The organism is Kitasatospora sp. NPDC002543 (assembly GCF_053594915.1).
Genome location: NZ_JBSFWR010000004.1, coordinates 9,782 through 123,236, shown reverse-complemented (window position 1 = coordinate 123,236; position 113,455 = coordinate 9,782). Strand labels below are relative to the sequence as shown.

At 73.1% G+C, this 113,455-nt stretch carries 91 protein-coding genes, 6 tRNA genes, 1 other RNA gene, 3 pseudogenes and 1 riboswitch (1 of these 102 only partly in view); of the genes and pseudogenes, 50 read left to right on the top strand and 51 right to left on the bottom strand.

Translation table 11 applies throughout. The features are described 5' to 3' along the window. A protein-coding gene (locus ACWD4P_RS03525) for an MrcB family domain-containing protein (protein WP_449778415.1) crosses the window boundary here: on the bottom strand, nucleotides 1-1,083 show its 5' portion. Its footprint begins 21 nt before the window's first position; the window shows 1,083 of its 1,104 coding nt (coding positions 1-1,083); it begins with the start codon at nucleotides 1,081-1,083; the stop codon falls past the left edge of the window. A 208-nt stretch (nucleotides 1,084-1,291) separates the two neighbouring features. Between ACWD4P_RS03525 and ACWD4P_RS03520 the strand changes: the two genes are divergently transcribed. Continuing rightward, complete coding sequence (locus ACWD4P_RS03520; protein ID WP_449778414.1) at nucleotides 1,292-2,230, top strand: YDG/SRA domain-containing protein; 939 nt, start codon at nucleotides 1,292-1,294, stop codon at nucleotides 2,228-2,230. 63 nt (nucleotides 2,231-2,293) lie between these two features. Here ACWD4P_RS03520 and ACWD4P_RS03515 read toward each other — a convergent pair whose 3' ends face one another. Beyond that, nucleotides 2,294-5,086 (bottom strand): ATP-binding protein, encoded by a 2,793-nt coding sequence (locus tag ACWD4P_RS03515; protein ID WP_449778413.1) that lies wholly within the window; start codon nucleotides 5,084-5,086, stop codon nucleotides 2,294-2,296. A gap of 175 nt (nucleotides 5,087-5,261) precedes the next feature. Between ACWD4P_RS03515 and ACWD4P_RS03510 the strand changes: the two genes are divergently transcribed. From ACWD4P_RS03510 to ACWD4P_RS03495, 4 genes are all read left to right on the top strand, one after another. Continuing rightward, nucleotides 5,262-5,639 carry a nuclear transport factor 2 family protein gene (locus ACWD4P_RS03510; RefSeq protein WP_359824077.1) on the top strand — a complete coding sequence of 126 codons (378 nt, stop codon included), beginning with the start codon at nucleotides 5,262-5,264 and terminating at the stop codon, nucleotides 5,637-5,639. 99 nt (nucleotides 5,640-5,738) lie between these two features. Beyond that, complete coding sequence (locus tag ACWD4P_RS03505) at nucleotides 5,739-7,271, top strand: MFS transporter (RefSeq protein WP_449778412.1); 1,533 nt, start codon at nucleotides 5,739-5,741, stop codon at nucleotides 7,269-7,271. A gap of 276 nt (nucleotides 7,272-7,547) precedes the next feature. After that, the gene (locus ACWD4P_RS03500) at nucleotides 7,548-9,404 is read left to right on the top strand and encodes a S9 family peptidase (RefSeq protein ID WP_359824072.1); all 1,857 of its coding nucleotides are present in this window, start codon (nucleotides 7,548-7,550) and stop codon (nucleotides 9,402-9,404) included. Next, on the top strand, nucleotides 9,401-10,057 hold the full coding sequence (locus ACWD4P_RS03495) for a hypothetical protein (RefSeq protein WP_449778411.1): 657 nt from the start codon (nucleotides 9,401-9,403) through the stop codon (nucleotides 10,055-10,057). Before ACWD4P_RS03500 ends, ACWD4P_RS03495 begins: the two co-directional genes overlap by 4 nt. A 117-nt stretch (nucleotides 10,058-10,174) precedes the next feature. On the opposite strand, the gene ACWD4P_RS03490 is transcribed toward ACWD4P_RS03495, so the two are convergent. From ACWD4P_RS03490 to ffs, 10 genes are all read right to left on the bottom strand, one after another. After that, the gene (locus ACWD4P_RS03490; RefSeq protein ID WP_449778410.1) at nucleotides 10,175-10,954 is read right to left on the bottom strand and encodes an SURF1 family protein; all 780 of its coding nucleotides are present in this window, start codon (nucleotides 10,952-10,954) and stop codon (nucleotides 10,175-10,177) included. Nucleotides 10,955-11,038: 84 nt separating this feature from the next. After that, nucleotides 11,039-12,352: a hypothetical protein gene (locus tag ACWD4P_RS03485; protein ID WP_449778409.1), complete on the bottom strand. Its 1,314-nt coding sequence runs from the start codon at nucleotides 12,350-12,352 to the stop codon at nucleotides 11,039-11,041. Next, on the bottom strand, nucleotides 12,345-12,890 hold the full coding sequence (locus tag ACWD4P_RS03480; protein ID WP_350517356.1) for a SigE family RNA polymerase sigma factor: 546 nt from the start codon (nucleotides 12,888-12,890) through the stop codon (nucleotides 12,345-12,347). Before ACWD4P_RS03480 ends, ACWD4P_RS03485 begins: the two co-directional genes overlap by 8 nt. Before the next feature lie 348 nt (nucleotides 12,891-13,238). Further along, on the bottom strand, nucleotides 13,239-14,336 hold the full coding sequence (locus ACWD4P_RS03475; protein ID WP_449778408.1) for an aspartate-semialdehyde dehydrogenase: 1,098 nt from the start codon (nucleotides 14,334-14,336) through the stop codon (nucleotides 13,239-13,241). A 114-nt stretch (nucleotides 14,337-14,450) separates the two neighbouring features. Then, nucleotides 14,451-15,731, bottom strand: a complete 1,281-nt coding sequence (locus ACWD4P_RS03470; RefSeq protein ID WP_359829622.1) for an aspartate kinase — start codon at nucleotides 15,729-15,731, stop codon at nucleotides 14,451-14,453. 475 nt (nucleotides 15,732-16,206) lie between these two features. Further along, nucleotides 16,207-16,941, bottom strand: coding sequence for a DUF5063 domain-containing protein (locus ACWD4P_RS03465; protein ID WP_359829623.1), 735 nt, complete (start codon nucleotides 16,939-16,941; stop codon nucleotides 16,207-16,209). Then, on the bottom strand, nucleotides 16,934-17,533 hold the full coding sequence (recR, locus tag ACWD4P_RS03460) for a recombination mediator RecR (protein ID WP_218198914.1): 600 nt from the start codon (nucleotides 17,531-17,533) through the stop codon (nucleotides 16,934-16,936). Before recR ends, ACWD4P_RS03465 begins: the two co-directional genes overlap by 8 nt. A gap of 320 nt (nucleotides 17,534-17,853) precedes the next feature. After that, on the bottom strand, nucleotides 17,854-18,195 hold the full coding sequence (locus ACWD4P_RS03455; RefSeq protein ID WP_359829624.1) for a YbaB/EbfC family nucleoid-associated protein: 342 nt from the start codon (nucleotides 18,193-18,195) through the stop codon (nucleotides 17,854-17,856). 144 nt (nucleotides 18,196-18,339) lie between these two features. Further along, on the bottom strand, nucleotides 18,340-20,529 hold the full coding sequence (locus ACWD4P_RS03450) for a DNA polymerase III subunit gamma and tau (protein WP_449778407.1): 2,190 nt from the start codon (nucleotides 20,527-20,529) through the stop codon (nucleotides 18,340-18,342). Between the two features lie 111 nt (nucleotides 20,530-20,640). Further along, nucleotides 20,641-20,737: signal recognition particle sRNA small type (ffs, locus tag ACWD4P_RS03445), an RNA gene on the bottom strand. Nucleotides 20,738-20,844: 107 nt separating this feature from the next. Here ffs and ACWD4P_RS03440 point away from each other — a divergent pair. After that, a tRNA-Ser gene (locus ACWD4P_RS03440) sits at nucleotides 20,845-20,929 on the top strand. Nucleotides 20,930-20,996: 67 nt separating this feature from the next. Here the strand turns inward: ACWD4P_RS03440 and ACWD4P_RS03435 are convergent. Together ACWD4P_RS03435 and ACWD4P_RS03430 are read right to left on the bottom strand one after the other, a co-directional pair. Beyond that, nucleotides 20,997-21,527 (bottom strand): annotated as a pseudogene (locus tag ACWD4P_RS03435) (tyrosine-type recombinase/integrase); the annotation flags it as partial. Nucleotides 21,528-21,829: 302 nt separating this feature from the next. Continuing rightward, a pseudogene (locus tag ACWD4P_RS03430) lies at nucleotides 21,830-22,020 on the bottom strand (IS5/IS1182 family transposase); the annotation flags it as partial. A gap of 405 nt (nucleotides 22,021-22,425) precedes the next feature. Between ACWD4P_RS03430 and ACWD4P_RS03425 the strand changes: the two are divergent. Continuing rightward, the gene (locus ACWD4P_RS03425; protein ID WP_449778406.1) at nucleotides 22,426-24,099 is read left to right on the top strand and encodes an ATP-binding protein; all 1,674 of its coding nucleotides are present in this window, start codon (nucleotides 22,426-22,428) and stop codon (nucleotides 24,097-24,099) included. 112 nt (nucleotides 24,100-24,211) lie between these two features. Next, nucleotides 24,212-24,601 carry a hypothetical protein gene (locus tag ACWD4P_RS03420; protein ID WP_359826159.1) on the top strand — a complete coding sequence of 130 codons (390 nt, stop codon included), beginning with the start codon at nucleotides 24,212-24,214 and terminating at the stop codon, nucleotides 24,599-24,601. 779 nt (nucleotides 24,602-25,380) lie between these two features. Here ACWD4P_RS03420 and ACWD4P_RS03415 read toward each other — a convergent pair. Next, entirely contained in the window at nucleotides 25,381-25,962 is a 582-nt protein-coding gene (locus ACWD4P_RS03415) for a TetR/AcrR family transcriptional regulator (protein ID WP_359826157.1), read from the bottom strand. 167 nt (nucleotides 25,963-26,129) lie between these two features. Here ACWD4P_RS03415 and ACWD4P_RS03410 point away from each other — a divergent pair, with 167 nt between their 5' ends. Both ACWD4P_RS03410 and ACWD4P_RS03405 read left to right on the top strand, forming a co-directional pair. Further along, nucleotides 26,130-26,480, top strand: coding sequence for an antibiotic biosynthesis monooxygenase family protein (locus tag ACWD4P_RS03410; RefSeq protein WP_449778405.1), 351 nt, complete (start codon nucleotides 26,130-26,132; stop codon nucleotides 26,478-26,480). 156 nt (nucleotides 26,481-26,636) lie between these two features. Continuing rightward, nucleotides 26,637-27,071, top strand: coding sequence for a DUF4267 domain-containing protein (locus ACWD4P_RS03405; RefSeq protein ID WP_359826152.1), 435 nt, complete (start codon nucleotides 26,637-26,639; stop codon nucleotides 27,069-27,071). Nucleotides 27,072-27,375: 304 nt separating this feature from the next. Here the strand turns inward: ACWD4P_RS03405 and ACWD4P_RS03400 are convergent, their stop codons facing one another. Further along, entirely contained in the window at nucleotides 27,376-28,029 is a 654-nt protein-coding gene (locus ACWD4P_RS03400) for a hypothetical protein (protein WP_449778404.1), read from the bottom strand. A gap of 111 nt (nucleotides 28,030-28,140) precedes the next feature. Between ACWD4P_RS03400 and ACWD4P_RS03395 the strand changes: the two genes are divergently transcribed. Further along, nucleotides 28,141-28,770 (top strand): TetR/AcrR family transcriptional regulator, encoded by a 630-nt coding sequence (locus ACWD4P_RS03395; protein WP_359826146.1) that lies wholly within the window; start codon nucleotides 28,141-28,143, stop codon nucleotides 28,768-28,770. Between the two features lie 290 nt (nucleotides 28,771-29,060). Here the strand turns inward: ACWD4P_RS03395 and ACWD4P_RS03390 are convergent, their stop codons facing one another. The 3 genes from ACWD4P_RS03390 to ACWD4P_RS03380 all read right to left on the bottom strand — a co-directional run bounded on the left by ACWD4P_RS03390 (nucleotide 29,061) and on the right by ACWD4P_RS03380 (nucleotide 32,375). Further along, nucleotides 29,061-29,624 carry a hypothetical protein gene (locus ACWD4P_RS03390; RefSeq protein WP_359826144.1) on the bottom strand — a complete coding sequence of 188 codons (564 nt, stop codon included), beginning with the start codon at nucleotides 29,622-29,624 and terminating at the stop codon, nucleotides 29,061-29,063. 178 nt (nucleotides 29,625-29,802) lie between these two features. After that, nucleotides 29,803-31,131, bottom strand: a complete 1,329-nt coding sequence (locus ACWD4P_RS03385; RefSeq protein ID WP_359826142.1) for a hypothetical protein — start codon at nucleotides 31,129-31,131, stop codon at nucleotides 29,803-29,805. Next, nucleotides 31,131-32,375 (bottom strand): hypothetical protein, encoded by a 1,245-nt coding sequence (locus ACWD4P_RS03380; RefSeq protein ID WP_359826140.1) that lies wholly within the window; start codon nucleotides 32,373-32,375, stop codon nucleotides 31,131-31,133. Before ACWD4P_RS03380 ends, ACWD4P_RS03385 begins: the two co-directional genes overlap by 1 nt. 326 nt (nucleotides 32,376-32,701) lie before the next feature. Between ACWD4P_RS03380 and ACWD4P_RS03375 the strand changes: the two genes are divergently transcribed. From ACWD4P_RS03375 to ACWD4P_RS03360, 4 genes are all read left to right on the top strand, one after another. Next, entirely contained in the window at nucleotides 32,702-33,994 is a 1,293-nt protein-coding gene (locus ACWD4P_RS03375) for a DNA sulfur modification protein DndB (protein WP_449778403.1), read from the top strand. Nucleotides 33,995-34,420: 426 nt separating this feature from the next. Continuing rightward, nucleotides 34,421-34,735 carry a hypothetical protein gene (locus ACWD4P_RS03370; protein ID WP_359826135.1) on the top strand — a complete coding sequence of 105 codons (315 nt, stop codon included), beginning with the start codon at nucleotides 34,421-34,423 and terminating at the stop codon, nucleotides 34,733-34,735. A gap of 214 nt (nucleotides 34,736-34,949) precedes the next feature. Next, entirely contained in the window at nucleotides 34,950-36,278 is a 1,329-nt protein-coding gene (locus ACWD4P_RS03365) for a S28 family serine protease (protein WP_449778402.1), read from the top strand. 200 nt (nucleotides 36,279-36,478) lie between these two features. Then, nucleotides 36,479-36,889, top strand: a complete 411-nt coding sequence (locus ACWD4P_RS03360; protein WP_449778401.1) for a VOC family protein — start codon at nucleotides 36,479-36,481, stop codon at nucleotides 36,887-36,889. On the opposite strand, the gene ACWD4P_RS03355 is transcribed toward ACWD4P_RS03360, so the two are convergent. Next, nucleotides 36,886-37,710, bottom strand: coding sequence for a helix-turn-helix domain-containing protein (locus ACWD4P_RS03355; RefSeq protein WP_449778400.1), 825 nt, complete (start codon nucleotides 37,708-37,710; stop codon nucleotides 36,886-36,888). The genes ACWD4P_RS03360 and ACWD4P_RS03355 overlap by 4 nt on opposite strands. 136 nt (nucleotides 37,711-37,846) lie before the next feature. Beyond that, complete coding sequence (locus tag ACWD4P_RS03350) at nucleotides 37,847-39,361, bottom strand: MFS transporter (RefSeq protein WP_449778399.1); 1,515 nt, start codon at nucleotides 39,359-39,361, stop codon at nucleotides 37,847-37,849. Between the two features lie 254 nt (nucleotides 39,362-39,615). Here ACWD4P_RS03350 and ACWD4P_RS03345 point away from each other — a divergent pair, with 254 nt between their 5' ends. Continuing rightward, nucleotides 39,616-40,380, top strand: coding sequence for a TetR/AcrR family transcriptional regulator C-terminal domain-containing protein (locus ACWD4P_RS03345; RefSeq protein ID WP_359826123.1), 765 nt, complete (start codon nucleotides 39,616-39,618; stop codon nucleotides 40,378-40,380). Nucleotides 40,381-40,516: 136 nt separating this feature from the next. Here the strand turns inward: ACWD4P_RS03345 and ACWD4P_RS03340 are convergent, their stop codons facing one another. Together ACWD4P_RS03340 and ACWD4P_RS03335 are read right to left on the bottom strand one after the other, a co-directional pair. Next, complete coding sequence (locus tag ACWD4P_RS03340; protein WP_449778398.1) at nucleotides 40,517-41,290, bottom strand: isocitrate lyase/PEP mutase family protein; 774 nt, start codon at nucleotides 41,288-41,290, stop codon at nucleotides 40,517-40,519. Next, nucleotides 41,287-42,864, bottom strand: coding sequence for a hypothetical protein (locus ACWD4P_RS03335; RefSeq protein WP_449778397.1), 1,578 nt, complete (start codon nucleotides 42,862-42,864; stop codon nucleotides 41,287-41,289). Before ACWD4P_RS03335 ends, ACWD4P_RS03340 begins: the two co-directional genes overlap by 4 nt. A gap of 151 nt (nucleotides 42,865-43,015) precedes the next feature. On the opposite strand from ACWD4P_RS03335, the gene ACWD4P_RS03330 reads away from it, so the two are divergent. After that, nucleotides 43,016-43,717, top strand: coding sequence for an ArsR/SmtB family transcription factor (locus tag ACWD4P_RS03330; RefSeq protein ID WP_449778396.1), 702 nt, complete (start codon nucleotides 43,016-43,018; stop codon nucleotides 43,715-43,717). Nucleotides 43,718-43,766: 49 nt separating this feature from the next. Here ACWD4P_RS03330 and ACWD4P_RS03325 read toward each other — a convergent pair whose 3' ends face one another. The 3 genes from ACWD4P_RS03325 to ACWD4P_RS03315 all read right to left on the bottom strand — a co-directional run bounded on the left by ACWD4P_RS03325 (nucleotide 43,767) and on the right by ACWD4P_RS03315 (nucleotide 47,732). Further along, nucleotides 43,767-44,276 carry a DinB family protein gene (locus ACWD4P_RS03325; protein WP_449778395.1) on the bottom strand — a complete coding sequence of 170 codons (510 nt, stop codon included), beginning with the start codon at nucleotides 44,274-44,276 and terminating at the stop codon, nucleotides 43,767-43,769. Nucleotides 44,277-44,327: 51 nt separating this feature from the next. After that, nucleotides 44,328-45,125: a VOC family protein gene (locus ACWD4P_RS03320; RefSeq protein WP_359829726.1), complete on the bottom strand. Its 798-nt coding sequence runs from the start codon at nucleotides 45,123-45,125 to the stop codon at nucleotides 44,328-44,330. 159 nt (nucleotides 45,126-45,284) lie between these two features. Then, a complete protein-coding gene (locus ACWD4P_RS03315) occupies nucleotides 45,285-47,732 on the bottom strand; it encodes a terpene synthase family protein (RefSeq protein WP_449778394.1) in 2,448 nt (815 codons plus the stop codon). A 477-nt stretch (nucleotides 47,733-48,209) separates the two neighbouring features. On the opposite strand from ACWD4P_RS03315, the gene ACWD4P_RS03310 reads away from it, so the two are divergent. Then, complete coding sequence (locus ACWD4P_RS03310; RefSeq protein ID WP_359829725.1) at nucleotides 48,210-48,851, top strand: HhH-GPD-type base excision DNA repair protein; 642 nt, start codon at nucleotides 48,210-48,212, stop codon at nucleotides 48,849-48,851. A 43-nt stretch (nucleotides 48,852-48,894) separates the two neighbouring features. After that, nucleotides 48,895-49,179, top strand: a complete 285-nt coding sequence (locus tag ACWD4P_RS03305) for a DUF2087 domain-containing protein (RefSeq protein ID WP_359829724.1) — start codon at nucleotides 48,895-48,897, stop codon at nucleotides 49,177-49,179. Between the two features lie 133 nt (nucleotides 49,180-49,312). On the opposite strand, the gene ACWD4P_RS03300 is transcribed toward ACWD4P_RS03305, so the two are convergent. After that, entirely contained in the window at nucleotides 49,313-50,842 is a 1,530-nt protein-coding gene (locus ACWD4P_RS03300) for an MFS transporter (protein ID WP_449778443.1), read from the bottom strand. A 108-nt stretch (nucleotides 50,843-50,950) separates the two neighbouring features. On the opposite strand from ACWD4P_RS03300, the gene ACWD4P_RS03295 reads away from it, so the two are divergent. Then, nucleotides 50,951-51,928 (top strand): helix-turn-helix transcriptional regulator, encoded by a 978-nt coding sequence (locus tag ACWD4P_RS03295; RefSeq protein ID WP_359820797.1) that lies wholly within the window; start codon nucleotides 50,951-50,953, stop codon nucleotides 51,926-51,928. A 116-nt stretch (nucleotides 51,929-52,044) separates the two neighbouring features. Here the strand turns inward: ACWD4P_RS03295 and ACWD4P_RS03290 are convergent, their stop codons facing one another. Continuing rightward, on the bottom strand, nucleotides 52,045-52,563 hold the full coding sequence (locus ACWD4P_RS03290; protein WP_359820799.1) for a YbhB/YbcL family Raf kinase inhibitor-like protein: 519 nt from the start codon (nucleotides 52,561-52,563) through the stop codon (nucleotides 52,045-52,047). A 103-nt stretch (nucleotides 52,564-52,666) separates the two neighbouring features. Here ACWD4P_RS03290 and ACWD4P_RS03285 point away from each other — a divergent pair, with 103 nt between their 5' ends. Continuing rightward, complete coding sequence (locus ACWD4P_RS03285) at nucleotides 52,667-53,455, top strand: rhomboid family intramembrane serine protease (protein WP_449778393.1); 789 nt, start codon at nucleotides 52,667-52,669, stop codon at nucleotides 53,453-53,455. Nucleotides 53,456-53,576: 121 nt separating this feature from the next. Then, a complete protein-coding gene (locus tag ACWD4P_RS03280) occupies nucleotides 53,577-54,743 on the top strand; it encodes a hypothetical protein (protein WP_449778392.1) in 1,167 nt (388 codons plus the stop codon). 62 nt (nucleotides 54,744-54,805) lie between these two features. Here ACWD4P_RS03280 and ACWD4P_RS03275 read toward each other — a convergent pair whose 3' ends face one another. Then, nucleotides 54,806-56,365: a helicase HerA-like domain-containing protein gene (locus ACWD4P_RS03275; RefSeq protein ID WP_449778391.1), complete on the bottom strand. Its 1,560-nt coding sequence runs from the start codon at nucleotides 56,363-56,365 to the stop codon at nucleotides 54,806-54,808. Between the two features lie 192 nt (nucleotides 56,366-56,557). Between ACWD4P_RS03275 and ACWD4P_RS03270 the strand changes: the two genes are divergently transcribed. Further along, nucleotides 56,558-56,854, top strand: coding sequence for a type II toxin-antitoxin system VapB family antitoxin (locus ACWD4P_RS03270; RefSeq protein ID WP_030061387.1), 297 nt, complete (start codon nucleotides 56,558-56,560; stop codon nucleotides 56,852-56,854). A 272-nt stretch (nucleotides 56,855-57,126) separates the two neighbouring features. Further along, nucleotides 57,127-57,804, top strand: coding sequence for a LytR C-terminal domain-containing protein (locus tag ACWD4P_RS03265; protein ID WP_359820863.1), 678 nt, complete (start codon nucleotides 57,127-57,129; stop codon nucleotides 57,802-57,804). Between the two features lie 95 nt (nucleotides 57,805-57,899). Here the strand turns inward: ACWD4P_RS03265 and upp are convergent, their stop codons facing one another. Beyond that, nucleotides 57,900-58,535: a uracil phosphoribosyltransferase gene (upp, locus tag ACWD4P_RS03260; RefSeq protein ID WP_049650159.1), complete on the bottom strand. Its 636-nt coding sequence runs from the start codon at nucleotides 58,533-58,535 to the stop codon at nucleotides 57,900-57,902. Between the two features lie 195 nt (nucleotides 58,536-58,730). Between upp and ACWD4P_RS03255 the strand changes: the two genes are divergently transcribed. The 8 genes from ACWD4P_RS03255 (at nucleotide 58,731) to ACWD4P_RS03220 (ending at nucleotide 63,829) form a co-directional block, all read left to right on the top strand. Then, on the top strand, nucleotides 58,731-58,934 hold the full coding sequence (locus ACWD4P_RS03255; RefSeq protein ID WP_049650158.1) for a hypothetical protein: 204 nt from the start codon (nucleotides 58,731-58,733) through the stop codon (nucleotides 58,932-58,934). A gap of 325 nt (nucleotides 58,935-59,259) precedes the next feature. Beyond that, entirely contained in the window at nucleotides 59,260-59,817 is a 558-nt protein-coding gene (locus tag ACWD4P_RS03250; protein ID WP_449778390.1) for a tRNA adenosine deaminase-associated protein, read from the top strand. A 50-nt stretch (nucleotides 59,818-59,867) separates the two neighbouring features. Further along, a complete protein-coding gene (tadA, locus tag ACWD4P_RS03245) occupies nucleotides 59,868-60,398 on the top strand; it encodes a tRNA adenosine(34) deaminase TadA (RefSeq protein ID WP_359820811.1) in 531 nt (176 codons plus the stop codon). A 67-nt stretch (nucleotides 60,399-60,465) separates the two neighbouring features. Then, a tRNA-Ser gene (locus ACWD4P_RS03240) sits at nucleotides 60,466-60,552 on the top strand. A gap of 497 nt (nucleotides 60,553-61,049) precedes the next feature. Next, nucleotides 61,050-61,214, top strand: coding sequence for a hypothetical protein (locus ACWD4P_RS03235; RefSeq protein ID WP_359820813.1), 165 nt, complete (start codon nucleotides 61,050-61,052; stop codon nucleotides 61,212-61,214). Nucleotides 61,215-61,325: 111 nt separating this feature from the next. After that, complete coding sequence (locus ACWD4P_RS03230; protein WP_359820815.1) at nucleotides 61,326-61,619, top strand: Dabb family protein; 294 nt, start codon at nucleotides 61,326-61,328, stop codon at nucleotides 61,617-61,619. A gap of 314 nt (nucleotides 61,620-61,933) precedes the next feature. Further along, nucleotides 61,934-62,779, top strand: coding sequence for an RNA polymerase sigma factor SigF (locus ACWD4P_RS03225; RefSeq protein ID WP_449778389.1), 846 nt, complete (start codon nucleotides 61,934-61,936; stop codon nucleotides 62,777-62,779). Nucleotides 62,780-62,923: 144 nt separating this feature from the next. Then, a complete protein-coding gene (locus ACWD4P_RS03220) occupies nucleotides 62,924-63,829 on the top strand; it encodes an RNA polymerase sigma factor SigF (RefSeq protein ID WP_359820818.1) in 906 nt (301 codons plus the stop codon). A 457-nt stretch (nucleotides 63,830-64,286) separates the two neighbouring features. Here the strand turns inward: ACWD4P_RS03220 and ACWD4P_RS03215 are convergent, their stop codons facing one another. After that, nucleotides 64,287-64,613: a tyrosine-protein phosphatase gene (locus tag ACWD4P_RS03215; protein ID WP_449778388.1), complete on the bottom strand. Its 327-nt coding sequence runs from the start codon at nucleotides 64,611-64,613 to the stop codon at nucleotides 64,287-64,289. Nucleotides 64,614-65,026: 413 nt separating this feature from the next. Here ACWD4P_RS03215 and ACWD4P_RS03210 point away from each other — a divergent pair, with 413 nt between their 5' ends. The 8 genes and pseudogenes from ACWD4P_RS03210 (at nucleotide 65,027) to ACWD4P_RS03175 (ending at nucleotide 75,332) form a co-directional block, all read left to right on the top strand. Then, nucleotides 65,027-67,393, top strand: a complete 2,367-nt coding sequence (locus ACWD4P_RS03210) for a hypothetical protein (RefSeq protein WP_359820824.1) — start codon at nucleotides 65,027-65,029, stop codon at nucleotides 67,391-67,393. A gap of 113 nt (nucleotides 67,394-67,506) precedes the next feature. Continuing rightward, entirely contained in the window at nucleotides 67,507-69,021 is a 1,515-nt protein-coding gene (pelF, locus tag ACWD4P_RS03205; RefSeq protein WP_359820827.1) for a GT4 family glycosyltransferase PelF, read from the top strand. A gap of 73 nt (nucleotides 69,022-69,094) precedes the next feature. Then, on the top strand, nucleotides 69,095-70,621 hold the full coding sequence (locus tag ACWD4P_RS03200) for a hypothetical protein (protein ID WP_449778387.1): 1,527 nt from the start codon (nucleotides 69,095-69,097) through the stop codon (nucleotides 70,619-70,621). Nucleotides 70,622-70,782: 161 nt separating this feature from the next. After that, entirely contained in the window at nucleotides 70,783-71,775 is a 993-nt protein-coding gene (locus ACWD4P_RS03195; RefSeq protein WP_359820832.1) for an SDR family NAD(P)-dependent oxidoreductase, read from the top strand. 75 nt (nucleotides 71,776-71,850) lie between these two features. Then, nucleotides 71,851-72,552 (top strand): annotated as a pseudogene (locus tag ACWD4P_RS03190) (nucleotidyltransferase family protein); the annotation flags it as partial. A 125-nt stretch (nucleotides 72,553-72,677) separates the two neighbouring features. After that, complete coding sequence (locus ACWD4P_RS03185) at nucleotides 72,678-73,595, top strand: NAD-dependent epimerase/dehydratase family protein (RefSeq protein ID WP_449778386.1); 918 nt, start codon at nucleotides 72,678-72,680, stop codon at nucleotides 73,593-73,595. Then, a complete protein-coding gene (locus tag ACWD4P_RS03180) occupies nucleotides 73,592-74,287 on the top strand; it encodes a spherulation-specific family 4 protein (RefSeq protein WP_359820837.1) in 696 nt (231 codons plus the stop codon). The genes ACWD4P_RS03185 and ACWD4P_RS03180 overlap by 4 nt, the downstream gene beginning before the upstream one ends. Nucleotides 74,288-74,309: 22 nt before the next feature. Further along, complete coding sequence (locus tag ACWD4P_RS03175; protein ID WP_359820839.1) at nucleotides 74,310-75,332, top strand: endo alpha-1,4 polygalactosaminidase; 1,023 nt, start codon at nucleotides 74,310-74,312, stop codon at nucleotides 75,330-75,332. A 54-nt stretch (nucleotides 75,333-75,386) separates the two neighbouring features. Here ACWD4P_RS03175 and ACWD4P_RS03170 read toward each other — a convergent pair whose 3' ends face one another. Next, nucleotides 75,387-75,587 carry a hypothetical protein gene (locus ACWD4P_RS03170; RefSeq protein ID WP_449778385.1) on the bottom strand — a complete coding sequence of 67 codons (201 nt, stop codon included), beginning with the start codon at nucleotides 75,585-75,587 and terminating at the stop codon, nucleotides 75,387-75,389. A 154-nt stretch (nucleotides 75,588-75,741) separates the two neighbouring features. On the opposite strand from ACWD4P_RS03170, the gene ACWD4P_RS03165 reads away from it, so the two are divergent. Then, nucleotides 75,742-76,695, top strand: coding sequence for an aldo/keto reductase (locus tag ACWD4P_RS03165; RefSeq protein WP_359820844.1), 954 nt, complete (start codon nucleotides 75,742-75,744; stop codon nucleotides 76,693-76,695). Between the two features lie 149 nt (nucleotides 76,696-76,844). Here ACWD4P_RS03165 and ACWD4P_RS03160 read toward each other — a convergent pair whose 3' ends face one another. The 6 genes from ACWD4P_RS03160 to ACWD4P_RS03135 all read right to left on the bottom strand — a co-directional run bounded on the left by ACWD4P_RS03160 (nucleotide 76,845) and on the right by ACWD4P_RS03135 (nucleotide 83,246). Beyond that, nucleotides 76,845-77,834 carry a C40 family peptidase gene (locus tag ACWD4P_RS03160; protein ID WP_449778384.1) on the bottom strand — a complete coding sequence of 330 codons (990 nt, stop codon included), beginning with the start codon at nucleotides 77,832-77,834 and terminating at the stop codon, nucleotides 76,845-76,847. Then, entirely contained in the window at nucleotides 77,831-79,102 is a 1,272-nt protein-coding gene (locus ACWD4P_RS03155; RefSeq protein ID WP_359820852.1) for an SPFH domain-containing protein, read from the bottom strand. Before ACWD4P_RS03155 ends, ACWD4P_RS03160 begins: the two co-directional genes overlap by 4 nt. Nucleotides 79,103-79,297: 195 nt before the next feature. Then, nucleotides 79,298-82,378, bottom strand: coding sequence for an Ig-like domain-containing protein (locus ACWD4P_RS03150; protein WP_449778383.1), 3,081 nt, complete (start codon nucleotides 82,376-82,378; stop codon nucleotides 79,298-79,300). Nucleotides 82,379-82,731: 353 nt separating this feature from the next. Beyond that, nucleotides 82,732-82,807, bottom strand: a tRNA-Arg gene (locus ACWD4P_RS03145). Nucleotides 82,808-82,838: 31 nt separating this feature from the next. Continuing rightward, a tRNA-Arg gene (locus ACWD4P_RS03140) sits at nucleotides 82,839-82,914 on the bottom strand. Between the two features lie 238 nt (nucleotides 82,915-83,152). Continuing rightward, nucleotides 83,153-83,246 (bottom strand) — tRNA-Ser (locus tag ACWD4P_RS03135). Between the two features lie 177 nt (nucleotides 83,247-83,423). On the opposite strand from ACWD4P_RS03135, the gene ACWD4P_RS03130 reads away from it, so the two are divergent. Further along, entirely contained in the window at nucleotides 83,424-87,017 is a 3,594-nt protein-coding gene (locus ACWD4P_RS03130; RefSeq protein WP_449778382.1) for a PAS domain-containing protein, read from the top strand. Nucleotides 87,018-87,109: 92 nt separating this feature from the next. Here ACWD4P_RS03130 and ACWD4P_RS03125 read toward each other — a convergent pair whose 3' ends face one another. From ACWD4P_RS03125 to ACWD4P_RS03115, 3 genes are all read right to left on the bottom strand, one after another. Next, nucleotides 87,110-88,771 carry a long-chain fatty acid--CoA ligase gene (locus tag ACWD4P_RS03125; protein WP_359828821.1) on the bottom strand — a complete coding sequence of 554 codons (1,662 nt, stop codon included), beginning with the start codon at nucleotides 88,769-88,771 and terminating at the stop codon, nucleotides 87,110-87,112. Nucleotides 88,772-88,988: 217 nt separating this feature from the next. Continuing rightward, nucleotides 88,989-90,254 (bottom strand): hypothetical protein, encoded by a 1,266-nt coding sequence (locus tag ACWD4P_RS03120; protein ID WP_449778381.1) that lies wholly within the window; start codon nucleotides 90,252-90,254, stop codon nucleotides 88,989-88,991. A gap of 45 nt (nucleotides 90,255-90,299) precedes the next feature. Beyond that, the gene (locus ACWD4P_RS03115) at nucleotides 90,300-91,172 is read right to left on the bottom strand and encodes a glycoside hydrolase domain-containing protein (RefSeq protein ID WP_359828818.1); all 873 of its coding nucleotides are present in this window, start codon (nucleotides 91,170-91,172) and stop codon (nucleotides 90,300-90,302) included. A gap of 152 nt (nucleotides 91,173-91,324) precedes the next feature. Between ACWD4P_RS03115 and ACWD4P_RS03110 the strand changes: the two genes are divergently transcribed. Beyond that, nucleotides 91,325-92,392, top strand: a complete 1,068-nt coding sequence (locus tag ACWD4P_RS03110) for an EamA family transporter (protein WP_359828816.1) — start codon at nucleotides 91,325-91,327, stop codon at nucleotides 92,390-92,392. 43 nt (nucleotides 92,393-92,435) lie between these two features. Here ACWD4P_RS03110 and ACWD4P_RS03105 read toward each other — a convergent pair whose 3' ends face one another. The 6 genes from ACWD4P_RS03105 to ACWD4P_RS03080 form a co-directional block, all read right to left on the bottom strand. Next, complete coding sequence (locus tag ACWD4P_RS03105) at nucleotides 92,436-93,248, bottom strand: pyridoxine/pyridoxamine 5'-phosphate oxidase (RefSeq protein WP_359828815.1); 813 nt, start codon at nucleotides 93,246-93,248, stop codon at nucleotides 92,436-92,438. 530 nt (nucleotides 93,249-93,778) lie between these two features. Beyond that, entirely contained in the window at nucleotides 93,779-94,108 is a 330-nt protein-coding gene (locus tag ACWD4P_RS03100) for a hypothetical protein (protein WP_449778380.1), read from the bottom strand. Nucleotides 94,109-94,591: 483 nt separating this feature from the next. Further along, nucleotides 94,592-95,956: an FAD-binding oxidoreductase gene (locus ACWD4P_RS03095; RefSeq protein ID WP_449778379.1), complete on the bottom strand. Its 1,365-nt coding sequence runs from the start codon at nucleotides 95,954-95,956 to the stop codon at nucleotides 94,592-94,594. Between the two features lie 138 nt (nucleotides 95,957-96,094). Continuing rightward, nucleotides 96,095-96,922, bottom strand: a complete 828-nt coding sequence (locus ACWD4P_RS03090; protein WP_449778378.1) for a MerR family transcriptional regulator — start codon at nucleotides 96,920-96,922, stop codon at nucleotides 96,095-96,097. 129 nt (nucleotides 96,923-97,051) lie between these two features. Next, nucleotides 97,052-97,139: transfer RNA gene (locus tag ACWD4P_RS03085), tRNA-Ser, on the bottom strand. Nucleotides 97,140-97,202: 63 nt separating this feature from the next. Beyond that, nucleotides 97,203-98,966 (bottom strand): S1C family serine protease, encoded by a 1,764-nt coding sequence (locus ACWD4P_RS03080; RefSeq protein WP_449778377.1) that lies wholly within the window; start codon nucleotides 98,964-98,966, stop codon nucleotides 97,203-97,205. Nucleotides 98,967-99,184: 218 nt separating this feature from the next. Then, nucleotides 99,185-99,329, top strand: a riboswitch (TPP riboswitch). Between ACWD4P_RS03080 and ACWD4P_RS03075 the strand changes: the two genes are divergently transcribed. The 4 genes from ACWD4P_RS03075 (at nucleotide 99,322) to ACWD4P_RS03060 (ending at nucleotide 103,649) form a co-directional block, all read left to right on the top strand. Beyond that, a complete protein-coding gene (locus tag ACWD4P_RS03075) occupies nucleotides 99,322-100,776 on the top strand; it encodes a purine-cytosine permease family protein (RefSeq protein ID WP_449778376.1) in 1,455 nt (484 codons plus the stop codon). It overlaps the preceding riboswitch by 8 nt. A gap of 137 nt (nucleotides 100,777-100,913) precedes the next feature. Then, a complete protein-coding gene (locus ACWD4P_RS03070; protein WP_359827884.1) occupies nucleotides 100,914-101,738 on the top strand; it encodes a glycerophosphodiester phosphodiesterase in 825 nt (274 codons plus the stop codon). Between the two features lie 273 nt (nucleotides 101,739-102,011). After that, entirely contained in the window at nucleotides 102,012-102,596 is a 585-nt protein-coding gene (locus tag ACWD4P_RS03065; protein ID WP_449778375.1) for an ATP-binding protein, read from the top strand. A gap of 69 nt (nucleotides 102,597-102,665) precedes the next feature. Next, the gene (locus tag ACWD4P_RS03060; protein ID WP_359827882.1) at nucleotides 102,666-103,649 is read left to right on the top strand and encodes a DUF5926 family protein; all 984 of its coding nucleotides are present in this window, start codon (nucleotides 102,666-102,668) and stop codon (nucleotides 103,647-103,649) included. Nucleotides 103,650-103,842: 193 nt separating this feature from the next. Here ACWD4P_RS03060 and ACWD4P_RS03055 read toward each other — a convergent pair whose 3' ends face one another. After that, nucleotides 103,843-104,505, bottom strand: coding sequence for a bifunctional DNA primase/polymerase (locus tag ACWD4P_RS03055; protein WP_359827880.1), 663 nt, complete (start codon nucleotides 104,503-104,505; stop codon nucleotides 103,843-103,845). Nucleotides 104,506-105,121: 616 nt separating this feature from the next. Here ACWD4P_RS03055 and ACWD4P_RS03050 point away from each other — a divergent pair. Then, nucleotides 105,122-106,573, top strand: coding sequence for a PP2C family protein-serine/threonine phosphatase (locus tag ACWD4P_RS03050; RefSeq protein ID WP_359827878.1), 1,452 nt, complete (start codon nucleotides 105,122-105,124; stop codon nucleotides 106,571-106,573). 126 nt (nucleotides 106,574-106,699) lie between these two features. Beyond that, the gene (locus tag ACWD4P_RS03045) at nucleotides 106,700-108,199 is read left to right on the top strand and encodes an aminopeptidase P family protein (RefSeq protein ID WP_449778374.1); all 1,500 of its coding nucleotides are present in this window, start codon (nucleotides 106,700-106,702) and stop codon (nucleotides 108,197-108,199) included. A 122-nt stretch (nucleotides 108,200-108,321) separates the two neighbouring features. Here the strand turns inward: ACWD4P_RS03045 and ACWD4P_RS03040 are convergent, their stop codons facing one another. The 3 genes from ACWD4P_RS03040 to ACWD4P_RS03030 form a co-directional block, all read right to left on the bottom strand. Further along, on the bottom strand, nucleotides 108,322-109,545 hold the full coding sequence (locus ACWD4P_RS03040) for a hypothetical protein (RefSeq protein ID WP_449778373.1): 1,224 nt from the start codon (nucleotides 109,543-109,545) through the stop codon (nucleotides 108,322-108,324). A 257-nt stretch (nucleotides 109,546-109,802) separates the two neighbouring features. Next, the gene (locus ACWD4P_RS03035; RefSeq protein WP_449778372.1) at nucleotides 109,803-111,254 is read right to left on the bottom strand and encodes a hypothetical protein; all 1,452 of its coding nucleotides are present in this window, start codon (nucleotides 111,252-111,254) and stop codon (nucleotides 109,803-109,805) included. Further along, complete coding sequence (locus ACWD4P_RS03030) at nucleotides 111,251-111,769, bottom strand: RNA polymerase sigma factor (protein ID WP_449778442.1); 519 nt, start codon at nucleotides 111,767-111,769, stop codon at nucleotides 111,251-111,253. Before ACWD4P_RS03030 ends, ACWD4P_RS03035 begins: the two co-directional genes overlap by 4 nt. A 391-nt stretch (nucleotides 111,770-112,160) precedes the next feature. Between ACWD4P_RS03030 and ACWD4P_RS03025 the strand changes: the two genes are divergently transcribed. Next, nucleotides 112,161-113,285, top strand: a complete 1,125-nt coding sequence (locus ACWD4P_RS03025) for a helix-turn-helix domain-containing protein (RefSeq protein ID WP_449778371.1) — start codon at nucleotides 112,161-112,163, stop codon at nucleotides 113,283-113,285. Nucleotides 113,286-113,455 lie beyond the last annotated feature (170 nt).

Sequence of the window (113,455 nt, the reverse complement as noted above, 5' to 3'; positions counted from 1 at the left end):
CGCTTCGGCCAATCCCGCTGCGACCGCGCTGGGCGATCCCGACCACCCAGTTGCGGAACGCCACACGGAAGCGATGCCGTGGTGCTCCAGGAGCCGGACGTAGACATCGCCAATGCCCTCGGTGAAGAGAGCCAGCTGCTTCGGCTGTTCCTTGGGCGGGTAGAGCAGGAACGAGTACGTCGCCAGCTGCCCGAGCGCCTCTCGCACCGCGTGGGTGGCGTTCCCACGCCGCACCACCTTGGCTTCGATCAGCCAGTGCGTGGATTCATTGCGAGCCACGATGTCCCTCGGGTGCACGTTGGTTCCCACCTCGAATCCGTTGGTGTGGAGGTGGTTTCCATAGTCCCGGACGAGGGTTTCGTGCTTCCTCGTCTTCACGATCTCGCGGCTCACCATGGTCTGCACGTACTCGTCGTCGCTCTTCGGCGCGAAGTGGAGCAGTGCGTTCTTGCTCTGCTCATGAGGCCACGTGCCTTCAGCTCGAAGCGTGCAGATGACGTCCCGCGTCGTCTGCCGCAGCTGCTCCCGAACGACCAGAGCGTCCTGGTAGAGCGCGATGAACTGCCGGAGGTCATCGCACAACACGTCCTCACCGGGCAGATCGTCAACCCTGTACGTGCGGGCGACCACATTCCCGTGCTCGTACGATCGGGGCAGTCCCGACCGTCCGCCGAGGTCAATACTGGCGTCCAGGTTATGACCCCCTCCTGCGGACAACGCTCCTCGAATGGCGCCCGCTTCCTTGGCAAGCCTGCGATTCGCCTCCGCGGACCCGTACTTCCCGTGGAGCTCGGTGACACCGTGGTTCAGGCTGAGCGATACCGTTTCCATGTTCTCGGCGAAGAGGTACACCACGTACATGCCGTGCCGAGCCGTGGTTGTCTCGTCCGGGTCGAAGAACGCCACCCACGGGCAGAAGGCTGCGGCGCCAGCTCCTGCACTCCCCTTGATGACGTATTCGCCCTGCACATGGCTGGCGAAGTGAGAAGGGGCGTCCCGGAGGAGGCGGGCCGTCGGCGTGCTGGTCCCCTGCCGGCGATCGTAGGTCGTACCAACCTCATGCAAGAACTTTCGAATCTTCATGGAGGGCATGGTAGGCCGGTCCCCCGACACCACGACTGCCATTTATCTTCAACTGGTTCCGCCCGGCGAACAGTTCGCTCGATGCTCGTCCCGACCGACGACTACCACCGGCCACGGAACCGCGCCGTGTGCATGAGCGTTTGCGGTACGAAGCCCAACTCCTACGTCGATGAGTCCATCGATCCGCTGACGTCGAAAGGTCCAAACGTTGCCGGCAGCTGCCCTCACCACCACGCCCACCGACTTCGACGGCTACGGAGAAGTCCCAGGAATCCACGTCGGTCGCTCCTTCGCCAACCGGCGGGAACTGGCGGCCTCCAAGGTGCACCGACCGCTTCAAGCCGGTATCTGCGGCACAGCGGAGTTCGGAGCTGAGTCCATCGTCATCTCCGGAGGCTACGAGGACGACGAGGACCATGGCGATGTCATCGTCTACACCGGGCAAGGCGGACGCGACCCGGAAACCCAACGCCAGGTGAAAGACCAAGAACTCACTCGCGGCAACGCCGCCCTGTTCACCAGCCAGACCACGGACTCACCGGTCCGGGTGGTCCGTGCCGTACGGCACAGCTCCAAGACCTCCAACCCCAGCTACCGCTATGACGGGCTCTTCCGGGTGGAGGACTCCTGGCACGATGTCGGCCGTTCCGGATTCCGAATCTGGCGCTACCGACTCGTAAGCCTGTTTGACTACGTACCGGCCCTCCAGGCGCCGATACTGCAGGAACCCATGGGGCAGGACACTCCCACACGGCTCGAAGTCAAGGTTCGTCAGATCGTTCGCAGCACCCGGGTGGCGAACTTCGTGAAGCGGGCCCACGACTTCGCTTGCCAGGTGTGCGGTGAGCGGCTTCGCACGCCCACCGGCTCCTACGCGGAGGCGGCGCACATCCGCGGTCTGGGGCAGCCACACAACGGGCCCGATGTTGCCGGCAACGTCCTCTGCCTGTGTCCGAACCACCATGCCCTGTTCGACTTCGGCACTCTGACCATCTCGGAGGAGCTGACCATCACTGACCACGCCACGGGTACAGAAATCGGAAAGCTGCGAGAAGCCCCTGGACATCAGGTGGACCGAGCCCATCTGGCCTATCACCGAGACCACTACTCCGAGGGCTGGAAGCACTCACCGAACGTCGACGAGTAGCAAGTGGGCCGCAGGCCCGGCCGGGGGCGGCGGGGCCTGCGGCGTTCGGGAGGGGCGGGCGGGTCAGAGGGTGGTGGGGAGTTCGGTGCGGGAGGTGATGTCGAGCTTGGGGTAGGCCTTGTAGAGGTGGTGGGCGACGGTGCGGGGGCTGAGGAAGAGCTGGGCGGCGATGTCGCGGTTGGTGAGGCCCTGGGCGGCGAGGCGGGCGATCTGGAGCTCCTGGGGGGTGAGCGGGGACGGCGGGGTGCCGGTGGGGGCGGCCGGGGTGGGGGCCGGGGTGCCGGTGGCGGAGAGTTCGGTGCGGGCGCGGGCGGCCCAGGGGTGGGCGGCGAGGCGGTCGAAGGTCTCCAGGGCGGCGCGCAGGTGGGGGCGGGCGTCGGTGCGGCGGCGGGTGCGGCGCAGCCATTCGCCGTAGAGGAGGGCGGTGCGGGCCTGTTCGAAGGGGCGGTGGGCCGCTTCGTGCCGGGAGAGGGCGGCGCGGTAGGCCTCCTCGGCGAGTTCGTCGGGGCCGAGCAGGGCCTGGCAGCGCAGGCGGAGTGCCTCGGCCCAGGGGCGGTCGGCGGCGGCCGTCCAGCGGGCGAAGCGTTCGTAGGGTTCGGCGGCGCGTTCGGGGGTGCCCAGGCGGACGGCGGCCTCGACCAGGTCGGGTACGGCCCGGGTGGCGCTGACGTGGTGGCGGTGCGGGCCGGTGGTGAGGGTGTGCAGCCGGTCGGCGGCGGCACCGATCCGGCCCTGGCCGAGGTCGAGCAGGGCGAGCGCCCACCGGGCCCAGGCCAGGCCGGCCGCGGGGGCGGCGGTCTGCGGGCCGGTGGCGGCGAGGGCGGCGGCGGCGAGTTCCGCGCAGTGGTCGGTCCGGCCGTCGAGCGCGGCCAGGTAGGCGAGCAGCGCGGTGAGTTGACTGACCCACTGGTGCTGGCCGGTGTCCCGGGCGAGGCCGAGGCCCTCGGTGGCGGTGAGTTCGGCGTCGCGGTGCCTGTCGTGGAAGAGTTCGGCCTCGGCCCGGAAGAACTGCAGGGTGGGCATCACGCCGACGGTGCCCTTGGCGCGGGCCTCGGCGATCAGTTCGGCGGCGAGTTCGGCGGTCTCCTCGTCGCGTCCGAGGACCAGGGTGGCGCCGCACAGCTGGACCAGGTCGACCGGGCTCTCGGCCCCCGCGCGGCGGGCGGCCTCGGCGGCCTCCCGGACGGGCGGCAGCGGCCCGGCGGGCCGGCCGAGCGCGGGCAGGACGGCCGCGGGCAGGTGGCGGGCGAGTGGGGCCAGCGGGTCGCCGGCGGCGAGCGGCAGGACCGCCAGGCGGTCCAGGACCGCTGCCACCGGCTCCTCCCCCGCGTACCAGGCGGCGTGGAAGGCCTGCAGCAGCATCCGGGCGGCGTACGTCGGGTCGATGTCGGTGCCCGCGGCGTCGAGCAGCAGCCGGTGGGCGATCGGGTACGCGCCGCGCCAGAAGTGCGCGGTGGCCCGGACCTGGTCGAGTAGGGCGTGCGCCAAGGCGTCGTCGGTGCGTGCGCCCGCCTCGTCGGCGAGCGCCTCGGCGCGCGCCAATTCGCCTTCCTCGGTGGCCGCTTCGGCGGCCAGGACGAGTCGGCGGGTGGCCCCGTCGCGGTCCGGGGTGAGCCGGGCGGCGCGCTCGTACGCGGCGGCGCCGCCGTGGCCGCCGCGGCGCTCGGCGCGGACGGCGGCGCGTTCCAGGGCGTCGGCGAGGCCCGCGTCGGGGGCGGTGGCGGCGAGGGCGAGGTGCCAGGTGCGGCGGTCGCCGTCCGGCAGCGCCCGCGCGACGGCGTGGTGGGCCGCCACCTTCTGGTGGTGCGGGGCCCGCTGGAGGATCGCGGAGCGCAGCAGCGGGTGCCGGAAGGCGATCCGGCGCTCGGCCGTGACCGCGACCAGTCCGCACCGCTCGGCGGGTGCGAGGTGCTCGGGGGTGACGCCGAGGTCGGCCGCGGCGGGCAGCACGACGTCCAGGGCCCCGTTCTCCTCGGTGGCGGCGACCAGCAGCAGGGTTTGCGTGGCCGCGGGCAGGCCGGTGACCTGGCCGTGGAAGGCGATCAGCAGCCGGCTGGTGAGCGGCAGGCCGCCCGGCGCCGGAGCCTGCGACCCGGCGGCGACCGGGAGTTCGGTGAGCGCGAGCGGATTGCCGGCCGCCTCGGCGAGCAGTCGGTCGCGGGTGGCGGAGGGCAGGCCGGGACCGGTCCGCCGAGCCAGCAGGCGGGTGGCGTCGGCCTCGGACAGGCCGGACAGCCGCCGTTCGGGCAGGCCCAGCGGGCGTTCCGCCAGGCCCTCGTCGGGCCCGGACGCGCCGCCGGTGCGGGCGGCGAGCAGTAGGGCGACCCCTTCGGCCTGGAACCGTCGGGCGGCCAGCAGCAGGGCGTCCAGTGAGGCCCGGTCCAGCCACTGCACGTCGTCCATGACGCACAACAGCGGTCGGTCGGTCGCGAGTTCGGCGAGCAGGCCGAGTGTGGCGAGACCGACCAGGAGCCGGTCGGCGCGCCTTTCGTCGGCGTGCCCTTCGTCGGCGGCGGGTCCGAGGGCGGCCGGGGCGTCGACCGGCCCGCTGCCATCGGAGAGCCCGAACGCCGTTTCCAGCGCCCGCCGTTGCGGCCCCGGCAGGACACCGAGCCGGTCCAGGCCGGGCGCGAGCAGCAGGCTCAGTCCGGCGTACGGCAGCTCCGCCTCGTACTCGACGCCGGCCGCCCGGACCACCCGGAACGCCTGCCCCGCCCGCACGACGGCGTCGTCCAGCAGCGCGGTCTTGCCGATGCCGGCCTCGCCCCTGAACAGCAGCACCCCGCTGCGACCGGCCCGCGCCCCGTCCAACAGCCCGTCCACGGCGGCCTGTTCGTCTTCCCTCCCGTACAGCATGCCCCGACCCTACCCATCCGGTCCGCGCGGCCGACCCGGCCACGGCCCGGTACTCCGGCGGAGGCTACGTACCCCCTACCCATACGTGACGGATTCGCCGCCGACCGGCCGTCCCTACCGTGGTGAGCACCGGGGCAGCACGCTCCAGGAACCCACCGGAACACGGGAGATGACGATGACCGGGATCACGACCGCCACCCTCCAGCAGCTCGCCGAGCGCTACCTCGCGGTCTGGAACGAGACCGACCCGGCGGCCCGCCGCAAGCTGGTCGACGAGGTGTGGGCCGAGGACGGCCGATACACCGACCCGCTGGCCGCCGTCACCGGCCGGGACGCGATCGACGCGCTGATCGGCGCCGCCCAGGCCCAGTTCCCGGGGCTGGAGTTCACCCTCGGCCCGGTCGACGCGCACCATGACATCGCCCGTTTCACGTGGAACCTCGGCCCGGCCGGCGCCGAGCCGGTGGTGATCGGCTTCGACGTGCTGGCGGCCACCCCGGACGGCCGGATCGGCGCGGTGTACGGCTTCCTCGACCGCGTGCCGGGCGCCTGAGCCCGCGGACCTCCGTACCGCCGCACCGAGGTACCCCCGCGCCGCTACAGCGCCGCCCCGCCCCTCGGCGGCGAACGCCAACCGTGAGGAGCGCCAGAGATGAGCACCGCCCTGAACGCCCGGCTGCCCGGGGAGGTCGCAGCCGGGGCCTCGACACCGACGACACCGACGACACCGACAACACCGACGGCCCCCATGACGCCACCGCCCCCACCGGCCCCCAAGGGGCTGCTGCCGGTCGTCCTGACCGCCACCTTCATGACCGCCCTCGACATCTTCGTCGTCAACGTCGCCCTCCCCTCCCTCCAGGGCGACCTCGGCGCCGGCCCGGACGCCGTCCAGTGGGTGATGGCCGGCTTCAGCCTGGCCCTCGCGGCCGGCCTGGTCACCGCCGGCCGCCTCGGCGACAGGTACGGCCGTCGCCGGGTGTTCGGGCTCGGCCTGGCCCTCTTCACCCTCGCCTCCGCCGCCTGCGGCCTCGCCCCCACGGTGCCCGCGCTGGTCGGCGCCCGGGTGGTGCAGGGCCTGTCGGCGGCGCTGATGGGCCCCCAGGTACTCGCGATCCTGCGGACCGCGTTCAGCGGCGCCGCGCAGGCGCGGGCGTTCGCCCGGTACGGCCTGACCATGGGCGTCGGCGCGGTGTTCGGCCAGCTGATCGGGGGCCTCCTGATCCGCGCGGACCTCTTCGGCCTCGGCTGGCGCAGCTGTTTCCTGATCAACCTGCCGATCGGGCTGGCCGCCCTGCCGCTGGTCCGCCGCAGTCTGCCGGAGTCCCGCGCCCCGCAGCGGCCCGGCCTGGACCCGGTCGGCGCACTGCTGGTCACCACCGCGCTGACCTGCCTGGTGCTGCCGCTGATCCAGGGGCCCCGGTCGGGGTGGCCGCTGTGGACCGGGCTCTGTCTGGGCGCCTCCCTCGCGCTGCTGGCCCTCTTCGCCGGACACCAGCACCGCGCCACCCACCGCACGGCCACCGGGTCCGCCCCCACCGGGTCCGCCCCCACCGGCACCGTCACCCCGCTCGTCGACACCCGGCTCTTCCGCAGCCGCCCCTTCAGCGCCGGTCTGCTCGCCCAGCTCGCCTTCTGGCTCGGCCAGGCCTCCTTCTTCCTGGTGCTCGCCCTGCACCTCCAGTTCGGCCGCGGCCTGGACGCCCTCGGCGCCGGGCTGGTCTTCACCGCGATCGGCCTGGGCTACCTGATCACCTCCAACACCACCCACCGTGTCACCAGCCGCATCGGCGACCGGCGCACCATCGCCCTCGGCGGACTGCTGATGGCCCTCGGGCTCGGTCTCCTGGCGCTCACCGCGTACGACGCCGCGGACGGCGGTGTCCGGTGGCTGACGCCCGGGCTGTTCGTGGACGGCCTCGGCATGGGCCTGGTGATCGCCCCGGTGACCTCGGTGGTGCTGGCCGGCGTCGAGCCGCGGCTGGCCGGCGCCGCGGCCGGGGTGCTGTCCACCGTGCAGCAGGTCGGCGGGGCGCTCGGGATCGCGCTGATCGGCCTGGTCTACTACGGCACCGACGACCCGACCGCCGCCTTCGGCCGCAGTGTCCTCGCCCTGGCGGCGCTGGAGCTGGTGCTCGTCGGCCTGGTCGGCTTCCTGCCGCACGGAGCGCCGTCCGAGGGCTGACCCCGAGCCGCCCGACGTGGTCCCGGTCCAGGACCCGACGTAGTCCCCTGCCCGGGACCCGACCTGAGCCCCGGCCCGGGACCCGACGTGATCCCCGGCACGTTCCCCGCCCCCGGCCCGAGCCCGCAGAACCCGGGGCCCGGGCCGGACGTTCGTGGACGCCCCCGGCCGCGCGCGCCGCGGCACCCCCCGGTGGCGCCCCCGGCACCCGGGGCGGGCGGCCCGAAGCCCGCCCGCCCGTTCCCTTCCCTCCCCCCGATCGGGTTGGATGGTCGGATGAGCGAGGAGAAGAGCGCCGTACCGGCGTGGGAGCAGCGGTTCAGGGCGGCCCGGGTGTCGCTGCCCGACTGGGCCGAGGACGCCCCCGACCGGGCGCTGTACGTGTCCAACGCGACCGGCACCTACGAGGTCTACGCGTGGGACCGCGCCACCGGCGCCCACCACCGGGTCACCGACCGTCCGAACGGCACCACCGACGCCGAGCTGTCCCCGGACGGCGACTGGGTCTGGTGGTTCGACGACCACGACGGCGACGAGTTCGGCGTGTGGCGCCGCCAGCCCTTCGCGGGCGGCCCCGACGAGGAGGCCGTGCCCGGCCTCGCCGCCTCCTACTCGGCCGGCCTGGCCCTCGGCCGCGACGGCACCGTGGTCGTCGGACGCTCGACCGACGAGGACGGCACCACCCTGCACCTGCGCCGCCCCGGCAGCGCCGAGCCGGTCGAGATCTACCGGCACGAGGAGTACGGCGGCATCGGCGACCTCAGCCACGACAGCACGCTGCTGGCCATCGACCACACCGAGCACGGCGACGCGATGCACTCCGCGATCCGGGTGGTCCGCCTCACCGGGGACGGCGGCGTCGAGACCGTCGCCGAGCTGGACGAGGTCACCGGCCGGGACGAGCCGCGCGGCGTCGCCTGCCTGGGCTTCGCCCCGGTCGACGGCGACACCCGCCTGCTGGTCGCCCACCAGCGCACCGGCCGCTGGGAGCCGATGATCTGGGACGTCGCCACCGGCGCCGAGACCGCCCTCCCGCTGCGCGACGAGCAGGGCCGCGAGCTGCCCGGCGACGTCTCCGCCCAGTGGCGCCCGGGTGCCGCGGAGCTGCTGGTGGAGCACGAGTACGAGGCGCGCAGCGAGCTGTTCTCGTACTCGCTCGCCGACGGCCGGCTGACCCGCCTGGACACCCCGCGCGGCACCGTCGGCGGCGCCACCGCCCGTCCGGACGGCACCGTCGAGTACCTGTGGTCCTCCGCCGCCGAGCCCTCCGCCGTCCGCTCCACCGCCGGGACGGTCGTGCTGCGGGCGCCCGGCCCGGTGCCGCCCGGTTCGGTGCCGGTCGAGGACGTCTGGGTGGACGGGCCCGGCGGCCGGGTGCACGCCCTGGTGCAGCGGCCGACGACGCCCGCGCAGGGCCCGTACCCGACCGTGTTCGAGATCCACGGCGGCCCGACCCACCACGACAGCGACTCCTTCGCCGCCGGGCCGGCCGCCTGGCTGGACCACGGCTTCGCGGTCGTCCGGGTCAACTACCGCGGCTCGACCGGCTACGGCCAGGCCTGGACGGACGCGCTGCACGAGCGGGTCGGCCTGATCGAGCTGGAGGACATCGCGGCGGTCCGCGAGTGGGCGGTCGACAGCGGTCTGGCCGACCCGGCCCGGCTGGTGCTCACCGGCGGCAGCTGGGGCGGCTACCTGACCCTGCTCGGCCTGGGCGTCCAGCCCGACAGCTGGGCCCTCGGCGTCGCCGCGGTCCCGGTCGCGGACTACCACACCGCGTACGCCGACGAGATGGAGGCGCTCAAGTCGCTGGACCGCACGCTCTTCGGCGGCACCCCGGAGGAGGTCCCGGAGCGCTTCACCGCCTCCTCGCCGCTGACCTACGTCGAGCAGGTGCGGGTGCCGGTCTACATCAGCGCCGGGGTCAACGACCCGCGCTGCCCGATCCGGCAGATCGACAACTACGTCGAGCGGCTGGAGCAGCTCGGCAAGCCGCACCAGGTGTACCGCTTCGACGCCGGTCACGGGTCGCTGGTGGTGGAGGAGCGGATCAAGCAGCTGCGGCTGGAGATCGACTTCGTCCGGCGTCACCTGGGCACGACCGAGCGCGACGGAGACGGAGGGGCGGCGTGAGACGCCTCCTGATGCTGGCGGCGGCGGTGGCCGGGGCCCTGGTGCTCACCGGCTGCTCGGGCTCGCAGCGGGCCACCGCCGCCTGCCCGCCGCCGGCCGGCCCGCCGGCGCCGAGTTCCTCGGCCGTCGTGCCGACGGGGTCCGCGGCACCGGCCGTGCCCGCGGCCCCCACCGCGCCGCCCGCCGCCCCGTCCTCGGCCCCGTCCTCCGCGCCGCACGCCACGCCGCTCGCCACCGCGACCAGGGCGGGCGCGCCGGGCCCGGGGACCGCGGGCGGCCCCGGGCGCGCGTCCGGTGACGCCGCCGCGGGCACCGCCGTCCGGTTGGCCGCGTACCAGCCGACCGACCCGGACGGCACCGTCGAGCTCGCCAAGGGATCGAAGGGGTCCGGCGGCTCCTCGGGCTCCTCCGGTTCGAAGGGCTCCAAGGGCTCCAAGGGGTCGAAGACCGGTCGCACGGTGCACCACCACATCGACCACTACGACTCCGACGACCACAACGGCGGCGGAAACGGCAACGGCCACTGCCACAGCGACCCGACGCCGCTGCCCACCGACTCCTCGTCCCCGGGCCGGCCGCTGCCCCCGACGCCGACTCCGCCCCCGCCGGCGGTCAAGCCGACACCGGCACCGGCCCTGCCGACCAAGCGCTGACCCCCGGCCGAGCGCTGACCCCCGGCCGAGCGCTGACCCCCGGCCGAGCGCTGACCCCCGGCCGAGCGCTGACCCCCGGCCGAGCGCTGACTCCCGGCCGAGCCGGGACGCCGCCGGTCAGTCCAGGACCGGGTCCAGCCCGAGGACCCGGTCCTGCTCCGCCTCCGCCTCACGGCGCACCAGGCGGTACCACATGAAGACCACGAACCCGGCGAAGACGAACCACTCCAGGGTGTAGCCCAGGTTCTGGAACGCGCGCAGCGTCAGCCCGTCCCCGCCCTGCGGCTGCACGGACGGCACGGAGACCAGCCCGGCGGGCGCGTCATCGGCGGCCACCCAGCCGTCGTACCAGCCGTCGTACTCCAGCACGTTCAGCAGCGACGCCCGGTTGATCATGCCCAGCTGTCCGGCGGGCAGGCCGCCCGCCACCGCCCCGTTGCTGCCCACGGACTCGTTGGCCTGCAGACGCCCGGTCACCGTCACCTGTCCGCCCGGCGGCGGCTCGGCGGCGGTGGGGGCCCCCGCCGCCCAACCCCGCACCACGGCCACGGCGTGCCCGTCGGCGGTGCGCAGCGGGGTGAGCACGTAGTAGCCCTGCTTGCCGTCCACCACCCGGTTGGGGACGAGCAGTTGGTGCTCGGTGTCGTAGCTGCCGGTCACCGTGACGGCCTTGCCGACGGTCTCCGTGCTCACCTGCGGGTTCGCCTGGTCGAGCAGCGCGTCGATCGGGCGGGCTTCACTCGAAGCGGTGAGCGCCTGCTTGGTCTCCTGGTGCGTGGACACCCGGTCCTCGAACCGGCCGAGCTGCCAGGAGCCCAGCCACAGGCAGACCGCCACGGCCGCCACGGCCACGACGGTGCCGCCGAGCCAGCGCGGAGTCAGGAGGAACCGGTACACACCCCCACGGTAACCACTCCTCACACCCGCCCGGCCTCCGACCCCCGGGCCCGGACCGGCGGCGTGCTCCCGGCGCGTCCGGAGTCACCCCGCCGTCGGAGAGCCCGACGGCTGCGGTGCCGGACCGCCGAGGCTCTGGACGCCACCGCGGTAGACGGTGCCGCTGCACGACACCGGCAGGGTCGCCGTGGCGGCCGCCGGGCTGCCGGGGGCCGGGGTGTGGGCGACGGTCACGGCGGGCGGCGCGGTGGTCGGGTTGCCGGTCGGGGGCACGGTCGGGCTGGGGGCGCCGGTGGGGCCCGCCGACGGGGACGAGGAGGCCGGCGGATTGGCGCTGGCCTCCTCGCTGGGTACGGAGGCCGGAGCACCGGACTCGGCGGCGGGGAGGTCCGCGCGCAGCGCCGCCTTGTAGAGGCCGTTCGACGGGGTGGTCAGGGCGCCCGAGCCGCCACAGGTCTGGTCCGGAACCCACGCGAACGGCACCCGGTACCCGGCCCGCGGCGCGAGCACCGGGGGCTCCCCGTCCATCGCCGGCAGGCCGGCGGCCGGGTCGCCCGGGGTGTGGTCGGCGGTGCGGACGCGGCCGCGGTCGCCGCCGCTGACGGCGGTGACCGCCACCGAGCCCGGCCCGCCGAGCCGGCAGCTGTGCCCGGAGGTGTTGTAGACGGTGAACGAGCCGTAGATCCGCCCGGCGGCGTCGGCCGAGCCGACCTGTCCGAGGCCCTCACCGAGGTCCGAGCGGGTGCAGAGCGGGACGATGCCGACGTCCCCGGCGCCGGAGGTCCCGGTGGGCGCGATGCCGCCGTCCGTCTGCGTCAGCCCGCCGCCGGGGGTGTGCGGGGCCGTGGACACGCCGGGTGACGGAGAGGCGTCGCCGGTGCCGCTCGGGTCCGTGTGCGGGGCCGCACCGGTGCCCCCGGCGGTGCCGGCGGTGCTGGGGGAGGTGGCCGCCGGGCTCTTGGCGTCGGCCGAGCCGGGGCCGCCGGAGAGCCCCAGGTGCTCGCCCTCGTGCAGGACGGGCAGGCCGATCGCGACGACGAAGGCCAGCGCGGCCGCCCCGGTCCAGGCACCGCGCCGGGCTGCCCGGCGGCGGGGCACGGCCCGCCGGATCCGCGGCAGTCCGCCGACCGAGGGCTGGATGCCGGAGACGGCGCCGTGCAGCAGCTCGCGCAGCGCCCGCTCCTCGGTGGACAGGTCCAGCAGCTCCGGGACCTCGCCGACCGGACGGTCCGGCCCGGGAGCGGCGGTGCCAGGAGCGCCCGTCCCCGGGGTGCCGGTGCCGGGGGTACCGGTGCCGGGGCTACCGGTGCCGGGAGCGGCGGCTCCGCGGCCGCCGGTCGCGTCCCCGTCGGGGGCCCCGTCCGCCGGTCGCCGACGACTGCCGTCCGGCTCAGCCATGTCCGGCCTCCATCTGGACGCGGAGGGCGGCGAGTCCCCGCGAGCCGTAGGCCTTCACCGAGCCGAGCGAGATGCCCAGGGTCTCGGCGACCTGCGCCTCCGTCATGTCCACGAAGTAACGCAGCACCAGAACCTCCCGCTGACGGCGTTGCAGACCACGCAGCGCGGCCTTCAACTGGTCGCGCTCCAGGGCATCGTAAGCACCTTCTTCTGCACTGGCCATGTCAGGCATGGGCTTCGGCAGCAGTCGCAGCCCGAGGATGCGGCGGCGCAGCGTGGAGCGGGACAGGTTGACGACCGTCTGCCTCAGGTAGGCCAGCGTCTTCTCGGGCTCGCGCACCCGGCGCCGGGCGGCGTGCACCCGGATGAACGCCTCCTGGACGACGTCCTCGCAGGTCGAGAGGTCGTCGAGGAGCAGCGCGGCGAGCCGCAGCAGTGAGCGGTAGTGCGCCTGGTAGGTCTCGGTGAGGAGGTCCTCGCTGGTACCCGCGTCGGTACCCGCGCCGGAGTCCGCCGCACCGGGTGCGGCCGCCGTCATATGGTCTTCTTCCGGCCTACTCGCAGGCCACGGGGCGCGCGACGGGAAGGACACCGCGGCTCTCGCCGGGATGCCCGCCCTTGCCCCCACCATCACGTTCGCCACGCACGTTGGACACTCGATCCCCTGTCATGGTTGCCCCGGCCGGGGCCCATTCTTCCGCATCGACGGAAGAGGCCTCCAGGGGATTCCCACGGGATTCCGGACGGATTGTGTCGAGGAGCGAACACAGGTATGGACACATGTGGGCACATCGGAACGTGCCGGGGCCGGTCGGGGCCGGCCTGACGGGCCCGGCCCGGTGGTTCCGGCCCGGTGCTTCCAGCCCGTCGATCCAGCCCGGTGGTCCTAGCCCGCCGGCTCGTCCGGCTCCGTCGGCTCGGCCGCGGGCTCACCCGCTGTCAGCTCCGCCGCCACCAGCTCGGCCAGCTGCACCAGGTTGAGCGCCGCCCCCTTGCGCAGGTTGTCCCCGCACAGGAAGAGGTCCAGCGCGTCCGGCTCGTCCAGAGCGCGGCGGACCCGCCCGACCCAGACCGGATCCGTCCCGACCACGTCGTTCGGCGTCGGGAACTCGCCCGCCGCCGGGTCGTCGTAGAGGACCACGCCCGGAGCGTCCCGCAGGATGTCCTGCGCGTGCTCCTGGGTGACCTCGCGTTCGAAGCGCGCGTGCACCGCCAGCGCGTGGGTGCGGACGACGGGGATGTGGACGCAGGTCGCCGAGACCTTCAGGGCGGGCAGGCCGAGGATCTTGCGGGACTCGTCGCGGATGCCCGCCTCCTGGGCGGACCAGCCGCCCTCGCGCAGCCCGCCGGTCCACGGCACCGCGTTGAGCGCGAGCGGGGCGGCGAACGGCCCCTGATCGGCGATCAGCGCCCGCAGGTCGCCGGTCTGCCGACCGACCGCGGTGCCCGCCACCAGCCCGGTCTGCGCGCGCAGCGCCGCCTCGCCGGCCCGGCCCTCGCCGCCGGCGGCCTGGTAGGTGGCGACCACGAGCTGCGCCAGCCCGTACTCGGCGTGCAGCGCGCCGACCGCGGCGATCATCGCCAGGGTGGTGCCGGCCGGACTGGCCACGATGCCGCGTGGGCGGATCCGCAGCGCGGCCGCGTTGACCTCGGGGACGACCAGCGGCACGTCCTCGGCGGTCCGGAAGACGGCCGAGTCGTCGATCACCACGACGCCCTTGGCCGCCGCGATCGGCGCCCACTGGGCGGAGACCGGGTCGGGGACGGCGAACACGGCGACGTCGATCCCCGCGAAGGCCTCCTCGGCCAGCGCGAGGACCTCGACCGCCTCCCCGCGCACCATCGCTGTACGGCCGGCCGAGCGCGGGGAGGCGACGAGTCGGATCTCGCTCCAGACGTCCCGGCGGAGGGAGAGCAGCCCGAGCAGCACCTCGCCGACCGCGCCGGTGGCGCCGACGACGGCGAGGCCGGGACGCCGGGTCATCGCCCGGCGCCCCGGCGGAGCCCGGCGCCGCGGCGGAGCGCGGTGCCCTGGCGGGGCGCGGCGCTCCGGCTCGGGGCCGGGGTCATCGCCCGGCGCTCCCGCTCCGTTCCCGGGTCATCGCCCGGTGCCGCCGTAGACGACGGCCTCGTCGCTCTCGCTGTCCAGACCGAAGGCGCTGTGCACGGCGCGGACGGCCTCCGGCACGTCCTCGGCGCGAGTGACCACCGAGATGCGGATCTCCGAGGTGGAGATCAGCTCGATGTTGACGCCCGCGGCGGACAACGCCTCGAAGAAGGTCGCCGTGACACCCGGGTTGGAGCGCATGCCGGCGCCGACCAGCGAGATCTTGCCGATCGCGTCGTCGTAGCGCAGCGACTCGTAGCCGATGCCCTCCTTGACCCGGCCCAGCGCGTCGATGGCCTTCTGGCCCTCGGTCTTCGGCAGGGTGAAGGAGATGTCGGTCAGGCCGGTCGACGCGGCGGAGACGTTCTGCACCACCATGTCGATGTTGACCTCGGCGTCGGCGATGGCGCGGAAGATGCGCGCCGCCTCGCCCGGCTTGTCGGGCACGCCGACGACGGTGACCTTGGCCTCGGAGGTGTCGTGGGCGACTCCGGAGATGATGGCCTGCTCCATCTCGCCCCCTTCGGGCTTGTGCGGGTTGTCGTTGCTGACGATCGTCCCGGGAAGACCCGAGAAGGACGAGCGTACGTGAATCGGGATGTTGTAGCGACGGGCGTACTCGACGCACCGGTCGAGCAGCACCTTGGAACCCGACGAGGCCAGCTCCAGCATGTCCTCGTAGGCGATCCAGTCGATCTTGCGGGCCTTCTTCACCACGCGGGGGTCGGCGGTGAACACGCCGTCCACGTCGGTGTAGATCTCGCAGACCTCGGCCTTGAGCGCGGCGGCGAGCGCCACGGCGGTGGTGTCCGAGCCGCCCCGGCCCAGCGTGGTGATGTCCTTGCTGGTCTGGGAGACGCCCTGGAAGCCCGCCACGATCGCGATGTTGCCCTGGTCCAGGGCGGTGCGGATGCGGCCGGGCGTCACGTCGATGATGCGCGCCTTGTTGTGCACGGAGTCGGTGATGACACCGGCCTGGCTGCCCGTGAAGGACTGCGCCTCGTGACCCAGGGATTTGATCGCCATGGCCAGCAGCGCCATGGAGATGCGCTCTCCAGCGGTCAGCAGCATGTCGAACTCACGGCCGGCAGGCAGCGGTGACACCTGCTCCGCGAGTTCGATGAGCTCGTCCGTCGTGTCGCCCATCGCGGACACCACGACGACGACCTCATGGCCGGCCTTCTTGGCGTCAACGATCCGACGGGCCACGCGCTTGATGCCTTCGGCATCCGCAACGGATGAGCCGCCGTACTTCTGCACGACAAGGCCCACGTGCGCTCCTCGACTCGAAGTCTTTTCCGGGGGCTACGGGCCCCCGTACCCCCCTGGGGAGAGGGGGGTGCGGTCGTCGTCAGTCTACCGAGCAGGGGTGCCGCGACTGGCGCTTTCCATATGGTGAGACGGTAGTTTCAGCACGTGAGCGGCCGTACGGGGGGCCACCGCCGTCAGGTCTGCGGGCGATTCGGCACGGCTCCGAAGAATCGGCGGATCGGAGGACGGTGATCCGGCCGGATTTCTTTTCCGGCCGATTCGCTGAGGCATCCGTCACAATCCGAAGGCACTGACGAAAGCACTTCCGAAGATGCCTCCGGAGGCGCTGCCGCGGAATGCCGCATACCGCGTGCGGCCGTCCGCAGGCCGCCGCCGGCACGCCGCCGTCCGCACTCCGCCCCGCGCGTGTCGCCCTCCGCGTGTCGGCGGCCGCGTGTCGCCCCCGCGTGTCGGCGGCCGGCGACCCGGGAGCGGCCTACCGCCCGAGCCCGAGCTCGGCCGCCATCAGGTCGCCCGCCTGCTGCTCCAGCTGCTCGTCGGTGAGACCGTCGTCGTCGGTGTCCGCGCCGTCCGGCACCGCGCCGAGCGGACTGTCCAGCCGGACGTGGGCGATCAGCGACTGCAGGGCCCGCAGCACCGCCGTGCAGGTCGTGCCCCAGTTCGAGAGGTACGAGAACTGCCACCACCACAGCGCCTCGCTGACCCGGCCCTCGCGGTAGTGGGTCAGGCCGTGCTGGAGCTCGCTGACCACGCCGGCCAGGTCGTCCGAGATCCGGAAGGCGTTGGGCTTCTCCGGCGGGCCGTACGGGTCGAAGACCTCGTGGTAGACGTCGATCGGCGCGAGCAGCTCGGCGAGGCGCTCGCGCAGCTGCTCGCCGTCCGGCTCCGGGCCCGCGTCGGGCTCGAAGCGGTCCTCCGGGACGACGTCCTCGATCGCTCCCAGCCGGCCGCCGGCCAGCAGCAGCTGCGAGACCTCCAGGAGCAGCAGCGAGACCGCGCTGCCGGGCTCGTCGCCCTTGGCGACCTCGGTGACGGCGAGCACGAAGCTCTCCACCGAGTCGGCGATCTGCACGGCGAAGTCGTCCGGCTCCGAGCCGTGGCCGTGGGTGTGCGGGGCGTGCGCCCCCTCGTGCGGGGCGGCTGCCCCCGGTTCCCCGTGGGACTGCTGGTGGGGGGTGTGGGGCTGCTGGTTGATCGTCCGGTCAGACATCGAGCAGTCGTCTCCCTTCGAAGGCGCGGCCGAGGGTGACCTCGTCCGCGTACTCCAGATCCCCGCCGACGGGCAGGCCGCTCGCCAGACGGGTCACCTTCAGGCCCATCGGCTTGCAGAGCCGGGCCAGGTAGGTGGCGGTCGCCTCCCCCTCCAGGTTGGGGTCGGTGGCCAGGATCAGCTCGGTGACAGTGCCGTCCGCGAGGCGCGACAGCAGCTCGCGGATGCGCAGGTCGTCCGGGCCGACGCCCTCGATGGGGCTGATCGCGCCGCCCAGCACGTGGTAGCGGCCGCGGAACTCACGGGTGCGCTCGATGGCGACGACGTCCTTGGGCTCCTCGACCACGCAGATGACCGCGAGGTCGCGGCGCGGGTCCAGGCAGACCCGGCACTGCTCGGCCTCCGCGACGTTGCCGCAGACCGCGCAGAAGCGGACCTTGTCCTTGACCTCCAGCAGCGCGTGCGCCAGTCGGCGCACGTCGGTCGGGTCGGCCTGCAGGACGTGGAAGGCGATCCGCTGGGCGCTCTTGGGCCCGACGCCGGGCAGCCTGCCCAGTTCGTCGATCAGGTCCTGAACCACGCCCTCGTACAACGTCGCGCCTTCCCTCGGATGGTCGGTGGTGCCGGGTGACCGGCGGTACCGGATGGTCGGTGGTGTCGGATGGCCGGCGGGTGCCGGGTGACCGGCGGTACCGGACGGCCGGCGGGTGCCGGACCGTCGGTGCTGCCGAACGAGCGGCGGTGCCGGACGGCCGGTGGTGCCGGACGGCCGGTGGTGCTCCGGTGCCATCATCCAACGAATCGGGCGTCGGACACAGCGCCCGACGCCCGACTCCCACATAAATCACATGGGTCTGTCGTCTGAACTACAGACTGTTCGACCCGAAAGTCGGTCGACCCGAAAGCCGGTCGTCAGAACGGCAGGCCGGGGATGCCGCCGCCGCCCAGGCCCTGGGTCAGCGGCCCCATGCGCTCGGCCTGCATCTTCTGCGCGGTCTGGTTGGCGTCCCGGACGGCCGCCAGGATCAGGTCCGCCAGGGTCTCGGTGTCCTCCGGGTCCACCGCGGCCGGGGCGATGGTCAGCGCCACCAGCTCGCCGGCACCGGTCACCGTCGCCTCGACCAGGCCGCCGCCCGCCGTACCGTTCACCTTCGTCTCGGCCAGCTCCTGCTGGGCCTTCGCGAAATCCTGCTGCATCTTCTGCGCCTGCTTCAGCAACTGCTGCATGTTGGGCTGGCCACCACCGGGGAACACGGCTGTCTCCTTGCTGTCACGGCTGTCTTGCGATGCTTCGTCCGTCACCGCCGAGCCTACGTGCTGCCCGCTGCCCCGGGCCCCGGACCGGGGCCGGATCAGGGTCGGCTCAGGGGCGGCCGAGGACCGGGGGCCCGGCCCGGATCAGGACCCCTGGTGGTGGATCTCCTCCAGCACCGTCGCACCCAGCTCGCGGATGATCAGCTCCTGGCCGGAGAACACGTCCTCCTTGAGGTCCGGGTCGTCCGCCTCCGGGATGTCGTCCTCCGGGGCCACCGACCGCACCGACCGGACCGGCGGAGCCGACGGCGGGGCCTGCACCGGCGCGGGCGCCACGGGCGGAGCCTGCACCGGCGCCGGCACGGCCTGGACCGGCGGAGCCTGCACGGGCGCCGGAGCGGGGGCGGGCATCGCCGGAGCGGCCGCCACCGGACGCGCCGGGGCTCCCCAGCCCCCGCCGCCCTGGGCACCGCCGCCCGGCGCACCGCCCCCCGGGCCGGCGGAGCCGCCGGACGGGTCGACGATGCACTCGATCCGCCAGTCCACGCCCAGCGCGTCGGCCAGCGCGGCGCGCAGCACGTCCTCGCTGTTGCTGCCGACGAAACTGTCCCGGGCGCCGGCGTTGATGAAGGACACCTGGAGCACGCTGCCGTCGAAACCGGCCACCTGGCCGTTCTGGCTGAGCAGGATCCAGGTGAAGCGGCGGCGGTTCTTCACCGCCTCCAGGATCTGCGGCCACAGCTGCCGCACCTGCGCGGCACCCTGCTGCGCGGACGCCGACGGCTGCCCGCCGGGAGTCGCCGCCGGGGCTGAGGCCGGTGCGGGCACGGGGGCCGGTGCCTGGGCCTGGACGGCCTGCGGCTGCTGCGCCGCAGGCGGCGCCGCAGGAGCCGTGGGAGCCGTGGGAGCCGTGGGAGCCGCGGGGGCACCTCCGGCGGGCGGGAAGCTGCGCGGGATCGGCCAGGCACCCGGCGCCGGCCCGGCGGGCGCGGCGGCGGGCGGCGGAGCCTGCACGGGCTGCGCCGCCTGGACGGGGGCGGGCTGCATCGGCGCGGGCGCCACCGGCACCTCGGCGAGCGGCGCGGCCGGCGCGACCGGGGCAACGGGCGCGACCGCCACCGGCGCCCCCGCCGGCAGGCCCATCGGGGCCCCCATCGGCGCGGCGAACCCGCCGGCCGAGGCCCGTCGCTCCAGCTTGTCCAACCGTGCCTGCAGCGACAGCTCGTCGCTGTACGCGCCCGGCAGCATCACCCGGGCGCAGATCAGCTCCAGCTGCAGCCGGGGCGCCGCGTTGCCGCGCATCTCGGTCAACCCGGTGTTGACGAGGTCGGCGGCCCGGCTCAGCTCGGCCGCGCCGAACGCGTCCGCCTGCGCCTGCATCACCGCGACCCGGTCGGCCGGGGCGTCGATCAGCCCCTTCTCCCCCGCGTCCGGCACGGTGGCCAGGATCACCAGGTCGCGCAGCCGCTCCAGCAGGTCGGTGACGAAGCGGCGCGGATCGTGCCCGCCCTCGACCACCCGGTCGATCACCTGGAACACCGTCGCCCCGTCGTGCGCGGCGAAGGCGTCCACCACCTCGTCCAGCAGCGCGGAGTCGGTGTACCCGAGCAGCGCCGTGGCCATCTGGTACGTGACGCCGCCCTCCGCGGCCCCGGCCAGCAGCTGGTCCATGACCGACATCGAGTCACGCACCGAACCGGCGCCCGCCCGCACCACCAGCGGGAACACGGCGTCCTCGACCTGGATCCCCTCCCGGCCGCACACCTCCGCCAGGTAGTCGCGCAGCGTGCCGGGCGGGACCAGCCGGAACGGGTAGTGGTGCGTCCGGGACCGGATCGTCCCGATCACCTTCTCCGGCTCGGTGGTCGCGAAGATGAACTTGAGGTGCTCCGGCGGCTCCTCGACCACCTTGAGCAGCGCGTTGAAGCCGGCCGAGGTCACCATGTGCGCCTCGTCCAGGATGAAGATCTTGTACCGGCTGTGCACCGGCGCGAAGAACGCCCGCTCGCGCAGCTCGCGCGCGTCGTCCACACCACCGTGCGAGGCGGCGTCGATCTCGATCACGTCGATCGACCCGGGCCCGCCGGTCGCGAGGTCCCGGCAGGACTGGCACTCCCCGCAGGGCGTCGGCGTCGGCCCCTGCTCACAGTTGAGGCAACGGGCCAGGATGCGTGCGCTCGTCGTCTTGCCACAGCCACGCGGCCCGCTGAACAGGTACGCGTGGTTGACCCTGTTGTTGCGCAGGGCCTGCTGGAGCGGAGCGGTCACGTGCTCCTGCCCGATGACCTCCGCGAAGGTCTCGGGGCGGTAGCGGCGGTACAGGGCTAGGGACACACCCCCGACGATATCGGGACGGACCGACAAACGCGTCGCCCCTCACCCCCGCCGGGCCCCGGGCCTCACCCCCGCCGGGCCCCGGGCCTCACCCCCGCCGGGCTCCGGGAACGCAAAGACCCCCCGTGCACCCGCCAGAGCCCTCCTACCCTTGCTGCCTTCCGGCCCTGGGGGGGTTCAGAGAGATAACGCCACACGAGGGGCTGACCCCCACACTACCGGATCCCGGCCCCGACGATCCACAGGCCACCCCCACCTCCCGCCTGCGGGATAGGTGGTCGCGAGCACCCCGAAACATGTACTAAGCTCTCCCACGGAGGATTCGCCTAGAGGCCTAGGGCGCACGCTTGGAAAGCGTGTTGGGGGCAACCCCTCACGAGTTCGAATCTCGTATCCTCCGCCTTGATCGAAGGCCCCGACCGGTTCACCGGTCGGGGCCTTCGTCGTTCACAGTCTCATCCGTAGTCTCAACGGCCCTTCTCCGCGGCCTCCTCGCCACGGCCGTCCGAGTCCTTGGCCACCTGCCAGATGAGCCCACCGACGCGCTTGGCGACGTCCTGGAGGATGCCGCCCGTCACGTGCTGGTACCGCGCGGCCATGGCCGTGGACGACCAGCCCATGATCTGCATCACCACTCGTTCGGGGACCCCGAGGATGAGAAGCACCGTGGCGGCGGTGTGGCGGGCGTCGTGCAGCCGCCCGTCCCGGACCTTGGCGTCGGACAACAGCAGCTTCCACGCGTCGTAGTCCGTGCTCGGCACCAGCGGCCATCCGAACGGCGAGGTGAAGACATACCCGCTGTCGCGCCACTCCTGCCCGGCGCGTCGGCGGTCGCGGTCCTGCTCCTCCCGGTGCAGCTCCAGCAGCCGGATCAGTTCGTCCGGCAGGCCGATGACCCGGCGGCCGGCACGCGACTTCGTGTTCGCGGTGTCCTCGTTCTTCCGGAGTCGCTGCTTGCAGTAGCCAGGCATTCGGCCGCAGTCGCCCCCGCAGCCGTGCTTCCGCATCATGACGTGCCAGACTCCCCAGCTGTGGGATCCAGTACGAGCGGTCAGGCCCTCAACCCGCAGGTCGAGCGGTCGGGCCAGTCGCCGTAGCTAGCCCAGCGTGCGCATGCTGTGCGCGCGAACGCGCCAGCAGGTCGCCTGCCCTGAGCCATATAGAGTCGCGACGAAGCACGGACCATAACTGGGTCACACGTCCACTGCGACCGGAACGTCGCAAGGGAAACACCACGTCGCGGTTCTTGTCTGCCTCGCCCGGCGCCGCATCGACGTCCTGTTCCCCGTGCTCAGGGAGTCGCGTGCTGGTGGGCCCGGTCGACCGTGGAGTCGACGGCGGCCATCCATTCCACCCGGCCCACTGCGTCGTCGCGGACCTGGACGTGCTCCCGCAACTTCGCCCAGGTCCCGTCCGCCTCCCAGCGCGCGTAGCGCTCACAGACGGATGCCACGGCCTGGAGCGCTCGGGCAGGCCACACCACGGACGGCCACGTCCGTCCACCCTGCGGCAACGAGGTCTGAGTGAGGCACCGGCGTCAGAGCAGCGCTGCGGCTAGCACGGGCAACACACCTGGGTCGGTCCGAGACTGGCCGCAAGAGAGCAACCTGCCCAGGCCCTTAAAGGGGTCGGGCGTAAATGGGCGAAGCCCTCGGGCGGACGAGGGCTGGCCGGCGCAGCAGGGGAGGAGGCATCGTCTGATGCTTCCGAGTGACCAAGCACTGAAGTGCCTCGCACCGTCACGGCCTACAGACTCGGACATGGTTCCTTAGTTGGGCGGGTTGCCCGGATCGCTGTCGGCTCGTCAGGAACACCTGAGACACTGGAGGAAGCGTCTGATGACAGCTGTGTCGTTGCAAGGCGCTGGTTGGACTGTGGGAGAGGTGTCACGCAGACATGACTGCGAGTGAGGCAGGGGCGGCGCACATGGGCTTCACGGAGGTACCGATCAACCCCGGGAGAATCCTTCGGGCGATCGCACGGATCGGGTACACGCCTGAAAGCGCCATCTGCGATATTGTCGACAACTCGGTAACAGCGAAGGCACAGCGCATCTCCATCAAACTTGAGCGCGAGCCCGACATGTCCGAAGCTCGCAGGAATAGCGCAGCCCGTTACATCATCGCTGACGACGGCGATGGCATGGGCACAGATGGCCTGATTGAAGCTCTGGCACTGGGCGTAGACGGACATTATGAGTCGGGGAGTCTCGGGAAGTACGGGCTCGGCTTGAAGAGCGCGGGCCTCTCACAAGGCGACCGGATCGAGGTTGTAAGTGCATGTGAGGGCGGGTCGTGGAGCAAAGTGGCTCTTGACCTTCCTCATGTGGAGGAGGTTGGCAGGCTGGAGTGTCTTATGGAGACTCCTGATTCCGCCGACCTTGATCGACTGAGCGAGCTTATTCCTGGCGCTACTCATGGCACAATGGTCACGATTGAGAAGATTCATAAGCGCAATCACCCGAGCATCCGCAAGACCCGCGAGGCCCTTGAGCGGAATCTCGGGGTAACTTACTTCTATTTCCTTCAAGAGAACGGCGGAGATCTCCAGATCCTGCTGGATGGCGATCCGGTGGAGCCTTTCGATCCACTCTTTGTCGATGAGGCTAATGCGGCCGGCAATCTCGACGACTCCACCTGGGATGGCCGAGATGTTCGATGGCTTGAGCGTCCGATGCCCCTGGTTCTCGATGCTGAGAACCAAGTGGAAGTCACAGTCGAGGCGACGCAGCTGGTCCACCCGCCCGCGTTTGATAACTCCGCTGAGATCCGTAAGAAGTACATGATCGGCTCGAGCCACTACGGGTTCTACGTTTATCGAAATAAGCGACTCATCCGGCGGGCAGAGCGATTCAACGGACTGATTCCCACCGACCAAGACTATTTTTCATTCCGGGGTCGAATCCTGATCGACGATTCGGCAGATGACGCCTTCAATATCGACGTAAAAAAGTCGGAAATACTCCTTAGTGAAGAGGCTGAGGACGCGCTCAGTGAAGCTATCTATGAGGCGCGACGCCTGAGCAAGAGTGGCTGGAAGCGCGCAACCAAAATCCTTCGCGAGAAGGCCAATCAGGACCCAAATCGAAAGGCCGCAGAGGCGCTCTTTGAGGTTGACTTCCCAGAATTCCTCCCGACGGACCCGGATGACGCTGCCTCAGAGGACGAACGGGCTAAACGCGCCCAAAAGGAATCCGTTCGGCATCCCCTGGGAGATGAAGAGCGCGAGAAGGCTCGCAAGGAGGGGGCGCGGGTCACGTTTGTTGACCAGTTGGACGACAATGCCTTGTGGGAGCGCTCGCGCGATGCCACGCTGGGAACGGTTGTGCGGATCAATCGATCGCATCGCTTCATGAGAATGTTTGATGAGCGATTTGGTGATGACGCAGACGTCGTGCTTCTTATTCAGGCTCTTTTTCTGAGCCTTGCCTCGGCAGAAAGTGGCACGGTGCGAAACAAGCAGGACCTCGACGATGAAATCATCGAGGAGGTGTTCGTAACCTACAGGAATCAGGCTTCGGCCGCAGTTTACAAGGTAACGGCAGATGCACTTGAGAAGCGCTTCGCTTAGGCAAGGATAAATGTCAATTCTCGCCGAGGGAGAGACATGGGGTGCCGCTGCCGTCGGGAGCCCTCACCTGTGCCAGGCCAGAGCTTACATATACTGCGGCTATTCGAAACACGTGGGCATTGCCTATATTGGGATGACAGTCGGTGGCAACGGGATCTTTGGTCGCTGGGGTGACCACCTAGGGCGCGCACTAGAGAAATCCTCGTTCCGTCGACGGCTTCATGAATTTGATGATTCCGCATGGGGTCGACTTGATGATCTCGTGATTCTTTGGGCTGAAATTGGAACCGCAAGCGAATTCCTGACAGTTGAAACAAGCCATCGCGAGGGTGTCGAGTACCTCGTTCAGCGGCAGCTGCGCACCCTCCTTGCCAGGGAGAAGCCTTCCTTGACTGTAATTAGCAAGGTTCGGTCAAACCGCACCGTCCAACTCCCGATGGTTCAAGCTGCGGCGAATGAGATTCTAGGGCATTTTAAAAAGCATTTTAACAATTCGGAGTGAGCTCTGTCGATCTCTCAAATGGATAGGCCACCTTGGTTGGCGCTATGGTGCTCGCGCCCCTTCTCCCAGAGATCGTCTGCCCACGCCACGACTGCAGGAACCGTTGGCGCTGTGGATCGTGGATCACCGGATCAGCGCCGGACAGCTACCCCTTCTGGCTCTGACTCTGACTCTGACTCTGACCACTATGTCCCCACGTCCCAATCGCGGCTCTGAGCCGGGAAGACCGCGAGGGGGCCTCAGGGACTCCTGGCCGGCTCGCGCTCAATCGCTGCTTGACTACCAGTGGTGGGGGCTGGTCAAGCAGAGACCTCTCGTGTGGGGCGCCTCACGCAGCTCGGCGCCCCGGCCAGAATAGACTTGGCAAGCGTGAACCTGGGGGTGTGCAGTCTCATCTGTAGTCTCATCCGCCGCCGTTCGGGGACGTTCGAACCAAGCGGCCTCCTACACGCTGACTTGCGGATTGGACTTCGCCGAACGGGGGCGAATCGGGGCGGGCAGAGTTGGAAAGCGTGTTGGGGGCAACCCCTCACGAGTTCGAATCTCGCATCCTCCGCCTTGATCGAAGGCCCCGACCGGTTCGCCGGTCGGGGCCTTCGTCGTATCGGGGTTCCGGCCGCGCTCCCGCGGGGCTGTGGGCAGGGACGCGGGGCGGACGACCGGGGAGAGGGCGAGGCTGGTGCCGGCGGCGGCCGCCGCCAGGGCTTCCCCGGCCAAACCCGCCTCACCCGGCCCGCGGATCGGCGCCCTCGTCGCCGGGGGCTCCTTGTCGCGGATCCTCAGGGTGTGGGTGCAGTGAGGTACCGCTGGATGGTGGGGCCGACCCAGTCGACGATCTCCTCGGGGCGGAGCGCCACGCTCGCCGGGAACCGCAGGACGTAGCGCGTCAGGGCGAGCCCGAGCACGGTGGAGGCGCAGAGGGCCGCCCGGGCCTGGGCCTGTTCCGGCTCGGGGCTCACCCGGCGGGCCAGCGGGATCAACTGGTCGCGCAGCACGCTCTGGGTGCGCTCGGCGACGATCGGGTCGGTGACGCCGACCCGTAGCAGCGCGGTGAGCTCCTCGTTCTCCTCCCACAGGGTGAGGAAGTGGCGCACCAGCGTCCGGCCGATCTCCTCGCGCGGTTCGACGGGCAGGCCGGGCAGGCCGGGGTCGATCGAGACGGCCGCCGCGAACAGGCCGGCCTTGTTTCCGTAGTACCGCATCACCATCGACGGGTCGATCTGCGCGTCGCGCGCGATGGCCCGGATGGTCGCCTTCTCGTAGCCGTCGGCCGCGAACCGCTCGCGGGCCGCGGCGAGGATCATCGAGCGGGTGGCGTCGGAACGCCGGGCGGCCTGCGGGTTCTCTGTACTGCCGGTCATGCCAACAAATGTAGGCCAACGCTTGTTGACAGTCCAGGAGTCGCAGCCCTACGTTGGCCAACAAGCGTTGGCCAACGGGCGTTGGCAAGAGCGCGCCGCCGAATCCGGTGCGGCGCCGGCCGGCCTCGGTGCCGGTGGACGACCGAGAACGAGAGGAAGGATCGACCATGGCCGAGGTGCGGAGCCTGGACCCGAGCACGCCGCTGTTCGCGCAGGTCGAAGAGGAGACCGGGCCGATCGTCCTGGCCAACACCTTCGTCGTCCCGGAGGAGAGGACCGAGGCGTTCCTGGTCCTCTTCCGCAGGCAGGCGGAGTTCATGGAGGCCCAGCCGGGGTTCGTCTCCCTGCAGATGCACAAGGGGACGGCAGGCAGCCGGCTCATGATGAACGTCGCGGTCTGGGAGTCGACCCGGGCGCTCGCCGCGGCACTCGGCAACCCCGAATTCCAGCGCATGGCCGCCGAATTCCCCGACGGCGTCGTGTCGTACCCGCACATCTTCGAGCGGGCCGACGTCTGACGCGGCGGCTGTGGCCCGGGGAAGGGCAGCCGGAGCAGCCCCGCCCTCACCCGCCCCATTCGCGCCATCCGCGCCATCCGCGCCGGCCCGCGCCACCCGGCGCGCCCTCGGCCACCCGCTGAACCGCGCCCCGGAACGAACCCCAGGAGAAGCACCGTGACACTGAAGAACGTCAACACCGTCCTGGTCACCGTTGTGGCCCTGTTCGTCCTCTACCTCGGACTGATCTTCATCCTGGCCCCCGGGTCCTTCACCCAGGGCGTCGGGCTGCCGAACCCGCCTGTCGGCGACGCCGGCGGCTTCCTCGTCATGAAGGGCAACCGTGAACTGGCGATGAGCCTGGTCATCGGCATCCTGCTTGTGACGGGCCACCGCCGCGCCCTGGGCTGGGTCCTGTTGATGGAAGCCGTCGCCCCGTTCGGAGACATGATCAACGTCCTGACCCACCACGGCTCCCCCGCCGCCGCGTTCGGCATCCACGGCCTGACCTCGGTGCTGATCACGGCCACTGGACTGCTGGTCCTCCGCGAGACCGGCAAGACCACCCTCCGAGCCCCCGTCCCGGCGTCCGCCGAACCGACGCCCCGATGACAGCGGCGGCTTCCTGGTCGTCACGGGCGTCCGCGACGCCTTCCCGACAGTTGCTCCCGCTGCCCGAGCTCGGCCACTGACCACGGCCACGGCTCCGGTCTCGGTTCCGGTCTCGGTCTCGGTTCCGGTCTCGGTTCCGGTCTTGTTCGCTCAGGAGAATGGGAAAGCGTGTCGGGGGCAACCCCTCACGAGTTCGAATCTCGCAGCCGCCGCCTTCACGAAGGCCCCGACCGGTTCGCCGGTCGGGGCCTTCGTCGTGCCGGGGTTCCGGCCGCGCTCCCGCGGGTGGCGCGGGTGGCGGGGGTCAGGCCGGGCGGGTGGCCAGGCGGCGGGCCGTCCACGCGGCCGCGGCGAGGGCGAATCCGTAGACGGAGACGAGGCCGTGGCCGTTGTCCTGGGCGAGCCAGACGGCGAGGCCGAGTGCGGGGACGCCGGCGGCCAGGGCGAGTTCCTTGGGGACGCGGGTGCGGGCGAGGAAGGCGAGGGCGAGGGTGGCGCCGAGGAAGTAGGTGGCACCGGAGCTGCCGGCGAAGTTGCGCGGGTCGGTGCCGGGGCCGTCGCCGAGGCCGAGCAGGGTGTCGATCCGGCCGGGCAGCAGGATGCCGGCGAGGAAGAAGCCGAGGGTGAGCGGGCCGCCCCAGTACCACTGGGCGAGCGCGGCGACGGCGGCGAGGGTGACGAGGTTCCACAGACCGCCGAAGAGGCCGCCGTTCTGCATGAACACCGAGGTGAACTCGCGCCACCAGCCGGACTTGGCCGGGTCCGCGTCGAGCGCGTCCATGGCGCCGGGCCAGACCAGCTGGAGCAGCACGCCTCCGACGGCGAGTGCGGTCAGGCCGATCGCCGCCCACGGGAGCGGCCGTCCCCGCAGGGTCTCTCGGCCGACCACGCCGAGCCCGCAGTTGACCATCATGACCATCAGCGCGGCCGTGGTCACGTTGAAGACGATCGCCCCCATTGTCTGGCCCCTCCCCCCGGTTCCGACGTTTTCCAACGCCGTTCGAAACTTCGACGACGCAAAGCTAGCACAGCTTTCGAACAGTGTTGGAAAACGTTGTACGGTGAGTCCATGAAGCTCACCAAGGACCGCATCGTCGACGCGGGCATGGCCGTCTTCGCCGAGGTCGGCTACCAGAACCTGTCCATGCGCCAGGTCGCCGACCGCCTCGACGCCCACGCGGGCAGCCTGTACTACCACGTGCGCAGCAAGGACGAGCTGCTCGCCCTGATGGCCGACCGCGTCTGCCGCCGGGCCTACGACACCGGCACCGACGCCCTCGCCGCCCTCCCGCCCGACGCCACCTGGCAGGACCGCATCGCGGCCCAGGCCGCCACCCTGCGGCTGAGCATCAGGCAGCACCCCGGCGGAGCCCAGCTCCTCGCCGAGAGCCCCGGCACGCTCAGCACCGGCGCCCTCTCCCTGATGGAACGCCTGCTGCGCACCCTCCTCGACGCCGGCCTGCCCGCCGACCACTGCGCCATCGCCGCCGACACCCTGCTCAGCCACGTCACCGGCTTCGTCCTCCAGGAGCAGAACCAGCCGACCACGCCACCGCCCGTCACCGCCGAGCTCTACGCCGAACTCCGCGAGCGGTTCCCCCTGCTCATGGACCCGTCGATGCCGCGCCCGAGCCAGGACGAGAAGTTCACCCGAAGCGTTCGCCTGCTCTGCGCCGGCTTCGCGGCGGCGCCCGCGTAGCGGCCGTCGCCCGATCCGGCCCCACCGGCCCGGCGAAATTGTCTCCCCGAGCGGCACGCCCTCCGGACTCCGCCGGAACCCGCGGACAGCGGGAACCGAACCCGCCGTCCGCGTCACTGCCAAGTCCGCCCGATCCCACCACGATGCCGGGCCCGGCCCACCGGGCGGCCGGTCCTGGCTTCGGTCTCGTCCACCGTCCGGCCAGGTTCAACCGCTGACCGGTGGTGTGGTCAGCTGGTTCTGCTCCTGGAAGACGAAGCCGGGGCCGCGGCACCGCGGTGGCAGGGTCGTCATGGCAGCAGCGCCAACTGCTGTCCTCCCCAATCCAGGCCGCAGGGACGGCTCTCGGCCAGGCGGAGGCGTTCGTCCCGGGACACCAGGGCCGCCGCTATCCGGGTGGAGAGTCGATCCCGCAGACGCGCCCAGTCCGCTTCCCTGCGTGGTGGGACAACCTGGACCTCGTCCAGCAGCAATCGCTCGGCGGTCGGTCCGCGCGGGGTCCACCACTGGCCGTCCGACCTGCTCTCGATCCGGGCCGACTGCCGCAGTGCGTTGCGAAGCGACGCCTTGTTGTACCGGTAGCCGAATCCTTTGAGGCAGTAGTCGAGCGCGGCGGCGGTCAGCGGCCGGTCGGCCGCAGCCAGCACCAGCCGGCCGGCATCGTCGAGGCAGCGCGGACCGGGCATCGGTCCGTGCCGGTAGAGGCCGTACACCCCGGCTCCGGCCCAGCAGAACCGCCGGTCACCGGCGACTGCCACCTTCGCGGAGGTCTCCGCGATACGGCGGGCGTGGTCGTGTTCGGCCAGTCGCACCAGGTCCCTCACGTGCACCGGTCCGGAAACGGAGCAGGCCACCGAGTACAGGATGTCCGCCTGGCTGCGCCCGACCGGTCCGCGGCAGCCGCAGCGGCCTGCCTCCCACGGCCCCAGCAGCGATCCACAGTCGCCACAGGGCGCCTCGTCCTCCGTGCCGGGTCGAACCGCGCTCACCTCACCTCACCTGGGCCGTCGCACCGGTTCGTCGAGGCCCGCATCATCCCCGGCTCCAGTCGAGCGCCACCGGACCGGCCGGGAATCCCGCGCCGGGGTCCTCGGAGACGGCGGAGCTGAGGCTGTCGAGGAAGCGGCGCACGTCAACGGCGTCGATGTCGTCGAGGTTCTCGGCTGCCGCCGCTTCGAGAACGACCTGCGCCTTGCGGAGCACGTCACGCGGTTTGCGGTTCGACCTGCCGAACAGCTCCGCCACCGCCGACTCGGTCAGCGGGTAGAGGTCACCGGGGGTCCTCGCCGCGCCGGGCTTCACGGCTGCTTCGAGATACTTGAACAGCAACTTGCCGGCCTCCGTGACGTTCCGCAGGCCGGGCAGAATCACCGTGCTGCGCTGGTTCGCCACCGTGGTGTCGAAACTCGGGAGGTCGGCCAGCTCCCAGGCGGTCCCGATGGTCAGTGCGGCCCTGGGGTGCATGGTGACGACCACACTGAGCATGTCCGCCATTGGCAGGGTCTCCACAATCACGTCGCGGAAGCGCTCGGTCTCCAGATCCCGCTTCGCCCTGGCCATCGTGCTGCTCGCCAGGTCTTCCAACTGGTCGCAGCAGAGAAGGACGTGCTTCATCCCCGCGGCTGCCGCGAACAGGAGGAAGGTCGCCAGGTAGACCGCGCCGTTGCGGGTGCGCGAGGCGGGCTTGATCCGGTCGAGGTACTCCGCAGCGATGTTCGGGTCCGCGTCGCAGAGCGCCACGATCAGTTTGTCGTCCGGCGGGCCCAATGTCCGCCCCCGCAGGGACCGGTGGACGTCGGCCACCACCTTGAGCAGCGCCCGCGGGTCGTCGCTGTCGGCCCGCGCTATGAGCTCCAGCCGCAGCCGCTCAGCGAGGGTCGGCTCGTCGCCGACCCGGAAGTCGGTGGCGTACTCGACCGCGGTGAACAGCGCCGCACCGAGCGAACGGATCTGTGCGGTGTCGAAGCTGGTCAGCAGGCCGCAGATCGGAACCTCGGCAGCATCCTCCTCGTCCAGCCCGCTCGACAGGTAAGCGGTCCTGCCGAAGTCCTTGTTGAGCAGCCCGGTCAGGTGCTGCATGAGTACGGACTTGCCGAAGCCGCGGGCGTCCGAGTCTCCCGGGGCGGTTCCCGTCGACCACAGGTAGCCGAACTTGAGCCCGGAGTACGCCGCGCCCAGGACGAACTTGTTGATCGATTCCTGGAGTTGTTCGGCATTGACGTCCGGCTCGTACAACAGGCCGTTCTCCCTGATATCGGAGCCGCCCAGACGGGCGATCCCGGTGATCGGGAACGGGTTGTTTCGCAGGCTCCAGCGCTTCCTCATCCACACCGGACCGGGAATCGCTGCAAGTGCGGTCATCAGGGACGGACCTCCTCGTTCTGGTGCGCCTGATCGACGCGGATGATGTTGAAGACGCGAGGCATGCCGCCCTGCGCCGACATGACCAATGGTCTGGTGGAGGGCGGCGTCGCGCCGTGGGTCGCCTGATCCAGGTGCACCCGGAAACCGAGGCCGGGATAGTCCCCCCGGAGGGCGCCGAGGACGGCCGCATCGAACTCGTCGTCGCTGATCCGCTGGTGCCAACAGACCGCGGCTCGGAGCCGCCAGACCGGGAGGTACATGTCGCCCGCAGCATCGCCGCGCTGGCGGAGCCAGATCTGCGGCAGTGCCTCCAGTGCGGCCCGGCGGGCCTCCGGTCCGACCGACCGACGGATGGCCACGTCCGCGCCACGACCCGATACCTCGGACGTGGCCCAGAAGCGGAGGGCGGGCGGCCCGGGCGCGTAGTAGCTGAAGTTGGCCAGCCCGAGGAACCTGCACCATCGGCGCAGCAGTTCATGGCTGATGTAGTCGAGGCTGCAGCCGGCGGCGCTGAACGCCACCCGCACCATGGCCTCCTCGCAGGTCGTGATGAAGAGCTTGCGGCTCATGATCCGCTCCCGCGCGCGCAGCCGTTGTTCGGCCCGACCGACGTACCCGCGCACTCCGTCGTCGATCACCTCGCGTTCTGCGCTCCAGCCGAGACTGCCCTGGGCGGCCGCATCCACCGCGTAGTCGACGAAGTCGCCGAGGAAGTCCTGGTGGGAGTGGTGCGTACGGCTGTCGAACTTGAGCAGTGGGATCGTGAGGTGTGTGGAGAGGCTGCCAGGCCGGGCTCCTACCAACCGCAGGAAGCCCTCGAACTGCGGATGGGCGTCCAGCATCACCCCCACCAGGACGTTGTACGCTGCCAGCCGTTGACGCCCGACCAGGGTGGTCCACTCGGCGCCTCTCTCGGTCAGCCTGAACGTCACATCGGAGTGGGCGTAGGCCGATTTGGGCGTCGAGGGAAGGATGTGACGCTCGACCCACCCGAGTCGCATCAGCTCCTTGAGCACGTCCACCGTGTTGTGCACGTGACGTTTCCCGTCGGCCAACAGGCGGTCCCACTTGCGCTCGTCGAACGAACCATCAGTGTCGCTTTCCCGGGCCACCTTTGCCGCCTGCCCGACCAGCGCGCAGCGGATCTCATTGAAGGTCCGCCCCTCGGCCACCGCTTGTGCTGCCACCTCTATGTAGGCCAGATCCTGAAGCCGGGGAATACCGGAGCCGCCGACGCTCACCTGCCGGCCTCGATCCGGCAGCACGCACCACGGTCGCTCTGCGGCCGACCGGGATCCCCAAGCATGCACACGTAAGCCTCCCTGAGCCAGATCCACGACTTGACACCACCAACTGACCACAGCAGCAGTCTCGTTGGCAATGACTAGAAAGATGTTGTGGATCTCATGGGGCATGAGAGCCGCAACATCCATATAAAACGCAAAGATTCGCGGTTCTCGGCTTCAAAGCCCATGAACGCACCTAGAGTTCTGGTCAGCGCACAGGCCTTCCGGAATCCGGCCCATCTGGTGCGCTTCCAGCACTGAGCCGATCCGAGAGGCATCCGATGACCGACCCGCGTGAGCCCGAGTACGTCGACCAGGTGGACCTCACCCGCGGGCGACCGTTCCGGCTCCAGCAGGTATCCGATCAGCGCTACTTGGCCATCATGCCGTGGGGCCAGCTGCACAGCATCGTGCCCGACCCGCGCCCGGCCGAGATGCCCCGGATGAGGCAGTACCTCTCCCCCGCGCAGCGGGAACAGGCCGAGCTGCGCAACGAGATCCAGCGGGCCATCCAGGGGACGAAGAAGAAGGCCAACGCCAGGGACTACGCCCGGTACATCGCCGACGGCCTGCGCGGCATCCGCGACGAACGCTGGGCCACGCCCCCGTTCGCGCTCTGGCTACCCGGAGACATGGACATCGTCCGCTTCAGGACCCCGTTCGGGGACGACCTGCTGGCCTACATGCCGTTCGATGCCACAGGTGTCCTGGTCGACGCCGAAACCCAGCACCTTGCACACATCATGCTCCTGGAGGAACCGGCGGCTTACGGGCTGACCAAGGGGCAGGTCTCTCAGCGACTGGTCAGCGTGGAGATCTACCACCAGATCAGCCTACGCGGAGCCCGCCAGATCTTCCACGACCGCAACCTGCTCGGAGTCATCCCCAACAAGAACGTCGCACTCGCCGCGGACTCGTCCAACCTCGCCACCGACATCACCCACTCGCTGCTGGAGAACGTCGTCCTCCCGGCCTCGGCCGAGGGCCAGGAGACCCCGCTCGGTCTGGTGGTCTCCGCACGCCCCCGTCAGCTGAAAGCCACGGACACCGAGTGGATGACGCTGTCCTCCTTCCGCGCGTTCGTGGTGACCGCGATCTTCGGCCGGTCGGGCTTCGACAAGACCAGCGGCCCCATCTCCGATCTGCCCGAGGGGTGCACCCCCGAGCTCGCCAGGCAGTACGTCGGAGCGGCCGCCAAACTGATCCTCGGCTCCTTCGCCGAGCACTTCGAGCGCCGGACGGAAACGGTCATCGCTGCACCCGCCATGCTCGCCGCACTCGGTGCCGTCGCCTACCGGTCGATGCCGTGGAGCCCCGAGCCCCGCCGCAGCCCTGAGTCGCTGCTCAAGCTGTTGTCGGACGTCCGGTGGGCACGCGACCCCAGGTTCTGGGACGGCACCGTGGGCAAGGCGACGACCGACGCACGAACCGGCATGCGGACGCTCTCGCTGGCCGGCGGGGTCAAGGACAGCGGCTCGAAGACGGCTGCCGCGCTGGAAGACCTGGCTTCGCCCCGGTACCAGCAGATCCGCGGCTACACCCAGCCCGCGGTTACGGATTCGGTCGCATCCTGAGGTCCGGACTGCCCATCACTCCCGGTTCCGCGATGCCGAGGCACCCGGCATCGCGGACCCCACTGGTGGGAGCCACCGCCCCATCCCGGGCGAGATCCGTGGAACTCGGCGTCCCGGTTGACCCGCGGCATCGACGACCGGGGGAGCGATACGCCGCGTGAGCGAATCGGACGGCTTCTGGCTCGAGCCACCACCGCGGCCCTGCGGGCCGGTACCGTCGGCACCCCCGAGTGTCGCAACACCCAGCAGAGCGCCCAGCGGGCCCTGCTGCAGCGGCCACCGCCCTGGTCGTCGAGTGCCAGGCATGGGCGGCCTCCTGGGAAGACGGCTTCCAGCTGATCGGCAGCGCCGCCCGTGGACGGGGAGTGCGCTGTTCCGGGTGTCTGACGGGCAGTCTGGTGGCTTGTCCGGCACAAGGAGTTGATCATGTTTTCGTCCCGTGAAACCCATCTGGTCGTCCTGCGCGAGCTGGATGTCGTCCGTACCGCCCTGCAGGAGGAGCTGGCCGCCGCCGGCCCCGAGGAGCGGCCCGGCCTGGAGCGCGCCCTGTCCGTCCTCGACGGCATGGGCCGCAACGAGCAGCAGCTGAAGGCCAAGTGGGTCAACGGCCTGCTGGAGCAGACCGGCATCGATCCGCGCACCCAGGAGGTCCGCGCGGTCCGCGAGTTGCGTCGCGCGGTTCCCGGCCTCAGCCTCGTCGCCGCCGTCGACCTGGTCAAGCAGGTCACCGCGGCTGTCTGACGGGCGGATTGGGCATCGGTCTCGGTCGACGGCCGGTCGGGCCCGGCGCCCCGGACCTCCGGGAGCGTCGGTCGGCCCGGCCGACGGACGGACGGTTTCTGCCTCGCCCGGGGCGGTGGCTCCCTCCCGGGAGGGAGCCACCGCCCCGCCCCGGCGGGATCCGTGGAGCGAGGCGTCCCGGTTGACTGGGGGCATCGACCACCAGGGGAGCGACATGCTGCGCGAGCGAATCGGACGGCTGCTGGCTCAGGTCACCGCGGCGGCCCTGCTGGCCGGTACGGCCGCGGTGCCCGCCGCGGCGGCGCGGGGAGCGGGGCCGGTCGACATCCGGACGGCCATCGAGGCGGTCCCGGGTCTGCGGGTCCTGGAGGAGCGGCCGGCCGCGCCCGGGTTCCGCTTCTTCGTCCTGACGCTGCGCCAGCCGGCCGACCACCGGCACCCGGAGAAGGGCGGTTTCGAGCAGCGCCTCACCCTGCTGCACCGGGGCACCGCCCGGCCGACCGTGCTGTACACCAGCGGCTACACCGTCTCCACCGGGCAGTTCCGGGTGGAGCCCGCCGAGTTGCTGGACGCCAACCAGGTGAGCACCGAGCAGCGGTTCTTCGGCACCTCGCGGCCCGAGCCCGCCGACTGGACCGACCTCGACATCCAGCAGGCCGCCGCCGACCACCACCACGTGGTCGAGGCGTTGCACCAGGTCTACCGGGCGGCGTGGATCTCCACCGGCGGGAGCAAGGGCGGCATGGCCACGGTCTACCACCGCCGCTTCTACCCGCAGGACGTGGTCGGCTCGGTCGCCTACTCCGCGCCGAACAACACCGACGACCACGAGGACTCCGCCTACCTCGACTTCCTGCGCACCGTCGGCACCTCCGAGTGCCGCAGCGCCCTGCGGGGCGCCCAGCGGGCCCTGCTGGAGCGGCGCACCGCGCTGGTCGACAGGTACCAGGCATGGGCGGACTCCCGGGGCGACGGCTTCCGGCTGATCGGCAGCGCCGACGCGGCCTTCGAGATCGCCGTGCTGCGGGCGCCGTTCATGTTCTGGCAGGCCCGCGGGCAGGCCGCGTGCCCGGCCGTGCCGGCACCGGACGCCTCCGACGACGCGCTCTACGGCTGGCTCTCCGACACCGCCCAGCTTCCGGTCTACGCGGACTCGGTGGCGAACCAGTTCATCCCGTACTTCTACCAACTGGGCACCCAGCTGGGGTACTTCCCGGTCGAGACCGCCCACCTGGCCGACCTGATCCGCCACCCCGGCGCCACCGAGCCGCGCAGCTTCGTTCCCCGCGACGTCCCGCTGCGCTACCGGCCGCAGGCGATGCGCGACGTGGACCGGTGGGTCCGCACGCACGGCGACCGGCTGATGTTCGTCAACGGCAGCGCCGACCCGTCGGTGGCCGAGCCGTTCCGGCCGGGCCCGGGCTCCCGGGACTCCCATCTGTTCCAGGTGCCGGGCGGCACCCACTCGGTGCGCATCGCCCAACTGCCCGCCGCCGACGCCGCGACGGCCTCGGCCACCCTGCGGCGCTGGGCGGGGGTGTAGCAGCCGGGCCCGCCGCCTCGCTCACCGCCCTCCCCGGAAACCCGCACCTCGGCCTGGCCGTCGGCACCCGGCAGGGGCCGTCCTCGTACGCCCCCGGCTGTCCCCGGACCGGGGCACGCGCGTCGGCGCCGCTCGGGGGCCGGCGCCGGTGTCCGATTCGTTCAAGACCGGGGGTTCCGGTGGCGCCTAGCGTGGCGGGCATGAACAGTACTTCTGCGCCGCGGTTCGCGTTCGTCGGGCTGGCCGTCTCGGATGTGGCCGCGTCGGTGGCCTTCTACCGACGGTTGGGGGTGGGGTTCCCGGAGGAGGTCGAGGGGGAGCCGCACGTCGAGGGCGAGTTGCCGGGCGGGCCGCTCCTGGTGCTCGACGCCGAGGCCACCATCCGGTCGTTCCACCCCTCCTGGCAGCCGCCGAGCCGCGGCACGCGGTCGGCGCTGGCGTTCCACTGCGGGAGCCCCGCGCAGGTGGACGCGCTGTACGAGGAGCTGACCGGCGCCGGCCACCACGGGGAGTTGAAGCCGTGGGACGCCTTCTGGGGGCAGCGCTACGCCGTGGTGCACGATCCGGACGGCAACGGGGTGGACCTGCTCGCACCCCTGCGGGGGAACTAGCCGAGCAGCAGTTCCGTCATCGACATGCCCGCCAACTCCCGTACGTCGCGGGCCAGGTGGGACTGGTCCGCGTAGCCGGTCCGGGCCGCCGCCGCGGCCGGCGGGACGCCGGTGCGGGCGAGTGCCAGGGCGCGCTGCATGCGCAGGATCCGGGCGAGGGTCTTGGGGCCGTAGCCGAAGGCGGCCAGTGAGCGGCGGTGGAGTTGGCGCGCGCCGAGGCCGACCGTCCCGGCCGTCGCGGCGACGGTCCGGCCGGCGGCGAGCGAGGCGGCCACGGTGCGGATCAGGGGGTCCTCGGGTGGCGCCTCGGCGGCCAGCCGCAGGGCCAGGGCCTCCAGTGCGGCGGCCGGGTCAGGGGCCGCGTCGATGCGTTCGGTGAGCCGGCGGACCGCGGCGGCGGGCCGCAGGTCGGCCAACTCGACGCGGCGGTCCCGCAGTTCGTGGGCGGGGACGCCGAGCAGGGCGGGGGCGGCGCCGGGGCGGAAGCGTACGCCCGCCCATGGGCCGCGCAGTGCGGGGTCGGGGCGGAAGGCGCGGGTGTCCGGTCCGGCGACCAGCAGCCGGCCCGCCGTCCACAGCAGGTCCATGCAGCCGTCGGGCAGGACGGGCCCGGCCTGGGCGCCGTCGGCGCACCGGTCTGCGCACCTGTCTGCGCACCGGTCTGCGCACCGGTCGTCGCCGCGCCCGGCTCGCGTACAGCCGGCCGCCGTACAACCGGCCCCCGTACAACCGGCCCCCGCGCGCCCGACGGCCCGCTTCGTCCAGACGACCGCGCCGGGCAGTCGGGACGCGCGCTCCTGGTACGGGGAGGACGGGGCCATGACGCGAGGCTACGCGCCGCGGGGCGGGAGCGCGCGAACGGACGTCGGCCCCGGCTGCACGGGGCAACCGGGGCAACCGGGGCCGACGGGGCAACCGGGGCTGACGGGGGTCCGACCGGTCCTGCCGGGCGGGAGGTCAGCCGACCGGCTCGGCGGCGGGCTCCACCGGGGCCTCGGCCCCCGGGCCGCCGGCCTTCCGGCCGTCGCGCATCAGCACCAGGGTGAGCGCCGCGGCCGCGACGACCGCGATGCCGCCCACGGTGAAGGTGGTGGAGGTGGCGGTGTTGAACGCCTCCCGGGCGACGGCGACCAGTCCGCCGTCCCCGGTGGAACCGGCCGTCGAGAGCGCCCCGGTGATGTCGTGGCGGGCGGCGGCGGGGGCCTCGGCGGGCATGGCGCCGGTGTAGGTGCTGGAGAGCACGGTGCCGAGGATGGCCACGCCGAGCGCCGCGCCGGACTGCTGGATGGTGTCGTTGAGCGCGGAGCCGACGCCGGCGTGCTCGCTGGGGATGGCGCCCATCAGCGCGTTGGCGGCGGCCGGCATGCCGAGCCCGGAGCCGACGCCGAGGACCAGCATGGCCAGGGCGACCTTGGTGAAGCCGTCGCCGACCGAGAGGGTGGCCAGCAGCCCGAAGCCGGCGGCGATGATCAGCATGCCGATCGAGGTGAGCACCCGCGCCGGGACCTTCTTGCCGAGCACCGCGCCGATCGTGTTGAACACCAGCGAGGCGACGGCCAGCGGGAGGAAGGCGAGGCCGGTGTCGGTGGGCGAGAACTCCAGCACGAACTGCAGGTGCTGGGTGAGGACCAGCATCAGCCCGCCGGTGGCGAAGGTCAGCAGGACGAGCGAGAAGCTGGCGCCGGTGAAGACCCGGTTGCGGAACAGCTTGAGCGGGACCATCGGCGAGTCGGTGCGGACCTGACGGACGGCGAAGCCGGTCAGCGCGGCCACCGCGAGCAGGAATCCACCGAGGGTGCCGGCGCTGGTGAAGCCGTCGCGGGGCAGCACGATGATCGACCACACCAGCGCCGTCATGCCGACCATCGACAGCACCATGCCCGGAAGGTCGGGGCGGCGCCACGGGCCCTTGGACTCGGGCATCAGCAGCATCGCGGCGACGATGGCGACCGCCGCGATCGGCACGTTGAGCAGGAAGACCGCGCCCCACCAGAAGTGCGCGATCAGCACGCCGCCCAGAACCGGTCCGCCGACCAGGCCGACCATGGCCACCGCCGTCCACGCGGCGATCGCCTTCGGGCGCTCCTCGGCGTCGAAGACGGTGATCAGGATGGAGAGGGTGCTCGGCATGACCAGCGCGCCGCCGACGCCCATCAGGACGCGCCCGGCGATCAGCTCACCGGGACTGCCGGCGTACGCCGCGACCAGGGAGGCGGCTCCGAAGAGCACCAGTCCGACGATCATCACCTTCCGCCGTCCGAAGCGGTCGGAGAGGCTGCCCGAGGTGAGCAGCAGGCCGGCGAAGACCAGGATGTACGAGTCGATGATCCACTGGATGTCCTGCGCCCCGGCCTTGAGGTCCTCCGCGATCGGCGGGATGGACACCGTGAGCACCATGTTGTCGATCACCAGCACCAGGCTGCTGAGGCAGAGCACGACCAGGATGAGCCAGCGCTGCGGATGACGTTCCACGGCGTTTCCCCCTTCGAACTTCGGATCGGGCGCGGGCTGTGGCCGCGCGGAAGTCGTCGCGGGCACACCGACCTCCGTCCCCAGGGGTACGGTGTGCGCCACTCCGAACACTGTACGGTCACCGCACACCGTTCGCAACGCCGTACGCCGTTCCACCTCCGCACAGTGTTCGCACCGCCGTACACTGTGCGATGGAACGTGTGGAAAGCTGCACCGAACCGGACCAGGTCCGGACGATTGGTGAGGAGGGCCCGATGGCGGCCAAATCAGAGGACGGTACGACCCCGGGCATCCCCCTGCCGTGGAACCGACCCCAGCGACGGCGGGAGCAGCCCGCCCTCAGCCGCGAGCAGATCGTCGCCGAGGCCTTCGCGCTGCTGGACTCCGACGGCATCGAGGCGCTGAGCATGCGCAAGCTCGCCGCCCGGCTGAACGCCGGCGCGACCTCGCTCTACACCCACGTCGCCAACAAGGACGAACTGCTCGCCCTGGTCGTCGACCACATCTTCGGCACCCTCCCGCTGCCCGGGGCCGAGGGCTCCGAGGACCCGAAGGTGTGGCGTGCCAAGGTCATGGAGAGCGCCGAGAGCATGCGCGCGGTCATCATCCGCCACCCGTGGATGGTCTCGGTGATCGGCGACGTCGGGATGATCTACCTCGGCCCCAACTGGATGCGGCTCTCCGAGAACCTGCTGGCCGTGATGGACGCGGCCGGTTTCGAGATCTCCGAGGCGAACGACGCGATGGCCGCCGTCATGGGCTACACCATCGGGACCGCCTGCGTGGAGGCCTCCTGGGTGACCGCGCTGGCCCGCAGCGGCCAGGACGAGCAGGAGTGGATGGACCGGCTCCTGCCCACCGTCGTCGAGGCCACCAAGGCGTTCCCCCTGCTGCACCGGCTGTACACCACCGAGGTCCCGGAGGAGGTCGCCGTCGGCCGGGACAGCACCTTCGCCCGGGGCGTCAACGTCATCCTGGACGGGATCGAGGCGACCATGGACGCCCGCCGCCGGGGCTGAGCCCGAGCCCGGCAGCCGGCCCGAGCCCGGGCCCGTGACGCCCCACCGGCCCGGTCGGCGCCGCACGCCGAGCCGGCCCGCGCCGCACGCCGGGCCGGCAGCGTGCCCGGCTGCCGGCCCGCCTCCTGAACGGCGCTCAACTCCCGCTGAGCGCCTGCACCTCCGCGTAGCCCGGCACCGGGCCGACCGGCTCGCCGGCCGCGACGGCCGCCGCCGTGGCCACCGCCGCCGCCAGCGCGGCGCGGTACAGCAGCGAGCCGAGGCTGACCCGGGCCACCCCGAGCGCGGCCAGCTCGGCGAGGCCCGGGCCGGAAGGCGTCCACAGGATGTTGAGCGGGACGGCCACCGCCTCGACCAGTCGGCGGATCACCGCCGGATCGGCCGCCCCGGGCACGAACACGCCGTCCGCGCCGGCCTGTTGGTAGGCGTCCAGGCGTCGGAGCGTCTCCGCCTCGGGCGCGTCCTGCCCGCACCAGTAGGTGTCGGTACGGGCGTTGACGAACAGCTGCGGCGCGGCCGCCTTCACCGCCGCGATCTTCTCGGCGTGGCGGGCGGCCGGGGTCAGCGTGCCGTCCGCCCGGCCGTCTTCCAGGTTGATGCCGACCGCCCCGGCCCGAGCCAACTCCACGGCCAGAGCGGCGACTTCACCCGGATCGTCGCTGAACCCGGACTCCGCGTCGACGCTGAGCAGGAAGCCGGCACGCCCGAGCCGGCGTGCCAGCCGTACGGTCTCCGCGCGGGTGGCGGCGGCACCGTCGGGCAGACCGGCGACGGCCGCCACGCCCAGGCTGGTGGTGCCGATCGCGGGGTGGCCCTGGGCGGCGAGGGCGACGGCCGAGGCGTGGTCCCAGGCGTTGGGGAGCAGCAGCGGGTGGCCGGGACGGTGGTGCAGGGCGGTGAAGGGGGTCATCCGGTCTTCTCCATCGGCTCGTTCGTACGGTTTCCGGTCGTGTGCGCCGGGCCGCCCGCGCGGGCGCCGGGGGCTCCCGTCACGGCCCCGGGGCCCTTCGCCGGATCTCCCGCCCGGTCGGCCGCACCCCTGACCGCGCCCGACGGGCTCCCGGCCGGGCCCGACGGGCTCCCGACCGCGTCCGCGTAGTAGTGCCCGGCCCCGGAGACGTGATGGACGATCCGGCGGAAGCTCCAGCCCCTCCCCGGCGAGTCGTCCAGCCACTCGTCCGGCAGTGCGGCGACCCGCCGGGACCAGATCCCGGCCAGCCGGGTCAGCCGGCTGCGGGCCTCGTCCAGGTCCGCGGGGGTGAACGGGGCGAGATCGGCCGGGGTGGTGACGCCGGAGGCGTGCCAGTGGTCGGGCTCGGTCGGCTCGCCGACCAGTCGGGCCTCCAACTCGGCGAGGTGGTCCACGAGATGGTCCGCGATGCGTCGAACCGCCTTGTGCGGCGCGTAGGTCCGACCGTCGGCGTTGACGATCGGGCGGCCGTCCCAGGCCGTCCAGCCGGCGGCCAGGGCGAGCACATGGTCGACCATGTCCGGTACCAGGGCGGCCAGTTCGGCCTTGCCGAGGTCCGGCTCCGACGGATCACCGACGGAATCACCGGCCGGATCACCGGCGGAACCACCGGCGGAACCACCGGCGGACTCACCGGCGGGCTCGGCCGTGTCCGCCGGATCCGAAGCGCCGTACAGGATGCCCTCCGCGAGGACCACGGCCTGCGAACGGCCCGGGCAACTCCTGGGCGGGGCACCGAAGGTGAGCGCGACACCCTCCGGCGCCCCGGACTGGGCGGCGGCGATGTCGAGCAGGACCGGTGTCCCGGCCGGCACCGCGACCCCGCCGATCTCGGTCGCCCGGACGGCGAGCCTGCGCATGGTCCGCAGCGGCGGGTCCGTGCGCAGCACGCCGGCGATCCCGTCCTCGTGCCGGCGGGCGCCCTCGACCAGCGCGGCGGTGGCGTCACAGGCCTGGACGAGCAGGCCGATCCGGTTCGCGGCCGTCTCCTCGTCCCGGTCCTCCATCGCGGGCAGCAGCCGGGCGACCGCCGCGTCCGCCGCAGGGTCGTCCGGAGCGTCGGCGAAGTACGCCCGGGACACGACGGCCACGTCGCGTGCCACGGCGTCCGGGTCGGCCAGGCCGAGCTCGGCCGCGAGCACCCGGACCACCCGCCGCCGGGTATCGGGATCGAAGCCGCCGGCCGCGGCCACCCGTAGCCGGTCCGGGTCCAGCCGCTCCAGGTCGGCCAGTACCAGCGCCCGGCGCCGGGCGTGCGGTTCACCGGAGCAGAACCGGGCGACGGCGGACCGCAGCCAGGCCACCGTGCCGGGGGCCGCACCGGGCGCGGCGGCCACACCGGCCGAACCGGGCGCGGCGGGCGGCGGGACCAGCGCCGGGTCGGCCAGCGCCGCCGTCACGTCGTCGTAACGGGAGAAGGTCACGGTCTCGTCGTGGCGGGAGGGGCCCCTGGTCGCGTCGTGGCGGGAGAGGTCCCTGGTCGCGGGGCCGGGGGCCGTCGTGGTTTCGCTCATGCCGCCATCGTGGCCCCGGGTCGTTTCGGTCCCGGCCGAAACGTGCCGGGGCGATCCTGGGGGCATGTCCCAGGCTCCGCTCCCCCACGTGGCCGCGCCCCCCTCCCCGCCCGGGCCCCCGCATCGCCCCCGGTGCCCCGACCATGGAGGCATGACGCTCGCCGCCTTCGCCGCCCTGCTCGCCGACCCCACCCGCGCCGCCATCTGCGTCGCGCTCCTCGACGGCCGCGCCTGGACCGCCGGCGAGCTGGCCCGGCACGCGCGCGTCGCACCGTCCACGGCCAGCGAGCACCTGTCCCGGCTGACCGCGGGCGGGCTGCTGGCCGAGGAACGGCAGGGCCGGCACCGGTACGTCCGGCTGGCCTCCCCCGCCGTGGCCACGCTGATCGAGGACCTCACCGCCTTCGCCGAGTCGGACTACCGCGCCGGCCCCGCGACCGCGCCCCGCACCCTGGCCGAGGCCACCCGGACGAACGCCGAGGTCCGCGCCCGCACCTGCTACGACCACCTGGCCGGGCGCCTCGGCGTGGCCGTGTCGGACGCGCTGCTCGCCCGCGGCCTGGTCACCGAGGAGGGCGGGCTGGCCGTCACCGGGCGCGGCCGGGAGTGGCTGGCCGAGCAGGCGATCGAGCTGCCGGCGCGCGCGGACCGCCGGGGCGGACGCCCGGTGGTGCGCAGCTGCCTGGACTGGTCTGAGCGCCGCCACCACCTGGGCGGGGCGCTGGGCGCGGCCCTCTGCCGGACCGCCCTGGACCGCGCCTGGGTGGAGCGGATCGGCTCCGGCCGCGCGCTTCGCGTCACCCCGGACGGCGGCCGGGCGCTGCGCGAGCTCCTCGGCGTGGAACTGCCCTGACGACCGACCGCGACCGCTGGACCGTCCCCGGCCACCACCGGCGCACCGCTCAGCCCATCGACTTCGCCCCGTCCAGGGACTCCCGGATGATGTCCGCGTGCCCGGCGTGCTGCGCGGTCTCGGCGATCAGGTGCAGCAGCACCCGGCGGGCCGACCAGGTCGTGCCCGGCGGGAACCACGGCGCGGCCGGCAGCGCGTGGGCGAGGTCGAGGTCTGGCAGCGTCCGGACCAGCTCGTCCGTCCCGTGCGCCACCCGCTCGTACTCGGCGAGCAGCCCGGCCAGCGTGTCGCCCTCCGTCATCCGGAACTGGGCCTCCCAGGCGTCCGCGTCGCCGGGGCCGTGCTCGCCGTCCCTGCCCCGCATCGCCTCCGCGCCCCCGGTCATGAACCGCGCCCAGCGCGCCTCGACCGCCGCCACGTGCTTGATCAGACCGCCCAGGCACAGCGCGCTGGCCGTGGTGCGTTCGGCCGCCTGCGCGTCGGTGAGGTCCCGGACGGTGCGCCGCAGCAGGCCGCGGTGCTTGTCCAGCGTCTCGACCAGTTCCTCACGCTCACCCATCGGCCGCCCCCGCCGTGCGCCGCGTCGACCGCCCCGCGGCCCGCCGCCCCATCAGACGTCCACCGTCCTCGGCTGCTCGCCGACCGTCCGTCCGAGGTCGATCAGCCCGAAGGCCGCGCCCTGCGGATCGCCGACCGCCGCGAAGCGGCCGAACGGACTGTCCATCGGCCCGACGTACACCTTGCCTCCGCCGGCCGTCAGCCGTCCGATCGCGGCGTCGACGTCGTCCACCGCGAAGTAGACGCTGATGTAGGACGGCGCCTCGGGCGGCAGGAAGTCGCCCTCCGCTCCCATCCGCCCCAGCACCGGCCGATCGCCGACCCGGAACATCCGGTAGTCGAAGTCCCCGCCCTCCATCTTCAGCACGCCGTACGGGAAGACCGCGGGGAAGAAGGCGTCCGCCTTCGCGGGCTCGCGGGTCACCAGCTCGGCCCAGCTGTACGCGCCGGGCTCGCCCTGCTTCTCGAAGCCCTCGTGCCGGTCGGCCTGCCAGACGCCGAACGCCACGCCCGCCGGGTCCCTGGCGATCACCATCGTGCCGAAGTCGCCGACCCGCATCGGGCCCATGACCACCTCGCCGTCGTTGGCGCGGATCCGCTCCGCGGTGGCCGCGGCGTCCGGCGAGGCCAGGTACAGGCACCAGGCGGACCGGGCCTGCGCACCGGGCATCGGCGGCACGATCGCGGCGACCGCCCGGCCGTCGGAGTACGCCTGGGTGTAGTTGCCGTACTCCGACGAGCTCTCGCCGAAGGTCCAGCCCAGCACATCGCCGTAGAACGCCTTCGCGCCCTCCAGGTCGGTGAACATCGCGTCGGCCCAGCAGGGCGTGCCCTCAGGTAGCGCAGCCATCTCTCTGCCCTCGTGTGTGGCGAAGTGCGCGCGCCGGGAGGGCGCCCGCCCGCCCCCGGTTCGCCAGCCTAGCCATGCCGCGGCGCACCCGCACGGGATGGCCCGCGCGGGTGCGCCGCTGCCGCCTCAGCCCCCTGCCGTCCCGGTCCTCCGCCCCGGTCAGCGGCCCGCCGACAACCGCAGCGAGGCCGTGCCCAGGCCGGTCGGGCCGAGCGGCACCGTGCCGGTCGGGACGGGGGCCCCCGGTCCACCCGGTGCGGTCGGTGCCGTCGGCGCCCCGACGGCCGCCGCCGCGGCCGCCCGACGGGCCTGCGAGGCCTCCGCCAGGTCCCGTTCGGCGCCGAAGTGCCGTTCCAGGTCCACCGGGCCGTACCGGCGGCAGTCCCGGTGCCACCCGAGGATGCCGGCGAGCCAGTTCTCCAGCTCCACCACGTATCCGTCGAGCAGCTCCCGGGCGGCTTGGTCCAGCCCGAAGTCGTCCTTCAGCACCGGGAGTTCCTTTTGCGCGACGTGCTGGAACTGGCCCAGCCGCGCGTGCATCAGGTCGTCGACGATCCGGACCGCCGATTCGTAGTCGCAGTTGAAGAAGTTCTGCACCACCAGGACGGCGTTGTGCAGCTCGCCCTCGTACTCGACCTCCTTCTGGTACGAGAAGAGGTCGTTCATCATGCACGCGTAGTCCATCGCGGAGTTCTCCAGCGCGCGCATCGAGCCGTGGTCGTACACCTCCGGCGGCACGGTCTGTCCGTGGCCGAGGCGGGAGAGGCTGGTGGTCAGCTCGGAACCGAAGGTGGAGCGGCGCATCTCCAGGTAGTCCACCGGGTCCGGGATCCGGTTCTGGATCTGGTTGGCCAGCTCCCAGATCCAGCTGTCCACCATCGCCTCGACCGCCGTCCGGAACCGGCCCCTGGCCTCGACGGTCATCGGACCGGCGGTGCGCTCCCAGAGGTCGGCGAGGCCGCGCTCCAGCGCGTTGGCGGGCTCCGGTGCGGGAGTGCCGTCCACCGGCATGAACAGCGACAGCCGCGCGTTGGCGGCCTTCGCGCCGCCCAGGTCACGGGTGCGCCCGAAGGCCCTGGGGTAGTAGTCGTCGGCCCAGGTGCCCCAGGCCAACCAGGCCGAGGCGATGTCGAGTTGGTCGGCCGTGGCGTCCGGGTGGATGCCGGCCGCGCAGAGCGGGAGGTCGTAGTCGCGCATCGACGCGGGGTCCCAGACGCCGGACGCGGGGTCGCCCGGCTCCGCCGAGAGCAGTCCCATCCGGTCCGCCCACTCGACCACGCGCTCCCGGGCACCGTCCAGGTGAGGGCTCAGCCGGAGCTCGTACGGCAGCCTGAACTCGGGCAGCCTGGAGGGCCCAACAGCCTGGTACGGCACGTGGCCGTACGACCGCGCCCGCCGCTTCTCCGGGCCCGCCGCGCCCCTGGCGACCGCCGTCGCGTGCATCCCCGCCGAGGCCGCCGGGTCTGCCGGGCTCGCCGGGGCCGTCATGGCGGTGCTGCGCAGGATGTCCAGCGCCGAGGTGCCGATGCCCCCGATCGCGTACTGGTCCCACCAGTTGCCGGCCCCGGCCCCGCCCGATCCGGGCGTCACCCCACCGCCCGACCCCCCGGCCGTGCCACCACCGTTCATGTACCGGCTGGAGCGCAGGTGCCACTCGTGCCCACCGGACTGCCAGTCCTGGAGGCCCTTGACGTACGCCGTCACCCGGGCACGGCCCGCCGGGTCCAGCCCGGTCTCGGCGAACAGCACCGGCAGTTCGGTGAACACGGTGTTCTCGAACTGCTGCAGCCGCGAGGTGAGCAGGTCGTTGACCGCCTCGGCGGCCTCCTGGGTGGAGCACTCCAGGAACCGCTCCAGCACCAGGATGCCGTTGCTCAGCTCGCCCTCGTCCTCCACCTCCCGCTGGTACGAGAAGATGTCGTTGCGCAGGTGCACCCCGTCGGAGAAGGCGTCCATCAGCACCCGCAGCGCCCGCGAGCCCGACACCTCCTCCGGCACCTCGGCCCCGGCCGCGTACTCGACCAGCTGCGCGGACCAGGGCGCGCCGCCGACCTTGCGGCGCATCTCGATGTACTCGACCGGATTGGCCACCCGGCCCTCGTTGATGTTGGCGAGCTCCCACAGCGACTCGTCGAGCAGGTTCCGGGTGCTCCTGGCGAACCTGCTCCGCCAGTCCTCTCCCATCGCCGGCACCGTGCGCCGCCACAGGTCGGCCAGGCCCGCCTCGACCGGGTTCTCCGGCTCGGGCGGCTCGGCGGCGGGGTCGGTGGGCATGAACAGCGGCAGCCGGTCGAGGTGGGCCTTGCCCGCCTCGCGGTCGTTGGTGCGCTTGTACATGTCGAGGAAGTGGTCGTCGAAGAAGAAGACCCACACGTACCAGTCGGTGACCAGCGACAGCGCCTCGGCGGAGGCGTCGGGGTGGGTGTACGCGCAGAGCAGCCCGTAGTCGTGCGCCTCCAGGTCGGCCTGATCCCAGATTCCGGACCCTTCCAGCATCCCCATCTCCCGGGCCCAGCCGGTGGAGTGGGCCCGCGCCTCGTCGAGATGGGGGTTGAGACGCGCCGGGTGCGGCACGTAGAAGGACGGCAGGGCAAACGGCTGGGTCACGGCGGGCGGGCCTTTCTGGACGCGTCGATTGGACCAAGGATGACGTGCCGTCAGCTCGCCGCACCGACACAACAGAATTAGTCATATGAAATGACTCGCTGCCCCCACGCAGAACCACTCACCCGGCCGAGCGCCCCCCAACTCCCCCCACGCCCCCACGCCCGCCCCCGTACCCACCGACACCGCCGACACCACCGGCACCGCCGGCATCACGGGGGCCGACCGCGATCGCTCGTCCCCGGCGGTGCCGGTGCGGCGCACGGGCGCGGGCAAAAAATATTCCGCACCACCCCGCCGCCGGCCCGCCACGCCGTCGCCTCGGCCCCCGGCAACCGCTCCGCCAACGAACAAAGCAGCTCTGCCAAGGCCTTGAACAGACAAGACTTCCCCCGCTACGGGCGTGTTGACCGCGTACGCCAACGCCGCTTCCACCAGACTGGGCGCCGACCCGACGTCAACTCCGAGGAGGGCAAGCCCATGAACGTCACCGTTCGGCTCGCACAGCAGCCCGAGGCCGACGAGCTGCTCGGACGCAGCGCGCTCGCCGCGCTCGTCGGCATGCTGCTGGACCAGCAGGTCCCGATGGAGTGGGCGTTCACCGGCCCGCTGACCATCGCCCAGCGCCTCGGCCACGACGACCTGGACGCCCACGAGATCGCCACCTACAACCCGGAGGAGTTCGTCGCGCTCCTCTCCGCGAAGCCCGCGGTCCACCGCTACCCGGCCGCGATGGCCAAACGGGTGCAGCAGCTCTGCCAGTTCCTCGTCGCGCAGTACGACGGGGACGCCGCCGCGCTGTGGAAGAACGTCCGCACCGGCAAGGAGCTGCTCAGCCGGCTCAACGCCCTGCCCGGCTTCGGCAAGCAGAAGTCGCAGATCTTCCTGGCCCTGCTCGGCAAGCAGTACGGGGTGCGGCCGGAGGGCTGGCGTGAGGCGGCGGGGGCGTACGGCGAGGAGGGCTCGCACCGCTCGGTGGCCGACATCACCGGCCCCGAATCACTCACCCTGGTAAGGGAGTTCAAGCAGGAGACGAAGCGCGCCGCGAAGGAGGCCAAGGCCGCCGCCAAGCCGCGCACCACCACCCGCGCGACCGTCGCCGCCCCGACCGGCGCGCGCTGAAAACCGGTTGCCCGGACCGGCTCCGCCGGGTGACGCTCCCGGCATGACCGCAACCACCTCGGCCCGACCGGACGTGTCCGCCCTCTTCGGCCCGGACGGGCGGCTGATCGCCGTCCCCCGCAGGGCAGCCCGCCGGGAGCAGCTGCTGGTCCACCTCGCCGGCACGCTGTTCGAGCCCGACCGCGCCTACACCGAGGCCGAGGTCAACGCCGTACTGCGCACCGTGCACGACGACGCCCCCGCCCTGCGCCGCTACCTCGTCGAGGCGGGCCACCTCGCCCGCCCCAGGGACGGCAGCAGCTACCGGCTGGTCCCCGGGCCCCGCTGAGGCCTTCCCGCCCGGGCGCCGCCGCGGCCGCCGCGCGGACCGCACGCGGGGCGGCCGGCTCCCCCGGTACGCGACGCGGGCCCCGGCCGCGACGTGCGACCGGGGCCCGGGGCCCGGGGGCGGAACCTGCCCGTCAGAGCAGAACGGGCTCCCGCTCCTCCTCCGCACCGGACACGGCTCCGGAGCCGGACGCGGAGCCGGACGCGGCCCCGGACGCGGAGCCGGAGCCGGCCACGGCCGCCTTGCGCCGCCGCGGCAGCGCGAACATCAGCAGGAAGACCGCGAGCAGCACCCCGACGACCCACCACATCGCGTGCACGAAGGCCCCGCCGAACGCCGTCCCGACCGCTTCCGGCGCGACCACGTCGTCCATCGCGCCGAAGAAGGCCACCGACACCAGTCCGAGCCCGAGCGCGTTGCCCACCTGCTGCACCGTGTTGATCAGCCCGGACGCCGAACCGGCGTGCTCGTGCGGCACCTCCGCCAGCACCGCGTCGGTGAGCGGCGCGACGATCAGCCCCATGCCGAGGCCCATCACCACCAGCGGCAGCACCATCTGCCACGCGGTGATCGCCGTCCCGTACCGGTCCGCCTCCCAGATGTAGGCGAGCACGCCCGCCGCCATCACCAGCGCGCCGGTCTGCAGCACCTTCCGCCCGAACCGCGGCACCAGCTTCTGCACCGAGAGTCCGGCGGCCACGGAGACCGCGATCGAGAACGGGATGCCGGTCGCACCGGCCTTGAGCGGGCTCCAGCCCAGCCCCAGCTGCATGTAGAGGGTCCAGACCAGGAAGTAGATGCCGAGCGCCACGCCGAAGGCCAGCTGCACGCAGATCCCGGCCGCGAAGGACTTCACCCGGAACAGCGCCAGCTCCACCAGCGGCGAGCCGTCCCGCCGCGTCTTGACCTTCTCGTACGCCACGAACAGCGCGAACACCGGCAGGCTCCCGGCCATCGACAGGTGGCCCCAGAACGGCCAGCCGGCCTCCCGGCCGTGGGTCAGCGGGTAGATCAGCATCAGCAGGCCGAGGCTGGCCAGCGCCACGCCCACCAGGTCCAGCTTCAGCGCCCTGTCGGCCTTCGACTCGTCGATGAAGCGGCGGCCGAGCAGCAGCCCGGCGATGCCGACCGGCAGGTTGATCAGGAAGATCGGGCGCCAGGCCAGGCCGAACAGGTCCCACTCGGTGAGCAGCGCGCCGATCATGGGGCCGGAGACCGCGCCCAGCCCGACCACCGCGCCGAACATGCCGAACACCTTGCCGCGCTCCTCCGCCGGGAAGGTCGCGTGGATGATCGACAGCACCTGCGGCACCATCAGCGCCGCCGTTCCGCCCTGGAGCAGCCGGGTCGCAACCAGCATCTCGGGGCCGGTGGCCAGTCCGCACAGTGCCGAGGCCAGCGTGAAGCCGCCGATGCCGATCAGGAACACCCGCTTGCGGCCGTGGATGTCGCCCAGCCGGCCGCCGGTGATCAGCCCGATCGCGAAGGCCAGCGCGTAGCCGCCGGTGACCCACTGGATGGTGCCGAAGGAGGCACCGGTGTCCTGCTGGATGCTCGGGATGGCGATGTTGACGATGGTGACGTCCACCAGGTCCATGAAGGAGGCGACCATCACGATCGCCAGCGCGATCCACCTCCGCCGGTCCGCTGCCGGGGTGCTCATTCCGTACTCCTCTTTCCTGCCCACGTCCACGACGCTCTTCTCCACGACCGCGACGGTACGGGCCATGTAGGTCAGAAGCTGTCCCACTTGGTCCGGCATGCTGGAGGCATGACCGACACCCCGGCCCGGCTGCTGAGCCTGCTGTCCCTGCTCCAGACCCCGCGCGAGTGGCCCGGCAGCGAGCTCGCCGAGCGGCTCGGCGTCAGCCCCCGCACCATCCGCCGCGACATCGACCGGCTGCGCGAGCTCGGCTACCCGGTGCGGGCCAGCATGGGCGCGGACGGCGGCTACCGGCTGGTCGCGGGCACGGCGATGCCCCCGCTGCTGCTGGACGACGAGGAGGCGGTGGCCATCGCGGTCGGGCTGCGGGCGGCCGCCGGGCACGCCGTGGTCGGCATCGAGGAGGCCTCGGTACGGGCACTCGGCAAGCTGCTCCAGGTGCTGCCGGGCCGACTGCGGCAGCGGGTCGGCACGCTCAACTCCGCGACCGTGCCGCTGCTCACCGGGGACGGTCCGACCGTCGACCCGGAGGACCTCACCGTGCTCGCCCGCGCCGTCACCTCCCGGGAACGGCTGCGCTTCGGCTACCGGGCGTACGACGGCGCCGAGACCAGGCGGCAGGTCGAGCCCGAGCGGCTGGTCTCGGTCGGCCGCCGCTGGTACCTGGTCGGCTACGACCTGGACCGCGAGGACTGGCGGCTCTTCCGGGTCGACCGGGTGAGCGGCCCGGCCACCACCGGCGTCCGCTTCACCCCGCGCCCGCTCCCCGCCGAGGACGCCGCCGCGTACGTGGCGGGCAAGCTGCGCCGCCCGTCACCGGGCGGCGCCGTGGTCGCCACCGTGCACGCCCCGGCCGAGCGGGTCCGCCACGGCCTGCGGCCGGGCGACACCGAGGCCGAGGTCGAGCCGATCGACGAGCACAGCTGCCGGTTCCGCTCCCGCTCGGAGTCGCTGGAGTGGACGGCGATGCGGCTGCTGGCGCTGGACTGCGCCTTCGAGGTGCACGAGCCGCCGGAGCTGCGCGAGCACCTGCGCGGGCTCGCCGCCCGCGCCCGGCACGCGGCGGGGGACCAGGCCCGGGCGTAGACGGCGACCCGGTACCAGCCGTCGCCGGAGCGGAACCGGGCCACGCCGTCCCGGCCACGGACCGCGAAGCCGAGCGGCAGCCGGACCTCGACCGGCCGCTCGGGCACCGCCGAGGATCAGACCCCGTACTCGGCGGTCAGCAGCGCCCGGCCGATGGTGTGGAACGTGAGGTTGAAGCCCACCTGGGCCGGCGGGGCGTCAGCGGCGACGCCCAGCTTCTCCACGTCCAGCGCGTGCACCGCGAAGACGTAGCGGTGCGGGGCGCCGGGCGGCGGGGCGGCGCCGTCGTAGCGGTTGCCCGGGAAGTCGTTGCGGCCGTGGAAGGAGGCCTCGCCGGGCAGGTCGGCGTCCGAGGAGCCGGCGCCGCGCGGCAGGCCGGTGGTGTCGGCGGGCAGGTCGAGGGCGAGCCAGTGCCACCAGCCGGAGCCGGTCGGCGCGTCCGGGTCGTAGCAGGTGACCGCGATGCTCCGGGTGCCCTCCGGCAGGCCCGACCAGGTCAGCTGCGGCGAGAGGTTGCCGCCGGCGTGGATGAACTCCGCGTCCAGCGTGCCGCCTTCGGTGACGTCCTGACTGCTCAGCCGGAAGGACGGCACCTGCGGCAGGAACTCGTACGGCAGTGGCGCGCGCTCGCTCATGGGTCTGTCACCTCTCAACGGGCCGTCGACGGCCGTGGACTGACCGTCACGGGTCACTGTAACGGGGTGCACGGGCGGTCCCGCCGCCCCTAGAGTCTGGGCCATGGCCTCGGAGCACAGCAGCAGTACGACGAGCACGCTCGACCCCGTCAAGATGATCGCCGACGCCCGTCGGGCGCTGTTCACCATGGTCGGGGTGCTGGCCGCGATCTGGCTGGTCCAGCTGGTGAACTGGATGGACGACTACGACCTCGGCAAGCGGTTCGGCATCATCCCGCAGGACGTCACGCGGCTGCCGAACGTCGTCACCGCGCCGTTCCTGCACTGGAACTGGGCGCACCTGGAGGCCAACTCCGGCCCGCTGTTCGTCTTCGGCTTCCTGGCGGCCTACCGCGGGGTGAGGAAGTTCCTCGGCCTGACCCTGCTGGTCGCCCTGACCAGCGAGCTGAGCTCCTGGGTGTTCGACAGCCCCAACCGGATCAGCGCGGGCGCCAGCGGCGTGGTGTTCGGCTACTTCGGCTACGTGGTGCTGCGCGGGGTCTTCGACCGCAACCTGATCGACACCCTGATCGGCGTGGTGCTCGGCGCCTCCTACGCGTACATGGTCACCGGCGCGCTGCCCGGTGTCGCCCCGGGCATCAGCTGGTCGGCCCACCTGGGCGGCCTGGTCGGCGGCCTGGCCGGCGCCTGGATCTTCCGCAGCCGCACCCCGCGCCCGGCCGCGGCCGGCCCCTCGGCCGAACCGTCGGCGGCGCCCACGACCACGTTCCCGGCCAGGTCGGCCAAGTCCGGCACGTCGGCCGGGTCCGGCACGTCGGCCAAGCCGGCCGCCACGAACCCCGACAGCCCCAACGCCGCGCTGCTCAAGGAGCTCGACGACCTGGGCCTGTAGCCCGCCCGGCCCGCGGCACCACCCGGACGGGGCATCCCCGCCCGGGTGGTCAGGTATAGACCAATCCGACCCCTGCGGCTAGCGTGGGCGGCTCACCCTCCCCCAGCTCCGGAGCCGCACCGTGGAGTCGTCCGTCCTCGCCTTCGCCACCGACCTGCTCGACGAGGGCGCCGACACCTTCTTCGGGAACCTCACCGAGCGCGCCGGGGTCGGCGGCGTCACCCTCGCCTCGGTCTACCACGAAGCCCGCGACGTCTTCCCGCACAACCCCCGCCGGGTGGTCCGCTACCTGGAACCGGGCGCGGCGTACTTCCGCCCCGACCCGGTCCGCTGGCTGGGCCGCCGCCTCGCGCCCGTGCCGTCCACCGCGATCGGCGAGCGCGACCCCTTCGCCGAGGCCGCCGAGCAGGCCCGCCGCCGCGGCCTGAAGCTGCACGCCTGGACGGTCTTCTGCCACAACGACCGGCTCGGCTTCGCCCACCCGGACTGCGCCCCGGCCAACGCCTTCGGCGACCGCCACCTCACCGAGCTCTGCCCCGCGAACCCGGAGGTCCGGGAGTACGCGCTGACCCTGGTCGCCGAACTGGCCCGGTACGGCGTGGACGCGATCCGCGCCGAGTCCCTGCACTTCCACGGGCTGCGCCACGGCTACCACCACGAGCGGTACTTCGAGGAGCTGGGCCCGACCGCCGAGGCCCTGCTCGGGGTCTGCTTCTGCCCGCACTGCCGCGCCGCCGCCACCCGCGCCGGCGTCCCCGCCGAGGAGGTGGCCGAGGCGGTCCGCGCCGAACTGCGCCACCGACTGGCCGACGAGTCCGCCGCCGCCGAGCCCGCCGACCTGAGCGCCCTGGCCGACGGCGCCTTCGCCGCCTACGTGGACGCCTCGGCGGCCACCGTCACCTCGCTGGCCGCCGAACTCACCGAGCAGGCCCGCCGGCACGGCATGCGGCTGAGCTTCATGGACGGCGGCGGCCCCGGCAGCGGCTGGCTCGCCGGCATCGACCTGCCCGCCCTCGCGCAGGTCACCGACCAGGTCGAGACCCTCGGCTACGCGAGGACCCCGGAGGCGGTCCGGGAGAAGATCGCCGCGTTCGCCCTGCACGGCGTCCGCCCGCAGTCCATGGCGGTGATCCTGCGCCCGATGTCCTCCGACTGCGACGGCCCGGAGAACCTCGCCGCCAAGATCACCACGCTGCGCGAACTCGGCGTCCCCGAGGTCGAGTTCTACCACTACGGCCTGATGCGGCTGTCCTCCCTGGACCGGATCGGCGCCGCCCTCTCCGGCTGAGGCGCCGCCGCCTCCTGCTGAGTCCCCCCTCTCCGACCGGGTCACCGCCCTTTCCGACCGGGTCACCGCCGCCGCTTGGACGTCCCGAACAGGCTGCGCGAGATCTCCTGCCCGAGCTGCTTGCCGGCCGAGCGCGCGAAGGACTTCACGGTCGGGTTGCTGAGCAGCGAGCCCAACAGCCCGCCCGCCCCCTTGGCTTCCTCCCGCCGCGGCGCGGGCTCGGCGGGTGCCTGCGGGGGCGGCTCGACCGGCGCCGGCTCCGGCCGGGGTGCGCGCGCCGCCAGCTTCTCGTACGCCGACTCCCGGTCGATCGCGTCCCGGTAGCGCGCCGTCAGCGGTGAGGCGTCCACCACCGCCCGCAGGTCCGCCGCCCCGATCGGCCCCATCAGCGACTGCGGCGCCCGCAGCCTGGTCGCCGCCACCGGCGTCGGCGCGCCCTTCTCGGAGAGGACGGTGACGACGGCCTCGCCGGTGCCCAGCGAGGTGAGCACCGCACCGAGGTCGTACGAGGAGCGCGGGAAGGTCGAGACGGTGGCCTTGAGCGCCTTGGCGTCGTCCGGGGTGAAGGCGCGCAGCGCGTGCTGCACCCGGTTGCCCAACTGCGCCAGCACGTCGGACGGGACGTCCCGCGGGGTCTGGGTCACGAAGAAGATGCCGACGCCCTTGGAGCGGATCAGCCGCACGGTCTGGGTGATCGCCTCCAGGAAGGCCTTGGAGGCGCCCTTGAACAGCAGGTGCGCCTCGTCGAAGAAGAAGACCAGCTTGGGCTTGTCGGGGTCGCCGACCTCGGGCAGCTCCTGGTAGAGGTCGGCGAGCAGCCACATCAGGAAGGTCGAGAACAGCCGCGGCCGGTCCTGCACCGCGGGCAGCTCCAGCACCGAGACCACGCCCCTGCCGTCCGGGGCGGTCCGCAGCAGCTCGGCGGTGTCGAACTCGGGCTCGCCGAAGAACGCCCCGGCGCCCTCGTTCTCCAGCACGGTGAGCGCCCGCAGGATCACCCCGGCGGTGGCCGGCGAGAGCCCGCCGATGGTCCGCAGCTCCTCCTTGCCCTCGGGCGAGGTGAGGAAGGCGATCACCGCGGTGAGGTCCTTGAGGTCGTACAGCTCCAGGCCCTTGGCGTCGGCGTAGTGGAAGACCAGGCTGAGCGAGGACTCCTGGGTCTCGTTCAGGTCGAGCACCTTGGACAGCAGCAGCGGCCCGAAGCTGGTGACGGTGGCCCGGATCGGGATGCCGTCGCCCTGCCCGCCCAGCGCGTAGAACTCGGCCGGGCAGCCCTGCGGCGCCCACTGCTGGCCCACCTCGGCGGCCCGGGCGCCGGTCCGCTCGCTCGGCGTCCCGGGCGCGGCGACGCCGGAGACGTCCCCCTTGACGTCGGCGAGGAACACCGGCACGCCCTGGCCGGAGAGCTGCTCGGCGATCAGCTGGAGGGTCTTGGTCTTCCCGGTGCCGGTGGCCCCGGCGACCAGCCCGTGCCGGTTGAGCACGCCGAGCGGGACGCGCACCTGGGCGTCCGGGTACGCGGTGCCGTCCAGCAGCACCGCCCCGAGGTCGAGGGCCGGACCGGTGAAGGCGTACCCGTCGGCGATCTCCCGGACGGTCGGCGGGGTGGTGTCGGAGTCCATCGGTGCACACTCCTGAGCGGATCGGAACGCTTCGGAACGCTTCGACATCGGCACGGAACCCGATCGGCCCGGGGCGATGTTCGCGACATTTCCCATCAAACAGCTGCATTCGCCCACTCGCAGTTCACACCGGCGCGCGTGGCGGAGCCGCGGCTGCTGCGCCATCCGCCGCCCAAACGGTAGGCTTTCCGTGTGATCTTCAAGCGCATCGGCAATGGGCGGCCGTACCCGGATCACGGCCGGACGAGCACCCGCCAGTGGGCTGACGTCGCCCCGCGTCCGGTGCGACTCGACCAGCTGGTGACCACCAAGGGCCAACTCGACCTCGAAACCCTTCTGGCCGAGGACTCGACCTTCTACGGGGACCTGTTCGCCCACGTGGTGAAGTGGCACGGCGACCTCTACCTGGAGGACGGCCTGCACCGGGCCGTCCGGGCCGCGTTGCAGCAGCGCCAGGTGCTGCACGCCCGCGTCCTCGAAATGGAGTGACGGACCCCCACCACGGGGACCGTCGGACCGCCACGGGCTCTCCGGACCGCCCCCTCGCCACCTGGCGGAGGGCGGTCCGCGCGTACCCGGGTACCCCCTTTCGGGTACCGGCGTACGCCAGATGATGATCGTTTAGTACCTTCGAGGCCGTACGGCACTACGCTGCTGACTACGGCCGCGACCAGGGGATTCCGCCCGCACCGGGGAGTCCCCACCCGGCCGATCCGTCATCCCGACCCCGCCCTGGTACGAGGGGGAGACAAACCGTGAGCATGTTGACTCCCCGAGGCCTCAAGGGGAAGCAGTACCGCGTCACCGGCAACACCTACCCGCGACTGGGCCGGCCTCCGAAGAAGAGCCGCAAGGTGATCGCCGCGCTCGCCGGCCTGCTCGCCCTGGCCCTGGTCGCGCTCGGCGGCGTGCAGCTGTACGACATCTTCACCGGCAGGAACAAGAACACCTCGGCACAGGCCTGCGCGACCCCGTCCGGCAAGGCGCTGGCCGCCCCGACACCGGGCGCCACCCCGGGCGATCCCGCCGCCGCGGCCGCCGCCGCGCAGGGCGACCCGCATGCCGTCCCGCAGCCCTCCGCGGTCACCGTGAACGTCTACAACGCCACCACCAAGGCCGGTCTGGCCGGCCGGACGGCCGAGGACCTCAAGAAGCGCGGCTTCGTCATCGGCAAGGTCGGCAACGCCCCGGCCGAGCTGGACAAGAAGGTGCCCGGCACCGCCCAGGTGATCGCCGGCCCGGCCGGCGCCGGCGCGGGCACCCTGGTCGGCTCGCAGATCGCCGGGGCCGCCGTCACCGCCGACGCCCGCACCGACGGCAGCGTGGACTTCGTGATCGGCGACAGCTACAACGCCCTGCTGGACGAGACCCAGGCGGCCGCCGCCCTCGCGCTGGCCACCAAGCCCTCCCCCACCCCGGCCCCCAGCGGCAGCTGCTGACACCCCGCCCGACGACGGAGAGAGCCCCCGGCAGACGCAGTGCCGGGGGCTCTCGGTGTTCGGTGGCTCGGGCGGGGAGGCTCGGGCGGGGAGGCTCAGCCGGCCGTGCCGTACAGCCGGTCGCCCGCGTCGCCCAGGCCGGGGACGATGTAGCCGTTCTCGTTGAGCCGCTCGTCCACGGCGGCGGTGACGACGGTGACCGGCAGTCCTGCCAGCTCCCGCTCCATCACCTCGACGCCCTCGGGGGCGGCCAGCAGCACCACGGCGGTGACGTCGGTGGCACCGCGCTCGATCAGCATCCTGATCGCGGCGACCAGCGTGCCGCCGGTGGCCAGCATCGGGTCGAGCACGTAGACCTGGCGGCCGGAGAGGTCGTCCGGCATCCGGGTGGCGTAGGTGGAGGCCTCGAGGGTCTCCTCGTTGCGGACCATGCCGAGGAAGCCGACCTCGGCGGTCGGCAGCAGGCGGGTCATCCCGTCCAGCATGCCGAGGCCGGCCCGCAGGATCGGGACCACCAGCGGGCGCGGGTAGCTGAGCCGGGTACCCAGCGTGACCGCCACGGGCGTGGTGATCTCCACCTCGTCGGTGCGGACGTCCCGGGTGGCCTCGTAGGCGAGGAGGGTCACCAGTTCGTCGGTCAGGCGACGGAAGGTCGGCGAGTCGGTGCGCTCGTCGCGCAGGGTGGAGAGCTTGTGGGCGACCAGGGGGTGGTCGACGACGTGGAGACGCATGTATCGAGGTTAGCCCGGTCCTGGACGGGTGTACGACCCGCCGTGCCCGCCCGGGCGCCGGTCCGGGTGACGGATCGGTGACACGCCGTGACCCGGGGCGAATGTCCGGACGGAAGTGCCTCCTGTGGTATCAACCGGGCCGTTCTGGGAATGTCACGTCTTATGACGAGCAACCCGAACCCTGGGGACGGCTCGATGGACGAGCCCGTCGACGGGGTGGGCCGCAGCCCGGGCCCGCCGTACGACCACCCGGAGACCGAGGCGGAGCGCCGCAAGCGGCGGGCCGTCTTCCTGCGCGAGCTCACCGAGGCCCGCGAGCTGCGGGAGCGGGTCCAGCCCCGGCGGACCAAGGAACGGCGGATGCGCGAGGCGATGCGGATGCGAACCTTCCGGATCTGACACGGCCCGACGACCCTCCGCACCGACCTGACGGGATCCTGACGCGCACCCCGGCGCGGGGAGCACCGGGGGCCCGGAAGGGAGCCGGGGCGGCCCGGACGGGCGTTCGGAGCAAATTTCGACCGGCTTCGGACCGTCCTGACCCGACTTCCCCCTCCGCCACCCGGCCCTTCCGACACGACCTGCGAAGACGCGCTGCCGAACACCCCCCGCGAGGGCGGGCTTTCTGTCACGATTCCGATGGGACGGTCCGAACAAGCGGACCGCCTCTGGCGCGGGGGCGGCCAGATTTCGCGCTGCCCGTGCGCGCCGACAGCCGAGACCGATGATCTTGGGAGTGTCCCTGGTGGCGTACTTCGCTGCAGTGCTTGCTCGCACCGAGGACGGGTGGGATGTGAGCGAGACGGAGCTCGACGACGTCGAAACCCTGGCCGATCTGGCCGATCTGGCCCGCGACTCCACCCAGGACGACGACAGCGTCCTGATCTTCATCGAACAGGAGGACGCCTGGTTCGCCATCGTCCGCGTGGACGGCGAGGAGGACCCGCGGATCTTCGTGTCGGACGGCGCCGCGGCCGCCCGCAGCTCCTACGGGTCCGTCCTCACCGACGAACTGGTCGACCAGGCCGGCGAGAGCGAGTTCGGCGACCTCGACCACCTGCTGGACGAGGCCGAGGAGGCCGCGGAGCAGGACGAGGAGGACGCCGAGACCCCCGGCGGCGTCCCGGTCGGCCCGCTCGGCGACGCCCACCTGCTCACCGAGTTCGGCCTCGCGGCAGACGAGCTGCTGGCGCTCAGCGGCGAGGGCGCGGTGCCGGGCGACGCCCTGGAGGAGATCGCCGAGGCCCTGGGCTGCGGCGAGGTCCTGGAGGCCGTCCGGTAGCGGGTCCGGTCGTGCCGGTGTCCACCACCGGATACCCGACACTGGATGCCATGCAGCCCGCCGCATCCACCCCGCCGACCGTCCCGCACGTCCCCCCGCTGCCCGCCCCCGTCCGCCCCGACCCGGTGCGCGACCGCTGGACGGCGCCGATGCGCCTCGCCATCGCCGAGGCCGCGCTGGCGCCGGCCACCGGGGACGTCCCGGTCGGGGCGCTCGTCCTGGGCCCGGACGGCGAGGTGATCGGACGCGGCCACAACGAGCGCGAGGCGGTCGGCGACCCGACCGCGCACGCCGAGGTGGTCGCGATCCGGCAGGCCGCCGAGGCGGTCGGGGAGTGGCGGCTGAGCGGCTGCACACTGGTCGTCACACTGGAGCCGTGCACCATGTGCGCCGGCGCCATCGTGCTGTCCCGGATCGACCGGGTGGTCTACGGCGCCCTCGACGAGAAGGCCGGCGCGGCCGGCTCGCTCTTCGACGTGATGCGCGACCGCCGGCTCAACCACCGCCCCGAGGTGGTCTGGGGGGTCCTCGCGGAGGAGTGCGGCGAACAGCTGCGGGCCTTCTTCGACACCCACCGCTGAGGCCCCGCCGACCGCCGGGGCGATACGGATTTCGTGACTGCGCCACCCCTCCGGTAGAGTTCCTCTCGGTAGCGTGTCCGAGCGGCCAAAGGAGCACGCCTCGAAAGCGTGTGTGGGGGCAACTCCACCGTGGGTTCGAATCCCACCGCTACCGCTCGAAAGCCCGAGGGCCCGTCCGATCCGGACGGGCCCTCGGCGTTTCCCCCTCCGCCACGTCCGGGCCGGGCACGGAAACGGTGCGGAGACGGTGCGGAGGCGGGCACAAAAAAGGGCTCCGTACCCCGGGCCGATGACCACCGGTGCCCGGTCCGTACGGAGCCTGGAGGGGGGAGCGGCTCGGGGGGACTGACCGCTCCCCCGGCGGAGTCCCACAACCGGCGCCGCGTCGGGGGGAAGCCGCGACGGCCGGTCCCACAGCGGGGAGCTCCGGATCCATGCACCGGGGATTCCTGCCAGATCCTCGGTACGTCCTCCATCCTGCCGCCCGGCCCGCGACGCGGCACCCGGAGAAAGGCCCCACTCGCGGGGACCTTCGTCCCGCCGGCCGAACGCGTCGCACACTTGATAGCCCGTCCGGGTGGATAAGCTGCCCCCAGCAGGCCGCTCGGGGACCGGATGACGGCGGCCCACGGCTGGGAGGAAGGTCACCCGATGGCGCAGGCGAAGAAGATCGGCATGGCCCTCCTGTTCATCTTCGTGCTCTACTCGATCATCACCTCGCCCTCCCGCTCCGCCGAGCTGGTCCAGCTCGGGTTCGAGGGGATCTCGAACGCGGCCAAGGCGGTCGGCACCTTCATGACCGGCCTGATCAAGTGACGGCCCGATCGAGCGATGGTCTGATCGAGTGACGGACGGGCCGCGACCGGGCCGCACGCACCGGCTACGGTGAGCGGGACCCTCTGTCCCCGTCCGCGAGGAGCGGCAATCGTGATCCGCCACCTGGTCCTGTTCAAGCTCAACGAAGGCGTCAGCAAGGACGAAGAGCGCGTGCTCGCCGGCGCCAAGGCCTTCGACGCGCTCGGCGCGGTGATCCCCGAGCTGCGCGAGTGGGAGTGCGGCTGGAACACCACCGAACGCGACATCGCGTACGACTACGCGATCAACAGCCTGGTCGAGGACCGCGAGTCCCTCCAGGCCTACCTGACCCACCCGGACCACCAGGCGGCGGCCGGCCTCTGGCGCGAGTTCGCCACCTGGGTGATCGCCGACGTCGAGGTCTGAGCACCCGTCCGGCCCCACCCCGTTCCACCCCGTCCGTCCGGAGCCCGCACCGGGCCTTCCCCCGGACGGACCGCGGCGCCCCGTCCGGCCTCCGGACGGGGCGCCCTGCTACGTCCCGGAACGATCCTTGCGGCGCCTCGCCGGCCGGCCCGGGAAAGGTTGAACGGCCCACCAACACACCTCCGCCGGGTGCTTGCCCGACCTGTGCCCACCTTGTGATGCTATGACCGGTTTTGCCGGACATGGCGAGGTGATGAGCCAGCCGCGACACCCGATCCGCAGGGCCCGCCGATGACGACTTTGGGAGGGGTGAGGTGTCCGTGGACGAAGTGCTGGCTGCGATCACCAGCCCGGCCGGCGAGCTCCGCCCGGACCGGCTGCGCGGCCCCGGCGGCCGCCCCGCCGTGGACGTCCGGACGCTGACCCGGGTGCTGTTCGAGCGGCTCGCCGAGCTGCCCCCGGACGCCCCCGAACGGGAACGGGTCCGGGCCGCCCTGATCGAGGTCAACATCCCGCTGGTCCGCTACGCGGCGACCCGCTTCCGCAGCCGCAGCGAGCCGATGGAGGACGTCGTCCAGGTCGGCACCATCGGCCTGATCAACGCGATCGACCGCTTCGACCCCGGCCGCGGCGTCCAGTTCCCGACCTACGCGCTGCCGACCATCCTGGGCGAGATCAAGCGCTACTTCCGGGACAACGTCCGCACCATGCACGTCCCGCGCCGGCTCCAGGAGCTGTGGGTCCAGGTCAGCGGCGCGATGGAGGAGCTGACGGTGCTGCACGGGCGGGTGCCCAAGGTGCCCGAGATCGCCGCCAGCCTGCGGATCCCCGAGGAGGACGTGCGGGCCTGCCTGGACGCCGGGCGGGCGTACAACGCGGCGTCCCTGGAGGCCGCGCAGGAGCACGAGGGCGGGCTCGCCCTGCTCGACCGGCTCGGCTACGAGGACTCCGCGCTGGCCGAGGTCGAGCACCGGGACATGGTCCGCCACCTGCTGGTCCAGCTGCCCGAGCGGGAGCGGCGGATCGTGATGCTGCGGTTCTTCGCCAACCTGACCCAGTCCCAGATCAGCACCGAGCTGGGGATGTCCCAGATGCACGTGTCCCGGCTGCTCTCCCGGATCCTGACCAGGCTTCGGACCGGGAACTCCTGGGAAGACTGAGATTGCAGCCAGTTACCCCGGCGTGACATCTTGCGACGTTCGGGTTTGCCGTGGACCGTGTTCCGGTATGGAGGGGGAAGGCCCTCGCCGGGAACCACCGCGCGACGGCCCCCGTTCAACTGACAGTCACAAGGGGGTGGGTGCATGTCCGGAGAGCTGGGCACTGCGGAGATCCACGCTGGCCAGGCCAACGGCACGGCCGTCGTCGAGGACCTGGTCCCGCGGCAGCGGGCCGAACCTGTCCGGCCGCCCGGCCCCGACACGGGAACGGACGCGCCGCCCGGCTCCGGGCTGGACACCCGGACGCTCTCCCGCTCGCTGTTCCTGCGGCTGGCCGCGCTGGACCCGGGGAGCACCGAGCACACCTACGTCCGCGACACCCTGATCGAGCTCAACCTGCCGCTGGTCCGGTACGCCTCGGCGCGCTTCCGCAGCCGCAACGAGCCGATGGAGGACATCGTCCAGGTCGGCACCATCGGCCTGATCAAGGCGATCGACCGGTTCGACCCGGAGCGCGGGGTGGAGTTCCCCACCTTCGCGATGCCCACCGTGGTCGGCGAGATCAAGCGCTTCTTCCGGGACACCAGCTGGTCGGTCCGGGTTCCGCGCCGGCTCCAGGAGCTGCGGCTGGCGCTCACCAAGGCCGGCGACGAGCTCTCCCAGCGCCTGGACCGCTCCCCCACCGTCGCCGAGCTGGCGGCCTGCCTGGGGGTCAGCGAGGAGGACGTGGTCGAGGGCCTCGCGGTCGGCAACGCGTACACCGCCAGCTCGCTCGACTCCAGCACCGGCGAGGAGGACAGCGACGGCCCGCTGGCCGACCGGCTCGGCTACGAGGACCTCGCGCTCGAGGGCGTCGAGTACCGGGAGTCGCTCAAGCCGCTGCTGGCCAAGCTGCCGCCGCGCGAGCGCCGGATCATCATGCTGCGGTTCTTCGGGAACCTGACCCAGTCGCAGATCGGCGAGGAGATCGGGATCTCCCAGATGCACGTCTCCCGGCTGCTCACCCGGACGCTCACCCAGCTGCGCGAGGGGCTGATCAACGAGGGCTGAACCTCCCTCCGGGGGGCCGGGCCTCCGTGCCCGGCCTCCGTGCCCGGCCCCCAGCCCGGCTCCCCGCCCGGCTCCCCGCCCGGCTCCCTGTCGCCCTCCGTGACCGCCCCCGGGTCGTCCGGCAGGTTGGCGCGCACCCCGGCCCGCACCTCGTCGTCCACCCCGAGGGCGGCCGGCAGCAGTGCGGCGGCCCGGCCGTGCAATCCCCGCCGTCGAGTGGTGGAACAGCGGCGACGACTCCTGACGGCCTGCCAGGCGCCTCATCAGACGCGCGGAAACATCCGGCGCGCTCGGATCCGTGACGGACCATCCGTAGAGGCCGGGCCATCGGCCCGACGGCCCGGCCGCCGCCGGGCGGCTCCGCACCGGCGCCCCGGCCCGGGATCGGCCGGCACGTGGCGGACCAGCCGAGAGAACATGTCGAACTCCGCCGCCAGCAGCGGTACATGATGAAGTATCACGCAGTCGAGCGCGCGTCCGGACCTGTCGCGCGGACCTCGCCCGTGCTCCGCGGGTCCACCGCGCCGCGCAGGCCGAGCGCGCCGAGCCGTCCGACGTCGTCGTCGGCGGCGGCGGCGGCGGTGACATGGTTCAGGCCATCACCGCGCAGGGCCACCCCGCGCCGGAAAATCCGCCCGTCAACTGCCCGGCGCCCGACCGGATCCCGGGCATTCGGCGCGCCGCGCAATCCGAGGCCACGTCCGACCAGCGGCGTTCCGCGTGGCTCCGGTGACGCATTCCGTACGCTCGGGAATCCCCCGGACTCGCTATGCTGATCGACCACGTGAGCACCTCCATTGCATATTCGGACTGTCACATGGCACAGCGGCGCCCGATATTGCATGAACCTGCCCAACGGGGCGGCGAGATGTGCAAGAGTGTCATGCGCAACGGCGACAGTGCAGGTGTCCCGCCCGCCCCACTGGGCCCCACCGTCGGTAACCGCGCGTAGCACTCAGCTTCCGGTTTTTCATTTTCAATTCATTATTTGCGCCGCCGGTACGGTTCCGGTCACAATCAGCGCCTTCATGGCCTCACCATGAACGTTGGTAACAGGTTCGCTGCACTCTCGCCCAATTGGTCCCCCGCACCGGCGTCCCTCGACCAGGATGGGCCCGGGCAGCCTGCTGCCCGCGAACAGCTACACGGCAGGCGAGCGCCGAGCAGCGCGACGTCTGCACCAAGGGGAGGATCACCATGGGTCGAGCGACCCGAAGAGTCGCCGCGTGCGCGGCGGCAGTCCTGCTGGCCAGCGGCTTGCAGACCACCCTGGCCCACGCCGACACCACGCCGCCCAGGATCGACCTCACCGTCCTGGTCGTCGACGACGGAGGCCCGTCCGTCGCTGCCATCACCGCCGAGCTGAAGAGCCAGGGCACGCCCTACAAGGTCGTCAGCCTCAACGACCCCAACCGCCCCGTCATCAACTCGGCTTTCCTGAGCGACACGGTGAACGGCCTGCCCCGGGGGAAGTTCCAGGGCATCGTGCTGCCCAACGAAAACCCCTTCCCCAACAGTGCCGCCGAGATGACGGCGATCGCGACGTACGAAGCCGCATTCAGCGTCCGCCAGATCGACGCCTACACGTGGGCCAACCCCGGAGTCGGCCTGAACTACGCCCAGAATCCCGGATTCGTGGGCACTCTCGACGGATTCCAGGGCGCCACCACCGCGGCCGGAACTTCGGGCCCGTTCGGGTACCTCAAGGGCAGCGTCCCGTTCGAGGACAACGACCCGAACGTCAGCGAGAGCTACGGCTACCTGGCCACTCCGCTCGCCAGCCTGCCGGCCGGCGCCTCGTTCGTTCCGCTGGTCGACGCGCCGATACCCAGCACGACCGCCCGTGGTTCCCTGGTCGGCGAGTACACCCACGACGGCCGCAAGGAACTGGTCGTCACGTTCGTCTACAACCAGTACCAGCAGCAGTACCGCCTGCTGGCCCGCGGCATGGTCGACTGGCTCACCCAGGGCGTCCACCTCGGCTACGACCGCAACTACTTCGCCACCCACGTGGACGACGTCTTCCTGGCCGACGACCGCTGGGACACCGTGCTCAAGTGCACCCCCGGCGACGTCACCTGCCCGCCCGGCACCCCGGACACCGCCAGCCCGATCCGGATGACGGTCGACGACGCCAACCACCTCAAGCAGTGGCAGACCGCCAACAACTTCACCCTGGACATGGTGTTCAACGGTGGCGGCAGCGAGGACTGGAAGGCCGACCACCAGACCACGGTGGACCCGACGGCGAACCAGATGATCGCCGACCAGACCAGCTACCGGTGGGTCAACCACACCTACACCCACCCGTACCTGGGCTGCGAGCAGAACGTCACCGTGGTGCCGTGGGTCTGCACCAAGAACACCGCGGGCGCCACCGTCTGGGTCGACCAGAGCACCATCTCCGGCCAGATCAAGAACAACTTCGACTGGGCCGCCGCGAACGGCCTCCAGGTCGACCCGCAGACCCTGGTCACCGGTGAGCACTCCGGGCTGCTGACCGCGCCGCAGGAGACGAGCGACAACCCGAACCTGGCGCCGGCGCTGGTCGCCAACGGCATCAAGTTCACCGCCAGCGACGCCTCCCGGGAGACCGGCCAGCGCGCCGTCGGCTCGTCCGTGCTGACCGTGCCGCGGTACCCGATGAACGTCTTCTACAACGCCGGCACGGCGAAGGAGGAGGCCGACGAGTACAACTGGATCTACACCAGCAAGGCCAACGGCGGCAGCGGCGTCTGTGAGAACAACGCCAACTCCACCTGCCTGTCCCAGCCGCTGGACGTCAACACCGGCTACCAGTCGTACATCGTGCCGCTGGAGGCCCGGATCGACCTCGGCCACGTGCTGAACAACGACCCGCGCCCGCACTTCGTGCACCAGTCGAACCTGTCCGAGGACCGCATCCTGTACCCGGTGCTGGAGAAGATCCTCGGCACCTACCGCTCGCTGCACGCGGACAGCGCCCCGATCGTGAACCTGAGCCAGCGCGAGATCGGCCAGGAGTTCCAGCGCCGCGCGGCCTGGAACAACGCCCTCGCCTCCGGCCAGGTCACCGCCTACCGGATCGGCGGCACCGTCACCGTCAACGCGCCGGCCGGCGTTCAGATCCAGGCCACCATGCCGACCGGAACTGCTCAGAAGCTGGCCATCGGAACGGGCGGGTTCGGTTCGTCCTACGCCGGTAGCCTCTCGGGTTGGGTGTCCCCGGGCGCGCTGCAGAGCAGCGTCACCCTGCAGCTGCCGTCCGCGCCGGCCGCCCCGGCCGCCGTCGCGCCGAGCGTCGCGGCCAAGTCCGTCCCGGCGCCCGCGCCGGCGGACAAGAAGGTCGTGCCGCAGGGTGTCGCCACCCCGGTCCCGGTGGGCCCGAGCGACACCACCCGCAAGCCCGCTCCGTCCCTGGTCCCGGGTAGTGGAACCCCGGTGCCCGGCAAGGATGTCGCCGCTGGCAACATCGGTCGGGGCGGCGACGGCCACCAGGGCGACACGGCCGCGAAGAAGAACGGCAAGGCCTCTGGGGGGACGGCCACGCCGAGCAGCACCACCGGACGCTCCGGCAACCGGTAACCGGTACCACCGCCGCCGGCGGGGTCGGGCCGGTCGCCCGGCCCGGCCCCGCCACGGCTCCCGTTCCGGTCATCCAGGCCGGAACCGACGCAAGAACAGGAGGGGGGACAGGAATGCGCGTCACCCTGCTCACCGAGGGGACGTATCCGCACCAGCACGGCGGCGTGAGCGTCTGGTGCGACCAGCTCGTCCAGGGCATGCCGGACGTCGAGTTCGACGTCATCGCCGTCACCGGAACCGGGCACGAACCACTGGCCTGGGAGCTGCCCGCCAACGTGCGGTCGGTCACCACCGCCCCGCTGTGGGGACCGGCCTCGGAGGGCCGTCCGCCCCGCGGCAAGGAGATGCGGCGTTTCCTCAACGCGTACGAGCGCTTCCTGCACTCCATCCTCGACCCGGTCTACACCACCCACTTCGGCACCGAGCTGTACAACTTCGCCGACCTCGCCCGGCACGGGGTGCTCAGCCCGGCGCTGCGCAGCGAGCGGGCGCTGCGCACCCTCCAGCACGTCTGGACCCGCGACTACCTGCCGACCGCGGTCTCGCGGCCCACCCTGCACGACGCCCTGAACGCCACCGACCTGCTGGAGCACGCCCTGCGGCCGCTCTCGGTCGAGCCGCCCAAGGACGGCGTCGCGCACGCGGCCAGCGGCGGGCTCGCCACCCTGCCGGGGCTGATCGCCGCCCAGCAGTACGGCGTACCGTTTCTGCTGACCGAGCACGGCATCTACCTGCGCGAGCGCTACCTCGGCTACCGCACGGGCCCCTACCGCTGGCCGGTCAAGGCGCTGCTGCTCGGCTTCTACCGGATGCTCGCCGAGGAGAGCTACCGGCAGGCCGCCCTGGTCACCCCCGGCAACCGGTACAACCGGCGCTGGGAGGAGCGCGGCGGCACGCCGTCCTCGCACATCCGCACCGTCTACAACGGGGTGGACCCGGCGGCCTTCCCGCCCGCCGGCCCCGAACCCGAGACGCCGACCCTCAGCTGGGCCGGCCGGGTCGACCCGATCAAGGACCTGGAGACCCTGATCCGGGCCTTCGCCATCGTCCGGAAGGAGATCCCCGAAGCGCGGCTGCGGCTCTTCGGCGGCACTCCCAAGGGCGGCGAGGCGTACCGGGACGGCTGCATAGCCCTGGCCGCCGAGCTCGGCATAGCCGAGTCGGTGGCCTTCGAGGGCCGCGTCGCCGACATCACCGACGCGTACGCGGCGGGCAACGTGGTCATGCTGTCCAGCATCAGCGAGGGCTTCCCGTTCACCCTGATCGAGGCGATGTCCTGCGGCCGCGCGACCGTCTCCACCGACGTCGGCGGCGTGCGCGAGGCCGTCGGCGACACCGGACTGGTCGTCCCGCCGCGCGAACCCGAGCCGATGGCGGCCGCCGCGATCGAGCTGCTGCGCGACGCCGAACGGCGCGCCCGGCTCGGCGAGGGCGCCCGGCTGCGGGTGATCGAGCAGTTCACCCTCCGCCAGAACATCGACGGCTTCCGCGGCATCTACACCGAACTCCTGGGCACCGCCCGCTGGATGCCCGGCGGCGTCGTCGCCGTGGCCGACCGGGTCCCCAGCCCCGACTGGGACCAGCAGCTGGCCGCCGCCCGCCCCGAGCCGAGCGAGGTGGGGGCGTGAGCGAGCGCAGAGAGCGAACCATGAACAGGCGCGCGTCCCGCGAAGCGGCCGCCGAGCACGGCGAGGTGGGGGCATGAGCGGTCCCCTGCGCCTGGTGCCGGACGAGGCCGGTCCCGAGCACACCATGCAGCTGCGCACCCTGCCGCTCAAGCGCCGCCGCCCCGCCCTGCCGGAGCCGGAGCCGGAGCCGGAGGACTCGCTCTACCTCTCCGCGGACCCGCTGGACGAGCTCGCCGAGCGCCTGCGCGACGTCTGCGCCGACGCCGTCCACCCCTACGAGATCGCGGCCTTCCTGGAGTCCGACGGCCTCTCGGACGAGCAGGCCGCCCTGCTGTACGGCCGCCCCGACGCGTTCACCGTCGCCGAGGAGCTGTTCGAGAAGGTCGAGCGCCGCTACCCCGGCCCGAGCTCCGAGTTCGCCAACCCGTGGCGGGCCGACCCCTGGCGCTGCGTGGTGCGCGGCCTGGTGTTCGCCCTGCCCGGGCTCGGCTACCTGCTCGGCGCCAACCTGTTCGCGACCACCCGGATGCGCTTCGGTCTGCCCTCGGGCATGCTCGCGCTGTCCGTCGCCACGCTGGTCAGCTGGGGTTTCAACCAGGCGCTGGCGCACCGCTCCTACCGCTGGCTGGGCCGGCTGCGCCGCCGCGAGGCCGCGCTCTGCCTGGCCGTCGGGGCTCCGGTCGGCGCGCTGGTCGCGGCCGCCGCCGCGTACGTGGTCGGCGGCCCGCTCGGGGCGTTGTGCTTCGCGGCCGGGCAGTCCTGCTACCTGGGCGCGGCCACCGTGCTGCTGGTGCTCGGGCGGGAGAAGTTCCTGCTGCTGGCGCTGGCCCCGGCCTCGGTCGGCGCGGGCGTGGTGCTGGCCGCGGACGTCCCGCAGCTGGTCCGCACGATCGTGCTGCTCGCCTCGCTGGCGCTGGCGGTCGGACTGGCCGTCCGGGAGCTGCTGGTCTGCATCCGCGGCGGCGAACGGGAGTCCGTCGAGCTGAAGCTGCCGGTCCGCCAGGAGGTCCCGCACCTGCTGTTCGGTCTGGCCTGCGGCGCGCTCACGCTGATCGCCGGCCTCGGCGGGACCATCCACGAGGCCGTGCAGACCGGCGGGCACCCCGCGCAGACGACGTCGACCACCCCGACCGGGCCGGCCATGATCGCGCTGACGCTCAGCCTGGGCCTCGCCGAGTGGCTGCTCTTCCGCTACCGGGCGCTGGCGGTGGCCGCGCTGCGCACCAGCCACACCAGCGGCCAGTTCTCCCGCCGCACCGGCGCGATCCTGCTCGGCTGCCTGTTCATCTACCTCACCACCGTGGCCGCGCTGGACGCCGCCGCGACCCTGCTGTGGCCCGGCGCCCCCGCGCTCGGTGTGCCGCAGCTCGGCGCGATGCTGCTCCTCGGCGGCTCGCTCTGGCTGGCGCTGCTGCTGAACGCCTTCGGGTTCAGCTGGAGCACCGCCCTCGTCTGTCTGGCCGCCGCGGTCGCCGAGAGCGCCGGGCTGCTGGCAGGTGCGGACCCGATCGTCCTGCAGCTGTTCGGCTGCGGGTCGGCCGCCGTCGTCCTCACCGCACTGGCCGGGCCCGCGCTCGGCCGCACCACCCAGCACCGCTGAACACGCACCATCCAGCACCGCTGTACACATCGAATATCCCGCACGCCTCCTTTCGCGTGCACCGCCGTACCCGCTCCACCTGAGACACCCATCGGGCCAACGGCGGCCGGTCACCGCAGAGACACCGGCCGCCCCGGCAGATCGAGAAAGCGAAAATCCGCATGAGCAGCGTCGCGGTTACCGGAGCCGAGGGCTTCATCGGCTCCCACCTCGTCGAGACCCTGGTCGCCGACGGGCACCACGTCCGCGCGATGGTCCAGTACAACTCCTTCTCGTCCTTCGGCTGGCTGGAGACCCTGTCCGAGGAGGTGCTGGACTCGGTCGAGATCGTCCTCGGCGACGTCCGGGACCCGGGCTCGGTCAACGGCCTGGTCAAGGGCACCGAGGCGGTCTACCACCTGGCCGCCCTGATCGCGATCCCGTACTCCTACCGCGCCCCCCACTCGTACGTGGACACCAACGTCACCGGCACCCTGAACGTGCTGGAGGCGGTGCGGCACCTGGAGATCCCCCGCCTGGTGCACACCTCCACCAGCGAGACCTACGGCACCGCGCAGACCGTGCCGATCACCGAGGACCACCCGATCAACACCCAGTCCCCGTACGCCGCCTCCAAGGCGGGCGGGGACCGGCTGGCCGACAGCTACCACGCCAGCTTCGAGACCCCGGTCGTCACCCTGCGCCCGTTCAACACCTTCGGCCCGCGCCAGTCGATGCGCGCCGTCATCCCGACCGTGATCGCCCAGGTCGCGGCCGGCCAGACCGAGATCACCCTCGGCGACCTCCGCCCGACCCGCGACTTCATGTTCGTCAAGGACACCGCCAACGCCTTCCGCACGGTGGGCACCGCGCCCGCCGACGCGGTGGTCGGCCGGACCTTCAACGCCGGCACCGGCGGCGAGATCTCGGTCGGCGACCTGGTCACCCTGGTCGGCAAGCTGATGGGCGTGGACCTGTTGGTGAAGGAGGACGAGCAGCGCATCCGTCCGACCAACTCCGAGGTCATGCGCCTGGTCGCGGACGCGACCCGGCTGCGCGAGGCCACCGGCTGGGCCCCGGCCTTCAGCCTGGAGCAGGGCCTGGAGCAGACCATCGAGTTCTTCCGCGACCCGGCCAACCTGGCCCGCTACAAGACCGACATCTACAACGTCTGACCCGCCGCACCCGATCTTGCTCGTCCTGGTACTCAAGGTTCGTGTCCTGCACATCCTTTCCGTGGGGGAATCACCATGCACGCAGTGATCCTGGCCGGCGGTAAGGGCGTCCGTCTCCGCCCGTACACCACCGCGCTTCCCAAGCCGCTCGTTCCGATCGGCGACCAGCACGCGATCCTGGAGATCGTGATGCGCCAGCTCGCCGCCGCGGGCTTCCAGAGCGTCACCCTTGCCATCGGCCACCTCGGCCACATCATCCGCGCCTACGTCGGCAACGGCTCCCAGTGGGGTCTCCGGGTCGGCTACGCCGTGGAGGACAGTCCGCTGGGCACCATGGGCCCGCTGCTCACGATGCAGGAGCGCCTGCCCGAGCACTTCCTGGTGATGAACGGCGACATCCTGACCGACCTGGACTTCGCCGGGGTGCTCAAGCACCACGAGGCGTCCGGCGCGCCGCTGACCATCGCCACCTACGCCCGCCAGGTCAAGATCGACTTCGGCGTGCTGACCGCCTCCGAGGGCACCATCACCGGCTTCCAGGAGAAGCCCAGCATCGACTACCGCGTCTCGATGGGCGTGTACGGCGTCTCCCGCTCGGCGCTCGCCAAGTACACCCCCGGCCTGCCACTGGGCTTCGACGAGCTGGTGCTGGACCTGCTGGCCGCCGGCACCCCGCCCTCCGCCTACGAGTTCGGCGGCTACTGGCTGGACATCGGCCGGCCCGACGACTACGACCGGGCCAACGCCGAGTTCTCCACCATCCGCCCGGTCCTGATGCCCTTCGAGTCGACCGGCACCACACCGGCCGTCGCGGAGCTGCCGATCCCGGCCGCCCGCACCGCCCCGGACGACCAGCCCGCCGAGCCCGCCACCGCGGGCGTGGAGAGCGACGGACGGGCCGCGTGAGAATCCTGCTCCTCGGCGGCGACGGCTTCCTCGGCCGTCACGCCACCGCCGTCCTGCGGTCACTGCCCGGTGCCACCGTGCTGACCGCGGGCCGGCGGCCCGCCCACGACCTCCGGCTGGACCTGGCCACCGCCCAGGCCGGCCCGCTCGGCGAGGAACTGTCCGCGCTGGCCCCGGACGCGGTGGTCAACTTCGCCGGCGCGGTGGCCGGCAGCGCGGTCAAGCTCGCCGAGGTGAACGCCCGCGGCCCGGCGGTGCTCTGCGAGGCGCTCTCCCTCGGCGCCCCGAAGGCCCGTCTGGTGCACATCGGTTCGGCCGGCGAGTACGGCGTCTGCGGACAGGGCGAATCCCTGGCCGAGGACGCCGACGCCCGCCCGGTCGGCGTGTACGGCGCGACCAAGCTGGCCGGCTCCCTCGCGGTGGCCGGCTCGCCGCTGGACGCCGTGGTGCTGCGGGTGTTCAACCCGGTCGGCCCCGGTGCCCCGGCGGGCTCGTTGCCCGGCCGGCTGGCCGGCGAGCTGCGCCGGGTGGCGCCCGAGGGCGCCGACGGCGTGATCACGGTCGGCGACCTCTCGGCCTACCGTGACTTCGTCGACGCCCGGGACGTGGCGAAGGCGGTCGGCCTGGCCGTCACCGCCGACCGTCCGCTCCCCCGGGTGCTCAACCTGGCCTCCGGGCACGCCCGGCAGGTCCGGGCGATCGCCGACGGGTTGGTCGCCGCGGCCGGCTTCACCGGCCGGATCGACGAGAGCGGGGCGGGCTCCGAGCGCTCGGCCGCGGTCTCCTGGCAGCAGGCCGACGTGTCGGCCGCCGCCCGGGAGCTCGGCTGGCGACCGGAGACGGACCTCGTCGACACCCTGCGCGACCTGTGGCTCGGCACCGCCGGGCCCACCCCCGACCCGGTGGTCGCATGATCGCCGGGCAGACCCCCGACGGCCGCCTGCTGGTGCCGCTGTACGTCCACCCCGCGGTGGACCCGGCGGCCTGGCAGGCGGTCGCCGCCGCCGACCCCGCCCGGATCGCCGCCGTCGTGCTCAACCTCGCCGACGGCCCGGGGGAGGTCCCCGACCACGTCTTCACCGAGGCCGCCGACGAACTCCGCGCCGCCGGGCTGCCGTTGGTCGGCTACACCGACACCGACTACGGCCGCCGACCGCACGCGGCCGTGGTGGCCGACATCCTGACGTACCGTCAGCGACACGGCATCACCGGCGTCTACCTCGACCAGGTCACCACCCACCCGGGCGCGCTGGCGCACTACCGGCGGCTGGCCACGGCCGCCCGCGCGGCCGGCTGCGGCACCGTGGTGTTCGGCCACGGCGAGCACCCGGACCCGGGCTACGCCGAGGTCGGCCTGGCCGACCTGCTGGTCACCTTCGAGGGCGACTGGGACGCCTACCGCGCCATGACACTGCCGCTGTGGACCGGCCGGCACGCGGCCTCCCGCTTCTGCCACCTGGTCTACGACGTCCCCACCGAGCACGCCCAGGACGCCGCCGCCCTGATCGCCGCCCGGCGAGCCGGCGTCGGCTGCGCCGTACCGGGAGCCGGGGAGAACCCCTGGCGCACCCTGCCGTACGGCCTGAACGCCGCTGAACTGACCTGACCCGATCCGGAGTCCGACTACCGTGAACAGCCGCAACCGGCTACTACCGGCCGCCCTGGCCCTCGCCACCGCCACCGCCCTGCTGGTCAGTTCGTGCAGCAGCTCGGGATCGGAGGACGACCAGGACCAGGCCGACGGCACCCCGAGCGCCTCCCCCGCGGCCACCGCGCCGAGCACCCCCGGCACCCCCGACCCGACCACCGCGGCCCCGGACACCCCGGCCCCCGCACCCACCACCCCGGGCACCACGGCCCCGGCCCCGGGCACCCCCGGCGGCGGCCCGCCGCCCGCCACCCCGCCGGGCACCGGCACCCCGCCGGGCAACCCGGCACCGCCGCCGGCCGGCGCCCGCTGGCAGCCCACCCCGGGCCTGGCCTGGCAGTGGCAGCTCGGCGGCGGCGTGGACCAGTCGGTGGACGTCCCGGTCTACGACATCGACGGCTTCGAGAACGACGCCTCGGTGGTGGCCGCGCTGCACGCCAAGGGCCGCAAGGTGATCTGCTACATCAACGCCGGCTCCTGGGAGGACTTCCGCCCCGACTCCGCCGCCTTCGCCAAGTCCCTCCAGGGCTCGGACACCGGCTGGAAGGGCGAGAAGTGGTTCGACATCCGCAAGCTCGACCAGCTGCGGCCGCTGATGGCCGCCCGCTTCGACATGTGCCGGAGCAAGGGCTTCGACGCCGTCGAACCGGACACCATCGAGGCCTACAACCAGAACAGCGGCTTCCCGCTGACCGCGGACGACCAGCTCAGGTACAACCGGATGCTGGCACAGCTCGCCCACGAACGCGGCCTGGCCATCGGTCTGAAGAACGACCTGGACCAGATCCCGGCGCTGCTCGGGGACTTCGACTTCGCGGTCAACGAGGAGTGCGCGCAGTTCGACGAGTGCGACCGGGTCGCGCCCTTCGTCAAGGCGGGCAAGGCCGTGTTCCACGTCGAGTACAAGCTCGACACGGACCAGTTCTGCGGCAAGGCCAAGTCGCTGGGCTTCAGTTCGATGCGCAAGAAGCTGGAACTGAACGCCTGGCGCAAGCCCTGCTGAGGTGTTCCACTCCCGTCGCGCGGGTGGCCCGGACGAGGGCCACCCGCGCGAGGGTCACTTGACCGCCAGCCAGACGACGCCGCCCAGGACGACCAGTGCGACGACGGCGATCAGCGCGATCACGCCGGTGCGGCTGCCGCTCTTGCTGCTGCCGTAGGTGGAAACGTTGCCCGGGGCCTGGGGCGCGGGGGTCTCGTCGACGAACGCCCGGAACATCTGGGTGCTGCCGGCGGGGTCGTAGTCGTTGTCAGCCATGGCAGGGACTCTAACGAATCGGCCCACCTCGGGCACACCCCGGACCCCCGTCGCGAGGAACACACCACCCCCACGTGCGACGGCGGTACGACGACCCCATGAAGACCTCCCGGCCCCCGGAATGCCCCGTCCCGCAGTCGGGTTGACTGGGACCATGACCGGAAACCACAGCCGGGTGAGCCTCGGCACCTCCGACCTGTCCGTCTTCCCGCTCGCCCTCGGCGGCAACGTCTTCGGCTGGACGGCCGACGAACGGCAGTCGTTCGCCGTCCTGGACGCCTACGCGGCGGCCGGCGGCAACTTCCTCGACACCGCGGACGTCTACTCCTCCTGGCTCCCGGGCAACAGCGGCGGCGAGTCCGAGACCGTCATCGGCAACTGGCTGCGCAGCCGCGGCAACCGCGACTCCATGGTGGTCGCCACCAAGGTCGGCATGCTCGCCGAGCGCAACGGTCTGGGCGCCGCCACCATCAAGGCCGCGGCCGAGGACTCCCTGCGCCGCCTGGGCATCGAGCGGATCGACCTCTACTACACCCACCGGGACGACGACACCCCGGTCGAGGAGTTCGTCACCGCACTGGACGAGCTGGTCCGCGAGGGCAAGGTCCGGGCGGTCGCCGCCTCCAACGTCTCCGCCGAGCGGCTCTCCGAGGCGCTGTCCTTCGCCGAGCGCGAGGGCCTCACGAAGTACGTCGCCGTCCAGCCGCACTACAACCTGGTCGAGCGCGGCAGGTTCGAGGGCCCGCTGGCCGACGCCGCCGCCGAGCACGGCCTGGCCACCGTCCCCTACTACGCGCTGGCCTCCGGGTTCCTGACCGGCAAGTACCGCCCGGGCGCGGACGCCGTGGACAGCGCCCGGGCCGAGGGCGCCGCCCGCTACCTGGCCGACCCGCGCGGGCCCAAGGTGCTGGAGGCGCTGGACACCGTCGCCGCCGAGCAGGGGGTGGAGCCCGCCTCGGTCGCCCTGGCCTGGCTCGCCGCCCGCCCGACGGTCGCCGCCCCGATCGCCAGCGCCCGCACCGTCGAGCAGCTCCCTCCGCTGCTGGCCGGCGTCGCCCTGGAGCTCACCCCGGAGCAGACCGCCCTGCTGGACGCCGCCTCCGTCTGAGCCGCCCGACCGGCGCCGTGACGGCCCCGGTCGCACGGAACGGGCCCCCGGCAGCGGCTTGCTCCCGGGGGCCCGGATCGGCTCGCGGCCGGGGCCGGGGCCGGCGGCTGCGGCACGGCGGCTGCGGCACGGTGGCTACCGCTCGGTGGTCACGGCCGCCCGAAGTGGGTCGGGTAGTAGCCCTGGCTGAGGGTCGAGATCCGGACGGTCGTGCCCGGCCGCGGCGCCTCCACGAACTTGCCGCCGCCCAGGTAGATCCCCACGTGGTGGATGCCCGAGGCCCGGCCGCTGTCGGACCAGAACACCAGGTCGCCGCGGCGCAGTTGCCCGGCGCTGATCGGCGTGGTCGCCGCGTACTGGTCGTCGGCCACCCGCGGCAGGCTGATCCCCGCGCGCCGGTAGGCCTGCTGGACCAGCCCCGAACAGTCGTAGCCGGACGGCCCGTTGCCGCCCCAGACGTAGGGCTTGCCCAGCTGGGCGAGCGCGTAGCCGATGGCCGACTCCATGGTCCCGGAGGCCGGTGCGGAGTTCGCCGACGGACGGCTCGCGGGGGGTGCGGGCTGCGCGGGAGCCGGGGCGGAACCCCCGCCGGACTGCCCGGTGCGGCTGGCGTAGACGTCGTAGTGGCTGGTCCAACGCCACTCGCCGGAGCCGTTCTTGAACCAGTACTTCGATCCGTCCCAGCCCTGGCGCATCCCGCCGGAGGAGGCCGAGCCGTTGGAGACGGCCTGGCCGCCGGAGCCGGCCGAGCCGCCGGACTGCCCGGTGCGGCTCGCGTAGACGTCGTAGTGGCTGGTCCAACGCCACTCGCCGGAACCGTTCTTGAACCAGTACTTCGACCCGTCCCAGCCCTGCTTCCCGGCGGCGGCGTGCGCGGATCCGGCGCCGGCCGTCAGGCCGACGACGCCGGCCCCCGCCAGCACGGTGGTGGCCAGGCAGGTGCTCCGTACGGCCCGGTGTATTCGGCCGCCGCCGACCGCCGCCGCGGAGCGGGCGGTGCGTGGCCGGACGACGCAGTTGGGGCAGCCGCAGCCCGCGACCGCGGGGATGCTGCCGAGGCGCTCCTCGAAGCCGATCAGACCGGGATCACCGTCGGGGCCGGTCCCGGGTTCGGCGTACGCGCCGGTGGCTATCCTCATGCGGGTCGTCCTTCCTTCCGCCCGGCACGGGCGGCCGGGGACGGTACCGAAGCGGCCACTCCGGCCGGGGCGACGAAGGCGACCAGCAGCTGTTCCATCAGCGCGCTGCGGGCGGCCTCGTCCAGTTCGTGCGCGGTCGCCCGCTCCAGACGGCGGACGGCGAGCGCCGCCGCCTCCACCGCGTCGTCCACCAGGACGGTGCGCAGGCCCGCGTCCAGGTCGGCCAGCCGGCGCCGGCGCATCGACTCGGCGACCTCGGGCGCGTAGTCCAGGGCCAGCGGCTGCACCGAGTAGACCTCCAGACCGGCCGGGGCGGCCTCGGCGGCGAGTGCCCTGGTCATCTCGTCGGCGAACCACTGCCCGTCGCGCAGTGCCGGGCCGGGCGCGGCGTTGCTGTCGCAGGGCAGGGTGGACGCGGTGCGGGTGAGCACCGCCTGGACCTGCTCGCGCAGGTAGCCCTCGTGGTCCTCGATCGCCAGCAGCGCCCGCGCGGTGTCCTTGACCCGCCAGACGATCAGCAGCCGGACCACGATCGGCGTGCCGGTGCGGTCCACCACCTTGACCGGCTCACTGCGCCAGTGCCGCAGCCGCACGTCCACCCGACGGCGGCGCAGCAGCGGGTTGACCCAGACCAGGCCGGTCCGGCGGACGGTGCCCCGGTAGCGGCCCCAGCGGGTCAGCACCCGGGTCTCGCCGCCCGCGTTGGCCAGCAGCCCGGCGAGCGCGAACACCACCAGCAGGCCGGCGGCGGCCGCGGCGGCGATCCACTGCGCGTCCACCTCCATCCGGCCGCTCTCCCGCGCGGCACCGCTGCGCAGGTCGGGCAGGGCGTCCCAGTGGGGGATGACGCCGGTGCGCAGCAGTACGAGCAGCGCGCCGGCCACGCCGATCAGCACCGCCAGCAGGGCGATCCAGCCGGGCAGTGCGGTGGCACGGTGCTCGCGCAGCGCCTGGTCGGCGCGCGGCGGGCGCCGGGAGGTGGCGGCCGGCGCCCCGGCCGTCACCGGTTCCGGGAGCTCGACCGTCTCCGGGGCGGCCGTCTCCAGCGGGTCGCGGTGGTCCGCCGCCCCGGCCGGCGTCGGGCTGGGGACGACGGCCAGCGGGGTGGTCGCCGGACCGCTGTCGGCCGGGCCTCCCTGCTTGAAGGCCTTGACGGCGGTGACTCTGGCCAGCGGGCTGGAACCGGCGGCGGAACGTTCCGGCAGGGCCGGCGGAAGCGCCTTGGGAAGGTGGTCGGGTCGCTGCGAAGAATCGCGGGTGACGTCCATGCACGGATCCTCTGGGTCGGTGTGTCGCGCAACGGGCGGCCCGGATCTGACGGGCAGTGCCAGGGTCAGGCTAAGTTCATACGTCATCAAATGCGACATTTGAGCCGAGGTGTGTCGACATTTACTGACGAATCATCCAAAGCCGACCTGACGCGCAGGCACATGAGCGGGTGGTCGGGACAGTTCGGCGCCGGTTCAGCGCCGAGGAGCACCTGACCTGCGGGAGAGCACCCGACGGGCGATCAGTCCGAGGCCGGTGAGCACCATCAGGGCTCCGGCGAGCCCACCGCGCCAGCCGGCCTCCCCGGGCCGCCCCGACGCGTCCTGCGCGGCCTCCGCCGGCGGCGCCGCCAGCGGGCGGGCCGCGCGGTCAGCGCCCTCGGCGGGCTGGTCGGGCTCGGCGGACCCGCCGGCCCCGGTCGGTCCGGTCGGTCCGGTCGGCGAGGGCGCGGGCCTCACCGCGGACTTCGCCGCGACGACGGCCACCGGCGAGGCGCCGGCACCGGCGGGCGGGGTCGTGGAGCCGGCCGAGGAGGTCGATGAGGTCGAGGCGACGGGCCGGGAGGAAGGGGCGGACACCGCGGACACGGTGGGCGCCGCCGGAGACGACGTCCGCGGACCCGCCTTCCCGGACCCCGACGGGGCCGTCGCCGGCCCCGAGGCCCGCGCACTCGCCGCCGCACCCGTCGTCACCGCACTCGCCGTGGCCGGACCCGCCGGCACCGGACTCTCCGTCACCGGCCGGGCCGCCACCGGCGGAACGACGATCGGCAGCACCGCGGGCACCGCCGCGGCCGCCGGACTCGACGGGGCCGGCGCCGGGCCAGGGGCGCTCGGACTCGGCCCGGCGGGCGTCGACGGCCTCGGGGCCGCCGAGCTCGCCACCGAACTGGCCGTCGGGCTCGGAGCCGGAGTCGAAGCCGTCGCGGCGGACGCCGTCACCGTCGGAGCGGCCGGAACGCCCGCCGCCGCCGTAGCCGCACCCGTCGGACCGGCCCCGGACGGGCTCGGCACCGCCACACCCGGCGCCGCCGGACTCGGCAACGCCACACCCGCCGCCGCCGGACTCTGCGCCGCCACACTCGGCACCGCCGGACTCGCCCCGGACGGGCTCGGCGCCACCGGCACGGGCGCCGCTTCCGCCGCCTCCGCCGTGTCCACCCGTACCCTCACCGGTTCCGCCGAGACCTCGTTCCCCGCCCGGTCGGTTGCCGTGACGATCAGCCAGTGTTCCCCGTCCGTCAGGTCCCGGTTGGCCGTGCAGCTCCAGCTCCCGTCGAGCGCCGCCGTCGCCCCGCACAGCACCGTCCGCCGGTCGGCGTCCGTGCCCGCCTCGGCCCGGGCGGTGACCAGCACGTTCGCGTCCGGGTCGGCCCGGCCGGCCAGCTTCGGGCGGCTGACCCGCAGCGTCTCCCCGGGGGCCGGCGCGGTGAGCACCGGCCGCTCCGGCAGGCCGGTGTCGACGACCAGCTCGACCGGCGTCCCGGTCGTCCGGTTGCCGGCCACGTCGACCGCGACCGGGGTGAGCAGGTGCTTCCCGTCCGTCAGGTTCTCCACCGGCAGGCAGGACCAGCGGCCGTCCGCCGGCACCCCGGTGATGCACAGCTCGTCCTTCGAGCCCTGCTCGACGACCGAGACGGTGCTGCCCGCCTCGCCGGTGCCGCCGAGCCGGAGCCCCGGGTCGTTGGTGTACGCGGGGACGGTGAGGGTGGGGGCGCCCGGCGGAACGGTCTTCACGCCGACCTTCACGGGCTCGCCGCGCAGCACCACGCCTCCGCCGGTGGTCTCCACCGGGGTGAGGGCGTGCGGGCCTGCGGCCAGCGCCGTACCGGGGCGGCAGGACCAGGCGCCGTCCTTCCCGGCCTTGGCCTCGCAGAGCGTGGTGTCGCCCTCCCGGACCTCCACCGTGGCGCCGGACACCGCGCCCCCGCCGCTGATCCGCGGGCGGGCGTCGGCGAGGACGGCGCCGTCCACCGGTTCGGCGATCTCCGGCCGGGCGGCGCCGACGATCAGCTGGATCAGCTGGTCGGTGACCTGTCCGGAGTCGGCGAACCCGCCGGAGGAGACGAGCTGTCCGCCGTCGCGGCCGATCCGCAGCCGGGCCCAGGTCTCGCCCGAGGCCGCGCCGGGCGGGACGGTCCATTCGAGGGTGGCGGTGTCGGCGCCGGGCGGGATCTCGGTCTGCACCCGCCCGGTGGGGTCGAACCGGCCGGTGTGGCCGAAGTCGATCCAGCCGGCCAGGGTGGCGGGCCGGTCCCCGACCGCGACCGGCACGGTGAGCCGGTAGTAGCGGCCGATCGCGGCGTCGGTGGGGAAGGCGAGCGACGGGTCGGCGCCCCGGTACTCGCCGCGGCCGGGCTGGAGCCTGGTCTGCGGGCCGGCGAAGGGGGTGCGCGGGCCGGCCGCCCGGTCGAGCCGGACCAGCGGACCGCCGTCCGGGGCCTCGACGGCGCGGGTGCCTCCGGTGCGCGCCGGTCCGGTCGCGTCGGCCCCCAGGGAGAGGTCGGACACGACGTGCGAGGCGTTGCCGTAGTCCTGCGGCGCGGTGCCGAGGCCCTCGTCGACGGTGACGGTGTAGGCCTGGCGCAGGGCGGGCGGGGCGGTGGTGCTGCCGGCCCGGGCGACGGAGCGCTGCTCGATCCGGAAGACCGCGGTGCGGACCGTCCCGGCCAGCTCCAGCGAGCCCTCGGCCGCCGAACCGGGATCGCCGTCCAGGGCCCCGTCCGGGCTCGCCGGGGCGAGGACGTTGCCGTCGACCGTCCAGCCGGACCAGTCCGTGCGGTCGACCAGGGAGGGGGCGGCCGGTGAGCCGCCGGTGAGGGTCAGCCGGGCCGCCGTGCTGGTGCTGCCGGAGGCCCCGGTGGCGAGCGCGGCCAGGCCGCTGAGGTGCAGCCGGGGGTTGCGGACCGGCTGGGAGAAGTCCAGCCTGAGCGTTCCCACGGTGTGCCAGGAGCCGTCCGCCTGCGGGCGGTCGGGGGCGAAGGCGAAGGTCTGCGCAGAATCCCCGGGGCGCGTTCCGTCGGTGTAGTGGGCGGCGGCGGCGCTGCCGGTCGCGGTCCGGTCCGCGAGCTCGCCCGGCTCCGCGGTGACGGCCGTTCCCGGGGCGGCTTCGGCATCGATCCGGACCGAGAGCCCGGAGGGCAGCACCGCCCGGTGCTCGGCGGACCAGACGTCGGGGGACTGCCGGGCCGCCGAGAGCGGGGCGTTCCACAGGGTCAGCAGCCCGCTCGCGAGGACGGCCAGGGCGGCAGCCGTGCGGGAAAACTGTCGGCTCATCCGGCTCTCCTTCGCGGTCGGCTGCCGGGGAGGTGGGCAGTCTGCACAAGATCCGACAAAAAGGAATCACGATCCCGAGCCGGTCATACTGCGACACCTGTGCTTTTGGCCGTGTCCCACCCGTTCGGCGGTCATCCGGGCGGCAGGACGGGATGTACCCGAAACGGCTGCATTTCATCCATTAGGCGGCAATCGACACCACCCGAACGGACGCGGGAACGGGAGGTCCGGACCCATCCGGCGGACACCGGCCTCCGGGACGGGACCATCCACCGCGAGGTCCTGTTCGATTCACCCGCCGGGCGTCCCGGAAAAAGGGAGAAGCCCCCGGCCGGTGGCCGGGGGCTTCTCGATGGTGCGCTCAGCAGGATTCGAACCTGCAACCTCTTGATCCGTAGTCAAGTGCTCTATCCGTTGAGCTATGAGCGCAAGGAACGGGCGAACCCGATCTTGCGGAGTTTGGTGCGCTCAGCAGGATTCGAACCTGCAACCTCTTGATCCGTAGTCAAGTGCTCTATCCGTTGAGCTATGAGCGCTCGCCCTGGTGAACGTTGTCTCCGGGGCGTTGCGGGGACAACATTACATGACCTGCGGCGCAGGACGAAATCGGTTGATCCGGGCCTCCGCCGGGCCCGCTCCGGCCTCCCCCGGAGCCCGCCGGGGACGGGGTCCGGGCTGCTCACGACCGCCCCGGGCCCGCCCCGGATCACTCCGGACCGCGCCCGGGAACGCGAAGAGCCCCCGCCGACGAGATCGTCGACGGGGGCTCCCGACTGGCGGAGGCTGAGGGATTTGAACCCTCGATCAGGAATAACCCCGAAACCGCATTAGCAGTGCGGCGCCATAGACCGGACTAGGCGAAGCCTCCCCACATGGACCGTCCCCGCGCGAGCGGAGCCGTTCCGTGTGTCAGTGATGATGCCACAACCCTGGGGCTCGGCACCAACCACCGCCAACGTTACTAGGCGGGTCGTCCCCGCCGCAAAGAAGAATGAGATACTGCCGTCTCCGGAGGAGCTGCCCCGAGCCGAGGAGACCTGTCGACGTGAGCAGCAGGCCGATCCGAGGCGCTGCTCGCCTCGCCGCCATACTCGACGCCCTGCCCGACGCGTTGTTGCTGGTGAACAGCAACGGCACCGTCGTGGACGCCAACAGCGCGGCGGTCCAGGCGTTGCAGGCACCGGGCACCTCGCTGGTCGGCATGGGCGTACTGGGCCTGCTCCCCGAGTTCGACCCCAGCCGGATCCCCGGCTCGATGCGCCCGGCCAACCGTGACGGCGACGCCCCGGACCGCCCGGTCCGGATGACCGCCCACCGCACCGACGGCACCACCTTCCCGGTCGAGGTCTCCGGCAACGACTTCGCCGACGACGGCGACGGCCGCGGCTACGCGCGTTCCCCGTACGACTCGTACCGGGAGAACTCGCCCTCCTCCTCCGACCTGCTCCTGCTGCTGGTCCGCGACCTCTCCGGCCGGCTGGGCGTCGAGGCCGAACTGCGCCGCCAGCACAAGCAGACCGAGATGATCCTGCGCGCCGCCGCCGAGGGCGTGCTCGGCGTGGACCTCGAAGGCCGCTGCGTGCTGGTCAACCCGGCCGCCGCGCACATCCTGGAGTACCGGGCGAGCGAGCTGGGCGGGCGCGAACTGCACCCGCTGATCCAGCACTCCCGGGCCGACGGCACCCCGCTGGCGCTGGAGGAGTCGGCGCTGCTGGACACCCTGACCTCCGGGCGCAAGCACCGGGTGCGCGGCACCGTGCTGTGGCGCAAGGACGGCCGGCCCGTCACCGTCGACCTCACCACCGCCCCCGTCCGGGACGGCGACCAGCTGGTCGGCGCGGTGATGACCTTCACCGACCGCAGCCGCGAACTCGCCCTGGTCGCCCGCAACGAGCACCTCACCGCCGTCCTGGAGAGCGAGCTGGGCGGCGCGCTGAACGCGCTGAACCAGCGGCTCGACGCCCTCGCCGCCGACCCGGCCGGCCAGCTCTGGCCGGAGGCGAACTGGACGCTGCGCCGGCTGGCCGCCGAGTGCCGCCGGTTCGGGAAGCTGATCGACGGGGTGCTCGACCACCAGCGCTGCGAGGCCGGCGAGTCCGGCGGCTCCGAGGCCAAGGACGGCAAGGAGCCCAAGGCCGGCAAGGAGGGCAAGGACCCCAAGGACGGCAAGGACGGGCGGAAGACCGCGGCCCGGGTGCCGGTGGGTCTGGACACGGTGGTCCGCCGGGCCGTCGAGGAGGCCGGCGAACTGGTCGGCCCCGGCCGGGTCCGGTTCTCGGTGCACGCCGCCGCGGTCGAGGTGATCGCCGACGAGCGGCGGCTGGCCCAGGCGCTGGCCCACCTGGTCGCCGACGTCAGCGGCATCGGACTGGCGCTGGACGCCCCCGCCGCCCCCTCCCCCGGTCTGGCCGTGCCCGGGCTGAACGGCGCCGCCGCGCCCGCGCTGCCGCCCGCCCCCGAGCCGCCGACCGTCGTGCTGGCCTCCGCCCAGCGCGGTGAGGTCGCCCGGGTCGAGATCCGCGGCCCCGGCGTCGGCGGCAGCCCCGTCCACCTGCCGATAGCCCGCACGGTGGTCGAGCGGCACGGCGGTGTGCTCCAGCCGCACGAGCTGCCCGGCAAGACCGGCACCACGTACGTCGTCGAACTGCCGCTGGACCCGGTCGCCGCCAAGGCCGCCGCCGAGCGCGCCGCCGCCGAGGGCCGCTCCGACCGGCCCAAGGAGAGCGACAGCGCCGTCCTGCCCGAGCTTCCGGGCATCCCGCAGCTGCCCAGCAGCGGTGAGAACGCCGAGACCGCGACGGCCGGCGAGCGGCCCGGCCCCGAGACGGCCGAAGCCACCGCCGCCACCTCCGCGGTCGCGGCCCCCGACGCTTCCCCGGCCCCCGCGACGGCTGCCGCCTCCGTGGTCCCCTCGGCCCCCGCGGCCGTCTCGGACCCCGCGGCCGCCGCGGCATCCGCAACGGAGCAGGCGCCCGCCGAGGAGCCGCCCGCCGAGCGGCGCGGCCGCCGGGGCCGCCCGGCGGCCGAAGCCCCCGCCGTGCCCGGCGCCGCCGGCACCCCGGCCGAGCAGTGGCCGAACGCCCCCGCCCGGGTCGAACGGGCCGTCCCCGAGCAGTGGAACGGCACCGGCAACGACCCCGCGTACGGCCGCCAGGGCCTGGCCGGACCGGACGGCGCCCAGAGCGACCCGTGGGGCAAGGACGACGGCCGCTCCGGCCCCGCCTACGCCGTGCCCGTCGAGGGCCACCGGGCGCAGCCGAACCGCTCCGGCCGCGAACCGCTCGCACTCGGCCCGGCGCCCGCGCCCGCCGCCCAGGACGGGACCCCGCCCGGCGGCACCCCGACCGCCGAGGCCGGCCAGGAGCAGGCCCAGGGCGAGACCAAGCACCGGCGCCGCCGCGCGCTGCCCTCGACCGAGGAGGCCCCCGGCGGCTTCGCCCTGCCCGGCGCGGCCGACACCCCGGTCTACCCCGGTCTGGAACACGCCCTGCCGGTCGGCCCGCCGCCCGCGCTGCCCGAACCGACCGCCACCGCGCCGACCGGGCGCCGCCGCCGGCTGGCCGTCCCCCCGGGGCCCGGCCCGGACGCCCTGGTGAACGCCTCCGGTCCGGCCGACCAGGCCGACCAGGCCGGCCAGGCCCAGCAGTCCGCCCCCGGCACCGCGCTGGCACCGGCCCGGGCCGCGCTGCCCACCGCCGAGGAGCCGTCCGGCCCGCGACCGGTCGGCACCGGCCTGGGCGAGCTCGCCCCGCCGCGTCCGCTGGGACCGGTGCCCGCCACCGCTCCGCAGCAGCCCGTCCCGGCCGACGGCGCCCGTGCCGCGCTGCCGCCCGCCCGGGCCGCGCTGCCCGCCGCCGAGGAGCGGCCCGGCCCCGAGCAGGCGCCGGCCCCGACCGGCGAACTCGCCAACACCCGCCGGCTGCTGGTCTGGCCGGAGCCCGACCCCGCCACCAAGCAGGCCCTCCAGGCGCGCGGCTACCTGCCGGTGATCGTGCGCTCCCGCGAGGAGGTGGACGCCCAGGTCCCCGGCTTCCCCGCCGCCCTCTTCGTCGACCCGCTGACCGGCCCGATCACCCGCACCGCACTCCAGTCGCTGCGCACCGCGGCGCTCAACCGCAGGGTCCCGGTGCTGGTCACCGCCGGCCTCGGCCAGGCCACCCGGGACGCCGCGTACGGGGCCGACCCGGCCGTCCTGCTGCGTGCCCTCGCCCCGCGCGACGGCGAGCACCACGCCCCCCGAGTGCTGCTGGTCGAGGGAGACCCGGACATCGCCGCCGCCATGATCAGCAGCCTGGAACGGCGCGGCATGCACGTCGAACACGCGGTGGACGAGAACGACGCGGTGGCCCGGGCCAGCAGCGTGCAGCCCAACCTGGTGGTGATGGACCTGCTGCAGATCCGCCGCCGCCGGGTCGGCCTGCTGGACTGGCTGCGCGCCAACGACCGGCTGCACCGCACCCCGCTGGTGGTCTACACCTCGGTGGACCTCGACCCGCGCGAACTGCCCCGGCTGCGCACCGGCGAGACGGTGCTGTTCCTCGCCGAGCGCTCGACCAGCGAGGACGTCCAGTCCCGGATCGTCGACCTGCTCGGGCGGATCGGCGCGATGGGCGAGGCGGGCGTCGCCGCCGCGGGCTGACCCGGTGCGCGGAAGGGCCGGCCGCCCCCGTTCGGTACGGGGGCGGCCGGCCCTCATTCGTCGGTCACGCCTCGACGGTCACGCCTCGGCGGTCACTCCTTGCCGAGCACCGTGACGTCCAGTTCGTCGGCCGCGTAGCCGGCTCGGATCACCTTCTTGTCGAACTTGCCGACCGAGGTCTTCGGCACCGACTCCACGATCGCCCAGCGCTCCGGCAGCTGCCAGGAGGCGACCCGCTCGCCGAGGAAGGCCCGCAGTTCCTTCAGCCCCACGGTCGCGCCCGGGCGCAGCACCACGGTGGCCAGCGGGCGCTCGCCCCACTTCTCGTCCGGGACGGCGACCACGGCGGCCTCGGCCACGTCGGGGTGGGCCATCAGGGCGTTCTCCAGCTCGACCGAGGAGATCCACTCGCCGCCGGACTTGATGACGTCCTTGGCCCGGTCGGTGAGGGTCAGGTAGCCGTCGGCGGTGATGGTGCCGACGTCGCCGGTGCGCAGCCAGCCGTCCTCGGAGAACTTGTCGTCCGGGCGGACCGGGTCCTGGCCGGCGCCGCCGTAGTACGCCCCGGCGATCCACGGGCCGCGCACCTCCAGCTCGCCCGCCGAGACGCCGTCGTGGGGCATCCGCTCGCCGCCGGGGCCGATCAGCCGGGCCTCGACGGAGGCCGGGAAGACCCCCTGGGTGATCCGGTACGGCCACTCCTGCTCGGGGGTGAGGCCGCCCGGCGGCTGGGCGAAGCAGCCGAGCGGGGAGGTCTCGGTCATGCCCCAGGCGTGCAGCACCCGGATGCCGTGGCGCTCCTCGTAGGCCTTCATCAGCGAGGGCGGGCAGGCGCTGCCGCCGATGACCACCATGCGCAGGCTGGAGGTGTCGTAGTCGCCCGCGTCCAGCTCGTCCAGCAGTCCGGCCCAGATGGTGGGGACGGCCGCGCTGACGGTCGGGCGGACGGCGGCGATCATCTCGGCCATCGGCTTGGGCTGGAGGAAACGATCCGGCATGAGCAGGTTGGCGCCGGACATGAACGCGGCGTGCGGGATGCCCCAGGCCTGGACGTGGAACATCGGGACCACCGGCAGCGCGGTGTCGCGCGGGGTGAAGGCGAAGTTGTCGCCGGTGTTGACCTGGAGGCAGTGCAGGTAGACCGAGCGGTGGCTGTAGAGCACGCCCTTCGGGTCCCCGGTGGTGCCGGAGGTGTAGCAGAGCACCGCGGCCTGCCGCTCGTCGATGTCCTGCTGCCAGGGGTACTCGGTGGGCCGGCCGGCGATCAGCTCGTCGTAGTCGTGCACGCCGCCCGCGAAGCCGGCCAGCACCGAGCGGTCGCCGGGACCGCTCACCACGATGTGCTTGAGGGTCGGCGCGAGGTCCGGGAGGACGGCGGCGAGCAGCGGCAGGACGCTGCCGTTGACGATGATCACGCGGTCGGCGGCGTGGTTGACGATGAACGACAGCTGCTGGGACGGCAGTCGCAGGTTCAGCGTGTGCAGCACGGCCCCCATCGAGGGGACGGCGAGGTACGCCTCCAGGTGCTCGGTGTTGTTCCACATCAGCGTCGCTACGACGCTCTCCTCCGCGCAGCCGAGCTCGTCGCGCAGGGCCCAGGCGAGCTGGGCGGCGCGGGCGCCGACCTCCGCGTACGTGCGGGTCACCGGGCCCGTGCCGTCCCAGGTGGTCACGGTCGACCGGCCGTGGATCGTCGATCCGTGCTCCAGGATCCGGGCGACGGTGAGCGGTACGTCCTGCATCGTGCTGAACACGGGTCCTCCTCGACCTGGCGGCACTGGGGGCTGCGCCTGCGACACCTACCGGGCGGTAATGCGCGCGGACGTGCCCGATTGTGCCGCCCCCACCCCCCGCTGTCAGTATCCCGGCCCAGTTGCACGGATCACGGATTCGTCCCGGTTCCGCCCCCGGTGCCCCGAGGGCCCGTTCTGCCGGTCGTCGCGCCCCCCGGGGACGACCGGCGGGCAGGCCTCAGGGGAGGTCCGGGCGGACGAGGCGGAGGGAGTTGGCGGGGTCGGGGGCGTAGGCCGGGTCGAGGGTCCAGCCCTGTTCGGCGGCGATGGCCAGGGCCCGGTGGGCCCCGGCGCCGCGGTAGGTGGCCCGCTTGAGGTGGATGCGGTGCGCGGGGGTGCGGGTGGCGGAAGCGGCGGGGGCCGCGGTGCCGGCGGCGGCGGAGCGGATGCGCTTGGTGTCGCGTTCGAGGATGCGGCGGATGTGGCGGTCCCAGGCGGCGGGGCTGTTCGTGAACTCGGCGCGGAACGCGCGCGGGCCGACCGTCCAGCGGGCGCCCCAGCGGTCCCAGTAGTCGGGCTCCGGGCGGCTCACCCAGAAGGTGAGCAGGCCGTACACCGGGACGTAGACGATCTGGAGCAGGAAGACGAAGGGCAGCAGCGGCGCGAAGCGGACCGGCTGCGGCCCCCACGGGGTGCCGGGGGCCGCGGGCGGGCCCTGCGGGGAGGGCGCGTCCAGGGTGGCCGGGGCGGGGAAGTGGCGGGCGAGCCGGACGTGCCCGGCGTCGGTCCCGGACGCCACGCCGTGCCAGCCGTGCCGCTCGGCGAGCCGCACCACGCCGGCCGCGCCGAGGCCCCGGTAGAGCCGCAGCGCGAGCCGGGTCCCCACCACCCGGCCGAGGTCCGCCTGCAGTTCGCCGTCACCGGCCGCGTGCGCGGCCTCGGCGGCGGCGATCCGGCGCGCCAGGACCGGGGCGACGTAGCGCTCCCAGTCCTCCGGGCGGCCGGTGAGCTCGGCCCGCAGCCGGCGCGGCGGGATGAAACTGCGGTTGACCTTCAGCCAGCCGTCGGAGCTGGGGCCGGACCCGCCGACGTTGTCGGCGAGGATCAGGACGACGAGGAGGAGCACCAGGCCGAGGATCCAGAGCGGGGCGTAGATCCACTGGAGCAGGAACTGGATCAGCACCGCCAGGCGGTTGCGGCGCGGCGCGGGGCCGGGGAAGCCGCCGGCCGGGGAGCCCTGCGGGCCGCCGGGGAGGCCGTTCGGGAGGCCGTTCGCGGGCTGCGGCGGCACGGGCCGGGCGTACGGGTTCTGCGCGTACGGATTCCGGGAGTACTGCGGCTGCGCGTACTGCGGCTGCGCGTACTGCGGCTGCGCGTACTGCGGCTGCGCGTACGGGTTCCGCCCGTACTGCGGCGCGCCGTGCGGCGGCTGCCCGTACGGGTGCTGCCGCTGCGGCGGCGCGCCGTGTCCGCCGGTGGCGCCGTACCCCTGACTGTCGGCCATGCCGTTCCCCCCGTGCTCGATCGGGGGTCACCCTACCCGCGGGTCTCAGCCGGCGGTCGGGCCGTCCACGTGGTTGCGGTCGACGGTGAGGGTGGCGCCGCCGAAGGTCTCCTCGACGTTGCCGTGGTACTGGTGGACGCGCTGGTGGAAGCTCCAGAGGTCGGGGGCGAGGCCGCCGGAGCCTTCGGTGTCGGCCTGGCCGTCCCAGCGGGCGTACCAGAGCGCGTCGGGCATCGGGGAGCTGCCGGCCCGGGCGGCGGCGGCGAGGTCCGCGATGCCGGAGTCGAGGCTGGAGTAGAAGCCGGAGCGGTAGCCGGCGGCGTGCAGGCCCGCCGTCCAGCCGAGGGTGAAGTCGACCACGGCCTGGCCGCAGGCCGCGTCGCGCATCGGGTAGGCCTCGATGTCCAGGTAGACCGGGCTGCCCTTGGCGAGACCGAGCGCGCGCAGGGCCCGGGCGGCCTCGCCCGCCTCGTCCCGGCCCTGCTCGGCGGCCCTCGCCGGGTCGATCCGCTTGGGCTTGTGGCTCGGGTCGGCGCACGGCGCCTGCAGCCCGACGTGCACCGGCAGGAACCGCCAGCCCAGCGCCCGCACCTGGCGCACCCACTCGGCGGTGAGCCGCGGCTGGCTGCAACCGCGCTGGGAGCCGCTGGTGTAGATGCCGACCGCCCCGTACGGGGAGGTGTCGCGCCAGGCCTTCAGGGTGTCGAGCGGTGGTGCGGTACAGGCGTCGAAGGCGGGGCCGCGCCAGGTGTCGCGGGCCCGCGGCGGGCCGGACCGGTCGGGCAGCGTGACGGCCCGGATGCGGGGGGCGGCGAAGGCGGCCGGGACGGTGGCTTCGGCGTCCACGCCCGCCCCGTCGGTGGCCAGCAGGAGCACGAGGGCGGCGGCGAGGAGGGCAACGGAGCGGAGATGGCGCACCCCGCCTTGATACTGACGGTCCGTCGGGCTTCGGTGGCAACCACGCCGCAGCGCCCTCGGGAGTCCACCCTTTCGGACGCACCCGTCCGGATCCGTCCCGATTTTTGTAACGAGCTTGCTGGTTCATCACTCCTTACGGCAAACTCACGAATATGCCCACCTCCCATACCAGCGAAACCCCCGCAGCCTCGTCGTCGGCCGCCGCCGTCGCCGAGGCCCTGGCCATGCCGCCCTCCCCCAAGGGCGAGCCCGCCGGCGAGCGGGGGAGCCGGCGACGAGGCGGGGCGTCCGGACCCGCGGCGCCACCCGAAGTCCACGCCGGCCGGTCCACCGGCCGGTTCGGCAAGGTCCTGCGGCGCCCGGAGAGGATCCCGGCGCCGCTTCTCTGTCTGGTCGCGATGTTCCTGGTGCAGACCGGCATCGCGCTGTCCAAGCCGCTGTTCGGCCCGCTCGGGGTCAGCGGCACGACCTTCCTGCGGCTGAGCTTCGCCGCCGTCATCCTGCTCGCCGTGACCCGGCCGAAGCTGCGCGACAAGCGCCCGCGCGACCTCGCCGCGGCCGCGCTGCTCGGCATGGCCTCGGCCGGGATGACCTTCCTGTTCGCCGGGGCCATCGACCGGCTGCCGATGGGCACCGCCGCGACCATCGAGTTCCTCGGCCCGCTCGCCGTCGCCCTGGTCTTCGCCCGGCGCGCCAGCCACCTGCTCTGGGCGCTGCTCGCGGCCGCGGGTGTGGTGCTGCTGACCCTGCTCGGCGAGGGGGACGGCGGCGGCTCGCTCGACCCGGTCGGCCTGCTGTACGCCTTCGGGGCGGCCGCCTGCTACGCCGTGTACATCCTCTTCACCGACAAGGTCGGCGCGACCTTCCAGGGGTTCCAGGGCCTGGCGGTGTCGATGACGGTCGGCGCGCTGACGCTGGCGCCGTTCGGACTCGGCCAGGCCTGGCACGGACTGACCGCGCCCGACGCCTCGCCGGTGGCGCTGCTCGCCGCGGTGGCCGGGGTGTCGCTGCTGCTGCCGGTGATCCCGTACGCGCTGGAGATGACCGCGCTGCGGCGGATGCCGCAGCGGGTGTTCAGCGTGCTGGTCAGCCTGGAGCCGGCGGTCAGCGCGCTGGTCGGGCTGGTGGTGCTGGGCCAGCTGCTGGGCCTGCCGCAGCTGGCCGGGATCGGCTGCGTGGTCGCGGCCAGCGTGGGCGCCACGCTGACCGGGCGACGGTAGCCCCCTTCCGCTCCCCTTCCGCCCCCGGCGCGCCGGGGGCGGACTACGGCCAGAGCAGGGTGCGCGACCACTCCGGCGAGCTGACCGGGCCGGTGCGGGTGTAGCGCAGCCGGATGTGCCGACGCTGGGCGTCGCCCTGCCAGAACTCCACCTCGTGCGCCCACAGGGTGTAGACGGCGTGCCCGGACGCGACCGCGTCCGGGTGCGTCTCCAGCCGGCGGCGGGCGACCGCCACGGCTTCGTCGTACTCGGCGAACGAGCCCAGCGGCTCGCTCTGCCTCCCGACCAGCGCACCGACCCGGGCGGCGGGGGAGCGGGTGGCGAACTCGGCGGCGGCGACCAGGTCGGCGGCCCGCTCGACGGTGCCGCGCACCCGGACCTGGCGGCCCAGCTGCGGCCAGTAGACGGTCAGCGCGGCGGCCGGGTGGTCGGCGAGCTGACGGCCCTTGGGGCTGTCGGCGTCCGCGGAGAAGTTCCAGCCGGTGCCGGTCGCGTCGACGTCGCGCAGCACCAGCACCCGGGCGTCCGGCATGCCGTCGGCGTCGACGGTCGAGAGGGTGAAGGCCTGCGGGTCCAACACGCCGGCGTGCAGCGCGGTGGCGAGCCAGTCCGCGAACAGCGGGCCGGGCCGGACGGGGGCGGCCTCGTGGTCGAAGGACGGCAGCGGGCGGGCCATCGGCGGGCGGCCGAGCAGCAGTTCGGGGACGGACCGCGGGCCGGACCGGTGCTCGTGGAGCGGCTCGGCCGACGGCTCCGGGCACGCCTGCGCGGCCGGCTCGGTGGCCGGTTCCGTGGCCGGCTCCGGTGCGGAACCGGTTCCGTCCGGGCCGGTCAGGCCTTCCTCCTCCGCCGCCATCGCGCGCCCTTCCTTCCGTTTGCCGCGATCGCCGCCCCGGCCGGGCCTTCCTGGCCCGGGCACGTGGGTGCGCTGTCGGAGCGCAACCGTACCGCCGTCCGCCGACGGGCCCGGGCGCGGGCCCTCCGTGGACGGATCCGGGCCGGTCGGCGGGGGTACGGCGGCCGGTCGGGCGGGAAATCCGGGGCGGAGGCCGAGCGGACCGGCGCCGGACGCACTCGTGGGCGGTGCCGATGGCGGCACCGCCCACGAGACCGGTTTCGCGGTGACCCTTTCCGCCGGCCGGTCGAATGCGTCTTCCCTCTGGTGTTCCCTGTGGTGATCCCTCTGGTGCGGTGTGGCGTTGGCTGCGGTGTGTCGGTGGCCCGGTGTCCGTCGCGGCCGTTCCGATCCCGGCCGGGCCCGTCCGCGGCTGCTCAGCTCACCCGCGGACACCCACGTCCGGCGCCCCCGCCGTTCGTGGTGCCCGGTGCCGCCCCCGGCCGTGCGGCCGGGGAGTCGATCGGTCGGCCGGTCGGCCGGTCAGTTGGTCAGTTGAAGGTCGGGGCGACGACGACGTTGATGTCCTTGTTGCCCTGGCCCGCCTGCACGGTGCCCCCGTTGTCCTTCACCGCGAGGGTGTTGTCCTGGTTCGAGGCGCCGGGGCCGGTGGCGGTCTGCTGGGTGGAGACGTAGTTGCCGTCGACCCCGCCGAACGCGTTGCCGGTACCGGTGTTGGAGACCACCCCGGTGTCGGAGCCGGGCTCGGCGGCCGCGCCGTCGTCGGCGGCGGCAGCCCCGGCCCCCGCCAGCAGCAGGCCGGCCGCGAGTGGGCCGGCCAGCAGGAGCCCGGCTGTTCGGCCGGGGTGGGTGCGTGCCATGGGTGCCTCCAGGAAGCTGCTTGTCGCGCGATGGTCGATCAAGGTGCGCAAGGTCCGTCCGCCGGACGAACGCCTACGGGCTGCGACGCCGGGAGACAGACTTCCGCAACAAATCGACAAAGCGCCAGCCCGCGCGGCGAATTTCGCCCGTTCGCGTGATATCCGAACAGATCGCGCATAGCAGCTCGAATTGCGGAACCACGGGCGCCACACCCCGGCTGAGCTGGGGATTCACCCACCGGACGACCGGCCGGGACACCCTCGGCGTCGGCGCACCGGTGTCACACGATCCGCTGGGCGCACCACCCCGGCGCGTACGAACGGAAAACGCGCCCCGAGAAAGTTCGCTCACCCTCCCGTGTCGACTTTTCGAGCCATTCACAGACCATCGGACGATCACACCGCAATGGGAGGGGTGTCGACGCGGAGCGGCCGCCGGGGTGCCTCCGGGATGCCGGCCGGATGACTCCGGGAGCGGGTGGATCAGATCATCTTCCCGGGATTCAGGATGCCCAGCGGATCGAAGACCGTCTTCAACTGCCGCTGCAACTCCAACGCCACCGGGCCCAGCTCACGGGCCAGCCAGTCCCGCTTCAGCAGGCCCACCCCGTGCTCCCCGGTGATCGTGCCGCCCAGCTCCAGCCCGAGCGCCATGATCTCGTCGAAGGAGCGCTGGGCGCGGGCCGTCTGCCCCTCGTCCGAGCCGTCGAAGATGACGATCGGGTGGGTGTTGCCGTCCCCGGCGTGACTGACCACCCCGATGGTCAGCCCGTTCCGCTCGGCGATCACCGCGACACCGTTCAGCATCTCCGCCAGCCGGGAGCGCGGCACGGCCACGTCGTCGATCATCGTGGTGCCCAGCCGGTCCAGCGCGGGCAGCGCCATCCGCCGGGCCGCCAGCAGCAGATCGGACTCCGCCTGGTCCTCGGCCGGCACCACCTCGGTCGCGCCGGCCTCCCGGCACAGCCGCGCGGCCCGGGCCAGCTCGGCCACCCGGTCCGGCCCGTCGAAGGCCACCAGCAGCAGCGCCTGGGTGGACTCCGGCAGCCCCATCCGCCCCAACTCGTTGACGGCCCGCACCGAGACCGCGTCCATCAGCTCCATCAGCGACGGGGTCAGCCCGCGCGCCATCACCTCGCAGACCGCCGCCCCGGCCGCGTCCGCGCTCGGGAACTCCGCCGCCAGCGCCAGCTGCGGGGCGGGCGCCGGCCGCAGCGCCAGGACCGCCCGGACCACCACGCCGAGCGTCCCCTCCGAGCCCACGAACAGCCTGGTCAGGTCGTACCCGGCCACGCCCTTCGCCGTCCGGCGGCCGGTGGACAGCAGCCGCCCGTCGGCCAGCACCACGTCCAGCCCGAGCACGTACTCGCTGGTGACGCCGTACTTCACGCAGCAGAGCCCGCCCGCCCCGGTGCCGATGTTGCCGCCGATCGTGCAGGACTCCCAGCTGGACGGATCCGGCGGGTACGAGAGGCCCGACTCCTCGACGGCGCGGGAGAGTTCGGCGTTCACCACGCCGGGCTCGACCACCGCGATCCGGTTCACCGGGTCGATCTCCAGGATCCGGTTCAGCTTCACCAGCGACAGCACGACGCAGCCGTCCACGGCGTTCGCCGCACCCGAGAGACCGGTCCGGGCGCCCTGCGGCACCACCGGGACGTTCAGCGCGGTCGCGGTGCGCAGCACGTGCTGCACCTGCTCGACCGTCTCCGGGAACACCACCACCGCGGGCTGCCCGGCCGCGCAGAAGCCCGCCATGTCGTGGCGGTACGCGGCCGTCACGTCCGGGTCCACCACGACGGCCCCGTCCGGGAGGCCCTGCGCCAGTCGGTCCGTCAGATCACCCATCGCCGCCTCCGCACGCCGCCCGCCCGCCTCCACCTCCGCACTCTGCCCGGACGGCAGGGACCGGGCAAGTGGGCCGCGGCGGGAGGACGGAGGCGGAGGCGGGCGGGGCGCGCCCCCGGCCGGGCAGGCGGAGTACGGCTACCGCCGGGCCACCGGCTCCTGGATCTCGGTGACCCACCCCGCCGGGTCCTCCGGGCACTCCAGGTACAGCTCCCGGGCGTAGCCGGCCGAGCGGTAGCCGTTCTCCTCGATGAAGCGGGCCAGTTCCTGGACCGTGCCCAGCACCCCGTCCATCGCGCCGCGGTGCACGATCGTCGCCGCCTCCTCGACCGGCGGCAGGTCGACCACCTCGAAGTCGTGCGCCTCCGCCCGCACCGACGGGCCGACCGGGACGGCCGCCCGGACCAGCACCGCGCCGTCGCCCTCCGGCGCGTCCTGGTAGTGGGCGACGGACGGCCCGGTCGCCTCGACCCCGGCCGCCGCCAGCCGCCGGCACAGCTCGGCGAACAGCGGCCCGATCACCGGCCCGATGTCCTCCGGTTCGTAACTCGCGGCCACACCGGACAGTTGGGCCACCCGGACGGGCGGTACCGGCTTCACCACGACATCGTGTGCGGACATGGTCCCCTCGCTCTCGATCGTCCGGAGCCTCGCCTCCACCCGGGCCAGCCGCAGCTCGTCGGCCGCGATCGCCTCGGCGAGCTGGGCCCGCCGCAGCCGCAGCATCCCGCGCAGCTCGGCCGGGTCCACCCGCTCGTCCAGGACGGCCCGGACCTGCTGCAGGGTGAAACCGAGCTCCTTGAGCGCGATCACCCGGTTGAGCCGGGCCAGTTGGGCCGCCTCGTACGAGCGGTACCCGGTGACCGGGTCCACCCGGGCGGGCCGCAGCAGTCCGATCGCGTCGTAGTGGCGCAGCATCCGTACCGACACCCGGCCGTGGCTGGCGAAGTCTCCGATGTTCAACATGGTGCGACCACTCCATCCCCTGCCACGGTGTCAGGGTCAACCCCCGTCGCCCCCCGGCCCCCGGAAAACACCGAGGGCGGGTGCCGAGCGATCTCGGCACCCGCCCTGAGCAGGTGGTTCTCCTACCGGCGGAGAGCGTGGGATTCGAACCCACGGTACGGGGTCACCGCACGACAGTTTTCAAGACTGTTCCCTTAGGCCGCTCGGGCAGCTCTCCAGGCGGAGGTCAGCCTAACGGGTCCGGCGGGGTTCGGCGCACACGTTTCCGCGCGGGAGGGGGCTACTGGTCGCCCTCGCGCTGGCCGAGGGTGACCTTGGTGTTGAGGGTCTGGCCGTTGCGGGTGTACTCGACGTCGACGGTCTCGCCGGGCTTGTGCGTCCAGATCCGGCTGACCAGGGCGGGACCGTTCTCGATCGGGACGCCGCCGAGCTTGGTGATGACGTCGCCCGGCTTGAGGCCGGCCTTGTCGGCCGCGCCGCCGGGGGTGACGGCGGGCTGGCCCTGGATGTCCTTGGTCTGGATCTGCGCGCCGTCGCCCTTGTAGTCGTCGTTGCGCAGCACGTCGAGCTTGGCGTAGACCGGCTTGCCGGTCTTGATCAGGGTGTCCGCGACCCACTTGGCCTGGTTGATCGGGATGGCGAAGCCCAGGCCGATGCTGCCGGCCCGGCCGTTGGAGGAGGCGTTGGACTGGATCGCCGAGTTGATGCCGACCACCGCGCCGCCGGAGTCGAGCAGCGGACCGCCGGAGTTGCCGGGGTTGATCGAGGCGTCGGTCTGGAGGGCGTTCATGTACGAGGCCTGCGAGCCGGTGTCGTCGCCGGAGGCCACCGGGCGGTCCTTGGCGCTGATGATGCCGCTGGTGACGGTGGACTCCAGGCCGTACGGCGCACCGATCGCGACGGTGGCGTCGCCGACGTTGACCTTGTCGGAGTCGGCGAGCGGCAGCGGCGCCAGCTTGCTCTTGGGCGGGTTGTCGATCTTGACCACGGCGACGTCGTAGCCCTCGGCGTGGCCCAGCACCGAGGCGCTGTACGAGCTGCCGTCGGCGAACTTGACGGTCAGTTTGCCGCCGTTGAGGGTCGGCGCGACCACGTGGTTGTTGGTGAGGATGTGGCCCTCGGTGTCGAAGACGAAACCGGTGCCGGTGCCGGACTCGCCGTTGCCCTGCGCCTTGATGGTGACGACGCTGGGCAGCGCCTTCTGCGCGATGGCGGCGATCGAGCCGGGGACGGGCTCGTTCTTCTGGGTGTCGCTGGCCTGGACGGTGGTGCTCCGGTGGTCGTTCGAGGAGCGGGGGCCGTCGTTGCGGTCGACGACGGTCACGCCGAGCGCGCCGCCGGCCACACCGGCGACCAGGGCGACGGCCGCGATCAGGCCGACCAGGCCGTTGCGCTTCTTGCGCGGGGCGCCGGGGCCGCCCGGACCGCCGGGGTAGTCCGCGGGGTAGCCGAGCGGGCCCGCCGGACCGCCGGGGTAGCCCGCGCCGCCGGAGGTGGAGTCGTGGGCCGGGCCCCAGCCGCCGACCGGCTGGCCGGCCCCGAAGGGGTGGTGGCCGGGGGCGGCGTGCGCGGCGCCGTACCCCTCGTGCGCGCCCGCGGCGGGGACACCGTGGGTCGGGGTGGCGTACGGGTTGCCGGCCGGCGGCAGGGCCGGGGCGGCGGGCGCGGCGGCGGCCGGGGCCTGCGGGGCGGGCGGCAGGACGGGCGGCGGCGCGTCGATGTAGCCGGTGGCCGGGTCGACGGCCGGCTCCTCGACGACCGGAGCGGCGGGGGCGACGGGCGCCGCGGGCGCCTCCGGTGCGGGCACCTTGGTGAAGGCGACGGTCGGCTTGTGGCCGCCCTCGGCCGGAACGCCCCCGGTCTCGACGGGCGGCGCCGACTCGGCGGCGGCCTCGGCCGCGCCCGCCTCCGGCACCCGCCGGAAGGCCATGGTCGGCTGGTGCCCGCCCTGAGCGGGGCCTTCGGAAGCGGACTCGGCCGCCCCCGGCCCGGCGGGCTGCTCCCCCTGCGGCCCGACGGGCCCAACCTCGCGCTCGGTGCTCACGGACGACCTCCATAGCTGGCAGAACCAAGGACCATAGTTTTTCGCACTGTCGATTCGATTGCCGTAAGGACCCCTCTGAAGAACTCATAAGAATCCTTAGCCGGCACCGACGCCGGACCGACGACCGGGGCTCCCCTCCCCCGCCGGACGTCCCGCGATGCGGACCGCGCGCCCTCGGCCTTGGGTGTTCGCCCCCGTGCCGGTTAGCCTGGCGCTCACAACTGACACGCGGGAGCTTGGACCCACCAGGCTGAGAGTGCGCATGACGACCGTACGCCACCTGGGTGACGGACGGCCGAGGGGGCGCAGACCGCCGGAACCTGTCCGGGTAATGCCGGCGTAGGGAGTATCGGCCATGCCGTCTGCTTCGCCATCCTCTTCTTCGGGCGCGCCCGAGTCCACGGATCCGTCCGGGGCCGCGGAGCGCTCCGGATCCGCGGACCCCTCCGGGCCCACGGCCACGGCCCTGCTGGAGCGCCCCGGGCGCACCGAGCACGTCGAAGCGCCGCTGGTCCTGGACACCGAGCCGCCGCGCACGCTGCGCTTCCGCGACCACTTCGCGCTCTGGATGAACCTGGGCGTCAGCCTGATCGGCTTCTCCACCGCCGCCACCGTGCTCGGCGCCCGCGGCAGCGAGCTGTCGCTGGCCGCCACGGTCACGGCGATCACCGTCGGCACGGCGGTCGGCACCGCGATGCTCGGTGTGGCCGCGCTGATCGGCGCCCGCACCGGCGCCCCCGCGATGGCCAACCTGCGCGGACTGTTCGGCACCCGGCTGTCCTACCTGCCGACGGTGCTGAACATCGTGCAGTGCGTCGGCTGGGGCGTGTTCGAGCTGCTGACCATCTCGGCGGGCGCGCAGACCGTCGCGCACACCACCGGCTACCGCTGGCTGTTCGTCCTGCTCGCGGGCGCGCTGACCACCGCGCTGACCATCTGGCCGCTGGGCTCGATCGCCGTGCTGCGCCGCTTCGTGGCCGGGGCCGTCGCGGTGGCGATGGTGTACTTCACCGTCCAGCTGGGCCGCGAGGGCGTGCCAGACCCGGGCGCGGGCAACTGGCACGGCTTCCTGGGCGCCACCGACGCGATGATCGCGGTGTCGGTCTCCTTCGTCCCGCTGGCCGCCGACTACACCCGGCACTCGCGCACCCCGCGCTCGGCGTTCTGGGGCAGCTTCTCCGGCTACACGATCGCCCAGGTCTGGTGCTACGTGCTCGGCCTGATGGCGCTGCTGCAGTCGGACGGCGACCCGAACCGGATCTTCGACTCCTTCCTCGGCGTCTGGGCCGGCTGGCTGTTCCTGCTGGTGCTGGTGCTGCGCGAGACGGACCAGTCCTTCGCCAACGTGTACTCGACCGCGATGTCGGTGCAGAACCTGCTGCCGAAGGTGGACCGCCGGGTGCTCTCCGGCGCGATCGGCGTGCTGATCACCGTGCTGGCGCTGCAGATCGACGAGTTCACCGACACCTACTACGGCTTCCTCGGTCTGATCGGCTCGGTGTTCGTGCCGCTGCTGGCGGTGCTCGTGGTGGACTACTTCCTCGGCGCCGGCCGGCGCGGCTGGAACCTCTCCGCCGACGCGCCGTCCCGTTGGCTGATGCTGCTGCCGTGGGCACTGGGCTTCGCGGTCTACCAGTTCATCGCCCCGACCAAGGTGGCCGGCTGGTGGACGGATCTCTGGACCTCCGCCCAGGAGGCGCTGCACTTCACCCCCCAGGAGTGGACCTCGGCCTCGCTGTTCGCCTTCCTGGTGCCGGCCCTGGTCACCTGGGCGCTCACCCCGCTCGGCCGCCGCGCCGCCCGGTCCTGAGGAATCCGCCCGGTCCCGGGCGGGCGGCCCCGGGCGGGCGGCCCGCACCGGCGCGGCCGGGCGGCGGGGCGCAGACGGCCCCACAGGTTGGGGCCGTCTTCGTCCGCGCTTCACCTGCGCCACCTATCGTTGGGCCCGTGACCAGCCCAGACCTGTCCTCGACGGCGGCGCGCACCGCGCCTCCCGTCCAGGTGATCGCCCACCGCGGTTCCTCCCACGCCCTGCCCGAGCACACCCTCGCGGCCTACCGACGCGCGCTCGACGAGGGCGCGGACGCGCTGGAGTGCGACGTGCGGGTCACCGCCGACGGCGCGCTGGTCTGCGTGCACGACCGCCGGATCGGCCGGGTCTCCAACGGCCGGGGCACCGTCTCGGCGATGACCCTCGCCGAGCTGGAGGCGTACGACTTCGGCGCCTGGAAGACCGGCCGCCCCAGCACCGACCCGGAGCTGCGCGGCGTGCTGCGGCTGGAGCGGCTGCTGGAGCTGGTGGTGGAGTGCGGCCGCCCGGTGGACCTGGCGATCGAGACCAAGCACCCGGTGCGCTTCCGCGGCCGGGTGGAGACCGAGCTGCTCCGGACGCTGGAGCGGTTCAAGATCGGCGCGACCCGGGAGGGCGACCGCCCGTCCGCCCGGATCATGAGCTTCTCCCCGATCGCGCTGAACCGGGTGGCCGCCGCCGCACCGCAGTACCGGCGGGTCTTCCTGTTCGAGCGGACCCTGCCGCTGCTCGGCCGGCTGCGCCCGGGCTCGCCGCTGCCGGGCGGGGCGCGGATCGCCGGCCCGGGCATCGAGCTGGTGCGGGCCCGCCCCCGGTTGGTGACCCGGCTGCGGGAGCTGGGGCACGAGGTGCACGTCTGGACGGTGGACGAGCCGGCCGACGTCGAGCTCTGCCTGGAGCTCGGGGTGTCCGCGATCATCACCAACCGGCCCGCGGAGGTGCTGGCGCAGCTCGGCCGGTGATCGGCCGGGGCGGCTCGGACCGGACCCGTCGGCGGCCGGGCTCCGCGCCCTCCGAACCCCTCCGATCCGATCACTCTGGTCGGCAGTCAAACCTTCCTCGCACGAAATTGCCGGAATTCTTGCGGCCGGGCGACGGAGGGTGAGCGGGGAATGACCTGATGTCGACCGACGGTCGCCTCACTCGAAATGGGCTCGCGGGATCGTCCGGTGCTCGTTTCCGACGCATTACCAAGGGGCATCTCTCCCTCGGCATACGCTGAAGGAGGTCCGGGGGTGGCGTTGATGGTGGCGCGTGAAGTGCCGACTTCATCGACCATGGCAGTGCCGCACGGCCCAGCGAGTGTCGGGGTCGCACGGCGCCGACTGCGTCGAGATCTGGGTGACCGGCAGGTACCGGAACCGGTCATCGATGATGCTGTTCTGATCCTTTCCGAGCTGTTGAGCAACGCCTGTCGGTACGCCCGTCCGCTCGGCCCGCTGCCGGCCCTCGGCCGCAGCGCCAGGGCCGAGGTGCTCGGGCAGGTGCTGGTCGGCGTCCCGTCCGGGACGCGCTCCGCGCCGGGCGGCCGGGAGCCCGCCGAGGGCCCGGAGGAGCCGGACGGCGGGGTGCTGGTCCGCTGGCAGATGCACGCCGACGGGGTGCTCACCCTGGAGGTCACGGACGGCGGGGCGGCCACCCGGCCGCTGCCCGCGAGTCCCTCGCTGACCTCGCGCGGCGGCCGCGGCCTGAGCATCGTCGACCAGCTGGCCAGCGACTGGGGCGTGCGCGACGCCCCCGGCGAGGTCACGGTCTGGGCGGCGCTGCCCGCCCGGGCCCGGCACGCCCGGCGCACCGGAGGCGATGCCCGTAGCGCGTGAGCCGGGCTCGGGGAATGTGTCGTTAGGCTTCCCGGGACACAGGACCACCGTTCCCGGGAGAGCCGCAGCATGGGCAAGAAGGCCGCCAAGAAGGCGCCGCAGCGCCAGTCCACCACCGCCGTCACGGGCGAGATCCCCGTGGTCGGGGCCCGCGAGGACTGCCCCTGCGGCTCGGGCCGCCGGTACAAGGCGTGTCACGGCCGGGAGGCCTCGCACGCGGTGCAGGAGCTGGTGCACCGCCCGTTCGAGGGCCTGCCGGGCGAGGCCGACTGGGTGGCGCTGCGCGAGCTGGTGCCCGCCGCCACGGTGCCGCTGACGCTGGCCGCCGGGGTGGCCGAGGGCGCGACCGGTGACGTCCCGTCGGTGACCCTGGCCACCGTGCTGCCGCTGGCCTGGCCGGCCCTGCGCCGCCAGGACGGCTCGATCCTGCTCGGCCTGCAGACCCAGTCCTCCTCCGGCGACCTCAGCCGCGACCTCGCGGACGCCCTGGAGCTGGCCCTCACCACCGAGCCGGGCAGCCCGGTGCCGGCCCGCCGGACCGTCCCGGGCGGGCGCCGCCTCCAGGACCTGCTGGACACCACCGCCGCGTTCACGCCCGCCGTGCACACCGGCTTCGAGTTCTGGCTGGAGGACGCCGAGGCCGCCACCGGCGAGGTCGCCGCCTCCCTGGAGCGCGCCAACGCCTCGGCCATCCCGACCGAGAAGCTCACCGGCGTGGACTCCGCCTACTGGTGCGGCACCCCGGACAAGAACCACCTGCGCTGGGTGATGACCGTGCCCGAGGAGCAGCTGCTGGACGCGCTGGCCCGGCTGAACACGGCCGGCGAGGCCTCGCTCGGCCCGGACACCCGCCTGGTCGGCTCCTTCCGCGCGCACGGCCTGACCGTCCCGGTGTGGGACCTCCCGCTCGCGATGACCGCCGCCGACTGCGAGAAGCCGGCCGCCGAGTTCGCCGAGCGGCTGGCCGCCGTGCTCGCCGACGGGACCCCGCTGACGGCCGAGGAGCGGCGCACCCGCGCGAACCTGGTGAACCGTCAGGTCACCCTGAACTAAAGCGCGCAGGTGTCCGCGTGATACGCGTCACATTGTCGCGGTGAACGCGCAATTTCCGGGCGTGGAGGGCGTCTTGGAAATTGGCGCGGGCGCGGATCCTTGTTACTGTCTAAAGAGTCCGGCCGCTGGTGCATCCCCCGTCGCCAGCGGTCGGATCTTTTGTTTTCCGGAGCGCCCTCGGGAGCGCCCGTTCTCAGTAGGCCGAGCGTCCGCTGTCCAGCCGGACCGCCGCCTCCACCAACTCCCCCAGCAACGGCCCGACCTGCGGCAGCCAGACCCGGCCGCCGACGCCCGGCCGCGGTGCCAGCACCCAGCGCACCCTCCCCCGGCCTTCGCCCGGAGGGGCCCCCACTGCCGCGCCACCGGGCGGCAGCGGCAGGAAGCCGCCCGACCCGTGGTAATGCAACGAGCCTGGCACCCAAGGGAGTTGGACGAGCATGTCACCGAGCATGTCCAGCGAGTACGGGGCCACCAGCAGCGCGTAGCGGCCCGGCATCGCCAGCACCGGGCCGAGCGGCAGCCGCAGCGCGCTCAGGTAGACCAGCGCCCGGGCGCCGGCCGCCGCGGGCAGGCTGACCGCCGAGACCGTGGAGCCGGTGGCGGCCAGCACCGGCGCGTCCGGGCTCTGCCGCTCCCACCACCAGCGCACCATCCGGGCGTCCGTGGTGGCGGCCAGCAGCGAGGGGTCGTGCGGGTGGGCGCCGGGGACGGTGCAGTCCAGGTCCCCGCAGGAGCAGCGGCCGTCGCGCAGCACGGCGCCCGGCACCACGGGCCAGCGGTGGTCGACGGCGGCCGTCAGGGCCGCGGCCAGCCGGGCGGAACGTTCCTCGGGCCGGCCCTTCGGGTTCTCACGCATGGCGCTCGTTCCTTTCCCTGACCGCTCGGTTCGCTCCGCTCCGCCGGCGTCCGTCGGGATCCTCCGCGCGGGCCGGCCGCGGCACGGCCCCGGGCGACGCGGAACGGGGCGGGCGGCAGGGCGGACGGCGCGGCTGCGACGCGGAGCGGGTGTGGAGCACGACATGAAGGGCCGCGCACCGGCACAGCCCTTGGAACGAGAATCCCGTACGCGACCGGATGGACGCCGCCCGGGCGCGCTTGGTTCCACCGTACGAGTGAGAGAGTTCCGGCCGGAGCGGCTCGCGGGCGGCACGGACATACGATCCGGACGGCCGCCCGGTCCGTCCTCCCGGTTCTGCCCGTTCGCGGCCCCCTCCATGCCTCCCGGGCCGACCGGCGCGTGCGTGAACCCCGCGCGCCCCCCGACCGGGTCGCGATGGATGTGGAACAGGCCACCGCGTCGTCCTGGATCTGGACATGCCCCGAATGGCCTGTGTAGAAGTGGTGGCATTGCTGTCGATCAATGACGAGTAGTAGCGAATCGAGGCGAAACACGCCCTTTGGCCGTGCTCGCTCCACATCGGCCGTACCTGGGGGTTTCGCATGGCACGTAGCACCGCGTCAGGAGTGACGGCATGAACGAGTCCCACCCGTCGGCGGCCCTCCCGACCACGACGACCGCCGAGCCGGGTGAACCCGGCTGCGCAGGCGGGCTCACCGTCCTCGACCTGCCCGACCTGCCCGGCCCCGTCGACGCCCCGGGCGGCACGGCGGACGACCGCACGCCGCCGTCCGCCGCCGTGCAGGACCGTTTGGCCGGACGCCTGTCCGATATCACCAGCCTGCACGAGCACACCGAGCGGCTCGCCCGCGCCCGCGGCCTGGCCGCCACCCTGGACACCGTCCTCGCCTCCGGCGCCGCCCTGCTCGGCGCCCGCCGCGGCATGCTGGTCACCAGGCGGCCCGGCGGCGGGCCCGGACAGCCGGTCGGCTTCGGCCTCGACCGCGCCAGCCTCGGAGCCCTGGAGACCGTCCCGGCCGAGCAGAGCCTGCTGGCCCGGCTGCTGCGCGAACGGGACCGGCCCGCACAGCTGCACTCCCCCGACCTCGCCGAGGACCCGGCCATCGGCGCCCGGCTGCGCGAACTCGCCGGTTACCTCGGCCTCGGCGGCGCCTACGGGCTGCCGCTCGCCACCGACGAGGACGGCCCGCTCGCCGCCGCCCTCTGGTTCTACGACGAGCCCGCCGGACCGACCGACTGCCAGCGCGAACTGGCCCGCCACTACTGCGAGGTCGCCGCCCCGCTGCTCGCCAAGCAGCTGGAGGCGGACCGGATCTCGCGCACCACCGAGGCACTGCGCCGCGGTCTGCTGCCCGACCGGCTCCCCCGGGCCGCCGGGCTGCGGCTGGCCGCCCGGCTCGTCCCGGCCGGCCTGGACCGCTCCACGGGCAGCGACTGGTACGACGCGATCCCGCTGCCGGACGGCACCGTCGGCCTCACCGTCGGCTCCGTCTCCGGCGACGGCCCCGGCGCGGGCCCCGGCTCCGCCCCCGGCGCGGCGGCCGCGATGGGCCGGATCCGGGCCGCGCTGCGGGCGTACGCGGTACTGGAGGGCGAGGACCCGGTCTCCGTCCTGGGGGACCTGGAGCTGCTGCTCAAGACCACCGAGCCGACCCGCACCGCCACCGCCGTCTACGCCTGGGTCGAGCCCGAGGAGCGCCGGATCACCCTGGCCGGCGCCGGGCACTGCCCGCCCGTCCTGGTCGGCCGGCAGGGCGCCGAGTTCGTGGAGACCTCGCTCTCCGCCCCGCTCGGCATGCTGACCTGCTGGGAGGCGCCCGGGGTGGAGTTCGTCGCCGAGCGCGGCGACACCCTGCTGCTCTACACCGAGGGCCTGGCCCGCCGCTGCGGCCCCACCCTGCACGCCGGGCAGGCCAACCTGCGCCGGGCCGCCGCCGACGCCCCGCGCGACGTGCGGATCGACCCGGACCGGCTCTGCGCCCACCTGCTGGCCGTCTGTCCGGCACCGGGGACGGCGGGCCCGGCCACCGACGACCTGATGCTGCTGGCGGCCCGCTTCGAGTGACAGTTCGAGCCCGGAACGACCGGGCGGCCGGGCGTCCGTACCATGGACGCACGGCCGCCCGCGCGTGTCGCGATCCGACACCTCCCCCGAGGGGCGGCGGTACCACCCCCCAAGGAGGCGTTGCACGTGACCGAGGACCGTACCCCCGCGGTGGCCGAGAACCCCGAGGCCGAGGGCGGCGAGGAGGCCGAGGAGTTCAAGGGCCGCAAGAACGGCCTCTACGGCGAGATCTCGGACGAACTGGCCGCCTCGATGCAGTCCGGCTGGGCCGACACCGAGCTGCACGGCCTCACCCCCGTCGCCCAGGCCCCGTACGCGGCCGAGCGCCGCGCCAAGCTGTCCGCCGCCTTCCCGGGCGAGCGCCTGGTCGTCCCGGCCGGCAACCTGCGGGTGCGCTCCAACGACACCGACTACGCGTTCCGCGCCTCCAGCGAGTACGTCCACCTCACCGGTGACCGGACCGAGGACGCGGTGCTGGTCGGCGAGCCGACCGGCGCGGCCGGCCACGAGTTCACGCTCTACCTGCTGCCCCGCTCGAACCGCGAGAACGGCGAGTTCTGGCTGGACGGCTACGGCGAGCTGTGGGTCGGCCGCCGGCACAGCCTGAGCGAGCAGGAGCAGCTGCTCGGACTGCCCGCCCGGGACGTGCGCAAGGCCGCCGAGGAGCTGGCCGCCAAGGCCGCCGACTCCGCCGTGCCGACCCGGATCGTCCGCGGCTACGACGCCCGCCTGGAGGCCGCGCTCGCCGACGCGCTGGACGCCGACAAGGACGCCGGGTTCAAGGAGTTCCTGAGCGGCCTGCGGCTGGTCAAGGACGAGTGGGAGATCGGCGAGCTGCGCGCCGCCTGCGACGCCACCGTCAAGGGCTTCACCGACGTGGTCCGCGAGCTGGGCCAGGCCGTCGCCACCTCGGAGCGCTGGATCGAGGGCACCTTCTGGCGCCGCGCCCGGGTCGAGGGCAACGACGTCGGCTACGGCACCATCGCCGCGGCCGGCCCGCACGCCACCACCCTGCACTGGGTGCGCAACGACGGCGACGTGCGCCCCGGCGAGCTGCTGCTGCTGGACGCCGGCGTGGAGACCGACACCCTCTACACCGCCGACGTCACCCGCAGCCTGCCGATCGACGGCCGCTTCACCGAGCTCCAGCGCCGCATCTACGACGCGGTGTACGACGCCCAGGAGGCCGGCATCGCCGCGGTGAAGCCCGGCGCCCGGTTCCGCGACTTCCACGAGGCCTCCCAGCGCGTCCTCGCCGAGCGGCTGCTCGCCTGGGGCCTGCTGGACGCCTCGGTGTACGACGTGGAGAAGGTCCTGGAGCTCGGCCTCCAGCGCCGCTGGACCCTGCACGGCACCGGCCACATGCTCGGCCTGGACGTCCACGACTGCGCCCACTCGCGCCGCGAGGAGCACGTCGACGCGCTGCTGGTCCCCGGCATGGTGCTGACCGTCGAGCCCGGCCTGTACTTCCAGCAGGACGACCTGACCGTGCCGGAGGAGTACCGCGGCATCGGCGTCCGGATCGAGGACGACATCCTGGTCACCGCCGACGGCAACGAGAACCTCTCGGCCGGCCTGCCCCGCCGGTCCGAGGACGTCGAGGCCTGGATGGCCTCGCTCGCCTGAGCCGACGCGGGACGGACCCGGGGCCGCGTCGGGCCCCGGGGCACGACGCGGCCGGACAACGGTGAAGGGCCCGGCCTCCCGAGCAGTGGGAGGCCGGGCCCTTCGGCTTTCGGTGCGGGGTGTCAGTTCGCGTCGCGTCCGAAGACGGACCGCTCGACGGACTTGTGGCCGTTGGACTCCGCGCTCACCCGGATGTCCACCTCGTACCTCGGCATCTTCTTGAACGTGGCCCGGAAGGTGTACTCGACGGTGTTGCCGTCGCGGACGCCCGGCACGTTCGGGTCGACCGTGACCGGGCCGCAGTCGGCCTTCAGCTCGACCGGCTTCCACACGTCGCCGACCAGGGCCTCCACCGTGACGTCGTCCGGGGTCAGTCCCTCGACCCCCCACACGGCCACCTGGGGGCGCAGGCCCGCGGTGCCGTCCGGCGAGGAGACCCGGAAGCCGAACGGGATCGGGTCCGTGGTGACCACGCCCTTGGCCGGCTGCAGCACCGAGAGGATCTCCGGGCTGTGGCTGTCGACGACGACGGCGTTCAGCTCGGCCTTGGCCATGTCGTGGTAGTCCGTGGAGTTCGGGACGGGGGCGTCCGCCTCGATCGTGATCCGCCCCGGGCGGTTGGCCTGGGACAGCCGCATCCGGTACTCGATGGTCCGGCTCTCGCCGGCGGCCAGGGTGAAGGCCCCGTCGTTCCGGTTCATCACGTAGTCCATCCCGGAGCCCTGGCTGAGGTTGTCCAGCGTCTTCCAGCCGGAGGCGTCCTTGCGCTCCAGGGTGCCCTCCGCCATCGCGACGATCATGTTGCAGGGCGCGCCCTCGTACAGCTGGGTCGACACCACCGGGGCCACGCCGCGGGTGCCGGTGGCGTCGTTGTTCGTCCAGGTGACGGAGAAGGGGACCAGGTCGGTCAGGCCGATCTTCCCGCCCTCGCCGAGGCCGCCGAAGGTGATGGCGATGCCGCTTCCGCCGGGCCGGGGGGTGGCGGGCTTGGCCGGGGCGGGCTTGGCGGCGGCCTTCGCGGCAGCCTTGACGTCGGTCTTGGCCGACGCGGCCCGGTGGGCCGGAGCCTGCCCGGCCGGGGCCTCGGCGGCGGTGGTCGGCGCGGCCCCGGTGGTCGGCGCGGCCCCGGTGGTCGGCGCGGCCGGGGCGGGGGTGGTCGGGGCGGGGGCGGTCGGGACGGCGCCCGCGCCGGGGGTGGCCGAGGAGGTGGCCGACGGGGTGGGCTCGGAGACGGAGGCGGCGACGGAGGCCCCGCCGTCGGTCGGGCCGCAGGCGGCGACACCGACGGCGGCGACGACGGCCAGCGGGACGATCTTCGCAATACGGGCGATAACGGACGCGTTCATGTGACAGTCCCCCCAAGGACAAGGTGATGGTGGTTTTTGATCGGGATGGGCGCCTCACTGTCGCGCCCCGAGGAGCCGGCCCGAGCCCCCCGGCTTCGCCGGCTCGCTCTCCCCGCCTCTCACCCTGATAGACGTCCATCCGCCCGGGGGGTTGCAGGTGGGTTCGAAGAAATTCTCCGCGGCCCGCCCCGGAACGCCGAAAGGCGCCGCGACCAGGGAGAACCCCGGTCACGGCGCCTCGACGGCCCCGCTCGGTGCTACCGCTTCACGACCGCCACCGGCACGGTCAGCTCGCCCAGGACGTTCAACGGCGCGGTGGCGTCGTACGGCATCGTCGCCTGGACGGCCACCGGCATCGTCCCGGGCCCGTCCACCGGGTCCAGGGTCATCCGGTACGTCACCTTCCTGGACTCGCCCGGTGCGAGTGAGAACCAGGCGTTCTCCCTCACCATGGCGTAGTCCGTACCGCCGCCCATCGAGAGCGGGATCTCCGTCCAGCCGCCGCCGTCCTGGCGCTCCAGCTTGCCCTTGTTCATCAGGACCATCTCGCTCGGCGGCGTCCCCGCGTACTCCTTCGTGTAGACCAACGGCGCGACCTTGTCGAAGGCCTTCTGGCCGGTGTTCCGGTAGGTCACCGTGAAGGTCACCGGGGTGCCGCCGTTGGACACCTTCTGCCCGGCACCGATGCCGCCGTCGACGGTGATGGCGATGTCCTTGCCGGTCTGCGCGGCCGAGGTCGGCGGTTTGTGGGCGCTCACGTCCAGGCTGTTGACGATCGACGTCAGGCCGGCCTGGTAGTCGCTCTTCAGCCCGTTCGCCACCACGAAGACCTGGTCCGAACTCATGCCCCACAGCTGGGCGGTGAAGGTGTCACCGGGGTTGCAGGTGACGTTCCACTGGGTCTTGTCGACGGTCTTGCCGGCCACCGTGGACTTGGTCCGCACGGGTGCGCCGATCGAGGAGTAGCCGTTCCCGGGGATGTAGGGACGGCCCCAGATCGGGCAGTTCGGCTGGTGGCCCCAGCCGTCGGGGGCGCTGAGGTCGTTCATCGTCGGCCAGGGGCCTCCGAGGTCGAGTTCGTCCGCGCTGTTGTACGCCACGACCAGGACGCCGTACGGCTCGCACTTCGCCGCCGCCCAGCCCTGCTGCGGCTCGGTCGGCGCGCCCGGGCTCAGGACGCAGACCCGGTCGGCCGAGACCGGCACGGCCTTCCAGCCCGCCGGCACCTTGAACCTGACGCCCCGGAGGGTGTACGAACTCGCCGCGCCGGCGGTGGAGCTGGGGGTGGTGGCGGAGGAGGACGGAACACCGTCGGCCAGTGGCAGCCCGGTCTCGGTGTCGCCGGTGGGGGTGCCCGGGTCGGTGGGGGTGGGCGTCGGGCTGGGCTCGCCGGTCGGCTCGGGCGTCGGACTCGGCTCGGCGGTCAGGGTGGCGGCCGGGGGCGGCGGCACCTCGTCCTGGGCGACCGGCTCGCCGTGGAAGGTGAGCACGCCGAGCGCCATGGCGGCGGCCAGGCCCAGCGGCACGGTGACGGCGTACACCGGGCGCAGTCGCCGGATCCGGCTCTTCGGGGGAGCGGCCGGGCGCAGACCGGTCGCCGTGACCATGGAGGCCCGGGCCGTCATCGCCTCGCGGAGCAGCCGTTCCGTCGGTGTCTCGGCCGGCTCGTCGCCGTCGCCGCCGGTGCGGCGGGGGAGTTTGTCGGTCATCGAACCTTCTCCAGGTGCTTTTCCAAGGCGTCCAGAGCGCGGCTGGCGGTGGACTTCACGGCACCCCGGGACAGTCCCAGGGTCTCGGCAATCTGCGCCTCCGACAGGTCGGACCAGTAGCGCAGCACCAGCACCTCACGCTGGCGGGTGGTCAACTCCTGCAGGGCGACCAGCACCCGGCGGTGCTCGTCGTTGAGCACCGCGTGGTCCTCGGCGGACGGCGCGTCGGCCACGTGCGGGGGCACGTACTCGCGAGCGGTCTTGCGGCGGCGCAGCATCGAGCGGGCGCCGTTGACCACCGAGGTCCGCAGGTAGCCGAGCGCGTTGTCGAGGTCGTCCAACTCCTCGCCGTAGCGCTGGTAGAGCTGGGTGAAGGCGTCCTGGACGACGTCCTCGGCCAGGTCCTGGTGGTCGACCAGCAGGACCGCCATCCGGACCAGGCCGAGCCGGTGGGCGTGGTAGAGGTCGGTCAGGGTGGGCCGGTCCTCGGCGGGCTTGCGGCCGCCGCGCAGCAGCCGGAAGCCGGAACGGCGCTGCTTCGCCTCCTGCTCGGTGACGACTCCGGCGAGCGGCTCGCCGGCCTCCTGCGCACCGAACAGCACGGCGACCACTCCTCGGATGGAGAAGCCCCGCCCCCCTGACTGCACGGCGGTCGGCCCGATGGCCATGGACATCTGCGAATCCGCTTTCCCCCGGGACGGTGACGGCTGCCGCCGTTCCGTCAGGTCACCTGATCAAGATCGTGATCGGGGGGATCATCCCAGCCGCCCTCTGCCGGAATCCCCCCGCCCCATTCCAAGGACGTGTGACGGCGGTGAAGGTTGCAGGTGGGTTCGAAGAAAATTCCGAAGGGGCCGGGGCGGCTACACTCACCGGCATTCCGCCACCCGTGAGCAGGGGGTTTCCATGGCCGAGCAGAACCTCGACGGCCCGGTCGGGACCGGAACCGGTACGGCCCCGGGTACGACCTCGGCTGCGGCTGCGGCTGCGGCCTCGGCCGTCGCCGTCGGACGGCGGCCGGTGCCCGTCGCCATCGGCCGGCGCCCGGAGCCGGTGCACGACATCGCCGTGTACGCCTTCCCGGGGATGGCACCGTTCGAACTCGGCGTGGTGATCGAGGTGTTCGGGCTGGCACGGCCCGAGCTGATCGGGCTGCTGGCGGCCCCCTGGTACGGGCTGAAGGTGTGCGCCGACCGGCCCGGGACGCCGCTGGACGCGGTGGGCGGCTTCACGCTGACCGCCCGGCACGGCCTCGACGAACTCGCGGCGGCCGACACCGTGGTGGTCCCCGGGGTGCCGAACGCGTTCAGCGGCGAGGTCTCCCCCGGCCTGGTCGAGGCGCTGCGCACCGCGCACGGGCGCGGCGCCCGGATCGTGTCGATCTGCGGGGGCGCCTTCGCCCTGGCCGCCGCCGGGCTGCTGGACGGCCGGGAGGCGACCACCCACTGGCGGTACGCCGAGCTGCTCCAGCAGCGGTACCCGGCGGTGCGGGTCGACCCGGACGTGCTGTACGTGGACAACGGCGACGTGCTGACCAGTGCGGGCAGCGCGGCCGGCATCGACCTCTGCCTGCACCTGGTCCGCAAGGACCACGGCGCCAAGGTGGCCAACGCGGTGGCCCGGCGCTTCGTGGTGGCCCCGCACCGGAACGGCGGGCAGGCCCAGTTCATCGAGGCAGCGGTCCACCCGGTCGAGGAGGACGAGGACGGCATAGCCAGGAGCATGCGGTGGGCCCTGGACCACCTGTCGTCCCCGTTGACCGTCTCCCTGCTGGCCCGTGCCGCACGGATGTCGGACCGCTCGTACCTGCGGCACTTCACCGCCCGCACCGGGACCAGCCCGATGCGCTGGGTCGTCACCCAGCGCATCGCGGCCAGCCTGGAGCTGCTGGAGTCGCCGGAGGGGACGGTGGAGGAGATCGCCGCGGCGGTCGGCTTCGAGAGCGCCGCGACCTTCCGCCACCACTTCGGCCGGGTGATGCGCACCTCACCCACCGCCTACCGGCGCTCCTTCGGGCGCGGAGCGGCCTGAGCGCGCCGCCCGTCGGGGCGGCGCGCCGGGGAGGGCGTGCCGGGGGGGGCGTGCCGTACGCCCCGCGCTTCCTGCGCCCCGCGCTTCCTGCGCCCCGCGCTTCCTGCGCCCCGCGCTTCCTGCGCCCCGCGCTTCCTGCGCCCCGCGCTTCCTGCGCCCCGCGCTTCCTG

What these genes read in the sequence shown, in the direction of transcription:
- ACWD4P_RS03515 (WP_449778413.1), bottom strand. Translation starts at nt 5,086, where the DNA reads ATGCTGTACGGGAGGGAAGACGAACAGGCCGCCGTGGACGGGCTGTTG.
- ACWD4P_RS03510 (WP_359824077.1), top strand. Translation starts at nt 5,262, where the DNA reads ATGACCGGGATCACGACCGCCACCCTCCAGCAGCTCGCCGAGCGCTAC.
- ACWD4P_RS03505 (WP_449778412.1), top strand. Translation starts at nt 5,739, where the DNA reads ATGAGCACCGCCCTGAACGCCCGGCTGCCCGGGGAGGTCGCAGCCGGG.
- ACWD4P_RS03500 (WP_359824072.1), top strand. Translation starts at nt 7,548, where the DNA reads ATGAGCGAGGAGAAGAGCGCCGTACCGGCGTGGGAGCAGCGGTTCAGG.
- ACWD4P_RS03485 (WP_449778409.1), bottom strand. Translation starts at nt 12,352, where the DNA reads ATGGCTGAGCCGGACGGCAGTCGTCGGCGACCGGCGGACGGGGCCCCC.
- ACWD4P_RS03480 (WP_350517356.1), bottom strand. Translation starts at nt 12,890, where the DNA reads ATGACGGCGGCCGCACCCGGTGCGGCGGACTCCGGCGCGGGTACCGAC.
- ACWD4P_RS03475 (WP_449778408.1), bottom strand. Translation starts at nt 14,336, where the DNA reads ATGACCCGGCGTCCCGGCCTCGCCGTCGTCGGCGCCACCGGCGCGGTC.
- ACWD4P_RS03465 (WP_359829623.1), bottom strand. Translation starts at nt 16,941, where the DNA reads ATGTCTGACCGGACGATCAACCAGCAGCCCCACACCCCCCACCAGCAG.
- ACWD4P_RS03425 (WP_449778406.1), top strand. Translation starts at nt 22,426, where the DNA reads ATGACTGCGAGTGAGGCAGGGGCGGCGCACATGGGCTTCACGGAGGTA.
- ACWD4P_RS03415 (WP_359826157.1), bottom strand. Translation starts at nt 25,962, where the DNA reads ATGACCGGCAGTACAGAGAACCCGCAGGCCGCCCGGCGTTCCGACGCC.
- ACWD4P_RS03410 (WP_449778405.1), top strand. Translation starts at nt 26,130, where the DNA reads ATGGCCGAGGTGCGGAGCCTGGACCCGAGCACGCCGCTGTTCGCGCAG.
- ACWD4P_RS03400 (WP_449778404.1), bottom strand. Translation starts at nt 28,029, where the DNA reads ATGGGGGCGATCGTCTTCAACGTGACCACGGCCGCGCTGATGGTCATG.
- ACWD4P_RS03395 (WP_359826146.1), top strand. Translation starts at nt 28,141, where the DNA reads ATGAAGCTCACCAAGGACCGCATCGTCGACGCGGGCATGGCCGTCTTC.
- ACWD4P_RS03385 (WP_359826142.1), bottom strand. Translation starts at nt 31,131, where the DNA reads ATGACCGCACTTGCAGCGATTCCCGGTCCGGTGTGGATGAGGAAGCGC.
- ACWD4P_RS03375 (WP_449778403.1), top strand. Translation starts at nt 32,702, where the DNA reads ATGACCGACCCGCGTGAGCCCGAGTACGTCGACCAGGTGGACCTCACC.
- ACWD4P_RS03370 (WP_359826135.1), top strand. Translation starts at nt 34,421, where the DNA reads ATGTTTTCGTCCCGTGAAACCCATCTGGTCGTCCTGCGCGAGCTGGAT.
- ACWD4P_RS03365 (WP_449778402.1), top strand. Translation starts at nt 34,950, where the DNA reads ATGCTGCGCGAGCGAATCGGACGGCTGCTGGCTCAGGTCACCGCGGCG.
- ACWD4P_RS03360 (WP_449778401.1), top strand. Translation starts at nt 36,479, where the DNA reads ATGAACAGTACTTCTGCGCCGCGGTTCGCGTTCGTCGGGCTGGCCGTC.
- ACWD4P_RS03355 (WP_449778400.1), bottom strand. Translation starts at nt 37,710, where the DNA reads ATGGCCCCGTCCTCCCCGTACCAGGAGCGCGCGTCCCGACTGCCCGGC.
- ACWD4P_RS03345 (WP_359826123.1), top strand. Translation starts at nt 39,616, where the DNA reads ATGGCGGCCAAATCAGAGGACGGTACGACCCCGGGCATCCCCCTGCCG.
- ACWD4P_RS03340 (WP_449778398.1), bottom strand. Translation starts at nt 41,290, where the DNA reads ATGACCCCCTTCACCGCCCTGCACCACCGTCCCGGCCACCCGCTGCTG.
- ACWD4P_RS03335 (WP_449778397.1), bottom strand. Translation starts at nt 42,864, where the DNA reads ATGAGCGAAACCACGACGGCCCCCGGCCCCGCGACCAGGGACCTCTCC.
- ACWD4P_RS03330 (WP_449778396.1), top strand. Translation starts at nt 43,016, where the DNA reads ATGACGCTCGCCGCCTTCGCCGCCCTGCTCGCCGACCCCACCCGCGCC.
- ACWD4P_RS03325 (WP_449778395.1), bottom strand. Translation starts at nt 44,276, where the DNA reads ATGGGTGAGCGTGAGGAACTGGTCGAGACGCTGGACAAGCACCGCGGC.
- ACWD4P_RS03320 (WP_359829726.1), bottom strand. Translation starts at nt 45,125, where the DNA reads ATGGCTGCGCTACCTGAGGGCACGCCCTGCTGGGCCGACGCGATGTTC.
- ACWD4P_RS03310 (WP_359829725.1), top strand. Translation starts at nt 48,210, where the DNA reads ATGAACGTCACCGTTCGGCTCGCACAGCAGCCCGAGGCCGACGAGCTG.
- ACWD4P_RS03305 (WP_359829724.1), top strand. Translation starts at nt 48,895, where the DNA reads ATGACCGCAACCACCTCGGCCCGACCGGACGTGTCCGCCCTCTTCGGC.
- ACWD4P_RS03300 (WP_449778443.1), bottom strand. Translation starts at nt 50,842, where the DNA reads ATGAGCACCCCGGCAGCGGACCGGCGGAGGTGGATCGCGCTGGCGATC.
- ACWD4P_RS03295 (WP_359820797.1), top strand. Translation starts at nt 50,951, where the DNA reads ATGACCGACACCCCGGCCCGGCTGCTGAGCCTGCTGTCCCTGCTCCAG.
- ACWD4P_RS03290 (WP_359820799.1), bottom strand. Translation starts at nt 52,563, where the DNA reads ATGAGCGAGCGCGCGCCACTGCCGTACGAGTTCCTGCCGCAGGTGCCG.
- ACWD4P_RS03285 (WP_449778393.1), top strand. Translation starts at nt 52,667, where the DNA reads ATGGCCTCGGAGCACAGCAGCAGTACGACGAGCACGCTCGACCCCGTC.
- ACWD4P_RS03275 (WP_449778391.1), bottom strand. Translation starts at nt 56,365, where the DNA reads ATGGACTCCGACACCACCCCGCCGACCGTCCGGGAGATCGCCGACGGG.
- ACWD4P_RS03265 (WP_359820863.1), top strand. Translation starts at nt 57,127, where the DNA reads ATGTTGACTCCCCGAGGCCTCAAGGGGAAGCAGTACCGCGTCACCGGC.
- upp (WP_049650159.1), bottom strand. Translation starts at nt 58,535, where the DNA reads ATGCGTCTCCACGTCGTCGACCACCCCCTGGTCGCCCACAAGCTCTCC.
- ACWD4P_RS03255 (WP_049650158.1), top strand. Translation starts at nt 58,731, where the DNA reads ATGGACGAGCCCGTCGACGGGGTGGGCCGCAGCCCGGGCCCGCCGTAC.
- ACWD4P_RS03250 (WP_449778390.1), top strand. Translation starts at nt 59,260, where the DNA reads ATGATCTTGGGAGTGTCCCTGGTGGCGTACTTCGCTGCAGTGCTTGCT.
- tadA (WP_359820811.1), top strand. Translation starts at nt 59,868, where the DNA reads ATGCAGCCCGCCGCATCCACCCCGCCGACCGTCCCGCACGTCCCCCCG.
- ACWD4P_RS03235 (WP_359820813.1), top strand. Translation starts at nt 61,050, where the DNA reads ATGGCGCAGGCGAAGAAGATCGGCATGGCCCTCCTGTTCATCTTCGTG.
- ACWD4P_RS03220 (WP_359820818.1), top strand. Translation starts at nt 62,924, where the DNA reads ATGTCCGGAGAGCTGGGCACTGCGGAGATCCACGCTGGCCAGGCCAAC.
- ACWD4P_RS03210 (WP_359820824.1), top strand. Translation starts at nt 65,027, where the DNA reads ATGGGTCGAGCGACCCGAAGAGTCGCCGCGTGCGCGGCGGCAGTCCTG.
- pelF (WP_359820827.1), top strand. Translation starts at nt 67,507, where the DNA reads ATGCGCGTCACCCTGCTCACCGAGGGGACGTATCCGCACCAGCACGGC.
- ACWD4P_RS03200 (WP_449778387.1), top strand. Translation starts at nt 69,095, where the DNA reads ATGAGCGGTCCCCTGCGCCTGGTGCCGGACGAGGCCGGTCCCGAGCAC.
- ACWD4P_RS03195 (WP_359820832.1), top strand. Translation starts at nt 70,783, where the DNA reads ATGAGCAGCGTCGCGGTTACCGGAGCCGAGGGCTTCATCGGCTCCCAC.
- ACWD4P_RS03180 (WP_359820837.1), top strand. Translation starts at nt 73,592, where the DNA reads ATGATCGCCGGGCAGACCCCCGACGGCCGCCTGCTGGTGCCGCTGTAC.
- ACWD4P_RS03170 (WP_449778385.1), bottom strand. Translation starts at nt 75,587, where the DNA reads ATGGCTGACAACGACTACGACCCCGCCGGCAGCACCCAGATGTTCCGG.
- ACWD4P_RS03165 (WP_359820844.1), top strand. Translation starts at nt 75,742, where the DNA reads ATGACCGGAAACCACAGCCGGGTGAGCCTCGGCACCTCCGACCTGTCC.
- ACWD4P_RS03160 (WP_449778384.1), bottom strand. Translation starts at nt 77,834, where the DNA reads ATGAGGATAGCCACCGGCGCGTACGCCGAACCCGGGACCGGCCCCGAC.
- ACWD4P_RS03155 (WP_359820852.1), bottom strand. Translation starts at nt 79,102, where the DNA reads ATGGACGTCACCCGCGATTCTTCGCAGCGACCCGACCACCTTCCCAAG.
- ACWD4P_RS03150 (WP_449778383.1), bottom strand. Translation starts at nt 82,378, where the DNA reads ATGAGCCGACAGTTTTCCCGCACGGCTGCCGCCCTGGCCGTCCTCGCG.
- ACWD4P_RS03120 (WP_449778381.1), bottom strand. Translation starts at nt 90,254, where the DNA reads ATGGCCGACAGTCAGGGGTACGGCGCCACCGGCGGACACGGCGCGCCG.
- ACWD4P_RS03110 (WP_359828816.1), top strand. Translation starts at nt 91,325, where the DNA reads ATGCCCACCTCCCATACCAGCGAAACCCCCGCAGCCTCGTCGTCGGCC.
- ACWD4P_RS03105 (WP_359828815.1), bottom strand. Translation starts at nt 93,248, where the DNA reads ATGGCGGCGGAGGAGGAAGGCCTGACCGGCCCGGACGGAACCGGTTCC.
- ACWD4P_RS03100 (WP_449778380.1), bottom strand. Translation starts at nt 94,108, where the DNA reads ATGGCACGCACCCACCCCGGCCGAACAGCCGGGCTCCTGCTGGCCGGC.
- ACWD4P_RS03095 (WP_449778379.1), bottom strand. Translation starts at nt 95,956, where the DNA reads ATGGGTGATCTGACGGACCGACTGGCGCAGGGCCTCCCGGACGGGGCC.
- ACWD4P_RS03090 (WP_449778378.1), bottom strand. Translation starts at nt 96,922, where the DNA reads ATGTTGAACATCGGAGACTTCGCCAGCCACGGCCGGGTGTCGGTACGG.
- ACWD4P_RS03075 (WP_449778376.1), top strand. Translation starts at nt 99,322, where the DNA reads ATGCCGTCTGCTTCGCCATCCTCTTCTTCGGGCGCGCCCGAGTCCACG.
- ACWD4P_RS03060 (WP_359827882.1), top strand. Translation starts at nt 102,666, where the DNA reads ATGGGCAAGAAGGCCGCCAAGAAGGCGCCGCAGCGCCAGTCCACCACC.
- ACWD4P_RS03055 (WP_359827880.1), bottom strand. Translation starts at nt 104,505, where the DNA reads ATGCGTGAGAACCCGAAGGGCCGGCCCGAGGAACGTTCCGCCCGGCTG.
- ACWD4P_RS03050 (WP_359827878.1), top strand. Translation starts at nt 105,122, where the DNA reads ATGAACGAGTCCCACCCGTCGGCGGCCCTCCCGACCACGACGACCGCC.
- ACWD4P_RS03040 (WP_449778373.1), bottom strand. Translation starts at nt 109,545, where the DNA reads ATGAACGCGTCCGTTATCGCCCGTATTGCGAAGATCGTCCCGCTGGCC.
- ACWD4P_RS03035 (WP_449778372.1), bottom strand. Translation starts at nt 111,254, where the DNA reads ATGACCGACAAACTCCCCCGCCGCACCGGCGGCGACGGCGACGAGCCG.
- ACWD4P_RS03025 (WP_449778371.1), top strand. Translation starts at nt 112,161, where the DNA reads ATGGCCGAGCAGAACCTCGACGGCCCGGTCGGGACCGGAACCGGTACG.